Consider the following 115343-nt stretch of genomic DNA (forward strand, 5'->3'; position numbering starts at 1 on the left):
TGACCCCGAAACTTGCCCCGGACTACGTGTCGCCGAACACCGCCGGGTACCTTGGCCTGCTGGTGCTGGAGCTGGCGGCCGGGGCCTGCATGGGATTCATGATCCTGCTGGTTTTCGCCGCGGTGCAGTCCGCGGGCAACCTGATCGACCTGTTCGGCGGCTTCTCCATGGCCCAGGGCTTCGACCCGCAGTCCATGGTCAACGGCGCCCAATTCGCCCGCTTTTTCCATTTCGCCGCGCTCGCGCTGCTGGTTGCCTCCGACGGCTACCAGTTGGTGTTGGCCGGGGTGTTCACCTCGTTCTCCGCGGTGCCGCTGGGCGCCGGGCTGGCCTTGTCCGGCGCAGCGCAGTCCCTGGCCGCCGCGGTGCCGCAGATGTTCGTGGCGGCCGTCCAGATCGCCGGTCCGCTGCTGGTGGTCCTGGTGCTCGCGGATTTCGGGCTGGGGCTGCTGACCCGCGCCGCACCGGCGCTTAACGCGTTCGCCATGGGCTTTCCGCTGAAGATCTTTATCACCCTGGCCCTGGCCGGAACGGTGTTCGTGGTGCTGCCCTCCATCGTCTCCGCGCTGGTGCGCGATGGGCTGGAACTGCTGCCGGCGATGGTGCCGCGATGACGCAGGACTCGGGGGAGCGCAGCGAAAAGGCGACCAGCCAGCGGATGAAGGAAGTCCACTCCAAGGGCAAGATGAGCCGCTCGCAGGACCTGGCCGCCTGGCTCGGACTGGGCGCCGCGGCCCTGATGGTGCCAGGAGTGCTTGAACGGGCCAGGGAAGCCGGGGCAGTCCACTTCGCCGCGCTGCGCCCGCTGGCCGCGCACCCGGACCCCGAGGCAGCGGTGGCGCTGCTTGCCCAGTCGCTGGGATCCATGGCTGCGACAGTGGGCCCGCTGTTCCTCGTGGGCCTGGTGGTTGTGATCGCGGTATCCGCGCTGCAGGGAGGCATTCGTTTCCGCCAGTTCCGGTTGGATCCGTCGAATCTCAATCCGGTTGCCGGGCTGTCCCGGGTGTTCGGCTTCGCGGCACTGTGGCAGGGGATCAAGGCGCTGCTGAAGGTCGTGGTGATCGGGCTGGTGCTGTGGCTGGTGGTCCAATCCCTGATGCCGATGCTGCTGCAGTCCGGGGCGCTGCCGTTGTCCTCCCTGCTGAGCACCGGAGGACAGGGGGCCGGCTGGTTGATCCAGGCTTCGGTGGCCGCCGGGCTGGTGCTGGCCGCCGCGGACGTGCTGGTGGTCATGCGGCGCAACCGCAAGCACACGCGGATGACCCGCAAGGAACTGACCGACGAGCACAAGCGCAGCGAAGGGGACCCGCTGGTGAAGTCCCAGCGCCGGGCCCGGCAGCTGGCGCTCAGCCGCAATGCGATGATCGCCGCCGTGGCAGACGCCGACGTGGTGATCGTGAACCCGACCCACGTGGCGGTCGCCTTGCGTTATCAGCCAGGCATTTCGGCGCCCACCGTGGTGGCCAAGGGGGCAGGGGACATCGCCGCCCGACTGCGCGAAGTGGCCGCCGAGCACCGGGTTCCGATGATCCGGGACATTCCACTGGCGCGCGGCCTGCATGCGCAGTGCGACGTCGGCGAGGAGATCCCCGCTGACAGCTACACCGACGTGGCCAGGGTGCTGGCCTTCGTCATGAAACTCAAATCCCGTGGCGCCTCCTCCGGCATTCATACAGCACCCGCCGCCGGATCCGGCAGCTAGCACAGGAAGACCTCGATGAACTACTCGCAATTGTCCAAGATCGCCGTGCCGGTGGGCGTGGTGGGCATCGTGCTGCTGCTCGTGGTGCCCATCCCCGCGGCGCTGCTCGATATCCTCTTTGCCACCAGCATTCTGCTGTCCCTGGTGGTCCTGCTGCTGACCATGTTCGCCAAGCGCCCGCTGGACTTCTCCGTGTTTCCCTCGTTGCTGCTCGTGGCCACGCTGCTGCGCCTGGGGCTGAACGTGGCCTCCACCCGGCTGGTGCTCAGCCAGGGCTATGCCGGTGAGGTGATCGAGGCCTTCGGGCACATCACCATCGGCGGATCGCTGGTCATCGGGTTCGTCATCTTCCTGATTCTGGTGGTGATCCAGTTCGTGGTGGTCACCAAGGGCGCCGAACGCGTGGCCGAGGTGGGCGCGCGGTTCACGCTGGACGCCATGCCGGGCAAGCAGATGGCCATCGACGCGGACCTGAACGCCGGGCTGATCACCGACAGCCAAGCGCGGGAGCGCCGCGCGGAAGTCGCCGCGGAAGCCGACTTCTACGGGGCGATGGACGGCGCGAGCAAGTTCGTCAAGGGCGATGCGATCGCCGGCCTGGTGATCATCATCATCAACCTGCTTGGCGGCATCGGCATCGGCATGCTTTCGCGCGGCATGGAGATCGCCGACGCGTTGAACACCTATGCGCTGCTGACCATCGGCGACAGCCTGGCCACCCAGATTCCGGCCCTGCTCATGGCGGTGTCCACCGGCATGATCGTCACCCGCTCCAACTCGGCCGACGACATGGGTGCCACCGCGTCGGCGCAGCTGGGGCAGTCGCGGGCGGCGCTGCTCATTGCCGGGGGCTGCGCCGTGGCGCTGGCGCTGGTGCCGGGCATGCCCAAGCTGCCTTTCGTATTCATCGGAGGGCTGCTGCTCTGGTTCGCCGGCCGGATCAAGGCCCGGGACGAGAAAGAGGCGCAGGCCGCCGCGCAGGCGGCGGCAGAACCGCAGGGCGCCACCCCGGAGACCCCGGCCGAACTGCTTGAACGCATGAAGGTCCATGCCATCGAGGTGCAGCTGGCAGCAGACCTGGTGGACGTGGTCAACGGCGGCGGAGACGACCTGTTGGCCCGGGTGCGCGCCCTGCGCCGGCGCATCGCCATGGACCTGGGCATCGTGCTGCCCCCGGTGCGCACCCGCGACAACGTGGAGTTGCCCCCGGCCACCTACGCGATCCTGATCGCCGGGGTGGAAGCCGGACGCGGCACCGCTCCGCGCGGCAAGGTGCTGGCCCTGGGCGACCAGCTGGATTCGCTGCCCGGACAGCTGGTCCACGAGCCGGTGTTCGGGCTGGCCGGCAAATGGGTGCCCGCCGAATTAAGGCATACCGCGGACATGGCCGGAGCTACGACGATCGACCGGATCTCGGTGATCATCACGCACCTGTCGTCCATCGTGCAGGAACAGGCCCCGCGCCTGCTCACCCGCGAGGACGTGCGTGTCATGACCGACGCGCTGCGCGAGCAAAGCCCTTCCGCAGTCGAAGAGCTGGTGCCCTCGTTGCTCTCTCTTGCTGAAGTGCAGCGCGTGCTGCAGGGGTTGCTGGGCGAAGCCGTGGCCATCAACGACCTGGCGCGCATCTTCGAAGCCCTGTCGCTGCAGGCGAAAACCGGCACCGCGCCGGAAAACCTGATCGAGGCTGCCCGCGAGTCGCTGGGTCCGGCGATTGCCGCAAGATACCTGCAGGGATCCACGTTGCGGGTCGTCATGATCGACCCGGTGGTGGAGCAGGGAATGCTGGAAGCCCTGCGCCCGGGGGACGCCGGAAGCCAGATCATGTTCGATGCGCGGAGGCTGGAAGCGGTGCTGGACTCGGTCAAGAAGATCGCAGCCGACCTGCAGAACCGCGGTGTGTCAGCCGTGCTGGTGTGCGCGCCGGCGCTGCGGCCCGCGGTGCGTCGGCTGATCGGCCCGGCCTCCGGGCTGGACGCGGTGCTCTCCTACCAGGAGGCCACCGCCGGCGGGGCCCAGATCGAGACGGTAGGGGTGGTGCGCGGTGCCGATGCAATATCTGCTTAAGGGCCGCAGCCTGCAGGAGCTCCAGGACAAGGCCATTGCGGACTTCGGTCCGCAGGCCTATCTGGTCTCGGCGGAAAAAATCACAACCCCGCGCGCAGGTGGCCTGCTGCGCGAATTCCACTACGAAGCGGTGATCCAGGTCCGCGAGGAATCCATCCCGGCACCGGTGCGCCGCCATAGGCTGGTCCCGGTGCGCCGAGGTCCGTGGAAGCCCGCGGAGCCGGCTCCTGCCCGTCAGGCGCCGGCCGCTGGCCAGAGCGTGGTGGGCCAGCTGCTTGAACGCGCCGAGGCTGCCGAATTGCAGCTTGCCGGTCAAGGATCCGAACCCGCAAAGGCCGTGGATTTCGACGCGGTGCTCGATGCCCAGAGTTTTTCCCTATACCCGGCGGCGGGCCGGCGGGCGGCGAACCCGGAACCTGCTGCACCTGCCCGGCAGCCGCAACGCAAGGCTGCGACGACCACGACGAATCAGCAGGTCTTCCGGGGACAGCCGGGGGATCTGGTGCTGCTGATCGGCAAGGACGCCGACGCTCTCACCGCGTCCATGCTTCTGGACGACGGGAGCAACCTGATCGCCCAAACCGAGCCGATGGCTTCCGGCGGCCCTGCGGCGCCCGGAATCGGCCAGGGCCGTCAGGTGCGGATAGTTGCCGGCCGACGAGCGGCGCTGGAGGCCCGGGCCGCGGCGGTGGCCGAGGAAACGTGTGTGCTGCTTGCCATGCAGCTCGCGGCGGCAGGTAGCCAAGCCGAGCAGGAGAAGATTCGCAGTGTGGGCGCGGATCAGCTGGTGCTGGTGGTCGATGCACGCCTTAAGGCCGAGGACACCGCCATCTGGGTGGGGCAGGTGGCCGAACATCACGCGGTAGCGTGCATTATCGCGTTGCATTCGGACCAAACTTCCACTCCTGAAACCGTCGAATCGCTGGGGTACCCGGTGCTCAGGCTGCCCGACTGAGGGCTTCGTGGTGACACCCGAACTCTTTCGGACGGATATGATAGTCAGGTGCTGGTACTCACTCGAAAAGTCGGAGAACAGGTCCTGATCGGCGAGGGCATCGTAGTGACGATCCTTGAGTCGAAAGGCGATTCGATCAAGGTAGGAATTGACGCGCCCAAGGGTGTGAAAATCCATCGTGCCGAAGTCCTGGCCGCAGTGATCGAGGAGAACCAGGAGGCCTCGGCCAGCGATCATGCCGCCGCCGCCCGGCTTGCCAACCTGCTCGCCGCCCCGGCTTCCCGGCCGCCCGCCGGCGAGACTGACTAGTGCCGGCAAAGGCCGCGCATGCGACACCTTCGCAGTGGCGATGACATAGCCCGTCGCCGTGGCCTCCATGATAACCCTGGGTGCCGCGATTTCGACGTTCGAATTGCCCGAACCGTGCCGGACCAGTACCTCAAGTTCGCGTCCGGTCAAGGTTGCGACAAATGCAGCGGGCAAGGCTCGGTCGATGTAGTCTTCCTCGCCGAAGGCCGTCAGGATCAGGACCGTGGCTGCGTTCCCTTGGGTGCGCTGTCTTGGGTTTGCCGCTTCTCAAGCACCGAGGGCCCGTCAAACTGGGGCATGCGGAGGTCCAGCTGCATGACATCCGGTTCCAGACGCTGGGCATGCCCGATACAGCGGTAGCCGTTTTCCAACCCGTGACGATCTGCACTGTATTGTCCGTGCACAGGACCGTGCGCAACCCGGCACGGATCGAGTTGTTATCCTCGGCAACGAGGACGCGGACGGGATCGGTTTCGTTCAGGGGCATCGGCAGTTCTCCTTCAAGGGATGAAGATGCTCTGCGGAAACCAGCACGTAGCTCAGCAGCCTGGTGCGTGCCGCGTAGTAGCAACAGGTGGATTCCGACGGTGCCATGGTCGAGGAGATGGTGAAGAACGGCTTTTCCAGTCCCGGCGCGTCAACCGACCGCGCAACCTCGGAACAGTCCATGCCCACCGAGATGTTACAGAAATCTTCCACGGACAGGGCCACGACCTTGTTGTCCACATTTTGCAGGGCGTGAAAACCGCTGAGCTAGAATCTTCCGAAGAACGCCGCCACCTTCATGGCCACTGGTGCGGCCGGGTCCTACGGTTCAGGACCGCGCTTTAGATAATTGTCGCCTGGGGCGCTTCTGGCTGCCGGGACGGCCCGATTCGCCCGCCGCGATGCCTGAAACAAACGGCCGAGAACAAACGGCAAAATATGGCACCGAACCGGTGGCGATGGCAGAAGATTTACAAGTTCACAGTCGTTGCCAAGGCATCGTCCATGCGGCTGCAAGACAGCGGACCCGGCCAGAACGCAGGGTGCAATAGTCGTACCTGCCGGTGCTTCCTGCTGAAGGGAAAACGGTGGCCCAAGGGCATCAACGCTGCCTTGGGTACGAAATATCCACGCTCCGGCTGCCGCGCAATCCGCGGCGCCGGATGGATCGATGGTACGACGTCACGCCCGGCATGGGCGCAGGATCATCCGTGAAGCCAACGCTTTCCGGAATATCGAACTACCGAATACCGCAACGGGAGGAACGAAATCATGATTGACAAGCACCAGATTGACGAATTGCTACACCACGACGGAACAGTCGTAGGAGCCGACGGGGAGAAGATCGGCAAGTTCGGCCAGGTCTTTTTGGATGACCAGACCGGAGAACCGCAGTGGGTCACCGTGCGCACGGGGTTGTTCGGACTCTCCGAGAGCTTCGTCCCGCTGGATGAGGCCAGCGTGGACGGCGACACCGTGACCGTGCCATTCGACAAGCAGACGGTCAAGGGCGCACCGCGCATAGACGACAAGGACGGGCATTTGAGCCCGGCAGACGAACAGGAACTCTACCGCTATTACAACCGCGCCTACGATGCCACGGGGCCTGAGGGAATCGAAGCAGACCGCGGCACGGGAATGGATCGCGAGTCCGGCATGGACCGCACCGCCGACGATCCATTGGGCGGCGGTGTCGGCACCCTGGCACCAGGCGAGAGCGCGGGCGTCCAAGACGAGATGGACCCGGTTCGCGGACAGGACGAGCCAGTGGCGGGCCGAGGCGTGGACCAGTCCATGACCCGCTCCGAGGAACAGCTGCGTGTCGGGACCGAGTCGGTGGAGACCGGGCGTGTCAGGTTGCGCAAGTACGTGGTCACCGAGGATGTCACGACCACGGTTCCGGTCAGCCACGAGGAAGTCCGGGTGGAACGTGAGCCGCTGGCCGGAGACGGCGCCGCAGGCGTGGCCGGCGAGACCGAGCTTGGCGAGCAGGAAGAAGAAGTCACTCTGCATGCCGAACGCCCGGCCGTGGAGAAGGAAGCCGTTCCAGTGGAGAAGGTCAGTTTGGGCACCGAGACGGTCACCGAGGATGAGCAGGTGACCGAGCGGTTGCGCAAGGAAGAAGTGGAAACCGAGGGGGATTCCGGACGCGTGGATCCGGCGAACCGCGACCGGTCCCGGGATGGCGGGATCTAGCCCGGGCCGCCTGTCGCAGGGCGACGGCACAGGCCAAGTCAGCTAGGAGGAATCATGAGCACCAGTGCAGGAAACGATCCGCGCGGCGAAGGCGCGTCGGAACCAGCGCACCGCATGCCGATGGATCACGATGGGACCCGGGCCAGGGCCCGGGACCGGGACCGGGACGCGGCCGAAGGTCGGAATCTCGTGGGCAGCGAACGGTACGAGCCGGACGCGACGCCTCGCTCTGACCGGCCCGGGGCGCAGGATTCGCCGCGAGGCCGGAATGCGGCGGTGGAAAGGGAAAAGCACCTGTACGGCGGGATGAAGATCGGATCGGCCTTCTTCGGTTGGCTGAGCGCCACCGGCATGGGCGTGGTGCTCACCGCCTTGGTGGCCGCGGCCGGGACTGCCGTCGGGGTCAGCACCGGAACCAACCCAGATGAGGTGGCCCAGAGCCTGAACCAGGATCCGCAGACCGTGGGGATGCTCGGGATCATCGTGCTGGCCGCCATCGTCCTGGTCTCCTACTATTGCGGAGGCTACGTGGCGGGGCGGATGGCCCGTTTCCACGGAGCCCGGCAGGGTGTGGCGGTCTGGCTGTGGGCGCTGGTGATTTCCGCTGTTGTCGCCCTGCTGGGCTGGATCGGCGGCAGCCAGTACAACGTGCTGGCGCAGGTCAACAGCTTCCCGAGGATTCCGGTGAACGAGGGCACGCTCAGTGCGGCGGGCATCATCGCCCTGGTGGTTGTCGCCGCGGTGGCGCTGCTGGGAGCCGTGCTCGGAGGGCTGGCAGGCATGCGCTTCCACCGCCGCGTCGACAAGGCGGGGATTGAGGTCAGCTAGGCCCAGGATCGGTGCACGGCAAAGCCGGGGCGGGAGCATCAGTCGATGCACCCGCCCCGGCTTCTGCGCGCCGCGGCCTAGCGGCTCGTGCGCGGTTCCCCGGAAGCGCCGGGATCCCCGGAATCCGGCTGGTCCTGCGCGGATCCGCGCAGCATCTGCTCGAATTCCTTGCGTTCCTTGCGGGAGAGCGGCAACTGGCCGGTCGCCGGGTTCACGATCTGGCCGCTGTCGTTGGCCGCCTCGGAAGCGGACTTCGGCGCGGGAACCGCATCCGCGCCGGACTGCTTCCTCGGCTGCTTCGGGGCTTTGGCCAGCTTGGCCGGCTTGTCTGACTTGCCGGGCTTGGCCGCGACGCCGAGCTGGCCGGACTCGCTGTCCCGACCCGGCGCGATGATGCGCGCGGTCGCGCCGTCCATGGCAGCTGCCAGGTCCTCAGCCGAGGTCGCCTGGCGCTGCGCGTCGCGGCGGGCGGAACGGCGCTGGGCGGAGCGCTCCTTGCGGGATTCGACCAGGTGGTAGAGCACCGGCACCAGTACCAGGGTCAGCAGGGTGGAGGAGACCAGGCCTCCGATGACCACCACGGCCAGCGGCTGCGAGATGAAGCCTGACTGCCCGGTGAGGCCCAGCGCCATCGGCATCAGCGCGAAGATGGTGGCCAGCGCGGTCATCAGGATCGGGCGCAGGCGCTGGCGGGCGCCGTGCGTGATCGCGTCCTGCAGGCTCATCGCCGCGCGTTCGGGCGTCGCATGGCGGTACTGGTTGATCAGGTCGATCAGCACGATCGCGTTGGTGACCACGATGCCCACCAGCATCAGCATGCCGATCAGCGACGGCAGGCCCAGCGGGATGCCGGTGGCCAGCAGCAGGCCGATCGCGCCGGTGGCGGCGAACGGGATGGAGACCAGCAGGATCAGCGGCTGGATAAGCGACTTGAAGGTCGCCACCATGATCACGTAGACGATCGCCACGGCCGCCAGCAGCGCCAGGTAGAGCTGGTTGAAGGACTCGGCCTGCTCGGTGGCGGCGCCGCCGATTTGCGCGGTCGCGCCCTCGGGCAGCTCCACGTCGGCCAGGCGCTCGGTGACCTGCTGGGAGACCGAGCCGAGCATGTTCTCCTGCGGCGTCAGCGACACCGTGGCGATGCGCTGGCCGTTGGAGGTGGTGACCTGGCGGACCACGTCGGTGCGTTCCACCGTGGCCAGGTCCTGCAGCTGCTTCACGCCGGAGGCGGTCGGGATCTGCAGCTCCTGCAGCTCCTTCAGCGAGGTCAAGTCCATGCCCTCGCCGATCAGCACGCTCATGTCGGTGAATTCCAGGCGCAGCGTGCCGGCCGGCACCGGGGAGACCTGGGAGGCGACGATCCCGGACAGCTCGGTCTCGGTCAGCCCGGCCGCGGCGGCCTTCTTCGCATCGATGTCGATGCTGACCTGCTCGCGCATCGCGGAGAGGTTGTCGCTGAGCTGGGTGACGTGCTCGGTGCCCTCCATGGCCTGGCTGACCTTGGCGGTGGCATCGCGCAGGATGTCCTCGTTCGGGGCCTTCACCTCCACGGTCACGTCGGAGGACATCATGCCCCCGGAGCTGCCGGAGAACTTCAGGGACGAGTCCTCGGGCAGGGTGAGCGTATCCAGCTCGGCGTGCACCGTGTCGGCCAGGGCCAGCTGGTCCGCGTCGGGGTCGGTGATCGCGGTGAAGTTCGCGGTGTCCGAACCGGAGGAGAACATCGCCGCGAAGCCGCTGGCCGAGCCCACGGTCATCTGCACGTCGGTGATGCCCTCGGTCTGGCGCAGCACGCTTTCGACCTTCTCGGCTTCCTTGCGGGTGATTTCCAGCGAGGTGCCCGGGGCCATCTTCTGGGTGATGGAGATCGAGTTCTCCCCGGTGTTGCCCAGCAGGTTGGTCTGCAGCAGCGGGGTCATTGCCACGGTGCCGGCCAGGATCAGCACGGAGGCCAGCAGCGTGATGACCGGGTGCGTCTGGGTGCCGCGCAGCACCGGGGCGTAGGCGCGCTGCATCCAGGACTTGTCCTCGGCCAGGTGCACGGTGTGGGTGGCGGCGCTGCCCGGGCGGTGCGGCAGGAACCAGTAGGCAAGCACCGGCACGATGGTCAGCGAGACGACCAGCGAGGCAAGCAGCGCGATGGTCATGGTCATCGCGAACGGGCGGAACAGCTCGCCGGCCATGCCGCCGACCAGCGCGATCGGCAGGAACACCGCAACGGTGGTCAGCGTTGCGGCGGTGATGGCCCCGGCGACCTCCTTCGCGGCCAGCAGGATCGACTGCGACTTGGATTCGCCGTGCGCCAGGTGGCGCTTGATGTTCTCGATGACCACGATCGAGTCGTCCACCACGCGGCCGATCGAGATGGTCAGCGCGCCCAGAGTCAGCATGTTCAGCGTGTAGCCGCCGGCGTTCATGCCGATGAAGGTGACCATCAGGGACAGCGGGATGGAGATCGCGGTGACCAGGGTGGAGCGGATGGAGAAGAGGAAGACCAGGATGACCAGCACCGCGAAGCCCAGGCCCAGCGCTCCCTCGGTGGTCAGCGACTCGATGGAGGATTCGATGAACGGGGCCTGGTCGAAGATGGTGGTGATCTTGGCGTTGGAGCCGAGCTCCGCCTGCAGCTCGTCGAGCATGCCGGTGATCTCGTGGGACAGGCCCACGGTGTCCCCGTCCGGGGTTTTGGTGATTGCCACCGAGAGGGTTTCGGCGCCGTTGGTGCGGGTGATGCTGGTGGCCGTATCGGCCTGCACCGAGACCTTGGCGACATCCTGCAGCAGCACCGGGCCCTTGTCGGCCGGCAGCGGGATTTCCTTGATCGCCGCCAGCGTGTCCGGGGCGGAGCCGGCGATCACCGGCAGGGTCAGGTTGTCCACGTCCAGGGTGCCGATGGGCATCGGGGAACCGGCGTTCTCGATGCCGTCCTTCAGATCCGCCACCGTCAGCCCGGCGGCGCGCAGCTTCGCGTCGTCCGGGATCACCGCGATGTGCTGGGAGGCGCCGCCGGAGACGGAGGCCTCGCGCACCCCGTCGATCTTCTGCAGCTTGGGCAGCATAATGCGTTCGACGTCGTCATTCAGCGCCTGAAGCGACTTGTCGGAGGAGATCGCCATCTGCATGATCGGGAAGTCGGCGATCGAGCCGGCGAAGGCCGTGGGCTCCACGTCTTCCGGCAGGCTGGACTTGGCGTTCGCGATCGCGCGGTCCACCTGGGAGCGGGCGCGGTCCATGTCCGTGCCGTACTCCAGCATCAGCGAGATGCGGGTGAAGCCGGTCTGCGAGGTCGCGGTCGAGGATTCAAGGCCCTCCACCGCCTGCAGGGCGGTCTCCAGCGGGCCGGCGACCTGCTCGTCGATGACCTCGGGGCTCGCGCCCGTCTGGGTGGCCATGACGGAGATCTGCGGGAACTCCAGGGAGGGTATGAGCTCCTGCTTGAGCGAACTCATGGAGATGACGCCGAAGACGGCGGCAAATACCGTGACCAGCGCGATGAGCGCCCGGTTTTTCAGAGACAAGATGGCCAAGCGCTGCATGCGGGTATGGTCCTAGCGGTGTCGCGAAATGGGGTGGGATTAGTTTAACTCTAGTTCGTCGGCCGAAAACTGCCGAAAATCCGGGGGCGTTTAAGCCGAAGATCATCCGAATGGAGGATACTTGCGGCGACGGGTTGCCTAGCCAGCCGGGCGTTCGGCACCGGCTGCTGTGGATAAACAATTTCCGGGTGCCAATTATCCGAATACCATGCAGGGATGGAGATCGATTCTCTCTGGGAATGCATGGGGCCCGGCATTGAGGGCCTGGGCGAGTTTGCGCCGGCGGTTGCCCCGATAGTTGCGGCAGCCGCGGCGTGGGCCGCCGTTCGTACCTTGCGACTGCGGACTCGCGTGGATCATGCTGACCAATGGTGGAAACGTGTTGAATATGCGATCCTGCTTCTCGATAGCGAGAACCAGGCCTTGCATGCCACGGGAATAGGCTTGTTGAAGGTCCAGGCCGGAACTGCTGCGCCTGAGCTTGCGTGGAAAAACGGCAAGGACATCGTGAAATACGGATGGAGGGCAAGAACCCGGTGGCATGTGAACCGGGCGGAGCTGGCGATAGTCAGGTCGCTGGCTTCCGAACTGATTGCGGCTGAGTTCGTTGTTGAAGACCTTGAGCAACCCGTCAGCGGAAGGCCACAGCCGAACTGACCACCAGCGCGAAACTGAAAAGGAATAACATGGAAGCACATGAAGAAGGTGAGTGGGCCATGACCTCACGATCAGTGGGCAATACCGATACGCCGGAGCTGGCGCTGACATTGGACGAAGTCGAGCCCGGCATCTTCGTGGTGCTGGATAGCCGTGGTGTTCAGTTGAGCAAGCCGCTTCCGATTTCGAGATTGCGCAGCCTGGCGAAAGATGCGGAATTTGTGGCCGACCTCAACAAGAGGCTGAAAATGCCGAATGAGAACTATATCGATGTACTGCTCCAGCTGCGGCCGCAGCTGGAATACCGGCGTGCTTCCTGAATTTGTTGTCTTCCGAGCAATGCGGTGCTGGCGGAAACGACTGATGGCCCACACACCAGCTGGTGTGTGGGCCATCAGTTTAGGCGGCGACTAGTTCAGTCCCAGCGCCTTGTCGGTGGCTGCCTTGACCTCGGCGTACAGCGCCGGGTTGTCGTTCAGCTTCTGGCCGTAGGAAGGAACGATGTCCTTCAGCTTCGACTCCCAGCCAGCGAACTGCTTCGGGAAGCAGCGCGAGAGCAGGCCGATCATGATCGGGGTGGCGGTCGATGCGCCTGGGGAAGCACCCAGCAGGCCCGAGATCGTGCCGTCCGAGGAGGTGATGACCTCGGTGCCGAACTGCAGGACGCCGCCCTTCTTGGCATCCTTCTTGATGACCTGCACGCGCTGGCCGGCGGTGATCAGCTCCCACTTGGAGCCGTCGGCCTGAGGGAAGTACTCTGCCAGCGACAGGTCCTTCTTGGCGCGGGACTTGAGCACTTCCTTGATCAGGTAGGTGGTCAGGTCCATGTTGTCCTTGGCCACTGCAAGCATCGGGATGATGTTGTGCGGGCGCAGCGACAGCGGCAGGTCCATCTGCCCGGTGGACTTCAGGAAGTTCATGGAGAAGCCGGCGTACGGGCCGAACATCAGCGAACGCTTGCCGTCGACGAAGCGGGTATCCAGGTGAGGAACCGACATCGGAGGGGCGCCGACCGAAGCCTGGCCGTAGACCTTGGCGTGGTGCTGGTTGATGATGGTCTCATCGGTGCAGCGCAGGAACTGGCCGGAGACCGGGAAGCCGCCGAAGCCCTTGATCTCGTCGATGCCCGACTTCTGCAGCAGCGGCAGCGCACCGCCGCCGGCGCCGACGAACACGAACTTGGCCTTCACGGTCTTGACCGCGCCCGAGGCCTTGTCCTTGACGGTCAGTTCCCAGCCGGCGCCGTCGCGCTTGAGGTTCTTGACCTTGTGGCCGAAGTTGATCGAGGCGCCAGCTGCGCCCAGCGAGTTGGTCAGGTCGGCGGTGAGTCGACCGAAGTCAACGTCGGTGCCGGAGACTACGCGGGAAGCTGCAACCTTCTGCGACTGGTCGCGGCCCTTGGCGACCAGCGGGGTCCACTCGTTGATGGTGTCCAGATCGTTGGTGATTTCCAGTTCGTCGAACAGGACGTTCGGCTTCAGGGCGTCGTAGCGGGTCTGCAGGTACTTGGAGTGGTCTTCGCCGATGACGAAGGACATGTGCGGCAGGGCGTTGATGAAGCCGTTGCCTGCCACGCGCTTGTTTTCAACTGCCCACGAGTAGAACTGGCGGGAGATCTGGAACTGCTCGTTGATGCCGATGGCCTTGGCGGGATCCACGGAACCGTCGGCCTTCGCCGCGGTGTAGTTCAGCTCGCACAGTGCCGAGTGGCCGGTGCCTGCGTTGTTCCACGGGGAGGAGGATTCCAGCCCGGCCTGGTCAAGGTTTTCGAAAAGTCCGATAGACCAGGTTGGTTCCAGCTGGTTGATCAGGGTGCCCAACGTGGCACTCATGACGCCGGCTCCAATTAGTACTACGTCAAAAGATTCGGTTGACGTTACAGAAGGCACGAGGATCTCCATCGACAGTGATACTTTGCTCTAACCCAGAGTAGACCTATATCCCCGCCGGTTAGAAATCCTTAACTGACTAAGATGGGTCAGTGGTGGCTAACTTGAGATAGCCGGTGAATTGCTCATCTGGACATCGGCGTAGCACTCGTTGAGCATCGGCGAGGACGGGTAGAAGGCCACGTTGGGGTTGAAAGCCAGCGCCGAAATGGGGAATACCAGTGGAAGCAGCGGCAGGTCGTAGTTCAGCGTCTGCAGGATTGCGGCATAGGCGGCAGTGCGCTCCTCGCCCCGATCCAGCGAGCGGGCGGCGAGGATTTGTGAGTCAAGTAACGCCGAGCTGTAGCCGAATTCATTGGCCTTGCTGGACAGGATGCCCGATAGGAAATCATCCTCGCTGCGATAGCCGCCGGAATAGCCCAGCAGGTGCAGGCCGGTGAACCGGTTCGAGCGCACGGTGTCCACGTAGCCTTCGGTCCACGGAATCGGGCGCGGACGGATCCGGATGCCGACCTTGGCCAGGTCCTCGGCCAGCTGGGCGAAAACGCGCTCGGGCAGCGGCAGGTAGTTCCGCGAGACGCGCAGCGGGTAGGCGAACTCGATCTCCTCGCCCCGGTAGCCGACCTGTTCCAGCAGCTTGAGGGCGGTGTTCTCGTCGTGGTTGTAGCGCGCCTCGGGTTCCGGCACCGACAGCGCCGGCGGGATGATGCTCGCCGCGGCCTTGGTGCCCTGGATGAATAGCTTGCCCGCCAGCTGGCCGCTGTCCACGGCGTGCGCGATGGCTTGGCGGAACTCGCGCTTGGCCAGCCACTTGTTGCGCAGGTCCATGCCCAGGTAGAGCACCGAGAACGGGTCGCGCTGCACCACCAGCTTGGCGCTGCGCACCAGGTCGCGCATGACGTCCACGGACACCAGGTCGAAGCCGTCGATCTCGTCCGCGCTCATGGCGTTCTCGCGGTTGTAGGGGGAAGGCACGGAGGAAATGAGCGCCACCTGCGGGTGCTGGCTGTTAGCCTCAAGGCGTCCGCGGTTCCAGTAGTCCTTGAAGAGCTCCAGCCGCACCGTCTGGTCCTTGTGCGAGATGAAGCGGTAGGGGCCGGTGCCCATCGGTGCGGTCAGCAGGGACTTGGCAGGGTTCGCCTTGGGGCCGCCGGTCAGCGTGGACGGGGCGGCGATGGCCATGCCGGGCAGCGACAGCGCGTCGATCAGCATGGGCAGGCGGCGGCGCAGCGTCAGCGTCACCAGGTACTTGCTGGTGGCCTTGACCGAGCCGAAGTAGCTGGCGCTGCCGGCGGAGGACTTGCCGGTGAACAGCTCCTGCTCGAAGATCGGCTTCAGTGCCGCGAGCTGCTCCAAACGCTGCTGTTGCGCGGCCAGGTCGCGTTCGGTGGGTGGGTTCTCATCGTCGACCTTGAGCTGCAGGTCCTTTTCGGAAGGGAGCTTGGGGATGTCGTCCACGTGGTGGAAGACGTCGGTGAAGCCCTGGCTGGAGTAGTCCGAGAGCTCCCGGGGCAGCGAGGCCCAGCGGGTGAAGTTCGCAACCACCGCTTCGGCGTCCATCTCGGTGCCGTCGTGGAAGAGGACTCCCCGGCGCAGGGTGAAGGTATAGGTGAGCCCGTCCTGGGACTGGGTCCAGGATTCGGCCAGGCCGGCGATCGGGCTGCCGGTGTTGGCGTCGATGGAGATCAGCGTTTCGTAGATCTGCCGCGAGATGCGGAAGGACTCGTTGTCACCGGTGATCGCCGGATCGAGTCCCGACGGGGGAGCGGGGGCCGCCAGGCGCAGGGTGCGCGGAACCTCGGCGGCCGCCTCGGTGGCCGTCGGCGAAGCCGTCGCGGAGCTGTTCGGCGACGGGGTGCAAGCGGTGAGGGCCAGGGCTGTGCTCGCCAGGGTGCCGGTCAACAATGCGCGTCGTGAGACGAGGTTTTGCGGCTTTTCGGGCACGATGCGGCTCAACTTCCTAATCTGGCAGGCAGGGCTCCCCGAGGCGCACCGCGACGGCATTGTGCGAGTGCGCAAGGACCGCGGGATGCTCAGGGATATCTATCAAAGATAGCGCAACGAACTGGCGGCACCCCGTGAACCTGCCGGGGATGCCGCCAATGAGATCAAAATGTTAGCAATAGCTCGTGGCTAGGGGCGGTGCACCAGATTCTCGCCGTCCTGCCCCTGGGACCAGGCCTGCAGCTGGCGCTTGAGCAGCTTCACCATCCGCGGGAAGAACGCCTGGGTGTTGCCGCCGTTGTGCGGGGTGATCAACGCGTTGGGGCACTTCCACAGCGGGTGGTCCGACGGCAGCGGCTCCGGGTCGAAGACATCGGAGGCGACGTTCAGTCGTCCGCTGGAGACTTCGGCGACCAGCGCGTCGGTGTCGACCACCGGTCCGCGGGCGACGTTGACGATGGTCGCCCCGTCCGGCAGCTTCGCCATGAGCTCGGCGTCGACCAGGTGATGGGTTGAGTCGTTCAGCGGAACGATGAGGATCAATACCTCGATCTGGCCTGCGAAGTCGGCCAGCTGCTCCGTGCTGTAAACCTCTCCGTGCTCGTCGGTGCGCGCGGTCGAGCCGAAACGCAGCAGGTTCACCTCGAAGGGGTCCAGCCGCTTGCGGATTTCCTCGCCGATGCCGCCGACACCTACAAGGCCGACGGTGCGGTCGGCCAAGCCCGGCCAGCGCATCGGATTCCACTGTCCCTGGTCCTGGTCGCGGACGGAGGTCGGGAATCCGCGCAGCGATGCGAGGGCCAGCCCGAGGGCGATCTCCGCGGTCGCTGCGGCGTGCACGCCCGATGCGGTATTGATTTTCGCGCGGTCGCCGATCATGTCGACCATTCCGTCATAACCGGTCGTCTGGGTCTGCACTACCGAGACATTCTCGGCTCTGCGGACATTCTTCAGGAATTCCGGATCTGCCATATAAGGGAAGATCGCGATGTCGATGTCTTCCAGCGGTGAATCCGGGTCTGATTCGAGGTCCCAAATAACCGGTTTCAGGTTCGCGGGCAGTTCTCCCACGGCGTCGAGCAGCTCTTGGGTGGGGAAGGAAACCGTGCGTTGGGTAGTCATGAATTCACTCTACAAAGTCCGTGGTCGCGGTGGTAGTAACCCCTAGTCATCTCATGTAATGAAGCTCACCGCAGAAAAGAGGGCTCTCGATTTGCGCGAAGCTCAAAAGCTGGTAGAGTTTTATCTCGTTGCGAAAGCGCGAAGCCCAAAAGCTTCTAGAACATCGCAGCGGGCGCCTCTAGCTCAATTGGCAGAGCAAATGACTCTTAATCATTAGGTTCCGGGTTCAAGTCCCGGGGGGCGCACGAACAATTTCTTTGTTCTAGAAGTCATTGTTTACACAAATGAATATGCGCCTTTAGCTCAATTGGTAGAGCAAATGACTCTTAATCATTAGGTTCCGGGTTCGAGTCCCGGAGGGCGCACAAGCGAGGTCAGACTTAGGTCTGGCCTTTTGTGTTATCTACCCGAGGTTCTCCTTGGGGCGACGACTTGCAGGTTGCGTTGTTTCCCGCCATCAGCCACGCAGCGGTGATGCCCGTGAAATTAACAATATTCTGATCAAAAATAACAGTTTTCATTGACTCTTCCGCAGAACTTCAGGAAATTTTCGGAATGAATCTCCAATTCACTTCGCACTTTAAGTGCACAGGTAGTGCTCGTTAGTGAAGATTAATCGTTAAGTCACTCGATATTCGTGAATTAACATCTTGAGTTCGATTGGCCTCCGTAGCTTTGCCAAGGTACCCGGCTCGTACCTCGTAAAGAAAAGAGACCATGAAAACTCAATCTACGACTCTCGCTTCGTTGCTCGTAGGCGCTTCGGTGCTGACTACTGGTGTGGGGCTGGCTCCCGCTGCATGGGCGGCACCGAGCACGGTGACAGCTGACCTATTGAATGTCGACTTCTCTACGAAGTCCGCTGAGGATCAGGCCCAGGGAAGAATTCTGCGTACTTTTGGTGCACCGTCGCTACAGGTCGACGAGCAGAACGGCAGAATAAGCGCCGATTTCGACGGTGCTGATGATGCCTACTCCTACGAGTTGGCCGAGGCGGATTACGACAAGCTTGCTGATTCGTTCTCCGTTGAGTGCTCCGTGAAATTCGATGGAGAACTGCCTTCCAAGGAAGTGACCTTTTGCGGCAACAAGCAGGGTGGCGGTTTCGCCCTGACTGCCAAGAACAGCAAACTCGACTTCATGCTGCATGTGGATGGCTCCTATAAGCGTGTTTCCACCTCGCTGCGCACTGACCAGTGGTATCACGTGGTGGGCTCCTTCGACGGCAAGTCCATCAAGCTCTATGTGGATGGCCAGATGGTGGCTGAAACCCCCGCAGTCGGCACCATGACTCCTGTCGATCCGCGGGCGCAGAATATGGTGATTGGTGCGGATAGCGCCGTCGGAAAGAGCGAGGCTTTCGCCGATGTCGTGCTGGGGCAGGCGCGACTTTACAGCGAGGCGTTGCCAGCCGCCCAAGCTCTGTCACTAAGCGATGAATTCCACACCATGCCCGAAGCGCCTGAGGCAGACGTATTGAATATCGATTTCGCGGACGGTTCAAGCATCGATAGTTCCCGCGGTGTGAAGGCGGACATCTATGACGAGCCGGTCATTGCGAAGGACGGCGCGATGGGCAAGCACGTGGCCAGCTTCGATGGGCAAAATGACGCACTGGCCTACCCCCTGGGGGACCAATATGAATCGCTCTCCCAGGGGATGACCCTGGAATGCGTCTTCCGCTACGACGGCGACACCACGGCTACCGGTGAAAAGAATCTCTGCTCCAACAAGGAAGCAGGGGGATTCTCGCTGAGTCTGGTCGGCGACAAGCTTTCCTTCATGCTGCATACCGGCGCCTATCGCTCGGCGACCGCAGCGATTGAGAGCGGTCGCTGGTACCACGCAGTCGGAGTCTTCGACGGCAAGCAGATCAAGCTTTACCTCAACGGAAAGCTCGTCGCGGCCCAGGAAGCCAGCGGTTCCACCGTCACCTGGCCGCCGAAACCCGAAGCGCACAACTTCGTGCTGGGCGCCGATTCATCCAATGGCAACGTGCAGTTCCACGGCAAGTCGAAGATTGCTGCAGCCCGCATCTATAGCCAGCCGTTGGCGCCGCCGCATATCGCTTCGCTGAATGCGCAAGCGCTCGGCCACTCAAAGGGTCTGGCTGCAGGGATCGAGTCCAGCACTCCGGCTGCCGGCTCCAACATCACCAAGGCCTCGGAATTCCAGGTTGAATGGAACATCCAGGATCTGGTTGGCGCGAACGTGGAATACACGCTGGATGGAGAGCCGATTGAACCCGGCGATCCGATTGCCGGAATGACTGAAGGCAAACACCTCATTGAGGCTTCAGGAACCGATGTGTTCGGCCGTGGCATCTCGCAGCAGATCGAATTCACCTCCGGAAGCATCCCCGAAGGCAACGGCACTCAGACCGGTCAAGGCAAGGGCACTGTGACTTTGTCGGCCAACGCCACCAATCCCGACGGCGGCGATGTGCATTCCACTTTCTACGCCGGCGAAACGAGCATCGCCAAGGGCGGCACCTTCGGGGTCATCTCGCAGCTGCCGGAGACGCTGGACTTCGCTGCCGAGGACAAGTCTCGGACGCAAAGCATCGAGGAAGCGCTTCTTCCCGGAGATGAATCACTCTTCTCCAGCGAAGCGACCAGCGAAGGCTCGATTCCATACCAGCGTTTCGCTGTGGCAGCCGATGCGAAGGCGGCGGAGCAGAGCGTGCGCTGGAGCGGGCAGCTTGACCCGCAGCGCGAAGCGCAATTGCGCGTCTGGAACCAGCAGAACTCGGCCTGGGACCTGGTGGCCAGCGGCCGCGGTGTCAGCGATGGCCTGTTGACCTTGGACGGAGGGATCTCCGCCGAGCACGTAGCGGACGGCGAGGCGCAACTGCTGGTCACGGCCCATGATCCGTTTGCCGACGACCTCGATGAGCCGGTGCGCGGAGAATTCGAAGACCCCGACGGCTACGACTTCTCCATGGTTCATTTCACCGACACCCAGTACCTGGCCGAAGGCGCAATAGAGCAGGAGTACTCGGCGGAACAGCAGAAGGTCTGGGCCGAAGCCTACAACGCGATTCCGCGCTGGATCGCCGAAAATGCCGAACAGCGGAAGATCGAATACGTCACCCATACCGGCGACATCGTGGAGAACTGGCATAAGGACGTCTACGCCGACGAAGAAACGCAGCGCCGGATCGCCGAACGCGAATTCGAGTTCACCTCCGAAACGCAGCGCATTCTGGACGAGACCGGCATACCCAACGGCGTACTGCCGGGCAACCATGACAATCGATCGGGCAAGGATGTCGGCCCGGACAACTTGTACAACCAGTACTTTGGTCCGGAACGCTACGAGTCCTTGGAAAACAGCCAAGGGTGGAAGCAGGCGCAGGCCAGCTACCAGTCCTGGGCGCCTGGTGATAACGACAACCACTACGATCTGTTCAGTGCCGGAGGGTTGGACTTCATCGCCCTGTACCTGGGCTTTGATGTGACCGAGGCGGAAATCGCCTGGGCCAACGACGTGCTTGCGCAGTACCCGGACCGCAATGCGATGCTCATGACCCACGCCTACAACAAACCGAGCATCAACGCCGACGGGCGAGGCGCCGCTTACTCGCACGACGGCAAGCGCATCTCCGAAGGAATCCTGGAGAAGAACAAGAACATCTTCCTGGTGCTTTCCGGCCACGAGCATGGGGTGAGCATCCAGGTTCGCAAGGACGTGGGGCAGGCTCAGAACAACGTCGTCGAGTTGCTCGCCGATTACCAGTTCTACGAAGTCGGCGCCGAACAGCTCGGCCTCGCGGGCATCGACGGGCGCAACCCGCAGGACATGCTGCGTTTCGGCTCCAGCTACCTGCGTATGCTCCAGTTCGACGTCGAGCGCTCCGAGCTGGCAATCGACACCTACTCGCCGATGCTCGGCGATTTCGGTGCCACCGAATACGACGATGAAAACCGCTACGACGGCACCGAGGACGAGCTTCGCCTGCCGATCCAGTTGCAAACGCGCCAGACCAGCTTCAGCACCGATGCCGTCATGTCCTTGGCGCCCACGGGCGAGGTGATCGGTGAAGCGACGGCGCGTTCCGGCTGGCCGGCGTCGGTCGTCTGGGCGGGGCTCACCGAGGGAGAGGTCTACTCCTGGTACATCACCAGCGTCGATGCGCAGACTCAACAGGATCTGGCTCCGGGGCAGGTGCGCCAGACGGGTGTGTTCACGGCCAGTGCGGCAGGTACCGACACCGTCGCTCCGGAGCTGACCATCCCGGAAGGAACCACGCTCGCAGTGGGAGATGCGTTCGACCCAATGGACTCCGTGAGCGCCGTGGACAACACGGATGGCGATGTCACGGGGAATATCGAAATAGTCGGATCTGTGGATACGGGCGCGCCGGGCAGCTATGCGCTGACCTACACGGTCCAAGATGCCAACGGCAACCAGGCCATTGCTTCGCGTGTGGTGGTCGTGGAAGGCTCGCCGGCTCCGGAGCAACCGGAGAATCCTGAAGACGGCCAGGGCAGCGGCATGGACGAGGATGGCGCCGACGTACCGGACCTGGAGCAGCCGTCGCCGACCCATCCCGCCGTTCCGGAGGCCGGAGACCCGGCGCCGGATGAAGAGCAACGGCCGTCCCAAGAACCGTCGGCGGATCCATCCGCCGATCCTTCGGGAAACGCCGTGGAAGGAACTCAGAGCGGAGAGCAGGACTCCGGACAGGAACCCGAGGGCGGGGAAGATGAGCGCGACTCTCTGGCCGCGACAGGAGCCTCCGTGGTGTGGACTTTGCTAGGTGCTCTGGTTCTGACCGCCGCTGGAGCTGCCGCGCTGCGACTACGCCGCCCGACCGGCCGCCGGTAGTGTTCCGGGCATTCGGCCGCTGGGAGGTCGGGCCCCCAGCGGCCGAATGTGCTCCAAGACACGGGATGACATTTGGGCGTTTACCGTTGCCGAGCGCTGGTGGCGGAAGCGGGAACAATGATCTGACTAGTGGTTTCATGTCGACCAATGGGCGTTGCTGTACGATTTTTGATTTTCTGCGACTTCTGCGTATGATTATCTACGTCGCAAAGACCGGTTCGAAAATAACTAGTCAGAGTGAAGTTAGCGCCTTTAGCTCAATTGGTAGAGCAAATGACTCTTAATCATTAGGTTCCGGGTTCGAGTCCCGGAGGGCGCACAGCAGATCCGGCCTGATTCATCAGGCCGGATTTTTTGTATAGCTACGAAACGAGGTTTAACCGATGAGCACCGCCGCAGCACCAACCGAACGACTCTCCGTCGGAGATCTGGCCCCGAACTTCACCCTGAATGACTCGAACGGCAACGCTGTCTCGCTGTCCGACTACCGAGGCAAAAAGACCATCGTGTACTTCTACCCGGCCGCCTCCACCCCGGGCTGCACCAAGCAGGCGTGCGACTTCCGTGATTCCATCGAGTCACTCACCGGCATCGGTTACCAGGTGCTGGGAATCTCCCCGGACGGCGTCGCCAAGCTTGAAAAGTTCGTGGCCAAGGAAGAACTGAACTTCCCACTGCTGTCTGACGAGGACCACGCTGTCGCCGAGGCCTATGGAGCCTGGGGCGAGAAAAAGAACTACGGCCGCGTCTACGAAGGTTTGATCCGCTCGACCATCGTGGTGGACGAAGACGGCAAGGTCCAGCTCGCGCAGTACAACGTGCGAGCCACCGGGCATGTCGCAAAGCTCCGCCGTGACTTGGGAATTGACCCCAAGTAATAGCCGGTGCAGCCGATTTCTTATCGACTGGCACTTCCGCTACACTAAATGAGGTCGTCATTCGGAAATCCTTTTTCCGGTGTAGCGCGAGCGAGTATGGCGGAATTGGTAGACGCGCTGGATTTAGGTTCCAGTGTCTTCGGACGTGAGAGTTCAAGTCTCTCTACTCGCACCAATGAAAACCCTGCGAACCGATTTCGGTCGCAGGGTTTCCGCATTTCACCGCAGTCTTCAGCATGCCCGGAAGCCTCAGGGCTTACCATCGAAGAAACGCCGGTAGGCCGCGGCCGAATAGGAGACTGCGCGGGAAATGAATTGGATAGGGGGAACGGTGAACGAGCGAAAGCTGCCCACGATGTACGGTCTGGCGGAATCCGACCCGGACCAGAACCTGATCAAGCGCGAGGGAGTGAGCCCGGAAGCCTTGGAGCAGATCGACCGCATCATGGCCGAGATGGGACGCATGCGCCAGCTTGAACGCCAAATCATGCGCAATTCCCAGAGCTTCATGAAGCTCAATGAGACCGACATGCGCGCCCTGCGCATGCTGATTTCCGCCAAGCACGCCGGCACCGCAGTCACCCCCGGCCAGCTCGCCCGCTATCTGGGTATTTCCAGCGCATCGGTCACCAAGATGATCGACCGGCTGATCGAGGGCGAGCATGTCGCACGCCGCCCGCATCCCACCGACCGCCGCTCTTGGTGCATCGAAGTCACCGGGCCGACGCACCTGATGGCCCGCCAGCAGGTGGGGCGCCACCATGCGCAGCGGTTCGAGGTGGCTCGGGAGTTCACCGACGCCGAGCGCGAGGTGATTATCAGGTTCCTCGCCCGGACCTCGGATGCCATGGAGGACAGCATGAACGGCGCGCAAACCGCTCTCGATGATCAGGGCAAGGAACCTGAAGCCGGTCAATCCTAGGGGCTCGTTCCCTCGGCCTGCTGCACGATGCTCTTGAGCATGCCGGAGAAGATGAATGCGTGGAACGGGCTCACCGACCACCAGTAGGCCCGCCCGGCCAGCCCGCGGGGCACGAAGATCGCCCGCTGGGTGACCTGGACCCGCTCGCCGGGCCGCTGCTCCAGGCGGAATTCAAGCCAGGCCTGGCCTGGAACCCGCATTTCCGCGCGCAGCCGCAGCAGTTGGTTGCGTTCCAGCGCTTCGACGCGCCACCAGTCGACGACATCTCCCAAGGCCAGCGTGCTGCGCGAGCGGCGCCCGCGCAATAGGCCCACCCCGCCACTGAGCTTGTCCATCAGCCCGCGGATCCGCCACAGGCTCGGGAACACGAAATAGCCTGATTCCCCGCCGATGCGTCCGATGACCTGGTAGAGGTCTGCGGGATCAGCCTGTGTTTCCATGGTCCGCTGGTCGATGTAGATCTTGCGTCCGGCCCACTGCGGATCCGAGGGCAGCGGCTCGGCCGGCGCCGAGACCGGATGCGCGGTGGCCCAGCTGGTCTCCACCGAATCGGAGGCGATCTTCTCCAGGGCCAGGCGCACCGCGTCCGGGTAGTCGGTCAGTCCGCCCTCGGGTGGGGGGATCAGCTGATCGATGCGGTGCGAACCCATGACGCAGTCGTGCTGCAGCGAGCCGACCAGTGCGGTGGCCAGGGTGTGCGGCAGGGGAGTGACCAGGTTGACCCAGTGCGACGCCAGCTGCGGGGTGAGCACCGGCAAGGCCCAGATCCTCGGCTCGCGCAGCCCCGCCACCTTGGCGTAGATGCGCATGAGGTCCGCGTAGCTGTAGGCGCGCGGCCCGCCGATGTCGAAGGTGTCGTTCACCGGAGTGTCCAGCTCGGCGCAGGCAGCCAGATAGTGCAGGGTGTCGCGCACCGCGATCGGCTGCACCCGGTTTTTCACCCAGCGCGGGGCCGGCATCACCGGGAGCACGTCGCTCAGGTGGCGGATCATCTCGAAGCTTGCCGAGCCTGACCCGATCACCAGCCCCGCCTGCAGGATCAAGGTATGAAGCCCGTCTGGATCCGGGTTCCTGTCCTGGAGCACCTCGCCCACCCGCACCCGGGATGCGAGATGCTCGCTCAGTTCGCCCTCCGGGTGCAGTCCGGAGAGGTAGATCAGCTGGGCCACGGATTCTTTCCTGGCGCAATCAGCCATGGTTTGCGCGCAGCGTTCCTCGTCGGACATGAAGTTTTTGGTGCCGGACATTGAATGCACCAGGTAGTAGACGGTGTGGGCCCCGCGGCAGAATTCGGCCACCGCGTTGGCATCCTGCAAGCTGCCCTCGACCACCTCGACCTGGTCCCGCCACGGCACATCGCGCAGCCGCTGGGCGTCGCGGGCCAGCACCCGGACGCGGTGTCCTCGGCGCAGCAGCAGCGGAACCAGCCGTCCGCCGATGTAGCCGGTGGCTCCGGTGACGGCTATCAGCTTCACGGCAGGCTCCGTTCCTTGCGGGCGCGCACCGCGACGGCGAGCGCCGCCAGCAGCACCAGGCCGGCGATGGCCAGCGCCGAGATGCCGACGAGCGTGGATTCATTGGTTCCCGACAGCCGGCTGGCCCCGATCCATGCCAAGCCCCAGGCGATAGCCGCCGCGGGAGCCAGCTGGCCCCGGGTGTAGCCGGTCAGCGCCACTGCGATGGCGGCGGCCACGATCAGCAGGACGATTGCGGCCGCAACGGGCCAGGAGGCGTTGGCGCCGACTCCCAGCGAAGAAAGCCACGCGGCGGTGTTCGCCAGGCTGGCCACGCAGACCCAGCCCAGGTACACGCCGAAGGTGATCCACATGATCCAGTGCTCGGTCCGCGTCGCGCTGCCGTAGGTGCGCAGGAGCATGGCGACCCAGACCAGCGACGCCAGCAGGATGAAGATGACTGCGACGCTCACGGCGAGCCATCCGGCCTGGGCGGTCAGGATCCAAGCCGCGTTCAGCAGGGCCGACAGCGAAGCCGGGCCGCGCAGCCGGTGCAGGGTTTCGGATCGGGTGCCGGCGGACGTGAATTGGTATACCGCGAAGACGGCAAGGCCTGCATAGACCAGGGACCAGATGGAGAAGGCGGGGCCGGCCGGCGCCAGCAGGGTGGCATCCGCGCTGAGGTATCCGCCGGCGGCATTCTGGATGGGGGTGCCGCCGGCGGCGCCGCTGCCCAGGAATGATCCGTAGATGGCCAGCGCAATGGCGAGCGCGGTGCCTATTTGGGCCGCCAGGACTGGCCGGCGGGGGACTGCTATCGACTGCTGCATGATCCATCTCCTTGGGTGTCAGCTGGGAAACTTTCCGGGAAGAGTCGACAAATCCGAATACTTAAACCATGATGTATCTAGACAGGCTAAATATCAACCAAGTGAGATAACATGCCAGAGAATTCACAAGTTCCGCCCGACCCGCGAGTCTCCACCGGGGACCTCTTCCGGCTGGTCCAGCAACTGTGCCTGTCCTACGACCTGGCTCAAAATCGTTACCGTTCCCAGCTTGAGCTCAACGATTCTGACCTGCGGGCACTGAACCTGCTGCGGACGGTGGATCCGGTGAGTCCCGGGACCCTGGGGCGCTATCTGGGCCTTTCCTCGGCCGGCTCAACCACCGTGCTCGACCGGCTTGAATCGCGCGGGTTCGTCTCCCGGCATGCGCATGGCGCAGACCGCCGCCGAACCGTGATCGGGCCCGGGGCCAACTATCCGCACTGTACAGGTCCGGGGTTGGCGTTGCTGCGCAATCTGCATAGACTCTGTGAACAACTGGACGAGCCCGGCCGCTCCCGGGTTGCCGACTTGCTGAGGCAGGCCAGCGAAGAGCTTGCCGCATCCTCCCTGCCGGCCGCCGGGCCGGCACCGACGCAGACCGATGAACCAGCGAAGTAGGGACACCATGACCACACATGCAGACCGCACGGACACCCAGCCGGCGCAGCGCAGCGTCGCCTTCGCCGATGACGCCACGCTGTCGGAAATCTCCGGCCATCTAGGACACCTCACCGCATCGGCTCGCCAGCGGACCGCCAACTACTCGCGGCACGGCGCGCAGCTCTGGGATCAGCTGGGCGAGCGGCTGGCTACCGGCAAGCTGGCCAGACCCGGCCTGGTAATGCTCGGCTACGAGGCTTTCGGCGGGCGCAACCGCCGCCGGGCGCTGGACCTGGCCTGCGCGTTCGAGCTGCTGCACAACGCGCTGATCATCCACGATGACATCATCGACCGCGACTTCCTGCGCCGCGGGGCGCCGACCATCTCCGCGGTCTACCGCGACGAGGCCTCCGGCTACGGGCGCAGCCGCACCGATGCCGAGCACGTGGGCAACAGCGCCGCGCTGATCGCCGGAGACCTGCTGCTGACCGAAGCCATCAAGGTCGCGGCCCGGGCCGCTGCGGGGCTGGACAACGAGGAGCAGGTCGAAGCCTGCTTCTTCCAGGCCATCGAGCAGGCCGGCGCGGGGGAGCTGGAAGATCTGCTCTACTCGCTGCACCCGCACCCGGCCACCACAGCCGATGTGCTGCACATGGAGGAGCTGAAAACCGCCGCCTACTCGTTCCAGCTGCCGCTGCAGGCCGGAGCGCTGCTGGCCGGGGCCGATGCGCTGCAGGCGCAGCTGCTCGGAGCCATCGGTTCCAAGCTGGGGGTCGCCTACCAGGTGATCGACGACGTGCTGGGCACCTTCGGCGATCCGCAGGATACCGGCAAGCCCGTCGATTCGGACCTGCGCGAATTCAAGAGCACCATCCTGCTTTCGCTGGCCGCGGAGAATCCCGGTTTCGCGGTGCTGCTGCAGGAATTCCGCGCCGGCAACGTCGCAGCGCAAGAGGTGCGCCAGGCGATGGCCGAGCAGGACGCGGAGGCCTTCGCCCGCCAGCTGGCCCGCCAGCTGTGCACTTCAGCCACCCGTTCGGCGGCCTTTTTGCGCCTGCCCGAAGACGCCCAATACCGGCTGCACCACTGCACCCGGCTGATCCTGGAAAGGAGCTGGTGAGCATGGCCGCGGCCCGCCCCACCGCCCTGCAGACCTACTCCCGCACCGCGGCCCGCAGCGCCCGGCTGGTGCTCGGGGAGTACTCCACCTCCTTCTCGCTGGCCTGCCGGATGCTGGATGCCGCCAGCGCCGCGCATATCGCGAACATCTACGCCTTGGTCCGCCTCGCCGACGAGGTGGTGGACGGCGTCGCCAGCCAGGCCGGCCTGAACCCGCAGGCGGTTGGCGACTGCCTGGACGAGCTGCAGGCGCAGACGGCTCTGGCCCTGCAGCGCGGCTACAGCACGAATCTGGTGGTGCACGCCTTCGCGCTCACCGCCCGCGAGACCGGCATCACCGAAAAGCTCACCGACCCGTTTTTCGCCTCGATGCGCGCGGATCTGAGTGTGCACCGGCACAGCGAGCAGAGCCTGCGCGAATACATCTACGGCTCCGCCGAAGTGGTCGGGCTGATGTGCCTGCAGGTGTTCCGCGCCATGCCCTCAGCCCCGGCCGAAACCCCCGCGCAGGCGCAGCTGGCCGAGCGCGCCGCGCGCAGCCTGGGCGCCGCCTTCCAGAAGGTGAACTTCCTGCGCGACCTGGCCACCGACAGCCGGCAGCTGGAGCGCGTGTACTTCCCGGGCATCGATCCCGAGCACTTCACCGAAGCGCGCAAGCGGGAGCTGGTGGCGGACATCGAGACGGACCTGGCCCATGCCCGCGCCGGGCTGCCCTACCTGGCGCCGACCGCGGCCCGCGCGGTGCGCATGGCCCACGACCTGTTCGCCCGGCTGAACCGCCAGCTGGACAAGGCCCCGGCAGAGCAGCTGCTCACCGCGCGCATCTCGGTCTCCGCACCGCGCAAGGCGCTGATCGCCGCCCGCGTGCTTGCCACGGGGCACCGCTGGCGCGCCCCCGACCCCGAACCCAATCCCGGGCCCGCCGGGCAAGCCCCGCACGTGGCGCAGCTTCCGCTGAGCGGGGGACCGCATGCAGCCTGAACCCAAGCACGTCGTGGTCATCGGCGCCGGATTCTCCGGACTGGCCAGCGCCGGCCTGCTCGCCGCGCGCGGCCACCAGGTCACCGTGCTCGAACAGCACGAGCACGTGGGAGGGCGCTCCGGACGCCTGGAACGCGAGGGCTTCCGCTTCGACACCGGACCGTCCTGGTACCTGATGCCCGAGGTTTTCGAGCACTGGTTCGCCCTGATGGGAAGCAGCGTGCAGGAGCAATTGCAGCTGCGCCGGCTGCCGGTGGGCTACCGCACCTTCTTCGAGCACGCCGCCGAACCGGTGGACGTGGGCACCGGCCAGGCGGCGCGCGAGCTGTTCGAGCAGCTGGAACCCGGCAGCGGCGCGAAACTGGACACCTACCTGGCCCGCGCCGCGACCGGCTACCAGCTGGCCTTGGAGCACTTCCTCTACGACGACTTCCACCACCCGCGGAGCCTGCTGCGCCCGGGCATCCTCAAGCACCTGCCGCAGCTGCTTCCGCTGCTGGCCGGCAGCCTGCACGGGCACATCGCCCGGCGCTTTTGCAGCACACCCGCCCGCCAGATCCTGGGCTACCCGGCGGTGTTCCTGGGCTCCAGCCCGCGGCGCACCCCGGCGCTCTACCAGCTGATGAGCCACCTGGACCTGAGCCAGGGGGTGCAGTACCCGCTGGGCGGGTTCGCCGCCGTGGCCGACGCGATGGCCGGCCTGGCCCGCAGCCACGGGGCACGCATCGAGCTCGGCGCCACGGCCACCGGGATCGCCACCGGCCAGAATCGTGATGGACACAAGCCTGCGGTGCGCGCGGTGCGCTGGATCGATGCCGAAGGCCGGGAACAGCACACGACGGCCGACGCGGTGATCGGGGCCGCTGACGCCCGCCACCTGGATTCCACGCTGCTGCCGCAGCAGCTGCACACCCACACGGCCAAGCGCTTCGAATCCCTGGACCCGGGCCCCAGCGCGGTGCTTCTCTGCTTGGGAATCACCGGCACGCTGCCGCAGCTGGAACACCACAACCTGCTGTTCACCAAGGACTGGGACGTCAACTTCGCCCGCATCCGCGAAGGCCGGCCGCTGCGCGGGGAAACCAGCATTTACGTGTGCAAACCCAGCGCCACCGACCCCGGCGTCGCGCCGGCCGGGTGCGAAAACGTGTTCATCCTGGTTCCCGCCCCGGCCGCGGCCGCCTGGGGAACCGGCGGACCCGACGGGCAGGGGGACCCGGCCGTGGAGCAGGTCGCGGACGCAGCCATCGACCAGCTGTCGCGCTGGGCGAAGATCCCGGACCTGCGTGAGCGGATCATCGTGCGCCAGAGCATCGGCCCCGAGGATTTCGCACAGCAGTACGGCGCCTACCGGGGCGGGGCCCTGGGCCTGGCGCACACCCTGCGCCAAAGCGCCATGTTCCGCCCGTCCAACCGCAGCTCCACCGTCGACGGGCTCTACTATGCGGGCAGCACCGTCCGCCCCGGCGTCGGGGTGCCCATGTGCCTGATCAGCGGCGAGCTGGCGGCCAAGGCCGTCGAGGGGATCAGCGCCCCGGGCGCGCTGGACCCGGCAGGCTTCGCGACCCGGGACAGGACGGCCCCATGATCTACCTGCTCATTCTGATCGCCCTGCTGGGTTGCATGCTGCTGTGCGACGCGAAGGGCAAACTGTTCATCTTCCGCCACCCCGTGCGCGCGGTGATCGCCCTGGCCGCGGGCACCGGCTTCTTCGTCCTGTGGGACGTGCTGGCCATCGAGAGGGGCATCTTCCTGCACCGCGAGTCCGAGCTGATGACCGGTCTGATGGTGGGGGACCAGTTCCCGCTGGAAGAAGTCTTTTTCCTGCTGTTCCTGTGCTATTCATCGATGATCGTGGTCACCGGCTGGCCGGTGGCCACCACCTGGCTGCGCCGCACACTGCAGCGGAAGGGAGCGGAGAATGTTTCTTGAACTCAGCCTCTGGTTCACCGCCGCCGCGGCGCTGACACTGGCCGCCGCCCTGCTGGTCCGCCGGATCCCGTTGCGCCGGGTCGCGGGCCAGCTGGGAGCGGCGCTGGCCGTCATGGTGGTGCTGACCGCCATCTTCGACAACCTCATGATCTACGCCGGGCTCTTCGACTACGGCCAGCACACGCTGACCGGCGTGCGCATCGGCCTGGCGCCGATCGAGGATTTCTTCTACCCGGTGTGCGCGGTCCTGTTCATCTCCGGGCTCTGGTGGCTTCTCTCAGCCGCCCCGCGCGACCAGGACACGAGACCGGAACCCACCGCGAGGAGCGCACGATGATCAAGGAACTGCTGCTCACCTCTCGCCCGATCTCCTGGGTGAACACCGCCTACCCCTTCGCCGCCGCCTACCTGCTGGCCGGCGGCGGAATCGACTGGAAATTCGTGATCGGCACGTTGTTCTTCCTGATTCCCTACAACCTGCTGATGTACGGGGTCAACGACGTGTTCGACTACGAATCGGACCTGCGCAACCCGCGCAAGGGCGGTGTCGAGGGCGCGCTGCTCGCGAAGGAATCGCATACGGCGGTGCTGCGCTGGTGCCTGCTGGCCACCGCGCCCTTCGTGCTGGTGCTGGCGCTCGCCGGGACGGCTGCTTCGAACCTGGTGCTGCTGATGTCGCTGGCCGCGGTGCTCGCCTACAGCGCGCCGAAGCTGCGTTTCAAGGAACGCCCGGGCCTGGACTCGGTGACCAGCGCGGTGCACTTCGTCTCCCCGGCGGTGTACGGCTGGGTGCTGGCCGGCACCGCCCTGGGCGCCGCGCAATGGCTCGTCTTCACCGCCTTCCTGTTGTGGGGCATTGCCAGCCACGCGCTGGGGGCCATCCAGGACATCATCCCGGACCGCGAGGCTGGGCTGGGATCCATCGCCACCGTCAGCTCGGCAAGGACCACGCTCTATCTGGTGCTCATCGCTTACCTGACGGCGGGCATCCTGCTGTTCGCCTCGCTGGACGGGCTGCCCGCGCTGGCCGGCTTGCTGGCCATTCCCTACGTGCTTAATGTCCTGCCCCACCTGGGTGTCACGGATGAGACCTCGGGGAGCGCCAACAAGGCCTGGAAGCGGTTCTTGTGGATCAACTACGTCTGCGGGTTCCTGCTGACCATGCTGATCATCGCGGTGCTGAGTTTTGGGTGAGCTACGCGGCACCGCCGCGTCCGGCAGCCCTGGCGAGCCCGGGCCCCGTGGCCGCGAAAGCTCGGGTACGGTTGAGATCATGGACGTAATCCTGCTTTCAGAGACCGGCGAACCCATCGGCACATGTCCCAAGGAACTTGTACACACTACCGACACGGCCTTGCACCAGGCGTTCTCCTGCCATGTTCTCAATACCGAGGGACAGGTGCTGGTCACCCGCAGGTCGCTGGACAAGAAAACCTGGCCCGGGGTCTGGACCAATTCCTTCTGCGGCCACCCGCAGCCCGGCGAGTCCTTCGAGGACGCCATCAGCCGCCACGCCCAACGCGAACTGGGCATGAAGATCAGCGGCCTGTCCGTGGTGCTGCCCGACTACCGCTACCGGGCGGTTGATGCCTCGGGCATCGTGGAAAACGAGATTTGCCCGGTGTTCACCGCGGTGATCGACTCGGAGCTGGCTCCGGCGCCCGATGAAGTCATGGACTACCACTGGGTGGATCCGCTGCAACTGGGCAGGGCCATGACCGCCACCCCCTGGGCGTTCAGCCCGTGGCTGGTCACGCAGGCCCCGGACATGGACCTCTACGGCCTTCGCGGCTGAACCGCCATTACTCCGCCGTGCTTGCAGCTGGGCCCCGGACACGACGTCCAGTCGTGTCCGGGGCCCAGCGGCGTTGCGGCGGCTCAGCGCTGGCCGAGGTACGCCAGCGCGGCGGCCCGTGCGGTGAAGTAGCGCGAGGTGATCGCTCCGTCCAGCTCGGGCAGGATGAAGCCGGCAAGCACCTCGTCCATCAGGCTCTCGCCCAGGAAGGCCAACCGTGTGGGTCGTGAATTGGAGGACAGGACCCCTGCGACCTCAGGGCAGACATTGCTCAGGCCCGAAACGTTGATCAGCACCCGCGCTGGATGGCTGCCCGAATGATGCTGCAGGCTCTGCACCAGACGCGCGGTGTCGTCTGCGCCGAGGCTCATGCCCGGGCTGAAGGTGACTTCGAGAAGTTTTCCCGGTAAGCGCGTGATGCTCCACGCCCGCGCGGATGTGCCGGTCGCTCCGGCCATTGATGATTGATTCATAGATCCCCATATGCTCAGTGTGAACGGGGCCCCGCCGGGTGCCGCGAGTGCGAGTCAGGCCACCGGGGGATTGCTCCCGCATATGCCCAGTCTACCCACGCTCAGGAGGGAGCGAAGCACGCTTCGCCGAGGCGCCGACGTGGTAGCCCTGCGCTGTGCCCACTCCCAGTGCCCGCAGCACCTGCGCCTGCTGGTCGGTGCGCACCGCCACGGCAATGCAATCCAGTGACAGGGCATCGGCCATGGCCACGATCGCGCGCAGCACCTCGTGCTTGACCCGATCCGTCTCGATGCCATTGGTCAGGGACTTATCGAGCTTGATGCCGCCCAACGGCAGTCTCGCGAGATAGCCGAAGGACGAGTATCCGGCACCGAACTTGTCGAGATACACCTGGATGCCCAGCTCCCTGAGCTTGCGCATGGTGCGCAATTCCGCGCCGTCTTCCGAGATGAAATGCCCCTCGGTGACCTCCAGGACCAGGTTCGCGGCGGGCATTTGCAGTGTGGCCAGCTCCTCGGCCAGCTGCGCGGCGAACGCATCCTCCCGCAGGGCGATGTGGTTGATATTCAGATGCAGGCGACAGTCCGCGGAAATTTCCCCGCTGCGGCGCCACGAGGAGAAATCGTCCAGTGAATTGCGCACCATGCGGTGGCGCACCGCCGGCAGCAACCCGGACTGCTTCGCCAGAGGTACAAAGATCTCAGGCGGGATCAGGCCCTTCTCCGGATGATCCCACCGGGCACGGGCTTTATACGCCAGGACGCGTGAGGTTTCAAGATCGACGATCGGCAGGTAGTCCGCGTAAATCTCCTCGGTGCGCACCGCACTGCGCAAGTCCGCGATCAGCTGGGACTTGGTGACGCGCTCAACGAGCATGTGCTGCGCGAAACGCTGGACCTTGTCGGTTTTGGAACGCTTGGCCTCGTACATGGCGGTGTCGGCCTGCTGCATCCATTGCTCGGCATCCAATGACGCATCCGCCTGGGCGTAGCCGATGCTCACCCCGGGATTGATGACGATTGACTCCAGAACCATCGGCTGGTTCAGCTCGGCCAGCAGCCGTGCGGCAAAGCCCGGGGCATCGGAGGAGTCCAGATGCACCAGCAGCGCGAATTCGTCCCCGCCCAGGCGCGCCGCGACATCGGTGTCGCGCACGATGCGCCGCAGACGGGTGGTGATCTCCTGCAGGACCAGGTCGCCCAGATGGTGGCCGTGGGTGTCGTTGATGAGCTTGAAGGAATCGAGGTCCAGCACGAACAAAGCGCTGGCAGGCTCACCGCGGGACACCTCGGCAAGCTGGGAATCAAGATGCCGGCCCAGCTCCGCCCGGTTGGCCAGCCCGGTCAGCGGATCGCTGTAGGCCAGGATCCGCAGCTGCTCTCCGGCCGATTCGAGCTGGGCGGTGCGCCGGACCACCTGTTCGTCGAGCCGGCCATAGAGTTCGGACAGCCGCGCGGACATGGCGTTGAACCCCACGATAATCGCATCGATGCCGTCGCGCCGGCTGCTGGGTTCCAGAAACGTCCTGAAATCCCCGGTAGCGGTGCGAAGGATTGCGTCGATGAGCTCTTTGATCCTCGGGTCATCGGCCGACTCATGCACAGGTGCGTCCCTTCATTGTCCGGCTTGTGTCCAAGCCAACTAGAGTTCTAGCACATTATTTTTTGTTTTTGCCCATAACGGTCAGTAGTTTTAGAGTGCGGAGTTTGACAGGCCGGTCCGGAAACGGTCCCGGCGGCAGCCACGACGTGCACACTGCTCTGGGGATTGCAGCACGCTGGATCGGGATTGCCGGGTCTTTCTAGGTGGGGTACCGCAGCTGTCTGTGTCCTAGCCACCGGTCTCGAAAGTTTCGGGCCCGGCCCTTTGGAGAAATGTGAACCGAAAAATCCTGGTCCCTGTCCTCGGCTCCGCGCTCATGCTGAGCCTGCTGCCTTCGGCACCTGCGCTGGCCGATGAATCCGTGAAGGTCAGCCAGCCGGCCTCCACCAGCGACACCGGAGCTTGGGCAACCGTTACGGTGCCCGTGGCACAGGGGCTGAAGCCTGCGTCGATCAAGGGCCGGGTCTCGACCACGGCCACGGACGGGCAGCTGCAGCTACGCGTCGGCAAGGACATCATCAAGACCCTGCCGGTCGCCCAGTCCGGCGCATTCGACCTGTCGCTGAACGCGAAGCACGCGGCGGAGAACGGCACCTTGGATGTCGCGGTCCGCTGGCTTCCCGAGTCCCGGGAAGGCCGCTGCCTGAGCGTCGAACCGCAGCAGGTTGAGCTCTCCCAGGTACAGCTTCAGGCTGCGGGCGAGGCCAAGGCCCCTGAATCGGTGGCGCAGTTTTTTGCAAGCTCGCCCGGCTCGGTGTCCATCCAGGGTGAAGGCGAAGCCTCGCAGGCTGCGCTGAGCGCGGTCCCCGCTCTGGCCGCTGCCTTCCCGTCCGCCGATATCGCCTGGAATGCCGCGGATGCGGATTACACCGTCGCCTTCGAGCTCGCAGAGCAGGGCATGAAGCTTGCCCTGGATCGCGCCGGAACCACCTTGCGGATCAGCGGGACCGCGGAGCAGCTGGCAGAGCTCGACACCGTGATCCGCAGCCGGGCACTCACCCTGGCGGTCGGCCGCCACGTAGACGCCGAGGCAGCGCCGGTCCAGGGCGAGCGCTGGACCCCGGCGGAGGTGATGAGCTTCGCGGATCTCGGCGCCACCGCACCGAAGCTGGAGGGCTACGGCCAATCCTCGCTGTACATCGGAGTGGACGAGGCCCAGCTCGGTTCAAGCCTGGACGGAGCCCAGGTGCATCTGTCCGGGACGCACAGCGCCATCCCGGAGAATACCGAAGCGGCCCTGAACGTGTATTGGAACGACCAGCTGGTCGATTCCTTCGTGCTGGATCAGAGCACCGCGCTCAACGCGGACATCCAGATCCCGCAGTCGCTGGTCACCTCGCGCAACGGCTTGCGCCTCCAGCTGGATGCCGCGGCGCAGGGCGCAAACTGCGCCATCGCCGGCACTTTGCCCGTCCAGGTGCATCTGGATGGTAGCGCCAGCACCGTGACCCCGCAGTACGGCGCGGGCCGCGCCGCGGGATTCGAGATGCTGCCGCAGCAAACCGCAGGCGAAGTGGGCCTCGCCCTGGGCGCCGGGACTTCCGCGGAGACGGCAAATGCGCTCGCCACCAGCCTGCTGGCCTCGTTGCAACAGGCCAGCGCCGTGCCGTTGCACGTGCAGAACCTTGCCATCGAGGATGTGGCCGGCTCGCCGCTGAGCACCGTGGTGGTGGGAGGCGATGCGCAGCTTGCCGATGAGCTCGGCGCGCCGTTGCGCCTGGAACGTTTCCGCACCATCGAATCCTCCGTGCTCTCCGCGGGGGTGGGCACCGAGGAGCCGTACGCCGCGCTGCAGGCCTTCGAGGATTCGGGTCGCGCCGTGCTGCTGGCCGGCGGCTGGTCGCCAGACGGAACAGCCACCGATGCGCTGTATCACGATCTAGCCGACCGGGTGGCGCCAGCCGCCGGCGGCTGGTCTTCGCTCTCGCGCAACCTGCTGGTCGCGCAGGAGGGCGCCGCGCCGGTCCTGGTGGAAAGCAATGCGTTGATCCCGCAGGATTCGCTCACCGACGACTACCGCCCCTACGCCTGGTGGGCGGCCGGCGGCGTCGCGGCCCTGGTCCTGGCCGGTCTGGCTGGCGCGTTCGCCTTGCGCAGGTCCAACCGCCGAGCCAAGGCGCAGGCGGCCGCGGAGGCGGCAGCCGGCGGCCCGCAGTCCGTACCCTCATCCAATGAGCGCTAGCACCGGCACGGCCCCGAAACAATCAATAGTTTCGCGGCTGCAGCGTGCCTGGCGGCTGCTGGGCGCCCCGCCGGAGGTGCGCAAGGTGCCCGGCTCCGTGCTGGTGGCGCTTGCCGCCGGGCTGCTCGGACTGGCGGCCAGCGCCGTCACCGTGCCCAGCGGCTGGGCCATGGCCTACTCCGACGCCCAGAGCCACCTGACCATCGCGCGACGCGTGATCGACTCGATGGCTCCCGGCTTCGAACAGCTGGGCACCGTATGGCTGCCGGTGCCGCACCTGCTGCTGATCCCGCTGGTGGCGATCGACCCGCTCTTCCATACCGGGTGGGCCGCGGCCCTGCTGGGAAGCGCCGCCTTGTCCGGTACCGCCGCGGGACTCTACCGCATCGCGGCCCGTCTGGGCATCGGCCGTGCCGGCCGCCTGGCGATGCTGGTTCTGCTGCTGGCCAACCCCAGCGTGCTGTATCTCTACACCACGGCGCTGACCGAACCGGTGCTGCTGCTGTTCCTCGTCGCCGCACTGTCCGGATTGAGCCGCTGGGCGCTGGCGCCGCGCAGGATGAGCGCCGGGGAGCTGGCGGTCTTCGCCGGAATTCCCACCGCGGCGGCCATGCTCTCGCGCTACGAAGGATGGATGCTGGCGCTGACCGGCACCATTTTCGTGTGCGTGGTGACCCTGCGACGTACCCGTTCGCTCCAGCAGATGATCATCATGGCCGCCGGATACGCATGGATTCCCGCGCTGGCGGTGTGCTGGTGGCTGGCCTACAACTGGGGGATCTACGGGGACCCGCTGGAATTCATGTTCGGCCCCTACTCGGCCAGCGCCCAGCAGTCCTCCATCAGCAGCAGCGGCCTGCTGCCCACCAAGGGCAATTTGGGGCTGACCCTGCTCACGTTCCATTCCTCGGTGCTGGGCACCGCCGGAGTGCTGCTGCTCGTGCTCGCCGGTGCGGGCCTGCTGGTCGCCGCCTACCGGTGGCGCCTGCAAACGCCGGGGCTGGTGCTCTGGCTGACCTCCAGCGCCTATGTCTTCGCGGTGGTGAGCATGTACTTGGGCCAGACCGCGATCAACAACGCGCATTCGCTGCCCAGCACCTGGTGGAACAACCGCTTCGCCATGACCGCCATGCCGTTTTTCCTGCTGGCGGCGGCGCTGGCAGTGGACGCCGCCGGGCAGTGGCTCACGCGGAAGGACAACTGGCGACTTCAGACGCGGCAGGTGCTGCGCGCGGGCGCGGCGGCCGGGCTCGGCGCGGCAGTGCTGCTGCAGCTTGGCTGGTGGATTGCCGGTCCCGTCGATCGCGCGCCGGTGCTGGCCGAGGCCGCCATGAGCGCCGGCTCCACCCGGTATTCCACCGAGGCGGCGCAGTGGCTGGCGCAGAACTACGACGGCGGCGGGCTGCTGCTTGATGAAAGCGCCCGAGGCAACGCGATCGTGCCGCTGCTGGGCATCGATATCTCGCAGATCTTCCTGCGCGCCTCCGGGGACAACTTCACCCAGGCCCTGGACAACCCGGCGGCGCATGCCCGCTGGGTGCTGCTGAATGTCGAAAAGGACGGGGCGCCGGTCAATTCGGGGCCAGTGGACCTGGTCGACCAGGCGTTCATCGCGCGGCCCTCTGCGCGGGCCAGCTACCGAACCGTCTACACCTCGCCCACGCACGCCGTGCTGCAAAGGATCGATCGATGAACACCGCCTACAAGCCCTTGGGGCAGCTGCTGGTGGACCAGCACCTGGCAACCCAGTCCGACATCGACCGGGCCTTGGAAGACCAGCGCCGCGAAGGCGGACTGCTCGGCCGCCACCTGTTGCTGGCCGGGGCCGTGCAACGCCGCGACATGTACGCCGCGCTCGCCGGACAGTGGGGCACCACGCTGGTTGACCTGGTCGAAGATCCGCCGCAACCGGATCTGCTGGCGGAACTCGACCATGAATGGGCATTGTCTTCGGCCTGGCTGCCCTACCAGCGTCAGGATGACGGGCGGATCACGATCGCTACCTGCACTGCGCCGACCCCTGCCGTCCTGGCGGAAGCCCGGGAACTTCTCGGCGCGCCGGTGGATGTCGTGGCGACGACCGACTGGGACATCCAGCAGGCGCTCCAGGCGAGCTTCCGCCGGGAAATGCTCTATGACGCGGCGGACCGGCTGTCCGTGGACGATCCCGCCCAGTCAGCGAAAGTCGCATTGACAATTTGGCAAATGGTCCTTCCCGCGATCCTGCTGGCGGTGTTCATCGCCGGACTCGTGGTGGACTTCCGCCGGACGATGATCGTGGTCCTCTTCGCGGCGAACATCAGCTTTGCCACAAGCATCCTGTTTAAGACGGTTGCCAGCATCAATGCCCCGATCCAGCGCGCCCGCCGCCGGCTGGCCGCGCGCAGGCTCGGGCTGTGGCGGAAGCGCTACGGGGTCAAGGCACCGAGCACGGATCGCATCCCCGACGACGAACTGCCGATCTACACCATCCTGATCCCCGCGTTCCACGAGGCGAACATCATCGCCAAGCTGCTGGAGAACATCGGCGCGCTGGACTACCCGAAATCCAAGCTGGAAGTGCTGCTGCTGCTGGAAGAAGACGACCAGGAAACCATCGCCGCGGCCAAGGCGGCGGCCCCGCCGAGCAATGTGCGCATCCTGGTGGTCCCGCGCGGGGTGCCGCAGACCAAGCCCCGTGCCTGCAACTACGGATTGGCGATGGCCAATGGAGAGTTCGTGGTGATCTATGATGCGGAGGACCGGCCGGAACCGGACCAGCTTCGCAAGGCGATCGATGCGTTCCGCGAAGACGAGCGGATCAGGTCGCAGGTTGACGGCACCGTGCGCCCGCTCGTGTGCGTGCAGGCGGCGCTGAACTATTTCAACGCGGAGCACAACGTGCTCACCAAGATGTTCGCGGTCGAGTATTCGCATTGGTTTGATTCCATGCTTCCCGGCCTTGAAGGCACGGGGATTCCGCTGCCTCTGGGCGGCACGTCCAACCACTTCCGTGCGCGCCAGCTGCGTGAATTGGGCGGCTGGGATCCGTGGAACGTGACCGAGGACGCCGATTTGGGGCTTCGCGCCAGCGTGCGCGGCTTCCGGGTGGGCATCATCAATTCGACCACTTGGGAGGAGGCCTGTTCGAAGGTCCCGGCGTGGATCAGGCAGCGCACCCGGTGGATCAAGGGCTACATGGTGACCGCGGCGGTCAACATGCGCCGCCCGCTGCGTTTCGCCAAACGCACCGGGCTGGGCGGCGCCGTCGGCATGATCGGGTTGATTGCCGGAACCCCGCTGGCGTTCTTGGCGTATCCGCTGGTGCTTGGTTTCACCATCGTGACCTACATCGGCGTGCAGTTCATCGGCCTGGATCTTCCCCAAGGCCTGCTTGCCCTGGGCTGGGGCACCATGATCTTCGGCAACGCCATGATGATTGTGGTCTCCGGTATCGTCGCGTGGCGACGCTACGGTGCGCGGGTGGCGGCCTTCGCGCTGCTGAACCCCGCTTATTGGGTCTTGCATTCCATCGCGGCATGGCGCGCGGCCTACCAAATGGTCCGTACCCCGCACGTGTGGGAGAAGACCCCGCATGGACTGGATGAAGAGGACGAGTTCCTGGCCAGCTGAGCAGCCGCGGTGCGCAACAGCCCCGGCATCCTGCCCCCTTTGGGGTGCGGGATGCCGGGGCAGTGGCGTCGGGGTTGTTCTTTCCAGGCCTAGGTGCGGGCTGTTAAACGAAGTTCTCGGTGCCCTCGATGGTGTTCATGAAGTGGTCCATGAAATCCGCGAAGTCCTTGGCATCGTCTTCCTGGTCGATGACCGCCGACAGCGAGACGGCGTCATCGAGCTGCAGATCGATGCCCGGGTGCAGCGGGATGGAGAATCGGAATACCCGTCCGGTGGAGGTCGCTACCTCGTACTCGCCGTCATTGAGCAGGGCGAGCTGGTTGACGTTGGTGTTGTTGATCGTGATGGCGTCTTCGGAAGCGGTGAGATCGCTGGAGTTGACCGGCGCGAGGACCAGTTCGGCCGGCTGCCGGCGATAGCCGATGACTTTGAGCCCTCCGGAGCCGGCGATGCCGGTTCCGGCCACCAGGTTGTAGCTGGCGAAATTCGGGATCTGCGAGTCGAAGACATGGTGCAGGCGGGTCTTGACTTGCTCGGTCGGGTTCTCGGCTGGGCTGGTGTCCATGTATCTCACTCTACTAAGTAATACCTACAGGCCGGTGAGTCAGCGGGCTGGCCACATGGAATTCTCAGGTGAACGACACCAGATCAGCGGTTAGTGGCCCGAGCGCACCGAGAATATTTCGTGCCGTTGCGCTCCGCTTGCCGTAGCACCGAGGGGCCCTGCCTACGTGTCTACAGGTGGTGTACCGGGCGCACGCAAGGCAGCGGTGGCGATGGGGCGGCACGACGTTGAGCTTGTCCCATCGGACCGGAATAGAGTGCCACGGCCCATGAATCCTTCACCGGGAACAGGGAGGCAGGAGGGGTTGGAGGGCGGGGAGGGGGAAGTGCGTCAGCATTTTCCGCTTGCCGGCCGGGCATGCGTGCCACCGCAACAAGACCAGGAGAAGCGGCGTACCTTCCCGGAGTGCAGCGTTTTGGACAATCTGATCAGTGCTTTCGGCAACCTATTTGTGTCATGTGCGCGTCATGGGTTGCCCAAGTGGTCATATTGACTCCTAGAATGATGTTTTATGAGCCATGACTCCAGCCCGGACATCAAGCCGCGGTCGCGTGCAGTGACCGACGGCATCCACGCTGCTCCGTCGCGCGGCATGCTGCGCGCGGTCGGCATGGGGGATGAGGACTTCGCCAAACCGCAGATCGGCATCGCCAGTTCGTGGAACGAAATCACCCCGTGCAACCTTTCGCTGAACCGCCTGGCGCAGGGCGCCAAGGAAGGCGTCCACGCCAGCGGCGGGTTCCCAATGCAGTTCGGCACCATCTCCGTTTCCGACGGCATCTCTATGGGCCACGAGGGAATGCACTTCTCCCTGGTTTCCCGCGAGGTCATCGCCGACTCGGTGGAAACCGTGATGATGGCCGAACGCCTCGACGGTTCGGTCCTGCTGGCCGGCTGCGACAAGTCGCTGCCCGGCATGCTGATGGCCGCCGCCCGGCTAAACCTTTCGGCGGTCTTCCTCTACGCCGGCTCCATCATGCCCGGCTGGGTGAAGCTGGAGGACGGCACGGAAAAGGACGTCACCCTGATCGACGCCTTCGAGGCGGTGGGCGCCTGCGCCGCCGGCAAGATGAGCGAGGCCGACCTCGAGCGCATCGAGAAGGCCATCTGCCCCGGTGAAGGCGCCTGCGGCGGCATGTACACGGCCAACACCATGGCCTCCATCGGCGAGGCGCTGGGCATGAGCCTTCCGGGTTCCGCCGCCCCGCCCTCGGCCGACCGCCGCCGTGACATGTTCGCCCGGCGCTCCGGCGAGGCCGTGGTCCAGATGCTGCGCCAGGGCATCCGCGCCCGCGACATCATGACCAAGCAGGCCTTCGAGAACGCCATCGCGGTGCTCATGGCCTTCGGCGGCTCGACCAACGCGGTGCTGCACCTATTGGCCATCGCCCGCGAGGCGGGGGTGGATCTGCAGCTGTCGGACTTCAACCGCATCGGCGACAAGGTGCCGCACCTGGCGGACCTGAAGCCTTTCGGCCGCTACGTCATGAACGACCTGGACCGCATCGGCGGCGTCCCGGTGGTCATGAAGGCGCTGCTGGATGCGGGGCTGCTGCACGGTGACTGCCTGACAGTCACCGGCAGGACCGTGGCGGAAAACCTCGCGGACATCGCCCCGCCGGATCCGGACGGGAAGATCCTGCGCGCCATGCAGGACCCGATCCACCAAACCGGCGGCATCGCGATCCTGCACGGGACGCTGGCCCCGGAGGGGGCCGTGGTGAAGTCCGCTGGCTTCGACGCGGATGTCTTCGAGGGCACCGCCCGCGTCTTCGAGCGCGAGCAGGGCGCCCTGGATGCGCTGGACCGCGGCGAGCTGCAGGCCGGGGACGTGGTGGTGATCCGCTACGAGGGGCCCAAGGGCGGGCCGGGCATGCGCGAAATGCTCGCCATCACCGGCGCCATCAAGGGCGCGGGCCTGGGCAAGGACGTCTTGCTGCTGACCGACGGCCGGTTCTCCGGAGGCACTACGGGCCTGTGCATCGGGCACGTGGCTCCGGAGGCCGTGGACGGGGGACCGATTGCGTTCGTGAAGGACGGGGACCGGATCCGCGTGGACATGCAGGCGCGCAGCTTCGACCTGCTGGTCGACGAGGCGGAACTCGAGGCCCGCAAGGTCGGCTGGGAGCCGCTGCCGGCCAAGTTCACCTCCGGCGTGCTGGCCAAGTACGCCAAGCTGGTGAAGTCGGCTTCCACAGGCGCCTATTGCGGCTAGCGGCCGCGGGGAAAATCAGGAGTTTGTCCGCGGGTGGGCGTGTCATGCGTCCACCCAATGGACATTCGTCTCATATAATGAGATGGCACGGGGTGCGAGTTGATCTTTACCACTAGGTAAAGAAAGATTAGACACATGCAAACAACCACCGATGTACTACTAGTTATCAGGCGCGGAGCCTGAGACCAGTTCTGCCGCCAAGCAGGACGTCGGTGACGCGCAGCCCCCTTTCGTCAGCAGTGACGGCCGTGGGGCGTTTTTTATGCGCAGATGAAGAGATAGAAATGGAAAGGATCCAGATGAGCAACTCCACACCCGCCAATCCGGCGTCGGTTGCGAAGTCAATTAGTCGACCCAAGGATGCCGCCGCCGCTGTCTCTTCCGTCGTGGAAGCTTCGAACCCGGTCCAGGGTCCGAATAACATCGTTGCTCCCACGCAGATGACGGGCTCACAAGCCATCGTCCGCTCGCTGGAAGAATTGGGCGTCAAGGACGTCTTCGGGTTACCAGGCGGGGCCATCCTTCCCACCTATGACCCGCTCATGGACTCGACCAAGGTCAATCACATCCTGGTCCGCCATGAACAGGGTGCCGGCCATGCCGCACAGGGTTACGCCATGGTCAGCGGGGAAGTCGGCGTCTGCATCGCCACCTCCGGACCCGGCGCAACCAACCTGGTGACCGCACTGGCGGACGCCAACATGGACTCCGTGCCCATGGTGGCGATCACCGGTCAGGTCAACAGCGCCTTCATCGGCTCCGACGCGTTCCAGGAAGCCGATATCGTCGGCATCACCATGCCGATCACCAAGCACGCGTTCCTGGTGACCGACCCGGAGGACATCCCGCGGGTCATGGCCAGCGCGTTCTACCTGGCGCAGACCGGCCGTCCCGGCCCGGTGCTGGTGGACATCACCAAGGATGCCCAGACCTCGCAGATGACCTTCTCGTGGCCACCGAAGGTCGAGCTGCCCGGCTACCGCGTGGTCACCCGCGGCCACAACAAGCAACTGCGCGAAGCCGCCAAGCTGATCGCCGGCGCCACCCGCCCGGTGCTCTACGTGGGCGGCGGCGTCATCAAGGCCAACGCGCACGAGGAACTCAAGGCCTTCGCCGAGTTCATCAACGCCCCGGTGGTCACCACCCTGACCGCCCGCGGGGCGTTCCCGGATTCGCATCCGCAGCACGTGGGCATGCCGGGCATGCACGGCGCCGTCTCCGCGGTGACCGCGCTGCAGCAGTCCGACCTGCTGATCACCCTCGGCGCCCGCTTCGACGACCGCGTCACCGGCGTGCTGTCCTCGTTCGCGCCGAACGCCAAGGTGATCCACGCGGACATCGACCCGGCGGAGATCTCCAAGAACCGCGTGGCCGACGTGCCGATCGTGGGATCGCTTGACGAGATCATCCCGCAGCTTATCGAGGCCTGCCAGACCCGGTTCGAGACCGAGCCGCAGCAGGACCTGTCCAACTGGTGGTCGCTGCTGGACCGCCTGCGCGAAACCTACCCGATCGGCTACACCGAGACCCACGACGGCCTGTCTGCCCCGCAGAACGTCATCGGGCGCATCGGCGAGCTGACCGGCCCGGAGGGCGTCTACGTCGCCGGCGTGGGCCAGCACCAGATGTGGGCCGCGCAGTTCGTGAAGTACGAGCGTCCGCGCTCGTGGCTGAACTCCGCGGGCCTGGGCACCATGGGTTACTCGGTGCCAGCGGCCATGGGTGCCAAGGTGGCCCAGCCGGACCGCGTGGTCTGGGCGATCGACGGCGACGGCTGCTTCCAGATGACCAACCAGGAGCTTGCCACCTGCGTCATCAACAACATCCCGATCAAGGTCGCGGTGATCAACAACTCCTCGCTGGGCATGGTCCGCCAGTGGCAGACCCTGTTCTACGACGCACGCTACTCGAATACGGATCTGAACACGGGCCACGGCACCGCGCGCGTTCCGGACTTCGTGAAGCTGGCCGACGCCTACGGCTGCGTGGGTCTGCGCTGCGAACGCGACGAGGACATCGACGCCACCATCCAGAAGGCGCTGGAGATCAACGACCGCCCGGTGGTCATCGACTTCGTGGTCTCCGCGGACTCCATGGTGTGGCCGATGGTCCCCGCCGGAGTGAGCAACGACCAGATCCAGATCGCCAAGGGCATGACCCCAGAATGGGAAGAGGAAGACTAGAGAATGGCAAAGCACACGCTGTCCGTGCTGGTCGAAGACGTTCCCGGCGTACTCACCCGAGTTGCCAGCCTCTTCGCCCGCCGTGCGTTCAACATCCACTCGCTGGCCGTGGGACCCACGGAAATCGAGGGCATCAGCCGCATGACTGTGGTGGTCGACGCCGAGGGGGACTCCCTGGAGCAGGTCACCAAGCAGCTGAACAAGCTGATCAACGTCATCAAGATCGTGGAGTTGCTGCCGGAATCCTCCGTGCAGCGCGACCACATCATGGTCAAGGTCCGCGCCGACGCCGCCACCCGGCTGCAGGTCACCCAGGCCGCTGAGCTGTTCCGCGCGTCGGTGATCGACGTGGCCACCGACTCGCTGGTCATCGAGGCCACCGGCAACGCGGCCAAGATCGAGGCGCTGCTTTCGGTGCTGGAGCCCTTCGGCATCCGCGAGATCGTCCAGGCAGGAACCCTGGCCGTGGGCCGCGGTTCCAAGTCGATGAGCGACAGGGCCCTGAAGAGCCTTTCGGCCTAGCGCCGAAGCGTGTCCGAAGAAGGCGAATATGACTTCTTCGGACACGAACACCAAATTTCACAATCCAAGGCACCAGACTTGAACATAGATGCTGGTGCCAGCAACAGAAACTTTCGTTCCGAAACAACCAAGGAGCAATTCACATGGCTGATTTGTATTACGACGACGACGCAGACCTCTCGATCATCCAGGGCAAGAAGGTAGCCATCATTGGCTACGGCTCCCAGGGCCACGCGCACGCACTGAGCCTGCGCGACTCGGGTGTGGACGTCACTGTCGGCCTGGCCGAGGGCTCCAAGTCCCGCGCCAAGGCCGAGGCCGAAGGCCTGAAGGTCGCCACCGTTGCCGAGGCCGCCAAGTGGGCCGACGTCATCATGATCCTGACCCCGGACCAGGTCCAGGCCAAGGTCTACGCCGACTCGATCGCCGAGAACCTGGAAGAGGGCAACGCCCTGTTCTTCGGCCACGGCTTCAACATCCGCTTCGGCTTCATCCAGCCGCCGGCAAACGTCGACGTTGCACTGGTTGCCCCGAAGGCTCCGGGCCACACCGTGCGCCGCGAGTTCGAGGCAGGCCGCGGCATCCCTGACCTGATCGCCGTGGAACAGAACTACACCGGCGGCGCCAAGGACCTGGCACTGTCCTACGCAGCTGGCATCGGCGGCACCCGCGCCGGCGTCATCGAGACCACCTTCACCGAAGAGACCGAGACCGACCTGTTCGGCGAGCAGGCTGTGCTCTGCGGCGGTACCTCGCAGCTGGTGCAGTACGGCTTCGAGGTGCTGACCGAGGCCGGCTACAAGCCGGAGATCGCCTACTTCGAGGTGCTCCACGAGCTGAAGTTGATCGTCGACCTGATGTGGGAAGGCGGCATCGCCAAGCAGCGCTGGTCGATCTCCGACACCGCGGAGTACGGCGACTACGTCTCCGGCCCGCGCGTCATCACGCCGGAGGTGAAGGAGAACATGAAGGCTGTCCTGGCCGACATCCAGTCCGGAGCCTTCGCCAAGCGCTTCATGGATGACCAGGCCAACGGCGCCAAGGAGTTCCTGGAACTGCGCGCCAAGGGCGAAGCCCACCCGATCGAGACCACCGGCCGCGAGCTGCGCTCGCTGTTCTCCTGGATCTCGGACGCATCGAGCGATGACTACGTTGACGGTTCCGTAGCCCGCTAAGCGGAACCTGACCGGGCAGTCTTCACGACCAAGGCGCCTGTTGCCGGCATGATTAATGCCGGCAACAGGCGCCTTGTCATTCTCCGGGAAATTTCAGGTCTGGTCACTAGGCTCGGTGAAAACCAAAGGAGCTGACCGGTGACCACGCAGACCAACTACGACGATTTCGCACAGGCCTATTCGGACGAGAACGCTTCCAGCCTGCTCAACGCCTACTATGAGCGGCCCGCGATGCTGGAGCTTGCCGGAGACGTTTCAGGGCGCAGGATCCTGGACATCGGCTGCGGGTCGGGACCGCTGGCGGCGGCCCTGGTGGATCGTGGTGCCCGCGTCGAGGGCTTCGACTCGAGTGTCGCGATGATCAATCTGGCACAGCGCAGAGTGGGGGAGGACGTCGAGCTGAGCGTCGCCCGACTTGGTGACGCTCTGCCTTACGAATCGGACACCTTTGACGATGCGGTGGCCTCGCTCGTTTTCCACTACCTGCCGACGTGGCACGAGGCGTTGTTGGAAGTGCGTCGAATCCTGAAACCGGGCGGTCGATTGATCCTTTCGGTGAACCATCCACTCCTCTATCCGTGGAACCATCCGGGCAAGGACTACTTCGAGGCGACGCAGTACACCGACGAATTCACCTTCAACGGACAGCCCGCAGAGCTCACCTACTGGCACCACCCCCTGCACGAAATGGCCAACGCCTTTCTGCAGGCTGGGTTCAGCATCGAGAGAATTTGGGAACCGCCGTATTCCAAGGATGCGCCAGAGCAGATCGTGCCGGAGAAGCTGCGCGAGCGCGATTCGTTCCTGAGTTTTCTTTTCTTCTCTCTTCGAACCTGAACAGCTGCATCGGGATAGGAAGCAATCGATTGATCGACAAAGGCCGGGCACGAACGCGAAGATCGCGTTCGTGCCCGGCCGTTGGTGGGGCTAGCCGAAATTAGCGCTTAGAAGCTCGGTAGCCGGCCTTGCGGGCATCGCTGGTGTTCTTGAAGCATTCCTCGGGCTTCGTGCGGTCATAGAATGCGCCGCCCTTGACGTGGTACTTCCACTCTTTATTGCTGCCAGTGCGGTTGCCCTTGACCGGATAGCCGGCGGGGCATTTGTAACCGTAGCCCTTCTTGGAAACCGGCGTCTTCTTCGTGACCTTCTTGGTCACCTTCACGGTTTCGGTCTTCTTCACCGTCGAGGTCTTGCCCTTGAGCTGGTACTTGACCGACGTCGTAACCTTGTACGTCCCGGTAGACAGCTTCACTGAGGCCTTGTTCTTGGCGACAGTCTTGGAGCCCTTCTTCACGGTAAGCGTCGCGGATTTGACCTTGACGTTCTTCGCCTTCGAATAGCTCGGCTTGATGGTGGCCTTGGCCGATCCGGAAACGGACTTGTTGCCGATCTTCTGGATTGAAACTGCCGGCGCTTTCTTAGCGGCAACCACGCTGATAGCGGTTGGCGCAGCCACCTGTGGTTGCGCCGTGGCGGCTGATGCACCCGAGAAGACGAGCGCACCGGAAGCGAGGACGACAAGTGCCCGCTGCATGATCTTATTCATTTTTCCCCCAGGAAGTGATGATGACCGAGATGAAAATACTCATGTCAAAGGTGAGTCTAGTCGATCGATGAACCTTGGAGAAACTCGGTTTCCTGTCGTGGCAAACAAGCAGCGTGGCGGCTGGTCCGAGGTCTTGGCGAACCATCTTGTGCGGTATGCACTGGGCTCGACAGTGCTCCCTCCGGATGCCGTTTATCATTCTCGTGACCAGATCAGATCGAAGAAAATCACCTGTTCGCTGGAAACCAAAGGTCTGGCTGTATTTCAGCTGCGTGCATTCCTGCATACTTCCAAGGTCATCTATATTGGAGAAGTCGGCTGCCATCCAGGTACGCTCTGATGCAACAAACTGACGATCATGCACGATGTCGAGGCAGGCAGGTAGGTTTGGCCGCCATTAGGACCGTGCTGACGAAGACGTCGAACTGGCCACTACAAGGGGTAGGTCTGCCGCGACTTGGCAAAATGATGGCGGGAGTCTTGGAACAATCGTGTGGTTGTTCCAAGACTCCCGCATCTGTATGTATCGTATGTGAACGTGCCTAGACGCCGAGCGGATCCGTGGCCGCATGATATGGGTCTGCGAAGCTGTGATCGAGCAGCTCATTGAGATAATCGCCGTAGCCGCTCTTGCCCAGCGCGACGGCCAGATCGCGCAGATGGGCGTCATCGATGAACCCCTGGCGCCAGGCGACTTCTTCCGGTGCGCCGATTTTCAAGCCTTGCCGTGCCTCGACGGTACGAATGAAATTGGACGCGTCGTTCAGCGACTCGAAAGTCCCGGTGTCCAGCCACGCGGTGCCCCGCGCGAGGACATTCACATTCAGGTTTCCCTCGTCAAGATACAGGCGGTTGATGTCCGTGATTTCCAATTCGCCACGCGGTGAAGGCGCAAGCGTTTGCGCCTTGCCGACCACGGAATTGTCGTAGAAGTACAACCCCGGCACTGCGTAGTGGCTCTTCGGTTCTGCCGGCTTTTCCTCCAGCGAGATTGCTCGGTGGAATTCGTCGAATTCCACCACACCATAGGCCCGCGGATCCTTGACCCAGTATCCGAACACCGTGGCCCCCGGCTGGTCTACATATTTCCGCAGCTGCGTACCGAAGCCCGGTCCGTGGAAGATGTTGTCTCCCAGCACCAGGGCAACAGACTCGTCCCCGATGTGTTCGTCACCGATAATGAACGCCTGTGCCAGCCCCTCCGGTTTTGGCTGCACCTTGTAGCTAAGCTCGATCCCGAACTGCGAACCATCGCCGAGCAAGTCTCGAAATTGGGCCTCGTCCTGAGGCGTCGTAATGATCAGAATGTCCCGAATACCAGCCAGCATCAATGTAGATAGCGGGTAGTAGATCATGGGCTTATCAAAGACCGGCACCAGTTGTTTTGAAATGCCCTTCGTAATTGGGTGCAAGCGCGACCCAGTTCCCCCAGCAAGTATGATTCCCCTCATGAGTCGAGCCTAGCAACGGCGCAATACTGGTTGTCAGAGTATCCGTACTCGAAATTCTCTAGGTCTGCACATCACGCGCGTATTGCTGGTTAGCGTAGGGCTATGAATAGAATCCTTGTGACTGGGGGAGCGGGATTCATTGGGGTCAACTATGTCCACCACATGATCGAGCACTCCGACAGCGCCATCACCATCCTCGACAAGATGACCTATGCGGCCAATCGGCTGTCTCTTGAAGGCCTTCCAGGCAACAGGGTCAAACTAGTCGTCGGCGACATCGCCGACGCGGCTCTCGTGGACGAACTGGTCGCGAAGCACGACGTCGTTGTGCATTTCGCGGCGGAATCGCACAACGATAACTCGCTGCATGATCCAGGGGTCTTCGTGCGGACCAACGTCGTGGGTACCTTTGAACTGCTTGAAGCCGTACGCCGGCACAACGTGCGTTTCCACCATATTTCCACCGACGAAGTCTATGGCGACCTGGCGCTGGATGACCCGCAGCGGTTTACCGAAACCACTCCTTACAATCCGTCGAGCCCGTACTCGTCAACCAAGGCATCCAGTGACCTTTTGGTGCGCGCGTGGGTGCGGTCATTCGGCATCAATGCGACGCTTTCAAATTGCTCCAACAACTACGGCCCGTTCCAACACGTCGAAAAGTTCATTCCACGACAGATCACCAATGTCCTGATCGGGGAAACGCCGAAGCTCTACGGCGACGGAACCAACGTCCGCGACTGGATCCATGTTCGGGACCATTCCTCGGCGGTCCAGCGTATCGTCGAGAAGGGACAGGCCGGACGCACCTATTTGATCGGCGCCGATGGTGAATGCAACAACGTCGAGGTACTGAAGATGATCTTGCGGCTCATGGGCGAGCCGGAGAATGCGTTCGAGCATGTGCTGGATCGCCCGGGCCATGATCTGCGTTACGCCATCGATTCCACGGCCCTGCGTACCGAGCTGGGCTGGGTGCCTGAGTACACGGACATTGAGCGCGGCCTCGCGCAGACCATTGACTGGTATCGGAGTAATCAGGCCTGGTGGGAGCCGAGCAAGGCGAACACGGAGCGTCGATATGCGCAGCAACTCCGCAACGCTTCTCAGGCGGCTACCGCATGAACGAGGCCAAAGAGCTGATCGTCCAACCAACCGAGATCGCGGGTCTGCTGGAACTGACGCTGCCCGTGCACGGAGACGCGCGTGGGTGGTTCAAGGAAAACTGGCAACGCGAAAAAATGGTTGCCGCGGGGCTTCCCAACTTTCGCCCGGTGCAGAACAACGTCTCTTTTAACGCCGAGCGCGGAACGACCCGGGGGCTTCATGCAGAGCCCTGGGACAAGTACATCTCGGTGCTCTCCGGCAAGATTTTCGGAGCCTGGGTGGATTTGCGCCCCGGTCCGGGATTCGGCGCAGTCCACACCGCAGTTGTCGGGCCGGACTCTGCATTGTTCATTCCGCGAGGGGTCGCTAACGGATTCCAGACTCTTGAAGAAGGAACGGTCTATTCGTACTTGGTGACCGAGCACTGGACCGAACAGGCCCGCTCGGAGTACAGCTACGTCAACCTGGCGGATCCCGCTTTGGGAATCGCTTGGCCGATTGCTATCGAAGAAGCGGTGATCTCCGACGCGGATCGGAACCATCCGATGTTGGACAAAGCCAAGCCGGTGTTGCCAAAGAAAATTGCGGTCTTCGGCGGCAACGGGCAATTGGGACGTGCGCTTGCACAAATGGGCCAGCAGGATCCGCGGATCGAGGTGTTCACTCGCGCCGAGGTCGATTTGGAAAGGCCTGATTTCCTCGACGGTTTCCCTTGGTCTACGTACAGCCATGTCATTAATGCCGCGGCCATGACAGCCGTGGATGAGGCCGAAAATCCTCAAGGCCGACGAAATGCTTGGCGGGTCAACGCCACAGCTGTCGCGGATCTGGCGGCCCGCTGCACCCAGAATGATGTGAAGCTTGTTCACGTATCCACGGACTACGTATTCGACGGAAAAGACGAGTACGTGGGCGAAGACCATCCCCTTGCACCACTGGGCGTATATGGCCAAAGCAAAGCCGCCGGCGAGGCCGCAGTTTCCTCACACCCCGAACACACGGTGGTGCGAACGAGCTGGGTTGTCGGGGATGGCAAGAACTTCGTCGACACGATGTTCAAGCTAGCAATGCGCGGCATCTCGCCGCAGGTGATTGACGACCAATTCGGAAGGCTGACCTTTGCAGAGGATTTGGCTGGAGCCATTCTGCACCTGATCGATACGGGGCAGCTTGGCGGTGTCTACCATCTTCAATGCGACGGTCCGGCTACCAGCTGGTTCGAAGTGGCGAGAACGATCTATGAACTCACTGGACACGATCCAGAGCAGGTGAAGCCAACGTCCGCAAGCGAGTACTCACGCTCAGTTGACCTGGCAGCGCCACGTCCTAGGAATAGTACTTTTAGTCTCGAAAAGATCCGAGGAACCGGGTACAGCCCGTCTTCGTACTTAGTTCGTCTGGCGGAATATCTTAAGGCAAAGTCGGATGCCAATCAAATGGTCGACTAACTATCGGACACACCACGTAACTCAGTAAATAACGAGTAAGTCGTCCTGTGTTCGAGGGATTCGTGACAGCGCGCAAGTAAAAGAAGGGTTCGCAAACTTGATGGAAGTTACAAATCTTCTAGTCAGGACCTTATCGCGAGGGCGTCCGCCAAATTCAGAGGTTTCGGGGCTTCGGTGCACTAGTACTTGATTTATCGCGTAGTTGTACTTGGAATTGCCGCAGCGGCCTGAAATATGGTGATTTTTATCTACTGCGAGCCTAGGATGAAAACACGCGGATTGGTCGGGGGATCCATCCGCAGTCATATTTGGGGAATGAACCGATTGGGGCGGTTTTTAAATGGAGTACTCGAGAGTACTTATCGGGGACGATACTCGGAATTCACGCAGGCTCTGGGGCGAGACCAACGCATTGGTCGCAACTCCAACCGATGCAATTACCGAGATCGGCAGGATCCTAGAGAATCCTGCAAAGTCCGGAGCGGTAGTCTCCGGACCATCGGGCAGCGGGCGCCGTGCAAGCGTGGAAGCTGCGCACAGCCAACTTATTGATCCGCAAAAACTTATTCGGCTCAACGGGAGCAGCTTCGGGCAAAAGATGCCCATGGGCGTTCTGGCCTTCCTGCTGGCGCAGCTTGAAACAGCTGAACAGCCGAGCCGGCACGAACTCGTGCATGGGCTTGCGCGGGCACTGTGCCCGGATGGCAAGCCATCCGTGGTCTTGCTCGGCAAGCCAGAGCTCATCGATGAGGAATCCGGCTCGTTGCTTGCCCAGCTTGCTGCGATGCACAAGATCAAGCTCATCGTCATCTGCGACGAAATCCAGGACCTTCCACAGGATCTGCTTTCGTTGTTCCGTACCGGGCAGATGGAGCATGTAAGCATCAGCCGGATGAGCACCTTGGAGACGCGGGCATTTCTGGAGTCCGAGCTTCAAGGGCCAATCTCCGCCTTCGCTGCTTCGACGTTGCAGTATCTCGCCGACAGCAACCGCGGATTGATTCTCAAGCTGGCGCGGATCTGGATTGCCAACGGACAGCTGAGCCAGGAGTCCGGAACCTGGGTTCTTCGGGATCTGGACCTTGGCAATGGTCCTGCAGTGCAGACCATGTTCAATTCCATGACCTCGGGGCTTGAAGATTCCGAACGAGTACTCTTGTATGCACTGGCCATGGGTGGTGCAGTCTCCCGAGACATGGTGCACCGTGCAGAACAGACCAAGGCCATGGATCAGTTGATCGCCAAGGACCACGTGAAGGTCGTGCCGCAGGCGGACCACCGCGTCATGATTGCGGTTCCATTGCTGCGCCTAATGCTTCGGCAGAACATCGATCCGGAGATGGAGCGTCGCAGCAACGAAGTCGTGGCACACCTGCACAAGGATCCAGAGACCGCCGTGGCACTTTCGGCGATGTCGTTATTGTCGGATCTGGGGCAAAACTCCACGTTGCTCGACATCGCTGAAGAGTATTCGCGCAGCGGATACGCCAGCGGGAAATGGGTTGTGGCGCCGTTCGCCCGGATCCGAATTCTGAAGTTGCACATTGGCGCATTGCTTCAGCAGGGGGACGTCCCGGTTGCCGTGAGCCTCATCCGGCTTGCACACGAGAACCTTCTGGCTGCCATTGATGATGCATGGTCCCAGGACCGGCTGTTGCGCGCCCAGCAAGAGCTCGACTTGCTTACCCAGCTGGTTGATTCTGCCCAGGCAGAAGTTAATGCAGGGTCGGAAGACTGCCATATCGACGACACTCCGGCGCAGCTGAAGGGGTGGATGACCCGGGGACTGCACTTGCGTGCCATGGCCCTGCAGTCGACGAATTGCGCGGCGCGCGCACGCCAGACGGACGCCCAGACAGTTGTCGACCATATCGGCAACGAGCTGCGAAACCGCCGCCTGGGAATGGCTTCCTACGGGGGAATGTGCGCCGAAGACCTGGCAGAGATCGAAGAGCAGCTGCTCATGACTGAAATGCTGTGCGGAAAATATTCCGAGGCGCTCGTCAGGGCGACAGAACTCGCGGCGGGGAAATTTGCATATCCGCAGCTGATCGCCCGGGCCGAGAGTGCACGGGGCATCCTGTTCGCACTGCAAAGTGATCACGAACGTGCTCTGAAAATTCTTGAACCGTGCCTGTCTCAGGCGCGCCAGCAGGAAGAAACCGCAGGGAAGATTGCGATGGAAGCCGTGGTTTCCCATTCGCTGATGGTCCTGGGGCGACGGAGCGAGGCGACGGAACTGCTCAGCCAGGAACAGGACGACATCTCGACCTCGTCGCAGGTGAACTTCCACAGTTGGGTGGCCGAAGTCTTTTCGGCCATGAGCCTGGCCCTCATCGGATCGCCTGAACAGGCGATTGCGAAGTTGATGTCATTTGCCGATAAGTCCCGAGCTGGCGGCTACCTCACCCTGGAGATGGGCGCGTTGGCCTGCGCGCTTCGGCTGGGCTATGCGGATCCCGATTCCCGTTTGGGCGCGGTGGCCGCAAACTGCCAAGGGGCTACGGCTGAAATGTACGCGGAGCTTTCGGAGAAGCACCATGGAGAATCGGCGGACCTTTTTGCGGTGCTTCGCAATCTGGTGGCTTCCGGACATATTCTGATGGGTGCGGTATCCGGCAATGCACTGGTTTCGTCATTGACAACCAAGGACCAGCGGAAGTTGGCAAAGCTCGTGGGCACTGTCAAGCGTCCTGCGTACCTCGCTGACAACAGCAGGTCCGATGCGCTGGCATCTGGGAAGACCGGTGCCCCAACGTGGGCCGGAGACCTGACGAAGCGCGAGTCGCAGATCGCGTTGCTGGCGATCTCGGGGAAAACGAACCTTGAAATTGCCCGCATCAACGGCGTTTCAATTCGGACCGTTGAAGGGCACCTGTACCAGGTGTATTCGAAGCTTCAGGTTCGCAATAGGCAAGAACTGACTGCACTTGATCGTGCCAGCCGACGTGCGGCGGGACAGCTGTGAACGCAATAGACTACAAGAGCCGACGTAAATCCAGCGAGTACCAGGACCTGCTGCACGTGGTCAGCACGCCGGAACCAAGCGGTGCCTTGGTTCTCGGCGGCGTGGGCATGGGAAAGACCAGCCTGGTTGACGCGGTCATGACCAGCACCGGACTCAGCGAGCCCGCAATGACGCTTTACTGCAGCCCGACGCTTGCTGCGGTTCCCTACGGGGTATTGTCGCCGTATCTTGACGCGTTGGCTTCAGTGGACGAACCTGTGCAGGTGCTGCGCGAGATCAACCACGTACTGGCCAGCGTGCCTGATAGCGACCAGCCGCGGATTGTTGTTGTCGAAGACGCACAGTACCTGGATGCCCAGAGCTGTTTCGTGCTTTCAACCCTGATGGAGAACGCGGCAATCAAGCTCATCGCGCTCGGCGCAGGCGTCTTGGAATCGGAATCGATCGTGGGGCAGCTGGCCCAGTCGCCGTTGATGTCGACGATCGTTGTGCAGCCGCTGGATGTTTCAGGAATCCGGACCGTTGCTGAATCCATGCTCGGGGGCACCCTCAGCGAAAGCTCTGTCGGGACGATCCACCGGCTGTCGGGAGGCAACCCGAGCTTCGTCGAGGCCCTGATCGCTTCAAGCTTGGAACAGGGATTGCTGATCCAGGACAAGGAAATGGACTACGGTCCCAGCGCACCACAGGGCATCTGGCTCCTGAGCCAGGACACCATCGGTGTTGACTCGCGGCTGACGAATCTTGTCAGCGAGATCCAACGGTTGAGCACCGAAGACGAACGGCGCACGCTGGAACTATTGGCCTTGGGCGGACCGGCGCCTAAGCTCGTTCTCGACGGCGGACGGCTTGAGTACCGTCGGATGATTGACGCCGGCCAGCTGCATGAGCTGCCGGACGACACCGTGGCGTTGGCCTCCGAGCTTCACCGCCGGGTGCTGCGCCTGATGGTTCCTGCGCAGCGAAGTGCGGAGCTGTACGATTCATGGCAGCAGTGCACGAGTGAACTGGGTATGGAACAGTCAGCGTCGCACGTGCTCTGGGGCCTCGAAGTGGGACAATCCTTCCCAACTGAGCGGATTCTGGATGCTGCATCATCTGCCTTGGATGAGGGCAACTATCCGTTGGCATGGGAACTTTGCCGTGCCGGAAACGTTGCCCATTCGAGCGGCCACGGTGCACTGTTCGAAGCGGATGTACTGCTCGGCTTGGGACGGTTCGAGTCAGCGCGAAACATCCTGCTGAGGTTCGTCGGAACGGCCAAAGCGCCTCACCTGCTGACCTCGGCCTTCAGCCAGCTGCTGGTCGTCGTCACTAATCTGGGCAACAACCTGCCCTTGATGCGCGACTACATCCAGCAGTGGAAGGAATGGGTGTCGAGCCTTCCCTCCGATGCCGAATCGGCGAAGGCCGTGATGGACCAGCAATTCGCACAGCAACTTCTGGACCTGTGGGTGCGGGTGAACTCGATCGACGGACAGTTCCCCGAGGCCAAGGAATTCGAGCGGATCATCAATGATCCAAATTTCCCGGACGAAGGCCAAATCATTGCCCGCTTGATGTACTGCGACGCCGAAAGCGTTGTGGGGCACTCCGAGCGAGCGCTGTCCATCGCCCAGGAAGCCATCGAGTTGATCGCCGATGCCCCGAAGACCCGGGCGCTGTATGAAACTCGTCTGATGTTCTTGCAGTGCTGGAACCTGTTGCAGCTGGGGGAGAACCAGAAAGCGCAGCAACTGCTGGACACCTATCGCTACGGCGGAGAACGCTTCGGTGTACAACACCAAGGTGCCGTAGTTCTGATGCTGGGTCTTTCCGACCTGTTGCAGGGACGCAACCAGTCTGCCCTTCGCAGGTTTGCGGAGGCGGTCACGGAGTTGCGATTCGGAGATCCCGCCCAGGTGCTGACGTTCGCGAGAAACCTGCACGCGATGGCTCATGAGCTTGGGGGAAGTCTCGGGACAGGCACGGCTTCCGGAGCTCTGGAAAGCAAACCAGAGCCGCCTGAGCTCATGGGGGAGACCCCGTCGCGCCAGCGAGTCTTCGCCAGGGCTTCTGCCGCGACAATCGGCAGGCCCCAAGGCAGTGAGAAGCTCAAGGACTTCCCTGTTTTCGAACGGATGGCTCTGGCCCACAAGATTTCGCATCTGCCAGATGAAGAACTTGCCGGCAGCAAGGACCTCAGACGCCTGATTGAGCTCTGCGATGAACACGAAGGCACGAAGTCGCAGCTCCTGCTGCAGCTGAGCAAGTATCGCGCCCAGAGCGAGCCTCAGCCGTTGGAAGAGCTCGCCCAGAAGGCGTTCAGAAGCCAGGAAGTGCTCATTGGCGTCGAAGCGCTGGCACGTGCTGCGGTGCGCTATTCGGAGGCGGGGGAGTCGCGTACGTGCGGAACCCTGCTTCGCCAGGCATCGCGAGTAGTTAACGAGCAACGGATCAATCCGAACAAATATGTTGCGCGTGCTCTCGCGCTGACCGAGCTGACCGCTCGGGAGGCAGAGATCGTCCAGTTGGCGCTGTCAGGAAAAAACAATGCGCAAATCGCGCGCGTGTTAACTGTTTCCCAGCGTACGGTTGAGGGCCATCTTTACAGGGTCTTCTCGAAGCTGGGTATTTCCGAACGCTCCGAGCTGGTCGTCGCCGAACTTGATTTTGGGACAGCCCAGTAAGCTGACTACGTGTTTCAAGCAATCTTGAAGTAAGAAACACGCGTGCGGAGGATTATCGGGTTTCAGTAGTCTCTATTGTTAGGGAGCAGCGCCGGATCCATGGATCCTGGACTGTCCACGAGAGAACTGGGGACCATGCACGTGGTTAATATCCCTGAGGACTCCTTCCCTTAGACGGGGCGGCGGTTAGCGAATCCGCAAGGATTACCCCCCAGCGCAACCGTTCGCCCCTTATGCGAAACAGGTCTCATACCGGATCTCCCCCGATCACTGGTATGGGACCTGTTTTGTATTTAACGGTATTTAGCGGCGCAAGTGTTCTCTAGGTATCTCCTAGGTATCAGACGAGTACCTTCTCAAGGTTTCTTCACAGGATTCGAGTGTTCCTCCACTCGTGCGACTAAGTACCTTGCGTCATAAGCTCGGATCAACGAGAGCTGCGGGACTACGCAAGGGGAAGCGGCTCTCAACTGGGGAATTTGCATCTTTTTGGGGGATTGCACGATATGTGTATTTTTTGGGGGGCTTTCACGCGCCTGCGCCCGCGCAACGGAATCTTCGCAGGTAGCGGGGTACGGTAATGTCGCAGATTAGCGGACGCCTTGAAAGCAATAACTTTGGATCATCGAAGCTCTTCGGTGCAACCCGCCCGGCAGAGCCGGCAGCAGCATCAACCGCAGCAGTCGACGGGCGTCGCTACGTTCGACGCCTTGCCGTCACCGATTTTGTCATCATCGCCGTAGCCAGCATCCTGCCGGAGGTTTTCGTCCTGGCCGGTGGCCAGCTGAATCCTGAAGCCCAGCAGCTGTCGCAGCACTTCGCGCTGACCGGGGCCGTCGTAGCACTGGCCTGGATTCTCAGCCTGGTCTTCTTCCAGACCCGCGCTGCCGGACGGATTGCCGTAGGCATGCAGGAATACAAATTCCTGGTCTACGCAACCGCAGCAGTGGCCGGCGGCATTGGGCTGATCGCCCTCATCACTGGAAACCTGGACTACAGGTTGTTCATCCTGCTGAGCCTGCCGGTTGGCCTCGGAGCGCTGCTCCTGGGGCGTTGGGGCTGGCGGCAATGGCTGGCGCGGCAGCGCCAGCGCGGCTTCGCGCTGAGCAACGTGCTGGTGTACGGACAGATCAAGGACGCGCCGTACGTGGTTCGACAGATCTCCAAGCAGTCCGGCCCTGCCTACCGCGTGGTGGGAGTGCTGCTCGACGGCGCACAGGACGAAGACTCCGAGCAGGTTCTTCGAATGGCAGATCCGACGCTTCCGCTGTCTTACGACACCGGAGCCATCGAGGATGAGGTCCTTCGCTACGGAGCGGACTCCGTGGTGGTGGCCGGCCCGCTGACCGGAGGAAACTCCGCGTTGCAGGAACTCGGATGGCGCTTGGAGAAGACCGGCACCAAGCTGATCGTCGTCTCCTCGCTCACCAACGTCGCCAGCCGCCGGGTGCGGACCAGCCCGGTCGACGGAATGCCGTTGCTGCACGTCGAGCTGGCCCGGTTCACCGGGTGGCGGTTCTTGCTCAAGCGCGGATTCGACATCGTTTTCGCCTCGCTGGCTCTGCTGGGCCTGAGCCCGGTATTCCTCGTCATCGCCTTGCTGATCCGCCTGGACGGCCCGGGAAAGATCTTCTACAAGCAGGAACGCGCAGGCCTGGACGGGCTTCCGTTCCACATGCTCAAGTTCCGGTCAATGGTGGAAAACGCCGAGGAGCGCTTGGCGGAGCTCGAAGCCCAGAATGAGGGCGCAGGGCCGCTGTTCAAGCTCAAGGACGACCCCCGGGTGACCCGCATCGGTCGCCTGCTGCGCAAGCACTCGCTCGACGAATTACCCCAGTTCATCAACGTCCTGCGCGGCGAGATGTCGGTCGTCGGGCCGCGGCCGCCGCTGTTCAAGGAAGTCGAAGCCTACACGGGACACGACCACCGTCGCCTGTACCTGAAGCCGGGCGTCACCGGGCTGTGGCAGGTCAGCGGACGATCCAATCTGGATTGGGCCGAAAGCATCCGCCTGGACCTGTACTACGCAGAAAACTGGACGGTTCTGAGCGACCTGCGCATCGTGTGGCGCACCTTTAAAGTCATGATCAAGCCAGATGGAGCCTACTAAATGAGCATCGCACCGGATACAAGCATCAACCCCGCACTGCGAGTCGCGGTGGTCGGTGCAGGATACTGGGGACCTAACCTGGCGCGAAACTTTGCAATGAGCAGTGAGTGGGAACTTGTCGCCATCTGCGACATGGACCTGGGACGCGCCCGGGCACTGGCCCGCAAGACCGGAGAGCCCGCGGTCGCCGGATCGCTGGATGAACTTTTGGCCAACCACGACATCGATGCCATCGCCATCGCCACGCCGGCGCGGACCCACTACGCCATCGCCATGCAGGCCATCGCCGCGGGGAAACACGTAGTGGTGGAAAAGCCGCTGGCGGACAACAGCGTGCACGGACGGGAAATGGTGCAGGCGGCGGCCGGCGCCGGAACCATCCTGATGGCCGACCACACGTACTGCTACACGCCGGCGGTGCTGAAGATCCGCGACCTGCTGGCCGACGGCGAGCTGGGGGAGATCCTCTACATCGATTCGACCCGCATCAACCTCGGACTGGTCCAGCCGGATGTCGACGTGTTCTGGGACCTTGCCCCGCACGACCTGTCCATCCTGGACTTCGTGCTTCCCGGAGGCCTGCGCCCGCTGTCGGTCACCGCACAGGGGGCAGACCCGCTGCAGGCGGGCAAGTCCTGCATCGGCTACCTGAGCATGCCGCTGGACAACGGGGCGCTGGCCCACGTGAACGTCAACTGGCTCTCGCCGACCAAGATCCGCCAGATGGTGATCGGCGGCAGCAAGAAGACCCTGATCTGGGACGACTTGAACCCGCAGCAGCGCTTGAGCATCTTCGACCGCGGCGTGGACCTGGACCGCCAAGAAATGATCCGCACCGACACCGAGGACCGCAAGGGAGCCACGATCTCCTACCGGCTCGGAGACACCTGGTCGCCGGCCCTATCCGAATTCGAACCGCTGGGGCTCATGGTCTCGCAGTTCGCAGCCAGCATCCGCGGCAACAAGCCCGCACCCACCGACGGCGCATCCGCACTGCGCGTCCTGCGCGTCCTGGAAGACGCCAGCGCAAGCCTGGCCAACGGATCCGCACCGCAGTTCAGCACCGAGACTTCCGCAATGGAGAACGCATCATGACCCAGCCACTGGCACGCCTTGAAGGCAAGAAATTCCTGGTTACCGGCGGCGCCGGCACCATCGGTTCGGAAATCGTCGACCAGCTGCTGGCTGCCGGCGCCGAACAGGTGGACATCCTGGACAACCTGGTCCGCGGACGCCGCGGCAACATTACCGAAGCCCTGTCCAGCGGCCGCGTGAACCTCATCGAGGGCGACATTGCCGACCGCGAACTGGTCCGCGAGGTCACCGAAGGCAAGGACGTGGTCTTCCACCAGGCGGCCATCCGCATCACCCAGTGCGCCGAGGAGCCGCGCCTGGCCGTGGACGTCATGGTCAACGGAACCTACAACGTCATCGAGGCGGCGGTGGAGGCCAAGATCCCGAAGGTCATCGCCGCATCCAGCGCGTCGGTCTACGGCATGGCCGAGGAGTTCCCGACCACCGAACGCCACCACCCGTACAACAACGACACGCTGTACGGCGTGGCCAAGACCTTCAACGAGGGCCTGCTCAAGAGCTTCCACGCCATGTACGGGCTGGACTACACGCTGCTGCGCTACTTCAACGTCTACGGACCGCGCATGGACGTGCACGGCGCCTACACCGAGGTGCTGGTGCGCTGGATGGAGCGCATCGCCGACGGGCTGCCGCCGCTGATCTTCGGCGACGGCTCGCAGACCATGGACTTCGTGTTCTCCGAGGACATTGCCCGCGCCAACCTGCTGGCCGCGGCCAGCCCGATCCGCGAAGGCATCTACAACGTGGCCAGCGGCGCCGAAACCAGCTTGAAGGAGCTGGCTGAAACGCTGCTGAAGGTCATGGGTTCGGACCTGCATATCGAGTACGGGCCGGAGCGCTCGGTGAACTCGGTGGTCCGCCGCCTGGCCGACACCAGCGCGGCCCGCCGCGACCTCGGCTTCGAGTCCACCGTGGGCCTGGAAGAGGGACTGCGCCGGCTGGTCACCTGGTGGGAGCCGCTGCGTGAGGAAGTCGCCGCCGGCCGGCTGCTGAAGAAGCCGGTTGCCGCAAGCCACTAGGCAAAACACCGCGTACGCACTACATTTGTGAATAATCTCGCGAACACCGATTTTTTGGGGGAAGAATCATGGATCGCATCAGCGTCATGAAGCCATGGCTGGGGACGGCCGAATCCGACGCGGTAGCAGAGGTCATCGCCTCGGGATGGGTCGCACAAGGCCCGCGCACCGCAGCATTTGAACAGGCATTTGCCGAACATCAGCAGGTGGGGCACGCGGTAGCGGCCTCGAACTGCACCACCGCGCTGCACCTGGCCTTGAAAGTCGCCGGGGTGCAGGCAGGGGATGATGTGGTTCTCCCGTCATTCTCGTTTATCGCCACCGCGAACGCCCCGACCTACCTGGGCGCGCGCCCGGTGTTCGCGGACGTCGAGGAAACCACGGGAAATGTCAGCGCGCAGACCATCGAAGCCGCACTGACACCGAAGACCACCGCCATCATCGCCGTGGACCAGGGCGGCATGCCGCTGGACCTGGAGCCGTTGCGGCGGCTGTGCGACGAGCGCGGGCTGGCGCTGGTCGAGGACGCCGCCTGCGGTGCGGGCTCGACCTACCGCGGCGCGCCCGTGGGCGTGGGCGCCGACGTGTCGGCGTGGTCGTTCCACCCGCGCAAGCTGCTCACCACCGGCGAGGGCGGCATGCTCACCACGAACAATGAGCAGTGGGCGCAGCGCGCCCGGCGCCTGCGCGAACACGCCATGGACGTCTCCGCGGCGGACCGCCACGGCTCCACGCTGGCCCCGCAGGAAAGCTACGGGGAGATCGGCTACAACTTCCGGATGACCGACATGCAGGCGGCCGTGGGACTGGTCCAGCTCTCCAAGCTCGAGCAGATGGTGGTGCGCCGGCGCGAACTGGCCGCACGCTACCAGCAGGAGCTGGCAGGGGTGCCGGGGCTGCGCTTCGTGCAGGACCCGGAGTACGGAACCTCCAACTACCAGTCATTCTGGATCGAGGTGAGCCGCCCGTTCCCGCTGGACCGCGAGGGGCTGCTGGCCAAGCTCGCCGAGGACGGGATCTCCGCACGCCGCGGCATCATGGCCTCGCACCTGCAGCCTGCCTACGCCGGGCACAGCGGGTACACGGTTGCGCTGCCGGTCACTGAGCGGCTGACCGCCAACACGCTGATCCTGCCGCTGTACCACGACCTTCGGGAAGAGGAACAGGACCGCGTGATCTCCAGCGTGCTCTCCGCCAGCGCGCTGACCACCGCCGGAGCCTAGCATGGCCAAAATCCTGCTCCTGGCCGCCAGCGGGCTGGCCCGGGAGACACTCGAATCCATCCGGCAGACAGGCGACCACCAGGTGCTCGGCATCCTGGATGACAATACAGCGCTGCACGGCACCTCGGTGAACGGGGTGCCGGTGCTCGGCGGACTGGACCTGGCCGTGCGGCGCAGCGAAAAGCTGCTGATCTGCGCAGGGAAGGGCGCCTCGCGGGCGGCCATCGCCCGGCGCCTGGACCTGCCCGAGGAACGCTACGCGACCCATGCCAGCGTCCACGCGGTGCTGGGCTACACGGTCGCCGTGGGCGCCGGCAGCATCATCCTGGCCGGCACCGTGGCCACCAGCGACGTGCGCATCGGACGCCATGTGGTGTTGATGCCGCGGGTGGTGCTCACCCATGACGACGTGCTGGGGGACTACGCCACGCTGGCCGCCGGCGCCACCCTGGCCGGCACCGTGCACGTTGGCAGCGAAGCCTACCTGGGCACCAACAGCACGGTCCGCGAAAACCTCAGCATCGGCCGCGGCGCAGTGCTAGGCATGGCCGCGGCGCTGATCGCCAACCTGCCGGCGGGGCAGACCTGGGCCGGAAATCCGGCCCGCCCGCTGGACTCCCGGATTCCGGGCCGCAACCCGGAACCGACCAACAACACACTTTTGAATGCAAGCCTGAAAGAGGCCACTCGATGAGCAACAACGCGATGACGACCCACGCACCCATTCCGCTGGTGGACCTGAAGGCCCAGCAGCGCGAAGTCCAGGACCAGGTTAATGAAGGACTGGCCCGGATCTTCGAGAATACCGCCTTCATCGGCGGCGCGGCCGTGGCAGACTTCGAACAGGCGTACGCCGGCTTCGTCGGGGCGGGGCACTGCATCGGCGTGGGCAACGGCACCGACGCGCTGGAACTCGCGCTGCGCGCCGCCGGGGTGGGCCCCGGGGACGAGGCCATCATCCCCGCCAACACCTTCGTGGCCACCGCCGAGGCCGTCAGCCTGGTCGGAGCCACCGTGGTGCCAGTGGACGTTGATCCGCAGCATCTGCTCATCGACCCGCTGGCCGCGGCCGAAGCCGTCACCGAGCGGACCAAGGCGATCATCCCGGTGCACCTGTACGGACAGACCGCCTTCGTGGAGGAACTGGAACCCATCGCTGCCGCCTGCGGCGCGGTGATCATCGAGGATGCGGCGCAGTCGCAGGGCGCCACCCGCTTCGGGCGCAATGCTGGAACCCTGGGCCGCGTTGCGGGCACCAGCTTCTACCCGGGCAAGAACCTGGGCGCGGCCGGCGACGCCGGCGCGGTCCTCACCAACGACCCCGAGCTCGCCGAGCGGGTCCGCCTGCTCTCGGCCCACGGCAGCCGCGTGAAGTACGTGCACGAGGCAGTGGGATGCAATTCCCGGCTGGATGCGGTGCAGGCGGTGGTGCTCAGCGCCAAGCTGGAGCGCCTGGCTGGCTGGAACCAGCTGCGCCGCGAGGCTGCAGCTCGCTACTCTGAACTGCTGGCGGACCATCGCGGTGTCGTCCTGCCGCAGCAGGCCGAGGGCAACGAGGACGTGTGGCACCTGTACGTCATCCAGGTCGAGGAACGCGACCGGGTGCTGGCCGAACTGAACGAGGCGGGTATCGGCGCCGGCATCCACTACCCGGATCCGGTGCACCTGACCCCTGCATTCGAGCACCTGGGCTACGGCGCAGGCTCCTTCCCCGTCGCCGAGCAGGCGGCCGGGCGGATCCTGTCGCTGCCGCTGTACCCGCACATCACCGCGGAACAGCAGCAGCGGGTGGTGGAGGCACTGAATCGAGCGCTGCGCCGATGACACCGCGCCGCGCAGCCGGCCGCAGGGCCGTGCCCGCCGGCTCGCCAACAGCCGGCGGAGCCTTCGGGTGGAGCTTGGCGAACACCATGATCTCCAAGCTGGGCACGCTGGGCATTGGCATCGTCCTCGCGCGCGTACTCGGCCCCGAGCAGTTCGGGACCTTCGCGATCGCACTGGTTGCCCTGATGGCGGTGCTCAGCTTCAACGAGCTTGGCGTGAGCCTGGCAATCGTGCGCTGGCGGGAGCACCCGAGCTCGATCGTGCCGACGGTGAACACCATCTCCGTCATCGCCAGTACGCTGTTCTGCGCCGCTGCGTGGTATGCCGCCCCCACCTTCACCCGGCTCATGGGCGACGAAGGCGCGACCCTCGTGGTTCGCCTGCTGATCTTGTCGGTCCTGGTCAACGGCGTCGTCGCCGCGCCCGCCGCCCTGCTGCAGCGCAACTTCCAGGAACGCCAGCGGCTGGTCATCGACCAGGTCAACGTCTGGGCGGGCGCCGGAATCTCGGTCGCGCTGGCGCTGCTCGGGATGGGCGCCATGGCCCTGGCCATTGGCCGGCTGGCCGGAAGCGCGATTTCCGCAGTGATGTTCCTGCGTGCGTCGCCGGAGCCCTACCGCTGGGGGTGGCGCCAGGACAAGGCGGTCGCGCTGCTGAAGTTCGGCCTGCCGCTGGCCGGGACGAGCATCATCGTCTTTTGCATCGGGTACTCTGACCAGCTGATTGCCGGGGCCCTGCTGGGCGCGACAGCCCTAGGCTACTACGTCCTCGCCTTCAACCTGTCCAGCTGGCCGGTGTCGATTGTCTCCCAGCCGCTGCGCCGCGTCGCGCCCGCCGCCTTTGCCGCGATCCAGGACAACCCGGCGCACCTGCGCTCAAGCATCCTGGCCCTGTTCAGCGTGCTCGCCTGCGTGACCGTTCCGGTGTTCGTGGTGATGGCTGCCGCGGCGGCGCCCCTGGTCCGGATCGTCTACGGCGAGGTCTGGCTTCCGTCCGCTCCGGTGATGAGTTGGCTGGTCGTCTCGGCGCTGTCCAAGGTGCTGTGCGAGTTGGCCTATGACTACATCGTAGTGATCGGCAAGACCTCCGAGGTCTTCAAGATCCAGGTCATCGGGCTCATCGTGCTCATCCCGGCGCTGGCCGCCGGGGCACTGCTCGGCGGCCTGGTCGGTCTCGCGCTGGCCCAGGCCATGGTGGCATTCCTGGTCATGCTGCCGCTGTACCTGCTCAGCCTGCGCGCGGCGGGACTGAAGCTTGGCACGATGATCCGCCGCCTGGCCATGCCCCTGGCCTCCGGCGCAGTGGTCGGCGCGGTGTCGCTGTTCGTGGTTCAGCGCATCACGAATCCCTGGCTGGCATTGTTGGCCGCCGGATGCATCGGGCTGGTTGCCATGGCGGGACTGGTATACCTGCGGAAGAAGGACGTGGTCCACGTGCGCGGCCTTGCCGGCGCGGGAGCGAAGGAGACGGTCAAGTGAAGATCCTCGTCTATCCCCATGACATGAACATGGGAGGCAGCCAGCTCAACGCCATCGAGCTGGCCGGTGCCGTGCGGGACCTGGGGCATGAAGTCGGCATCGTCGGGCATCCCGGCAGCTTGGAAGCCCGGGTGGCGGAACTTGGCCTGGAATTCATCGCCCTGCCCGCGCCGGGCCGCAGGCCGAGCCCTACGATGGTTCGTGCGCTGCGGTCGCTGATGAGCGAGCGGGGAATCGATGTCATCCACGGTTATGAATGGCCGCCGGCATTGGAGGGCATGGCGGCCTGCCGCGGCATCCGCGCTCGCTGCGCGGCCACGGTGCTCTCGATGTCGGTCGCCCCGTTCATTCCCCGGACGATGCCGCTGATGGTGGGCACGGAGCAGATTGCGGATGCGGAGCGGCGCTTCGGGCGTGGCCGCGTCTCGCTCATGGAGCCGCCGGTCGACACCGTCTTGAACCAACCGGAGGTCGTGGACCAGCCGCAGCTCGAAGCCTTGCGCTTCGAGGTGGATGTGCAGGCCCTGAAGATCGTCATGGTCAACCGGCTGGCTCACGAGATGAAGCTGGAGGGAATCCTCTGCGCCATCGAGGTGGTCGGCTCCCTGGACAACGAGATCCGGGCCCAGCTGATCATCGTGGGAGACGGACCTGCCCGGGAGGAGGTCGCCCGCGCCGCGGACGAAGCCAATCTGCGCGCAGGCAGCCAGCGGGTCATCCTCACCGGCGAGCTCGAGGATCCCCGATGGGCCTACCAGATCGCCGATATCACCCTGGGCATGGGAGGGTCCGCGCTGCGCGCTATGGCGTTCGCCAAGCCGCTGATCGTGCAGGGCGAGCAGGGTTTTTGGCAGACTCTGACGCCACGGTCGCAGGACCAGTTCCTATGGCACGGCTGGTATGGCCACGGTGGCGGGGCGCAGCACGGGGCGGAGAACCTCCGCGACCAGCTGTTGCCGTTGCTTGGCAGCGCCGAACGCCGCGCGGAGCTCGGCCGGTTCGCCCATGAGCTGCTCAACCGCCGGTTTTCGCTGCGGGGCGCAGCACAACGCCAGGTCGAATTCTATGAACAGGTCCTTGCCACACGGCTCACCAGCGGCCAGTGGGCCGCCGAGCTGCCGCTGGCCGCGCTTCGCTTTGCCCGCTACAAGGCCGGGCGGCTGATCGCCCGTCTTCGCGGCACCTGGAGCGTCGACGACTTCAACGCGACCGCGACGGTGGCTCGGGGCCGACGCCGGGCGGAGGTGTCCCAGCCATGAGCGAGCATGCCCAAGAGGTCATCGTCATCATGCCGGGGACCCGCTGGCAAGACACCCAGGGAACCGATCACCGCCTGGCTGAAGCGCTGGCCGCGCATGCCCGGATCCTGTGGATCGACCCTCCCATTCCCGTCGCAGGACCCGCCGCCTCGGTGCGTCCGCAGAGGCTGCGCCGCCACTATCTTGACGAGCCCGTCCCGGGGCTGACCAGGCTGAGATTCCTGGCCCCGCCCAAGTTCACGCATCGGCTCATGCAGCCGGCGGTTCGCGCCCTGCGCCGCCGGGCACTGCGCAGTGCGCTGCGTGACCTGCAGGCCAGGGTCGGCGGCACGGTGCTGCTCTCGCCGCGGGACGGCTTCATGCCCGGGGTGTCCGGATTCAAGTCCCTGCACGTGACGGACGACTGGATCGCGGGTGCCGGGCTGATGGGCCTGGACAGCGGACAAATCCGCACCACCTTGGAGGACAGCCTCCGGCATGCGGACATCGTCACCGCGGTGTCTCCGCATTTGGCCGAGTCCATGTCGCGCCTGGCTGGCGGCCGCGACGTGCAGACGCTTCCCAATGGCTGCAGCCCGGCTCCGGCGCTGGTTCCGTCCGTTTCCGACGAGCGCACCGTGTTGCTGGGGCAGCTCAATGAACGCCTCGATTTCGACCTGCTGGACGAGCTCCTGGACCACGGCATCAGCCTGGAGGTCATCGGCCCGCGCCGGGAGCGGGAACCGGCGGTTTCGCGCCGGATTGATCGGCTGCTGGCCCACCCGCAGGTTTCATGGCGCGGCGAGGTCCCGCCGGGGGCCGTGCCGGGTCTGCTTTCCGGGGCGAGCCTGGGCATCACCCCCTATGCGGACAGCGAGTTCAATCGCGCCAGCTTCCCGTTGAAGACCCTGGACTACCTGGCGGCAGGCGTGCCAGTGGTCGCCACCGATTCCCCGGCGGTACGCTGGCTGAACAGCCCCGACGTCCACATCGCCGAGGACCGCAGGCAGTTCGTGGACTTGGTGCGCCGGGTCGGGTCAGCCAGACTGAGCGACTCTCAGCGGGAATCGGTGCGCCTCCAGGCGGTCGAACATTCCTGGGATGCCAGGGCCTGCAGGCTGCTGGAGCTGGCCGGAGGTGCGCCATGAGAATTCTTGCTGCGTGTTCTGTGCTGATGGCTTCGCTGCTGCTGGGCGGCTGCACGGTTGCCGATGCGAACAAGTCAGCGCAGGACGCGCAGCCTCAGTCGCTTGGCGCGTTGGGGCTGCCGCTGGTTCCGTGGGAGGGCGGGCCCGCCTATTGGAACCAGTTCCCCAAGGCTGCCAAGGGAGGGTGGACCGACCCCTCGTTCTTCCCCATTGTGGTGTGGTTCAACGGCGTGTCATCGCAAGAGGAGATCGACTACGACAAGAAACTGGGCATCAACACCTATATCGGCATGCCCGAGGACTTCGACGCGGCGTGGCTTAATGACAACGGCCAGTTCTACATCGGGGCATCGCTGAACGACACCTTCTCGGTCGATACCCCCAGCTGGGTCGGCTATCTGATGGATGACGAGGTGGATGGCCGCTACGAAGCGGCAGCCGGCCGGGAGCATCTGGCTGCACTGCGGGCGGACAAGCCGAAAGGCCTATTCGGCTACTCCAACTACACGTACATGGTGCTGGAAAACGACATGAAGGAATCGGATGTTTCAGCTTATGTCAACGATTTCACCGATGTCGTGTCGGTGGACAAGTACTGGTACACGATCCCTCACTGCTCGAACGACCCCTATCGCGACGTGTCGTTGTTGCCCGTCGCCCAGGAATCCTGCCGCAGCTCATCGAGCTACGGACGGACCATGCAGTCCCTGAGGGTCCGTGACGCGATGGACGGAAAGCTGCAGCCCCTGTGGCAGTTCGTCGAAAACATGACCGGAGCCGACCTGGAACAGAACTTCACCGGAAATATCAGTCCGGACCAGCTGCGTGGAGCGGTGATGAATTCGCTGATCAACGAAGCCCGGGGCATCGTGTACTTCAACCAGGCATTCGCCGGTGACTGCAAAGGCGGCAACGTCTTCCGGCTGGCACAAGTCCAGGAAGGATACTGCGGAGCCGAACAGGTCAAGGCCGCCAGGAAGATCAACTCGCAGATCCACGAACTGGCACCGGTCCTCAACACCCAGACCCTCGACTTCACCACCAGCGAATCGGTGGACAGCATGCTGAAGGTCGTGGACGGATCCGCGTACTTCTTTGCCATGCCTGCCCCCGGGGCGGCCCCGGGCCAAGTCGTCATGTCCCTGCCGGAGGGCGTGACGGGAACCAGCGTCGAGGTGCTCTTCGAGGACCGCAAGCTGCCCGTCAGCGATGGGATATGGACCGATTCCTTTGCCCACGAATACAGCTACCACATCTACAAGGTGAAACTGTGAAACCAACCATTGACCATGTCATTCTCACCCGATTCAACCTCCCGTCGCGGGGCGCCGAAAGCTTGATCCGTGCGCGCGAGGGATGGCTGCGAGACCGCCAAGAGCTGTTCGAAGCGTACTGCTTGCCCAGCATCCTAGAGCAGACCAACCAGAATTTCAGCTGGATCATCTACTTTGATCCTCGGAGCCCGCAATGGCTCAAGGACAAGATCGAGGATTTTCAGCTCAAGGGCTATTTTGTGCCGGTCTTCCGCGAAGAAGTCAGCTCCGAGCAGCTCCTGGCCGATCTTCGAATGGTCACCGGAGGAACCGCTGATGTTTTGCTGACGACCAATTTGGACAATGACGACGGTTTGGCGCTCGACTTTGTTGAGCGGGTGCAGGCCGCGGTCCAGTCCAGGGACTCCCAAGCAATCTACGTGAGCCACGGTCTGATCCAGTGCGGCGAGCGGGTCTACCTACGGCATGATCCGTTAAATGCGTTCTGCTCGGTGGCATCGTCGTGGGATCTGCCGGTAACCTGTTGGAAAGACTGGCACAATCTTTTGGGACAGCACATGTCGACTCGGCAGGTTGGGGGTGCTCCCGGATGGCTTCAGGTGATCCACGATTCGAATGTGAGCAACAGGGTGCGCGGGATCAGGGTTTCTCCCTCTGCGTATCGTGGCCAATTCGCCGGCGGACTGGCGGGCGTGTCGAACCCGAACTCGTGGGATCTTCGTCGTGAACGGCTGCTGCTCCAGCCGTTGCGCCGGATGAAAGAAGGTGCGCGGCTGCTTGCCAAGACCGTTCTGATGCGCATGGGCGGTAGGCCGCTACTGGACAAGGTCAAGGGTTGGCGCCAAGTTACGCAGTAAGTAGATGCTGACTATTGAACTATATGTTCAACAGCTGCAAAATAAAGTACGGGGACGGAATTGGGGAATTCCGGCAAGTCGTGGCAACACGCAAATATGGGGGAATAATGTTTCTGCGCGACCTTTTGTACAGCTGCCTGAGGCGTTGGTATTTTTTGGTTTTCGGCCTGGTTGCCACCTTGGCCGCGACGTTCATGGCGTATACGACCATTCAACCAACCTATGAAGCGAACGCCAGCGCTGTGCTGATCCCTCCCAAAGTTGCAGTTATGGTCGGTGACAACCCCTACCTATATCTTGGCGGGTTGGATCAAGCCCTGGGTGTGCTGCAGGTCAAGATGGCATCCCCCGATGTTCTGGAGACATTGACCGAAAAGTACCAGGATTCAGAGGTGCTGGTGAGCAAGGACGTCTCGACCTCCGGGCCCATCGCCGCCATCAAGGTCAGCGGACCGACGGCCGAGCAGACCATGGCGCTGCTCGATGAAACCGTTGCGCTGGTACCCCAGACATTGACGTCGTTGCAGCAGGAGCAGAAAGTTCCCGTGCCCTCGCTTATCACCTCGATGGAGCTTTCCAAGGATCTTGAACCCACGGCGGTGAGAAAGCGCCAGATCCAGATGACGGCCGTCGTGTTCGTCGGAGGAGCCAGCGCCTCGTTGCTGCTGACTGGCCTGCTGGATCGCCTGCTGACCGGACGCAAGGAGCGCGGCTCGGCGCGCAAACTAGCGCGGCAGTCGAGGAAGAACCGCACGGCAACGCCGCCCTCAGATCCGACGGACGAGCCGGCCGATGACGAGTCCGTGCAGGCTCCGATCCAGCGCGCTCCCGAGGCAGAGCTTCGGCCCAACGGACCCCCGTCCTCCGGACTGATCGACGAACTCAACGAAGCCGACGTTCGTGTCCGTTCGTGAAGCCGAGCCCTCGACGTTCAGGCAGCGGCTGAGGGAATTCACTCCGAAGCCCCTGCACGCGCCCGACGCGGCGACGGTTCTGAGCGTCTACCTTTTCCTGCTGGTGGCGATTCCCTCCGACCGGGGTATTGCCCAGCTGGGAGCCGCCGGTTCTCCGGCCGGCCTGTTTGCCATGGGCATGCTGCTCTGGTGGGTATGGCACCATCTGCGGGGGCTGCGCCTGCGCGGCCACGTCATCCAACCGGTGCGCATTGCGCTGGTGCTCTTCGCCGGCTGCGTCTTGGCGAGCTACATCGCCTCGGCCCAGCTGGCACTGCCATTCGTCGATAGCAACGCGGCAACAATGAACCTGCTGAAAATGGCGGGGTTCGCCGGGGTCGTGCTGGTCATGAACGACGGACTTCGCGACCGCGAGCGGTTTCTGGTATTGCTGAACCGCGTAGCTTGGGCTGGCGGTCTCTACGCCCTGCTCGGGTTAATCCAGTTCGTGACAGGGGAGAACTTCGTTTCGGATATCGACATTCCGGGGCTCGGATCCTCAGGCAGCGGCGGGGTGGACTCACGCGGAGATTTTGTCAGGCCTGAAGCCACCGCCAGACACACTTTGGAATACGCGTCGGTGATCACCGTCACGTTGCCTATCGCGCTGACGCTGGCGATGTATGGCACGAGCCGCCATTGGATTCGCCGGTGGCTTCCGACAGCCTTCATCGCCTTGGCGGCAGTGCTTTCGGTGACGCGCTCCGCCTTGCTGGGGGTCGTGGTCGTCATGGCGATCCTGGTTCCCACCTGGGCGCCGCGCATCAGGAAAACTGCCCTGCTGGTGATGCTGGTGGGCGCCGTGGTGCTCTACGTTGCCGTTCCGGGTCTCGCAGGAACCATCATGGGCATGTTTTCCGGATCAGACCCGAGCATCGATTCGCGAACCGCCAGCTATTCCTCCATCGGCGCGTACCTGCAAGTCTCGCCGTGGATCGGCCGCGGGCTGGGAACCATGACTGCCGACTACCGGATCTTCGATAACCAGTACATTGGCCTGATGATTGAGATCGGTTTGATCGGTCTGGCCGCATTCTTGGCGCTGATTCTGGTGTCGGCAGGTTGCGCCCTGTGGCCGAAAAAGCTCGACGATCCGCTGATCAAGGCCCTTGGCCCGGCCTTGGGGGCCGCGACACTGGCCGGAGCGATGCTCAGCGCGTTCTTCGACTCTTTCCATTTTCCGCAGGCACTCGGAGTGCTCAGCCTCACCGTTGGCCTGTGCGGTGCGTACTGGAACGTTGCCTGGAGCGTGCGCCAGGAGAAAAACCCGAAGCCCCATGAAGAATCCATGGAAGCTGGCGGCATCCAGCGGGTGGCCCGCACCTATTTCAAGCGCTGGTACGCGGCTGTGCTGGTCGTGGCCTGTCTTGTGCCGGTGGGAATCGGGATTCGGCAAAGCAGCGGTGTGTACTACACGAGTTTCGACGTGATCTTCCAGGCGCCCGACGGGGCAACCAAGGACAACGCGCTGCGCACCGAAGCCTCGTCAACCGTGCACTATGCGGCCATGGTCCAGCGGATGTACGCAGATACCCACAACGTGCCCGACGTGCGCCCGGTACGTGCAGCGTTGTACGGAGTCGGCATCCGCGACCTGGAGGCCGTTTACCTGCCGAGTTCAGGCGGGCAGTGGCAGTCCAATTTCAACAAGGCGCAAATCACCGTGGAAATCGTCAAGGAGAACCCCGACGAGGCCCTGCGGAGGGCGGATGAAATTTCCAAGGAAATTAGTCGGCTGTCCAAAAATCCGCAAGATAGCATCGGCGTGTGGAAGAGCTCCCAGATCACCACCGACAGGGTGGCAACCACCGTACCGGTGGGCTACATCAATGTGCGAACCAAATACGCGTTGGCGACCTTGGGAATTTTGGGGATTGCTGCATCAGTCGTCGCAACACAGGTGGCGGATGCACTCATTCGTGCCGTGTCCCGACACCGCGCGAAGTCACGCCCGGCACCGGAAGCTGCGCGCAGCTAGCCCGAGCGGGATTGAATGCCACCACGCGACCGCAGCAGAAGCTCGTCTGCAGAACCTGTCGTGGCCAGCGGGAAAATGCTATGGTCCAAGGTGGCCGGCCGAACCTGAAGCATGAGAGAGCGGACAACAGGTCGGTGTGGGAGACGACGGGGTCACACGTGAAGTTTCCCGCCGTATTTCTGCCTTCGTGGCCAGCTCCGTGGGAGCCAGTGGAGTTCGACAGCGAAAGAAGCCTGAGTTCGCCCGGGAAAGGCTCAGCGACGCTCCCGGCACCATGCAGGGATGGTTTCGCTTCAGCAAGGCGAAGCCCTTCCCGGTTCCGCCAAACCCGGGGGATCCCCGCGCGTTCTACGGACGTTTTCGCCTGGAACGCGTCTAACCCGGGAGCTGTTTCGAGAATTCACCGTGAATTCTCGAAACGGCTCCCTGGTCAGGGACCGGCTACGGATCAGAGCCTTTCCTCCTCGTCCTGCCGGCTATGGTGGTCGGCCTCAGCTGCGGCTTGTCTCATCGCGTTCCCACGTCGTCTTTTCGGATTTGGCCCGTCGATTCTTGAGCCGGGCCGAGAGCACCAGCCCCGCGTACACCGCAGCATCCAACGCTGAACCCGGACCTGCAATGGAACGGGCCAGTTCAATGGCGGTCTGCTTCGTGGACGTTCCCGAGGGGGCGGCTGCCTGCCCTGTGATTTCAGTCTGCCCTCGATAGTTGCGTTGGAGGATGCCCATCAGGGCGTGGAGCGTACGCGGCGTGACGACCTTGACCGGAATGCTCGGTACGATGTCTTTTTCCCCGGTTCCGAATTGGAGATCGACGAAGAGGTCATCGCCCGTGAACTCCGGAAACTGCTTGAACCGCGCGCGTCCCGAAGCGCTCATGGCATATGCCCCCGCACCCCACAACGCCTTGTTGGTCGACGGCAGCCGGCGGCGCGCCCGGTAGAAAGAACGAACCGGCCATGTGGCGCCGCTGGTGTCGTATTCGAACGCAGGACGGGCCGTCAGCGCCCCCGGCTGGTTCAGGCGCTCGAAGGTCATGCGCAACGCCGACACCGTCAACGTGATGTCTGCGTCCAGGTACAGCCGTGGGAAAACATCGGTGGACTCGTCGGCCAGATTCAGCGCCGCGACCTTGGACGGGATGGACGATTCAAGCACTCGCACACCGGCGAAGCTGCGCGCGACATCCGCCGTGTTATCGGTGCAGCCATTGCAGGCCACGATGACGTCGATCGTGCCTGCCGCTGCCAGCGGTGCCAGCGGGGTCAAGGTGCGGGCTATGACCCTGGCTTCGTTGTGGGCCGGGATGATCACCGCCCCGTGGGGGAAGTTGGCCCCGCCGTCGACCGGCTGCGTTCCGCTGGGCAGGCCATGCCAGGACTTCTCATCCGCGATCCGTGCGAACAGACCCCGATGCGCCGGCTTATTAAGCCGCGCGGCATGATGCAGGGCCACTAGCGCATGAAAGGCCGCCGCATAGCGCGCAGTGCCGTGCTTGCGCGCATAACGCACCCGATTCACCGCCATGAGCGCGTTAAGCTCCAGGGAGGAACCCGAACCGCCCATCTGGTGGGTCATCACCGCCGCCGGCTCATACCAGATTCTCGCCCCTGCCGAGCGTGCGCGGTGGAAGTAATCCGTCTCCTCCGAGTACAGGAAGAACTGCTCGTCCCATGAACCGAGCTGTTGTTCGAGCTTCGCATCGATCAGCAGTGCCGCGCCCGTGGCCCAATCGACCTGGTGGGGATGGGCGTAGCTTTCCGAATCGAACTCGATCTCCGTAGTCCATCCCGGCCTGGACGAAAGCCTGGCCCCGAACAGCGCGTCGCCCAGCGACCGCGTCAAATTCGGTTCGCGGCGCAGGGACACATAGGTCGTCCCGTCCGATTCCAAGAGCTTGGGCACCACGATCCCAGCGCCCGAGCGGCGCATCCGCGCGGTCAATGCGGCGATGGCACCGGGGGATACGGTCAGGTCTGGATTGAGCACCAGCACGGCATCGCAGTCGCCCACCAGTGTGCGGGCCATGTTGATGCCACCGGCATAACCGAGGTTGGCGCGGTTCTCCAGCACCAGCACATCCGGATGCCGCCTGAGAATCTCGACGGTATCGTCCGTGGAGCCGTTGTCGGAGACTACCACCCGCAGATGCATGTTCTGGGCCTCGCTGCGCAGGCTTTCGAGCAGATCCTGGATCGAATCGGCGTTGTTGTAAGTCACCACCAGGATGCTGACCTCAGCATGCTCCGGAGCGGAACAGAACTCGCCCGGCGTGGTCTGCAGCCGCTCAAGGACTTGCGGAAGATTCTCGATTTCGCGGGGCTCGATTCGTCCCGTGAGGTAGGCGCGTTCACGGCGAATTCGGAGCAGCCCGGGAGGGTCATTGACCAGGTATCGCTGTGCCAGCCGGCGTGGTTCCAGGCTCAGGCGCCATGCCCACTCCAGTCCGTTGTCGCTGACCCAGGCTGGAGATCGCTTGACGACGCCGGCCAGGAAATCCACCACGGCACCGAATGCCAGCAGAACCTTGGCTCCGGTCAGCGCCCCGTAGCTGGCCATCCATAGCTCCTGGCGCGGCTTGCCCAAGCCCACCACCAGGATGTCGGTCTGCGACTGGCGGATTTGCTCGGCCAGCTCGAATGACGCCTGCGGGTTTTCGACATCGGCCCGTGATGGAGCCCAGAATCCCGAAACTCTCAGCCGCGGCCTGTCCGCCGGCAGCGTCGCGGCCAGTTGCTGCTGCACGTGTGGCTGGCCTCCTAAGAACCCCACGGAGAGGTCCTCCTGCTCGGCGGCGTCGAGGAGCGGGCCGATCAGGTCGCTGCCGGCCAGACGGGGCCATGACTGCTGGGTGATCTGATTGGCTTGGGCCACCAATGGGGCGCCGTCGAGCAATGTCAGCCAGTGCATGCCGCGCTTCGCGTCGTCGTGCACCGGGTCGTTGCCTGGACGCAGCGGCCGGGTGATATTTGTCGAATCGCCCAGCACCCCGCGCCACCGGCTGTCATTGCCGAACTGCACGATGTGGTCCAGGTTCGCCGACACCACGGAGAGCGGACCGACTGATTCCTGCGACGCCAGTGCGTGGTCGATGATCTGTTTGACCGCGTCCTGCTGGTCCATCAGATCGACGACGATGCCGCCGAGGCTGATTTTTTGGTGAGTTGAGTACACTTTTGACTCCTTGCAATTCCAGCCAGGGCGCGGTCGCAGTACTTCGCTGCAGTCGTCAGGGGCTGGTACGACGTAGATGTGAAAGGCGCGGCTTATTCAGCCGATGAGGGCGAGCTGCTCGTTGTCGACACGGTAGCGCTCGCCGGTAGCGGGACAGAGCCACTCGTCGCTATCGCGGACGAGACGATGGCCTGATTTTCCTACCCAGCCGATCTGCTTGGCGGGAACGCCGACCATCAGCGCATGGGCTGGAACATCCTTGTTGACGACGGCGCCGGCGGCGACCATGGCCCAGGCACCGATTTCGACAGGTGCGACACACACCGCGCGGGCGCCGACGGACGCCCCCTCGCGCAAGGTGACGCCGACTGCATGCCAATCCGAACCGTCTTTCAGTGAACCGTCGGTGTTGATGGCGCGCGGATACAGGTCGTTGGTGAGCACTGCCGCGGGCCCGATGAACACACCATCTTCAAGACGCGCCGGTTCATAGACCAATGCGTAGTTCTGGATTTTGCAGTTCTTCCCTAGGACGACATCCGGGCCAATGTAGGCGCCTCGACCGATGTTGCAGCCGGCACCGATTTCTGCCCCCTCGCGGACCTGCGCCAAATGCCAAATGCGTGCGTCGGCACCGATACGTGCCCCCGCCGAAACATCAGCGGTGTTTTCAATATGTACCATGTAATTTCCCCCAAGAATGGCTCCGTATTAGCCATGGGCGCCCAGCAAGTGCGGTGTCGGACGCCTCTAGTTTCCGAGGATAGGTTCAGCGCTCAACTTTCTCAATGTAAATCGTTGAAGAATCTGGCAACTAGGTGGGATTAGCGTACTTGCAAGTAGTAATCGAGTGTCATGCTGCGCTGCCACGCGCGACACCGGGGCAGGATGCGTTCTAGTCTTGTTGTGGTGATATTCCGCATTCGTGGGGGATCGGGGTATCCATGGGGGAGAAAATGAAATTCAAGTCTTTGATTGCTGTAATTCTGTCTTTGGCGGCAATCCTTTTTGCGGTCGCCCTGACACTTGACTGGATGGGACGCCCTGAGGCGCCATCGGCGGCCGGACAACAATCTAACAACGCCGCCGAGGGCGCGGCTTTACCGTCCGAGGACGTCGAATCGACGACGGAGTCCTCGGCGAAACAATCGGCGTCAGGCGACACGAAACCTTCACGGCCCGAAGATACGTCGGCAGAGGTTAAGGCGACGCGTCCGAGCTGGAATCCTCAGCCGACTCAAACCGACGAGCGTCTTGAACTGCCTGAAGATCCCGAGAAAACTGCCAGCGCGATGCCGAGTGCTGAACCGCGCAAGCCGGCACTGACGAAGGTCCCGAAGTCGGCAACGGCGGAGGGCAAGCTGACCAAGGGATTTCCCAAAGGTGCCATGCCTTTGCCTTCATCCACGACAATAGAACGATCTTCGGTTGAGGCCCAGTCCTCGATGGTCATGGTTGGAGTGCAGGGGCGAAGCAAGCAGAGCGTAGAGGACGTCCTCGCGTTCTACGAGGCGCACTTCAAGGATCTCCAGTGGCCGGCGAGCACCAGTGCCGACGCTGACGGGAGCACCCGGTTGCAGGCAGGATTCGGACAAGATACCGCCACGGTGACGCTGCATCAGCTGCCCACAGGACTGACCGAAATCAATGCCGCCGGCGTCTTCAAGGTCGAGGACTAGGGAATGTACCTGAGCCTCTCGGATTGGAGAAGCAATAAGGCGTCCAACACCTCGCGGGCCGCCCAAGTGGCGTTCAAGGCCTCTCCTACGGTCATTGCCCTGGGCATCGTGAGCATGCTGACGGACATCTCCTCGGAATCCGTCGCCGCCATCCTTCCCATGTACATCACCGGTGCACTGGGACTGTCCATGATTGCCTATGGATTTTTCGAAGGCCTGAACCAGTCGGCCAGCGCGCTGGTCCGCATCGCCGCCGGTTACGCCGCGGACCAGACCAGCCGGCCCAAACCGGTAGCTGTCGCAGGTTACGGGCTGTCAATGGTGGCGCGTATCGGTCTGCTGTTTGCCACGGGTTTCGCCGGCATTGCGGCGGTGATCGGCGTGGACCGCGTGGGCAAGGGGATCCGCACGGCACCGCGCGATGCAATGATCCAGCAGGCCTCCCAGCCCGAGCATTTGGCGCGTTCCTTCGGCTTGCACCGGTTGCTGGACACCATTGGAGCCACAGTGGGTCCGATGCTGGCGTTTGTCGTCCTGCTTCTGGTGCCGGACGGATACCGGGCGATCTTCGTGCTTTCCTTGGCCGTGGCGATTCTCGGTGTTGCGGTACTCGTGCTGGTAGTGCCCAATCGCAAGTTGGGAGCGAAGCCGCTGTTTGCGGCGCAGGCCCGGACCGCGCAGGCCGAGCCGGCCGAGGAGCCGGGACGGAGCATCCGGGCGCTGAAGTTCAAGCCGATGCTGCGGATGCTGTCACGCGGGCGGATGGGCAGGATGTTGTGCGCCGCGGGCTTGCTCGGCTTGCTGACGGTCGGCGACGGCTTCGTGTACCTGGCGCTGATGGCGCACGGAACGATGGACTACTTCTGGTTCCCGCTGCTGTTCGTCGGTTCGAATCTGGTCTTCTTGCTGCTCGCGATCCCGCTGGGCAAGCTCGCTGACCGGACCTCCCGGGCCGCAGTTTTCGTCCTGGGCCATCTCGCCCTGGCTCTCGCGTACCTGTGCGCCAGCGGGGGCGGATCACTGATCTTCATCGTTTCGGCGTTGGCAGCCCTCGGGCTATTCTACGCGGCGACCGACGGCGTGCTGGCGGCCTTGGCTGGCCAGCTCTCGCCTGAAGGGTCGGTATCCACCGGCATCGGCGCTGCGCAGACTGTGGTGGCCGTTGCCCGCTTGCTGTCCGCCACGGGCTTCGGCGTGCTGTGGGTGCTGATCGGGGCGAACCTCGCACTGTTCGGCGTCGCGGCCCTGCTTTTGCTCGCGGTCCCGCTGGCTTGGTATCTTTTGCTCGGAAAATCCTCCCAGCCAGCTGAAGAGAACTGATGAGCGATACGGAGCCCAAGGGCCTAGGAAAAAAGAGGACATTGGTCCTGATAGTCATTGCGGTGCTGGTGCTCGGTGCTGCCGGCGTCTACAGCGTGCAGGCCTTCCAGCGCTACCAGGAACGCACAAGCGGCGCCTCGGCGGCTGCACTGCGCGATTCCATGCCGGAAGGTGACCGCATCGTTTTCCGCAATACCGCCCCGGGCGAGGGCTACGGTTCAATGGCCGCCGTTGCCCTGAATGCGCCGTCAGGCCAGCGTGCCTTGACGGCGATCTCCTGCGACCGGGTGGCCGAGCGCGCGGGGCTGGTGTCATGCATGAAGACGCGCCGCGGGATTCCCACGACCTTCGAGAACGACGTGCTCGACGCTGAGGGAAATCTTGTTGAAACCCTGCCGCTTCCGGGCATCCCGAGCCGCACCCGTATTTCTGACGGCGGGCTGGTGGCGACCACGTCATTCGTGACAGGTCATTCCTACGCGGCCGGGAGCTTTTCCACCGAAACCACGGTGACCCGGGCCGACGGTACCGGTTATGGAAACCTTGAAGACTTCACCATGACGGTCGACGACGAAGAGCTCACTGCCGTGGATCGCAACGTTTGGGGCGTCAGCTTCGTCTCCGAAGACGAGTTCTACGTGACCGTCGCCTCCGGAGGCAAAACCTGGCTGATGAAGGGGAGTTTCTCCGCCAAGGCTTTGACCTCGGTGATCGAGAACGCCGAGTGCCCCTCGGTATCCCCGGACCGGAGCCGCGTCGCCTACAAGAAACGCACCGGCTCGGGTGCGAAGGTGCACTGGGATATCGCGGTGCTTGATGTGAAAAACGGCAAGGAAACGATCATCGGTTTGCGTGACGGTTTCGACGACCAGCTTGAATGGCTGGACAACGACAGGCTGCTCTTCGGTGTTCCGCGCGCCGGCGAAGTCGGCGACAGCGATATCTACGTCATTGATGCCCGCGCGGAGGCAGAACCCGAGGTCCTCATCGAGCACGCGTGGTCGCCATCGGTCGTGCGAGCAGCCGGCTAGCCCGGCGGCGGCCCGGGTACCCGGAACAAAAGAATGCGTGGCCGGGGAGAGCTGATTCTCCCCGGCCACGCATGTTTTTCGGTGTCTGGGCGCTGGCGCCCGTGTACTTGCGTCTGCGGTTCCTGCTACTGCTCTGAAGCTTCAGGCGGCCTGGAGGGCTGCTGCGCAGCGTTGCCCGTGTCGCTTGGCGTCGGGGCAGGTGTTTCACTGGCGTCAGCAGTGGGAGCGGCCGTTTCCGATGGCTGCCCTGTCTCGGATGGAGGGGAGGCCTCGGATGGCTTCATTCTATCCGGTGCGGGGGATTCGGCTGGCGTACCGGGGGCCTGCACCGCAGGGGCCGTGTCGCCCGCGGTTTTCCTGGCTGCTGGTGCTTGAACGACTGAATACAACAGGTCCGCGAAGTAGTTGCTGTTGTTCCAGGAGCTGGTCGGCCTGCTACCGGAGCCATAGGCGTACAACCCATTGCTGCCCGACAAGCTCAGTGCCGCGTTGCTCTTGCCGCTGGCGAAGTCCGCACCGGTGACGACGTATCCGCCGTTGGGTGCGTGGTAGGAGACCGTGAACTGTTCACCTGAACGGATCGTTACCGGTGTGCTCAGGTACGCGGTATACCAGCCCGGGGTCGCAGCCGGCCCGAAGGCAGTGGTGGCCAACAGGTTGCCCTGGGAGTCCCACAGGCTTCCGCTGGACGCCCCGGATCCGGTGCTGCCGCGGTAGTAGCGGATGGCATGGACCGACAGGTCCTCGGAGGCCTCCAAGCGCATTCCGAGTTCAACCTCGCCGGTATCCTGCGGATCCAGCGTCTGCGGGACCTGATCGCCCAGGAAGGAATCCAGCTGGATATCCGCCCCGGCTGTGTGGACGGTCCATGGCGCAATGGCCGCCGCGCCGGAATCGACTCCGCGGATATCCTGCGGGGTCACGGTCAGCACGCTGCTTTCCGGCAGGGCGGCGGCCGGGGTGAACGTCACCCGGGTGCCTTGCTGGCCCAACAGTGAGCTCCCCTGGATTTCGCCGTCCGGGCCGCTGACCTTCAGCGTGGCTCCGCTTTCCAAGGGCTGGCTGAAGGTTGCGCTCAGCGTGCTGTCCAGGGCGATGTTCGCGGCTCCGGCTTCCGGGGTGCGTTCGGTGACGGTGACCGGCGCGGCCTTCGGGACGAACCTGACATCCACCAGGTAGCTGGTGGTCACCGTGGTGGCCGGATAACCGGTGCCATAGGTGTAGTGGCCGGCGCCGATGCCGGTCTTCAGATGCCCGGTCTGCGTGGCCGCGGCGAACTTGCCCGGGGTGGCCGGATAGATGCCGTTGCTGCGGTAGGCGGCCACGTAGTCGTTGTTCGGCTGGATCTGCACCGGCGTTTCGAAGGCGGCGTACTGCCAGCCGGAGACGTTGCTGTCCGGGAACTGGACGGTTGCCAGCACCTCGCCCGAGGTCGTGTACAGCGTGCCGGTGTGAGTGCCGGTTTCCCCGATGCTCCGGTAGAACTCAAGCCCGGTCAGCTTGCCTTCGACATCGGAGGAGAACCGGGTGCCCAGGGTTACCGGCGTGCCGTCGGCAATTGCCGGGACGGTCGGCGTCTCGGTGTTGCCGAACAGCCCGCACGGGCAGTCCGCTGGATCTTCCGGTGCCGCGGCGGTCCGGAAAGAGTAGGAGGACGGGTTGGCGAAGCCTTCCGGCTCCCCGCTGATGGAGAATTCCACCGTATAGATGGTGTCCGCCTGCAACGGAGCCTGCGGGGTGAAGGTCAGCGTGGTGCGCTGCGCATTCAGCGTCGAGGCTCCGTCCACGGGCGTGCCGTCCTGCTTCAGCGAAAGTGCCGATCCCTCGGACACCGCACGGTTGAACGTGGCGGTCACCGGCGAGGTGGTCTCGACCGACGAAGCCTGAGCTTCGGGACTGCGGGAGATGACCTTCAGGTCGCTCGGCGCCGAGCTGCTCGGCGCCGGCGACTCGGTGGGCTCCCCGGAGCCGGAGAGGCTTCGGTAGACCAGGTCTGCGAAGTAGTTGCTGTTGTTCCAGGAACTGCTTGGCATGCTTCCGGCCCCGTAGTTGAAAATGCCGTTGGAGCCCTTCAGCGACAAGATGCCGTCGGTCTTGCCATTGGCGAAGTCCGCTCCGGTGAAGACGTACCCGCCCTTGGGCGCCTGGTAGGAGACCGTGAACTCGGCGCCGGCGGCCAGGACGACCGGGGTGCTCAGGAACGCGGTCTGCCATCCCTGGGCGGTGGTGGCGGGGAAGCGGGCGGTGCCCAGCAGGTTGCCCTGTGCGTCCCACACGCTGCCGGTGTGCTCGCCGTATCCCAGCGGGCCCTGGTAGTAGCGCAGTGCCTGGATCTCGATGTCCTGGCTGCTGGTGAGCCTGATGCCGAGCTCGGCCGCCGCGGAATCCGACGGATCGAGGTTTGCCGGTTCCTGGGTGCCCAGGAAGGTGCGCAGCTGCTCATTGCCTCCCGCGGTGCGGAAGGTCCAGGCGGGGATTTGCGCCGCAACGGTATCCACACCGGAGATGTTTTTCGGCGTGACGGTGATGACGCTCGCCGCGGGCAGCGGCGTGGCCGGGGTGAAGGTCAGTTTCTTCGCATCCTCCGACACCGCCGTGGTTCCGGTGATGGCATTGCTTCCGGCGGTGATTTCCAACTGCGCCCCGGACTGAAGCGGCTGGCTGAAGGTCGCGGAGATCTGCGAGTCCACCGGGGCGTCGAAGACGCCGCTGGCCGGGGACCGCTCGCCGAGGCTGACGGGCTTGCCCTGCGGTTGGAAACGGACGTCCACCAGGTAGCTGCTGGAGACCATCGAGTTGGGGAACTGGTCGCTGTAGGTGTAATGCCCGGCCGAAGCGCTGGTGCGCAGCGGACCGACCTGCGTGGCGCTGCCCAAAGCGCCGGGGGAGACCGGATAGATGCCGTTGCTGCGGTAGGCCGCCACATACTCGGTATTCGCGGAGATGGCCACCGGGGCGTCGAAAGCGGCGTACTGCCAGCCGACGGCCGAATCATCCGGGAAGGTGGCCGCGGCGAGCTGCTGCCCTGTGGCGGAGTACAGCCATCCGGTGTGCGCGCCGGTTTCACCAGGGCTGCGGTAGAATTCCAGCCCGAGCAGCTGTCCGTCTTCGGTGGCGGAGAAGCGGGTGCCCAGGGTGACCGGCCGGCCGTCATTGACTGCCGGCACGGCGGGAACTTCCGCATCCGGGTACAGCCCGCACGGGCAGTCGTTGGGATCCGCCGGCGTGCCAAGCACCGTGGTGAAGCTCCAGGTGCCGCCGCCGCTCACCGGGTTGCCGGTGGTATCGGTGGCACTGATCTGGGCCGTGTAGGTGGTGCCCTTGGCCAGTTCCGCCTGCGGGGTGAAGACCGCTTTGCGCGTGGCCGCGTCATAGGAAGTGCCGCCCTGGACTGCCGTATTGGAGCCGTCCTTCAGCGTGATCTGGACCGACCCGGGATCCACCTTCTTGGACAGGGTCACCCCGATGGGCGTGGTGGTCGGGACGCTGCGCGCGGTGTTGGTCGGGGAGTGGCCGTAGGCGCTGAGGCTGATGGACTCCCCGGTCTCGAAGACCGCGTCGACGAAGTAGTTCGCCCGGTCCCAGTCCCGCGTGGGGAACCCTGCACCGCTGGCGAACAGGCCTGCGGAAGGGACCCCGAAGCCCCCGGCGGCGCCGATCGGGTTCGCTTCGGATCCGCGGTAGGCGAAGTCCTGGCTGACGGCAGAGTAGTGCCCGTTCGGCGCGTAGTAGGAGACCACGAACTCGTCTCCGGCACGGGCTTCCACGGGCTTGGCGAAGCTCGCGGTCTGCCAGCCTTCGGCAGATTCGTTGGAGAAAGTCACGGTGGCCAGTTCGGTGCCGTTCAGCGACCACAGCGTTCCGGTGTGCGTGCCGGTGTTGGCCTTGGACTTGTAGAAGCGCACCCCGGTCACGTATCCGTCGGTCTGCGCGGTGAAGCGCAGGCCCAGTTCCACTGCCGCCGAGTCGCCGGCATCCGCGGTGGCCGGAACCCGTTGGCCGAAGACGCTGTAGGGGCCGGTGATCTGCAGCGGCACCGCGGTGCCCTGCTGCGGATAGTTCGCTGAGTCGTCCACCGCACGCACCAGCAGCTGCTCGTCGCCGCTGCCTTCCTGGACTGCGGTGAAGCTCCAGCTGCTCGTTCCCTGGGCGGCCTTCCAGGTGGTTCCGCCATCGAATGAATACTCGACCGCGGCGACACGGCCTCCGGTGTCGCTGGCGGTGCCCTTGACGGTGATCTTCTCGCCGTTGCGCACCGAGCCGGTGGGTGCGGTGGTCACGTTGACCGTGGGCGCGGTGGTGTCCTTGGCAGCGGTGGGCATAACCAGCCCGCTCATCAGCGTGGTCGGCATCGAATCCATGTCCGCCAGCAGATTCACCTGGGCCTGCTGCATGCGGGCATCCGCCGGTGCGCCATTGCCGTCATGCCACTGGTCCAAGCCCCAGGACCACTGCACGGAGCCGGTGGAGAAGACCAGCGCACCGCTGGCGGCGCGGTACATGGTCGTGTGGTGGGTGGTATTGCCTGCGGCCACGGTATTGCCGAAGTCCTGCAGGTATTCGGGCACCGGTCCGGTGGTGGTGGACAGGTGGATCAATCCCGGCGGACGGAAGCCGTTGGGCAGATCTTCATTTGATTCGTAGCCCACGGTGTGCGGGGCAAGTTCTGTTTTGCTGCCCGGGCTTTGGGCATTCAGCGGCGTATCGCGCCACAAGCGCATCTTGCCTTCTTCGGCATTCACCGTCACGGGCAAATCCCCGCTGTTGACCACGTAGGCGGTGCCGGTCAATCCGTTTTCCGGAAGTCCGCCGCCGTTGGCGGTCGAGGCGAAGCGCGGGTCGCGCCAGGTTCCGGTCCATTCGGTGGCCGGATCGATCTTGTTGTTTCCCCAGGTTTCCTTGTAGGTGACCAGGGTGCGGTAGTCCTTCTGATCAGTTGGCGACTTCTCGTAGCGGGTGCGCCAGTAGACTTCGTTGCCGGTCAGGAACTGCAGGTTGACGCCCGCGTCCCGGGCGTCCTCGACGTTCTTGCGCTGCTGGCCTGACCAATATTCGTCGTGTCCCACGGAGACGAAGACCTTGTGGTTCTTCAGCAGCTCCCCGTGCCGGTCAGTGTCGACTCCGGAGAAGTAGCTGACGTTGTAGCCGTTGCGCTCCAGGAAGCGCACCAACGGGTATTCCGCGCCGAAGTAGAAGTCGCGGGCCTCCACTCCCGACCGGGTGGCGAATGGCCGGTTGTAGCTGAGCTTGAAGGCTCGGCCGTTGTCCGCCCCGGAGTAGAAATCCGAGCCGCCGTACAGGTTATACGCGTGCCAGGTGGGGTCGGAGGTCTGCACCAGCACATCGGAGGTGCTCGCCTCGTTGCGCACGATGAAGGTGATGTGGCTGGATCCGCCGGTGTCCGTGCGGGTCAGCTTGGCCAGATAGACGCCGGAGACGGCGTCCGCGGGAACGTTCCACGACGCGGAAACCGCCCAGGTGCCGCAGTCGATCAGCTCCGTGGTGACGTCGCTGAGGCATTCGGGTTGGTGCTGCGGCAGCTGCGCGCTGGGCTGGATGGAGGTGATCTTGCGGGCGCCCAGTCCCTGGTACCAGCCGGTGCGGTAGATGTCGATGGTGTAGGCGTACGCATCCGTGTCGATCTTGAAATCGACTCGCTGGCCTACGTTGACGCTGATGTCTGTGGCGAATCCCTGGATGGAGTCGTCCCCGGCGCCGTCGATGTCCCATTCTTCGAAGGACGTCCCCGGTTTGGAGTTCTCGCAGACGATGGCGTTGGCGTCCGGGCCACAACCGGGTGTCACCGCAACCGCGGGAACCGCCGTCAAGCCGACGGCGACCAGTGCCACAGCAGAAAAAGCCGTCGCGGCGATCCTCGCTGTCCGGCTGAGTGTCTTTATAAAGCGGCGTGTCATCCCCATGACGAAGCCCATTTCATCCCCCCAATGATGCGTCTGTCGACGCGCGAGCGTGGATGCCGCCGAAACAACAAATTCTCCGGGGCAAGCCCAGCATACGGCTAAATACAACACTTAAAGTACGCGATTTCGAGAATCGAGAAATTACTGAGTATGAATTTTGCGTCGTAAAGGAAATGTCCATTGGCACGCGGAATCGGAATTGCACAGGTCGAAGCCCGAATCGGGTTTTCTTGCCCGACTCCTGCAGCTCGGCAGCCCGCCGAGGCGGGCATGGGTCTCGTCTCTATTGTGCCCATATGGAACACCAATGAAATATTGTTGGTTCTTAGACGGCGAATCTTCCAGACGCCGGTACATGGGCTCGCACCAGAGGGGAATAATGATCGCTGAATCGACCACTTATTCCAAAATCCCCTTCATCATTAGTTGTGCTTCGCAACAGTATGCGGCACTACGCGGACAAAGACCGCGAGGTGCCGAAAATGCCTGAGCCGATGTTCGCCCTGGGCCAGCCGTCGGACCAGCTTGCGACGTTTTTGGCGACACCAGGCTGCCCGACCGTGCTGATCCTCGGTTCGCCGGGCATGGGGAAATTCGAGCTCCTGACCCAGACCATGCGGATCACTCATCCCGGTGAGCAGCCGGCAATGCTGAAATGCGACCCGGCGGGGATGAATGAACCGCTAGGCGCGCTGGCGGAGCTGCTGCAGCTGTCCAAGGGTGCCTCCATCACCATTCCCCATGCGGCGAGGCTGCTGAGCCTTCACCTGGCGAATGAGACAAGCCGACAGCTGCTGGTGGTGCAGGATGGGCAGTACCTGGATCCCGCCAGCGCTTATGTCCTGATGACCGTGGCTTCGATGCACAAGCTCCAACTGGTGGTGCTCTCAACCCGTCTGGACTGGAATGCTGAAGTCAACGAGGTGCTCTTGTCCGAAGCCCCGGACAACGTCATAGTCCTGGGGCCCCTGGAATTGAACCAGGTGCGGCAACGCGTGTCCCGGCTCGCGCAGCGCGAGGTCACGGTTTCAACTGCACGCCTTGTCCTGCGCCTGTCGGGGGGAATCCCCGCCTTGGTCGAGGCCATCACCCCCGAACTGCTCCGCTGCAGTCCACCTGCGGAAACCGGCCCGTGGGCCGCGCACCTGCTGCGCTGCGAACCGACGGAAAACCTGAGACTGGTGCTGGGCGACCTGATTGGAAGGATGGATCCGGAACTTTCCTCGCTGCTGCAACGCATCGCGACCAGCCCTACGCAGTCCATCGACGTGGACTCCTTGCCGGAGCCGGTGCAGCTCGCGCGGCTGCTGAACAGCGGATATCTGCGCGCGGACCAGGGGAGCATCTCGGCAACTGCCGACGTGCTCATCCAGTTGCTGGCCGAGCGCGAATCCAGCGCCAAGGAGCTCCAGGCACCTGCTGTCGACAATAACCTTCCTGCGGATTCGGGCTCCATCGCCCGGGCCCTGGACCGGGGCAATTACGAGCAGGTGCTCAAGCAGCAAGCCGGCCCGAACCGCGAATCAGGCGCTATGCTCCTGATCCAGGCAGCCCGGGAAATGGTTGGCGACTACCGCCCCGCACCGCTGGGCGACGAGAAACCCGCAAGGCTCCTTGCCTCAATTAATGAATCCTTCTCCGCCATGAACCTTGACGCCGCGGCTGAGTCTGCCCTGCAGCTGAGCCGCTGGTCCACCGGGCATCCCGGGCGCTGGTACCCGCGCTTGCGTTCAACGATTTACGGCCTTTTGGCGCTCATGACCATCGACGGGCCGCCACAAGCCGAAGAATTCCTGGAACGGGTAGTTCGCAACGCCCCGCCGCTATGGAGCGAACTTAATGGCGCCACGCTGTCGCTTTGTGCCGCCGTCGTGCATAATTCGGCTGGAAATTTCAGGGCCGCCCACAGCGCCGCATGCGAGGCGGCCAGCGAGTTCGCAGGCAACGACTCGCTGGGACTGTATCCGGTTGCAGTTTTCCTCGCCGATTCCCTGAGCAGCCATCACGCAGACGAGGCCCATGACCACGCCGTTAATGCCGACTTGAAGGCGCTCGCCGGCCAGAGCCTCAACGGCGACGTTGCTGGGGTTGCCCACCCGTTGTGGTTCCAGGCACTGTCGGCCGCAATAGCCAACCGCAGGATCCGCCCCAGGGACGAGACGCTCGCGCAACTGCAACTCCTTGAACAGCAAGTGGACTGCCCGTGGAAATGGACTTTGGGTGCAGTGCTTGGCTTCATGAATCCGGAACTTCCCGTCGAATTCGAGGAAGTCAAGGATCTCTATGAACGGGGACATCGATTCGCCGCGTACCTCTTGGTCAACAATCCGTTCGCGGGTCCCGGCCCGCGGGGCGACATTGCCATGGATCCGCGTGTCGCAGGCGGCCTGCAGCAGATTGAGCGGGACCTGTCGGAAATATCGGGCCTCCGAACTCCCGAACCCCCGGTCGCCCCTGCGGTCTTGACCGTTCGCGAGCGGCAAATCGCCCGACTAGCGCAGCAGGGTGCGAACAACCGGGAAATTGCGGATGAGTTGTATCTTTCCCGCCGGACGGTTGAAGGCCATCTGTACCGTGCATTTCGAAAGCTGGACATCGACACTCGTGACGAGCTCACTCGCATAGTGCTCGATTCCTAATTTTCTTCCCACCTGTCCCGGGTACCCAATAATTACTTGGTTTCGAGTATTCCCAAATTTGGGTATCAGACCTGGCTCTCTCGGGGGCCTGCGCTGACTAGACTGATACAAATTTCATCTGATGATTTATCTACAGATGAATACGTTCTTTGGGGGATTGTTGTTGGGAGTTCGCTGCCGGCAACATGAAGATCTAAGTAGTAGACGGCGTAGGGGAATCGTTGGCTCGGATAGCAACCGGCTGACCTCGCTTCTTACTACTTGGCACTCGGTTTATACCGGGTGTGAACCCTTCATTAGGACTTTGACTGGTCAAAAGAGCTTCTTGGGGGCTGGCGGAATCGCAAGATGCCGCGGGCAGCGAAGCAGGGGAAGAAGGGGACGAAACCGATGGGTCGAGCCGGACATGAACCACGGGGGAACAACAAAGGCAGCATTGGCTACGCAGTTGGAGCATTCGATTTGTTCCACATTGGCCACCTGAACCTGATCAAGCAGGCGCGGGAACACTGCGATGAACTCATTATCGGCGTGGTCAGCGACGACGTGCTGGAGCGCACCAAGGGTGCGCGCCCGATCATTCCGGAATATGAACGACTGGAAATCGTCAAGAACCTGAGCATTGTCGACCGTGCTGTGCTCGAAACCAACGAAGACCGTCTTGAGACATGGAAAGAGCTCGGCTTCACCGTGTTCTTCAAGGGCGACGATTGGAAGGGCACCGCCAAGGGCCGTGACCTGGAGCGCCGATTCGCCGAAGTCGGTGTGCAGATCCAGTACTTTCCGTACACGGTCCACACCTCCTCAAGTCTGCTGCGCCGCGCGTTGCAGTCCCTGGACAGCGCATCCGCCAAGGAATCGGAGGCAGCTTCGCAATAGGAAGGAAAACGGCTCCCGCCTCTGTACGGTGGGCGCCGGTAAGCGAAAGCAACAGCCGAAAGGGGAGATGAGGGGGAACTCATGCGGATAGCAATGATGGGTACGCGCGGGGTACCGGCGACCTATGGAGGATTTGAAACGGCCATCGAAGAGGTCGGAAAGCGGCTGGTTGAGCGCGGCCATGAAGTTGTGGTCTACTGCCGCGACACCAGTGCGAAAGTCGAGCGGCAGGAGAGCTACCTCGGCATGGAACTGGTGCACCTTCCCGCCTTGCATACCAAGTCGCTAGAAACGCTGACCCATTCAGGGCTGTCGGCCGTTCACCTGGCGGCGCATCGGACCGACGCGGCGCTGGTATTCAACGCGGCGAATGCCGTCTGGCTTCCGATTTTGAAGGCGGCTCGCATCCCGGCGGCCACGCACGTGGACGGCCTTGAATGGAAACGCGCCAAATGGGGCGGCGTCGGAAAGCGCTACTACCGGATCTGCGAGAGCCTGGCGGTGAAGTGGTCCAAGGCGTTGATCTCCGATGCCCAGGGCATCGCCGACTACTACACCGAGAAGTTCTCCGCGGAGTCGTACCTGATTGCCTACGGCGCCCCGGACTGCCGTGCAGTGGGTCACCGCAGGCTTGCAGCCGTGGATCTCAAGCCACGGGGCTACCACCTGGTGGTGGCACGGTTCGAGCCTGAAAACCACGTGGAGATGATCGTGGAGGGCCACCGGCGCTCCGGCAGCACCATGCCGCTGGTGGTTGTGGGGTCCAGCCCTTATGCGGATGAATACACCGCGCGGGTGAAAGCCCAGGCCTCGGAATCGGTGCGTTTCCTCGGTGGCGTCTGGGACCAGGAGCTGCTCAACGAGCTGTATGCCAATGCCTACGTGTACTGGCACGGCCATTCGGTCGGCGGCACCAACCCCTCGCTGCTGCGCGCGCTCGGCTCGGGCACGGCGGTGGCAGGGTTCGATGTGTCCTTCAACCGGGAAGTTGCCGGGGCCGCGGGCAGGTTCTTCACCGATGCTGGCCACGCCGCAGAACTTTTCACCGAGCTGGAGCAGGATCCGGTGCAGCTGCACCGCCTGCGCAAGGCCACCGAAGCCGAAGCTGCACGCTATGACTGGGAGCTTGTCACCGACGGATACGAACAGCTGTGCCGGGACCTGGTGGAAGATCCGCGCCAGACGCGCCGGCAGCAGGAAAATGCCGAGGTCAAGCACATTCGCGCGGCCTAGCGGTGCGTACCGTGCATACGGTCTAACTACTTGAATTTTCGAGTATGCCTACTGCGGGTTTACTCGTGCCAAAAGATTCTGGAATACCTAAGGTAGGGGATACTCCATACAGAAATCCGTGCCACCGCCCAGTGCAGGCACGGATTCTGCGACGGAGCAAAGTCACATTGGGGGAGTGTGCAACATATGGGGAATATTGAGCGCGGTGCGCCGGCAAATGCCCGGCCCGACGCCCAGAACTACGCGGACGCGGATCGCTCGCCGAGCGCATCCGGTTCCAGCTATGCGGCCCAGGTGGCTGCGGGATGGCGCGAACTGTCCCAGGCTCAAAAGGGCGCTTCAAAGAGCGCACCAGCCTACTCACGTTATGTCAACCGCAAAATAGGCCGGCTCTTCGCCGCCCTTGCGGTGCCGTTGGGCGTCAGCCCGAACCAGATCACCATGCTCAGCGCGCTGTTCACCACCGCCGGCATCCTGCTGATCGCGCTGGTGCCAGTAGGCCTCGGCGCGGGCATTGCCGCAGCGGTGCTGCTGGCGGTGGGCTACGCACTGGATTCATCGGACGGCCAGGTCGCGCGGCTGCAGCGCAGCGGCTCGCTGGCCGGCGAATGGCTCGACCACTGCGTGGACGCCGTCAAGACCAGTGCCTTGCCGCTGGCTGTCGCGGTCGGCTTGTACCGCGCGCAGATCGAGCCGCAGTGGTACCTGCTGGTCCCGCTCGCTGCCTGCGTGATCGGCGCCTCCACCTTCTTCCTGATGATCCTGACCGAGCAGCTCAGGCTGCGGCTGGGCGTCAAGGGGGTGAGCGCGGAAAACGGCGCGAAGCCGAGCATTCTCCGCGCACTGCTGGTGCTGCCCATGGATTACGGCGTGATGTGCTGGGTGTTTGTGCTGTGGGGGATTCCGCAGCTCTTCCTGCCGGTCTACGCGCTGATCACCCTTGGCGCCGCGGGCTTCCTGGTGCTGGCGATGCGCAAGTGGTTCAAGGAAATCACCGCGCTGGTCCGCGAGCCCAAGGACGCGTCATGAGCGCCCGGCCGGTTCGCCGCAGGATTTCGCGGCTTGCCGCCGCCGTGCTGGTGGCAGGCGCCTTGAGCTTCTGCGCCTCGTGCACCACCGGCACTGGCACCGACGCCGGAGCGGCGACAAGCCAGGAATCCGCAGGGACGGATACGCACTCCGCGGCGCCCACCGGATCCCCGGCCACGAGCTCCGGCGCGCCGGTGGAACCCTCCGAGCAGGCTACCTCCCCGGAGGTCAAGGCGGTTCAGGGCTCCCAAGGCGTGGAGAATTCCTACGGAGTCAGCGAAGCACCGCGCTCCTCGGAACCGGATGCCACCTCGCAGGCCAAGTTGGCGCAGCAGCCGCAGAAGCAGCACAAGACCGCCAAGCTGGGCGCCGAGGTGCAAGTGGTTCCCGATGTGGTGGTGGAGCTGGGCAAGATCCGCGCGGTCACGGCCGAAGCGAGCCTGCCCGGGGAAATCGGCGGCCCTGCAATCCAGGTTCCCGTCAGCATCACCAACAACACGGATGCCGACATCCTGACCCGGGACGTGGTGACCGACATCTTCTTCGGCAAGGACCAGCTGCCCGGCATTCCGCTGATCAGCGCGGAGAATGACCAATTTCCGGTGAACCTGGCCCCCGGGGCCACGGCAACCGCAACCTATGTCGTGGTGCTTCCGGACAACGCCGGCACCACCGTTCGCGTCACGGTGAACTACCGTGCCGCCGATCCACTCGCAGTTTTCGAGGGCACCTGGCCCGGCGCAGCAGGAGTAAAGAAATGAGCATAAACATCCCGGAACCGCTGGGGGCGGTCCGGAACGGGCGCAGCATGGGGCGCGCCCTGCTGGTATTCATGGCCAGCCTGGTTATGGTGATTGCCTTGGGACTGGTGTACGCGCCGCGCGCGGCCGCAGACACCAGCCCGGCCAATCCGGCCGACCCGGCGACTCCTGCCACGGTCAGCGCCGACGCGCTGCCCACGGTGCAGATCGACGGGGTGGTCTGGCAGCAGGCGATCTACGGCAACACCGTCTACGCGGTCGGCAGCTTCACCACGGCGCGCCCTGCCGGTGCCGCACCGGGCACGCAGACCGTGGCGCGGAACAACATCCTCGCCTACGACCTGACCACCGGTGCCTTGAAAACCGCGTTCAATGCGAACCTCAATGGGCAGGCGAAATCCATCGCCATCGCCCCGGACGGCTCGCGCATCTACGTGGGCGGCGCCTTCACCACCGTCAACGGGCAGGCCCGCCGCTACGTGGCGGCGCTGAATCCCACCACCGGCGCGCTGATCACCTCCTGGGCCCCGAACGTGGGCTCGCGCGTGTACGCGCTGGCCGCCACGGCGGACAAGGTCTACATGGGCGGCTGGTTCAACAACGTCGGGTCGGCCCAGCGCACCAAGCTGGCGGCCGTTTCCGCCTCCAACGCGGCGCTGCTGCCGTGGAACCCGGTGCTCACCGATGGCGGCGACGTGATGGCCATGGAGCTGAACGCCGACGGCAGCAGGATCGTGGTCGGCGGCAACTTCAAGTCGGTGAACGGCTCCACCAACCCCGGCTGGGGCATGGCGATGCTGAGCACCGACGGAGTGGGGCAGCTGCTGCCCTTCGCCACCAACTCCCTGGTCCGCAACGCCGGCACCAAGGCGGCCATGCTGGACTTCGACACCCAGGGCGGCACGCTCTACGGCACGGGCTACCACTTCGGCGGCCCGGAGGGCAACTTCGAGGGCACCTTCGCCACCGACTGGAACACCGGCAACACCACCTGGCTGGAAGACTGCCACGGCGACACCTACGGCGTCTACGGCGGCGCCACAGCGGTCTACACCGTGAGCCACGCGCACTACTGCGGCAATATCGGCGGCTTCCCGCAGACCGAGCCGTGGACCTTCCACCACGCGCTGGCCTTCGGCACCAAGCCCACCGGCACCATCACCGCTGACCCGTACGGCTACTTCAACTACGCGGGCACCAAGCGCCCATCGCTGCTGGCCTGGTACCCGGACTTCTCCGTGGGCACCTTCACCGGCCAGTCGCAGGCCGCCTGGTCGGTGACCGGCACCAACGACTATGTCGTCATGGGCGGCGAGTTCCCGAGCGTCAACGGAACCAGGCAGCAGGGGCTGGTGCGCTTCGCCGTCAGCTCCAAGGCGCCGAACAAGCGCGGTCCGGTAGCGGACGGCGCGGCGCTGAACCCCACGGCGACCTCCTATGCCAAGGGCATGGCCAGCATCTCCTGGCCGGTGACCTGGGACATGGACAACCAGAACCTCACCTATGAGGTGTACCGGGACGGCAACCTGGCCACCCCGATCCATACCGCGACCCGCGCCTCCTCGTTCTGGCAGCTGGGCACCATGACCTATCGGGACTTGGGACTGGATCCCGGCTCCACGCACACCTACCGGGTGTTCGTCAAGGACCCGATGGGCAACATCTCCCGCTCGGAATCGGTGAGCGTGAAGATCTCGAGCACCGGCACCATCAGCGGCTACGTCTCGAAGGTCTGGCAGGACGGGGCCCAGAACTACTGGCGCCTCGGGCAGCCCGGCGGGAACACCTCGGAGAACTGGGCCGGCGGCGCGCCGCTGAGCCTGGCTTCCGGCACCACCAGCGGCCAGAGCGGGGCCCTGCCCACTGACACCGACACCGCCACCGGCTTCAACGGATCCAGCAGCGGCACCTCCGCCTCCGGCGAAGCCGTGCAGGGCCCCGACGAGTTCACCGTGGAAGCCTGGGTCAAGACCTCCAGCACCCGCGGCGGCAAGATCATCGGCTTCGGCAACGCGGCCACCGGAAGCTCCAGCTCCTACGACCGGCATGTCTACATGGCAGGCAACGGGCAGATCTACTTCGGCGTGTACCCCGGCCAAGTGCGGACGGTGAACACCACCACCGCCTACAACGACAACAAGTGGCACCACGTCGCGGCCTCCATGGGCCCGGCGGGCATGAAGCTGTACGTCGACGGGCAGCTGCAGGGCGAACGCTCCGACACCACCACCGGCCAAGGCTATGCAGGCTACTGGCGGGTCGGGGGCGACAACCTCAGCGGCTGGCCTGGACGCGGGTCCAGCGACTACCTCAACGGCACCATCGACGAGGTCGCCACCTATGACAAGGCGCTGAGCGCCGCGCAGGTCTCCGCCCACGCGGCCCTGGGCACCGGGACCGCGCCCAACCAGGCGCCGACCGCCGCCTTCAGCAGCACCATCGACCAGCTGGATGTGAGCGTAGACGCGGCGGGATCCTCGGATCCCGACGGGGGCATCACCGAATACCGGTGGGACTTCGGCGACGGCACCCCCGTGGTTTCCGGCGCCTCGGCCACCGCGAGCCACAGCTACGCGAAGGCCGGAACCTACACGGTGTCCCTGCGGGTCAGTGATGCGGACGGCGCCACCGACACGGCGACCAAGTCGGTCACCGTCACCGCCAACCAGGCTCCGAAGGCCGCGTTCACCGCGAGCACCCAGAACCTGCGCCTGGCGGTGAACGCCTCCGGCTCCTCTGATCCGGACGGCAGCATCACCTCCTACCTCTGGGACTTCGGCGACGGCACGGCCCCGGTGGAGCGCACCACCGCTTCCACCACGCATGACTACGCCGCCGGCGGGGACTACACCGTGTCGCTGACAGTGACTGACAACAACGGTGCGGTGAACGTGCTCACCAAGCAGGTCACCGTGGCCGCCGCCCCGCAGAACGCCAAACCAGTGCCGGTGTTCACCACCGCCACCGACGCCTTGAAGCTCAGCGTGGACGGCGCCGGCTCCAGCGACCCGGATGGAACCATCACCGGGTACTCCTGGAACTTCGGCGACGGCACGGCTCCGGTCAGCGGCACCGCGAAGACTGCCACCCACACCTACGCCAAGGCGGGAACCTACTCGGTCACCCTAACGGTGACCGACAACGAGCAGGCCACCGCCAGCAGCACCCAGGAGGTTGTGGTCCAGGCGCCGGCCGGCGCCGGGGTACTGGCCCGGGACGCGTTCAACCGCACCCTGGCCACCGGCTGGGGCGGCGCGGACCAGGGCGGCGACTGGCTGCTGAACAGCTACTCCACCTCGCGGGCCTCGGTCGGCGGCGGCGCGGGCAAGTTCAGCGTCCCGGCCGGACGCACCGTCCGCGCGGACCTGCCGGCGGTGTCCACCACTGACACCGTGACCACGGTGAAGCTGTCCATCGACAAGAACCAGAATGCCGGCGGCATCTACGGTTCGGTGGTTGGACGCGCGGTTCCCACGGTCGGCGACTACCAGGTGAAGTACTACCGGTCGCTGTCCGGAGGCATGCAGCTGTTCCTGCAGCGGGTCCAGGGCGGTGAAAACCAGCTGGCGGTGGTGACGCTGTCGTCCATCGGATTCACCGCCGGGGACGAGCTGAACATCAAGCTCAAGGTCTCCGGAACGGCGCCGACCACCTTGTCGGCCAAGGCCTGGAAGCAGGGGACCGCGGAGCCTGCCGCCTGGCAGGTCACGGCCACCGACTCCACCGCGGCCATGCAGGCCCCGGGCGGCGTGGCGGTGACGAACTACCTGTCCGGATCCACCACGAACGGCCCGATCCAGGTCTCGTACCTGGATGTGGCGGTGGATTCCGAATAATCCGCTCCGGTGGATTGCCGGGGACATGGCACGCAGCCGCGGGCTTCAGCGACAATGCTGAAGCCCGCGGCTGCGTGCTTAGCCAGGTTTTCGCGGCGCCTATCGGGTCCGGCGCGTTTCGGATGCTGTAAGGAAACCGCCGCCCGCCGTGTCACGGCACGCTGCGCCGCCAGGTGAACGAAGCATGGCGGAGTCAGAGATCGGGGCACAGGCAGGGTCACAGGTTGAATCAGGAGCCAGGAGGCAGGGCAACGGACGTCGCGTGGCACCGGAGATTTGACTGCTGCTCTGTACGCCGTAGCGACGGGGAAGAAAGGCACGGCTCCATCGCTGGATGGGAACCGGTTCGGAGGCTGCGCGGCTCAGATGTCCGAGCCGACGCCCGCGGGCAGCCGATCAGGCAAAGCGTAGGTACTGATACATTTCAGGAAGACAGCACCGCCGGAAAGGGCTCAGCTCGCCGGGGGAGCGGCGACCGGTGCGGTCGCCTGCTGCGCCCTGCGGCGCAGGTCCCTTCGCACGTAGAAGAAGTTCGGGACCACCTGGCAGGCGAAGACCGCAATGCATGAACCGATGACCGTTCCGGCCGGACCCCAGATGCCGATCAGGTAGATGGACAGGCCCAGGCTGAGCGGCACCATGCAGAAGATCGGAAGCACCTGGAAACGCAGGCCGTTGAAATCGGTCATGTACATGCCCATGGGGTATTTCGCCGCCTGCAGGGTGGTGAGCAGCACGAAGGCCAGCAGCAGGCCGAGGGACAGCGTGATTTTTCCGCTGGACATGAATTCCGCGAGCCACGGCGCCAGCACGGCCAGGGCGGCGGAAATGAGCAGTCCGAATCCGAGGAACACCACGGTGATCTTGAACGGCGAATGGATGACTCCGTCGCTGCGCGCCTTGGAGAAGTGGGGCCACAGCACCATGCCGCCGGCATTGATGACCTGGATGGCCATGCCGAACAGCTGGGCGGCGAGGTTGTATTCCGCCACGTCATCGGTGCCGCGCAGGTGGCTGAGCAGGATGCGGTCGGTCTGCATGGCCAGCGGCAGGGCAATCATCTGCAGCAGCATGGGCCAGGCGAGGCCCATGGTGGGCACGCCGGGGTAGCGGCGGACCATGAAGATCCGGCGGAAGTACACCGGCACCATGCCCGGCAGGCTGCGGGCCACCATGGCCAGGCAGATCAGCGAGACCAGCACCGAAGCCAGGTAGGAGAAGAGCGCGAGATATGGCCCGGCGGGAAGCGCCAGGATCACGCACAACGCCACCATGCCGAGCATGAAGGGCGCGACCACCGCCTGGCTCGTGGTCTGGCTGGTGGTGCGCTTCAGTCCGATGAGCAGTCGCTGGGCAATGCCCAGCGGCAGGGCCAGCCCGAACACCACGGCGCACAGGGTGGCGGCGATTTCCCCCTCGATCCCGAGGACCGATCCGCCGAGGATCAGCGGCCAGGTCCCGGTGAGGAAAAACAGCACGCCGGCCGCGGCGATGCATAGCCCGGAGACCACCAGGATGCGCAGCGCCGAGACTACCGAGGCGGTGACATTCTCATCCTCGACAGGATCCTTGGCCGCCGAAATCGCGTTGATGACCACCGCCCCGACACCGAGATCCGCAAAGGGAATCAACGCCGGCAACGTGGCCAGCAGCCCGTACTGGGCGTAGGCGTCCACGCCGAAGTTGGAGATGATCAACCGGCCAGTGATGATCGCCAGCAGGCCGCCCATGCCCATGATCAGGAGCTTGGCCAGCGCGGTGCTGCCCATGATGCGCCACATGCTCAGCCCTCCCGATGCATCCAGAGGTCTGCCGCATGCCGCCCGTCAACCTCGGGCAATTCCGTGGGGTTTTCGAGCTGCGCTGCCGCTTGGGCCAGCGCGGTGCTGAGCTTTGATGCCAATTCAGTATCCAAATCTCGATGATCGATGACCGTGTGGCCGTTCTCGTCCAGCCAGCTGGCCAGGCCCGTTTCGTCGGTGGTGACCACATGGCAGCCGTGCGCCAGCGCCTCCACAATGGGAAGGCCCACCTGTTCGCGCCAGCGCGGGGTCCTGCGCGAGGGAAGGACCAGCACATGGCTTCGGCGCAGGTTCTCATGGATGAGTTGGCGCGGCGGGTCGAGGTGGATCTCCACGCGTTCATCCGCGGCCGCGAGCTCCTGGACCTGGGCGGTCAACTGCCCCTTGCCGATCAGCACCATGCGCGCCTCGGGAAGTTCATCCCTGACCGTTGGCCAGGCCGCCAGCACGGCGTCCAATCCCTTGCGCGGGCTGAAATCCCCGATGAACACCAGAGTTGGCACCCCGGCGCGCGGCAGTTCTTCGCAATGGCAGGTTGCCGGCAGGGCCGGGATCAGCTCTTGCTTGATGTCGCTGCCGGGTGACAGCAGGGTCCGGTAGAGCTGTTCGGCCCCGGGCGTTCCGTAGCACAACCGGTCCAAGCGGCTCGCGAGCGACCGGGACAGGCGGCGGTCAAATTGGATGCGGAGTTTCGATTTCCAGGTGGCTGCCGGCCGAGAGAAGGGGTCGAGGTTTTCCAGCGCGTAGCTGACCACCTGCGCCTTGCGTCCCGGGTTCAACCGCACCGCCAGGGCGGCCAGCAGGCCGCCGGCCAGGCCTTCGCGCATCAGCGGCTCGTTGACCTCCAGGAAGCTGACCCGGGCACGCAGCAGCAGCCATGCGGTCTGCCAGATGGATGATTGGTAGGCCTTGACCCGGCTGGCCAGCTGGGCATCGAAATCGTAGCGCCGCTGCCGGTAGAGGTAGACGGCCGGCGCGAACTCGGTGGCGCGTTCAAGATGGGCGGTGCGGATGGTCTGGTAGATCTTGACCCGTCCGCCGCAGGCGTTGATGGCGTCCAGTACCTCGTGGCTCCTGCGGCGGCTCACCGCGCATGCTCCAAGACGGCAGGACGATGGACCTTCCGGATCGACTTCTTGCCGCGCCCGTACTCCTGGTAGGCGTAGCCGCAGGCGCCGACCAGCTGTCCCGCGCCGCGGTAGACGGTCCGGGCGCCACGGGCTTGCCTGGGCAAATCGGAGGCCAGCTTGCCGGCAAGGCTGCGCATGGTGCCGAATGCCATGCGCGCCAGGCCCCCGGCCAGGAATACCGCGCGGCTGCGCAGGTGGCCGGGGCTGCAGTCCAGGAACTGCGCGACTAGTGCTTCGCTGCTGCCAACCCTGAAACTGCGCTGGCGAACCCAGCGCTTGGTGGCGCGATCTGCCGGCACCGGATCCACGGCCTTAGCCTCGTTGCACCACAGGATCCGGCCGCCGCAGGCGACCAGCTGCCGGGTCAGCAGGGAATCCTCACCGCCGATGTGTCCCAATTCAAGGCTGAAGCGCAGGTTATGTCGGCGCAGGAAATCCATGTCCAGCAGGAGATTGTTGCTGGCCGCCGCCGGGACCGCGCTGCCGGTGGCGCGTTCGGGACGGTTGAAATACCGTCCCGCCGCCACCCACGGCTCGGCCGTTGCCGGAAGCTCGGGCAAAACATGCCCGCTGACCGCCTGGCAGCGTTCCTTGAGCCAGAGTGACAGCAGCAGTTCGAGCCAGCGCGGCTGGGGAATGATGTCGTCATCCACGAACAACAGGAGCCTGTCGGCGGCGGACTCGTCCAAGGCCCGGTTGCGCGCCGAGGAGATTCCCGGCCTGGGCTCATGGTGGTAGGTGATGCGCGCCGGATCCAGGCCGACAATGTCCTGGGCTTCGGGCTGCTCTGCGTTGTCGATGACACGGATGTGAACCCGGAGCATGGACGACAGGTCTTCGGGCAATCCCTTGATCTGTTCAAGCAGTGCATGGATGGTCAAGGGAAGCCGGTCGGGACGGTGGTAGGTCAGCACCGCAATGGCGGCATCGAGCCGGACCCCGCTCATGCCGGGACTCCCGGAATGGACGCGCCGATACGGTGCAGCGCCTGCTCGTAGGCCCGCACGTGCGCCCGGCCGGTGTGCTCCCAGCCGCGGCTCGACAAGTCCGGCGCCTGGGCCGGGGGATAATGCTCAACGGCATCCACCGCGCGTTGCAGATCCTCGGTGGTCAGTTCGCCGGAGAACAGGTGCACCCATCCCGGTCCGACTTCGCGGGCCAGCTCCCTGTTGATCTCGTTGTCGGGGATCAGCACGGGCCGCTGCAGCGACAGCGCCGCCAGGGTTCCGCCGGAATTGTGCATCAGCTTGTACGGAAGCACCACAAGCTGCGCCTCGCGGATTTCGCGGGCGAAATCTTCCTCGGACTGGAATGCCAAGCTCAAATGGATGCGCTGGTCGTCCCCGCAGAGCCTGCGGATCTCGCCGCTGATCGATTCGGAGCTCGGATTGCCGGCGACATGCAGGGACAGCCCGGGGCCGCGCAGTGCGCGGAAGGCGGTGATCAAGGATTCAACACCCTTGTAGCGGCGTACCAGCCCGGTAAAGGCGATACGCCCGGGAACCGTTTGCGGTGCCGGGAACCGGCTGAACCAGTCGATGTAGTGGCCGTGCGGGATCAGCCGCACCGCGCTGCCCGGCGGGCAGGGCGTATGCCGATTCAGACGGATCCGCACCGCGGTCTGGTTGTCAAAGATGTCCAGGATCCGGTGCTGCAGGCGTCCCAGCCCGCTGGGCCGCTCCAGGTTGTGCACCGTGCGGACAATCGGGATGCGCTTGGCCTTCAGCCGGGCCAGGAAAGCCAAGGTGAGCAGCTGGCGCGCCAATGATTTCAACGGCGAACTGCCGGAGCCCAGGTTCTCTGGCCAATGCACATGGTAGACGTCGAAAGTACCGGTCAGCGCCGTCTTCCAAGTGAAGTTCTGGACTTCAACGTCAGGCTGGGCGCGCAGCGTCTCGGCGAGCATGACTAGATAAGGATTTGTCGTGGTGCGATTGGGCGGAAAGCCCTGCAAGACGATCATGATTCCCCCCACAGAATCGATCTCAAGTAATGTAACTCACGATAGCGTAAATATCGTAAGGCTTCAGGATATGTCCAAGAAAAAGTCCATCTGGTGTGTCGTGCTCGTGGTGAATTACGGTTCCCATGAACTGATTGCACGGAATTTCAGCACCCTCCCGCGGCGGGAAGACGGCGTGGCCATGGTGGTGGTGGACAACTTCAGCACCGAGGCCGAGCGGCGCGAGATCCGCGCACTGTGCGAGGAACGCGGCTGGGATCTAGTCGCCAGCGGGATCAATCTGGGATTCGGCACCGGGGTCAACCTCGGGGTCGATTATGCACTGGACCTTGATCCGGAAACCATCGTCTTGCTGAACCCGGATGCGGTGATCGAGGCCGCCGGGCTGCGGCAATTGGCCGATGCGGTGCGCGAGGATGAACAGCGGCTGGTCTGCCCGCGCATCGAGGACACCGCCGGCAAGGTCTTTTTCGCCGGCGCCCTGCTGGACATGCAGACCGGCAGAACCTTGGGCGCCTCCTCGCCGAAGCGCCGGGCCGACGGAGTCTACCGGGAGTGGCTGACCGGAGCGTGCCTGGCCTTCGCCCCGTCGCTATGGCGCAAGCTCGGGGGATTCTCCGACGACTATTTCCTGTACTGGGAAGATGTCGACTTCTCGTTCCGCGCGGTGCACGCCGGGGCGGAACTCCACTACGCGCCGCACATCCTGGTGGTCCATGACGAAGGCGGAACCCAGCAAGCCGGCGGGCAACGGGCCAAATCCGAGGTGTACTACTACTACAACATCCGCAACCGGATGCTGTTCGCTCGCACCTGGTTGACCGGCGCGGAACAAAGCCGCTGGATCCGCGGATCCCTGCGGGCTTCATGGGACGTCATATTGCGTGGCGGACGCCGACAGCTGCTTGGATCCCTTGCCCCGTGGCGGGCGCTGGTTCGCGGGTTGTATGACGGACTGCGGGATGTCCGGGGCCCGAAACGCTAGGATTGCCCGGCCAGGTCCTTGGCATGCTGCTCCACCTGGCGCAGGACCCGCTCGTGGGCCGTATAGCCAAGCCCGTGTCCGTCGGCGATGCGCCCCGGTCCAAGGCGGCCGCGCCAGCGTCCGCGTGGATTCTGCAGTTCGGGAACCGGGACCAGTCCGCGCAGGTCATTGAGGACTTCTGGCAGCTGCCGGACCCACTGGGGGTCGGAGAGCATGCCCCGCGCCCTGGCTTCGACGGCCAAGGCGGAAGCTTCCACGAGCGTGTAGGTGCGGTGCCTGGCGCTGGGGCACAGTGCCGAGACCATGGCGCTGTGCTCGGGCTCCATGGTCAGTATGAGATCGGAACCCATGACCAGCTCTTCGCTGACGGGGCGGGAAAGATGCTCTGCCGGAGCGGCTGTCCCGAGCAGCCGCCCGGCGACTTGGCACAATTCGTATCCTGGCCTGGTCTGCACGCCAGCGCTGGCGATGTGGACCCCGGGATCTCCGCTCAGCGCATTGGCCAGCAGGGTCTGCGCAAAGGGCGAGCGGCAGACGTTCGCCTGGCACAGCACCAGCATTTGAAACATGTGAACATCCCTCGAAATATTTGATCGACACGTGGAGATATTCTTCCCCTCGGTGCCACACTAGCGGATGTTCGCGGTAGCATCGGGGCAAGACATCTGAAATTGGGGGACGATGCAATGGAATTGCCGCAGTACCTTTTGGCGCTTAGACGCCATTGGATTCTGATCTTGGTCTTGGCAGTGCTGGGGGGCGCGCTGGGCTACGGATACGGAAAAATATCACCGCCTACATACACGGCAGGCTCCAGCGTGTTCGTGTCGGCGAGCTCGGGGGAGAACACCAGCGAACTGGTTCAGGGAAGCAACTTCACCCAGAACCTGATGCAGTCCTATGCCCAGCTGGCAACGATGCCGGTGGTGCTGGACCCGGTAATCCAAAAGCTCGGATTGGACGACACCGCCACGTCGCTGGCCAAACGCATTGACGTGGACACGCCGTTGAACACGGTGCTCATCAACATCAAGGCGTCCGCGGGGGATGCCACCGCCTCGGCGGACCTGGCCAACGCGGTGGCCGACGAACTGACGGTGCAGGTCCAGGGCCTTGCCCCGAAGCAGGCTTCGGGACAGCCGGCCATCGACATGAAGCCGGTGGCCAAGGCCGCGCCGCCGCAATTCCCGAGCGCTCCGAACACCAAGCTGCTGGCCGCCAGCGGACTGGGCGCCGGACTGCTGCTCGGTATTCTCTACGCACTGCTGCGCTCACTGATCGATACCCGGGTGCGCACCGACCAGGATCTCCAGCGGCTCACCCCTTACCCGACGCTGGGCCAGGTGCCGCGTCGGGACAAGAAGGGCACCGGAGTGGTCATGCGTACCGCTCCGCACGACACGGTGTCAGAGGCCTACCGCCGGCTTGCCGCGAACCTCGAATTCCTGAGCCCTGATAATCCGGTCCGGTCGGTCGCCGTGACCTCTGCGCTGCCTGCCGAAGGCAAGAGTACGCTGACGTTGAACCTGGCCGTGGCACTGGCCGAAACACGCAAGCGCGTGCTGGTGATCGACGCGGATCTGCGCCGCCCCACCGTGGCCACGGTCTGCGGCATCGACGGGCAGTTCGGGCTGACCACGGTGCTCAGCGGCAATGCCCGCCTGGACGAGGCAATCGTCCAGTGGGGCCCTATCCACGTCATGCCCGCGGGGCGCACCGCGCCGAACCCGGCCGAACTGCTCAGCAGCATGGCCATGGCGGAGATTCTCGCGGCCAGTGCCGGAAACTTCGATTTTGTCCTGGTGGATTCGGCCCCGCTGCTGCCGGTGTCCGACACGTTGGCGTTGGTGCGCCACGTGGACGGCACGCTGCTGGTCACGCGGGCGGGTTCCACCAAGGTACGCCACCTGCGTACCGCGCTGAACGCCTTGGAAGGCGTCAAGGCCACCATCTGCGGCATCGTGCTGAACCGCGTGCGCGTTGGGGTCCGGGCCGAGCACTACAGCTACAACGACACGTCCGCAGCCAAGGGCCGCCGGGTCAAGCCGGTGGGCAACCCGCGCCGCATGCAGCTGCCCGAGGCTCCAGAGCGCGACGTCCATGACTCAGCGGCACATCACTAAGGACGGCCTGCGGGTCGCCCGGTGGGATGAAGGATATCCGGGACGCCAGATCACCGGCGCGCTGATGCTGTTCAGCGTCCTGCTGCTGGGCAACCGGGAGATCCTGGACTACAACGCGACCATCGGGTACCTGTTCGCCACGGCGCTGCTGCCGTTGTGGATCATGGAATTCAGGCGCTACCGCGCAGGGAACTGGTTCGCCGCCGGCGCGGTGGTCTGCGTGATCAGCGGATTATGGCTGGCCGCCTTCAGCTCGCAAAGCCATGAAGTGGTGGCCTCCACGCTGCTTGGCGCGCTGGCGCTGTTCCTGGGATTCGTTGTCACCGTGATGGTGCTGCTGTGGGCGCGTCGGATCTTCCCGGTGTGGGTGCTCGGCCTCGTCTACGGCCTGGGCATGCTCAGCAGCATCTCCACCGGGGGACTGGCTGCCGGGAATTTCTGGAAATACGCGCTGGCGACGCCGTTGACAGTGATCGGATTGTCCTTGGCCGCCGGCATCCTGGCACGCAGCCGCGCCGCCGGGCGCCTGGCTGACCTGCTCATGCTGGCGGTATTCGCCGCCATGTCACTGCTGAATGACTCGCGCTCGATGTTCGGAACCCTGCTCATCGTTGCCGCGCTGGTGGGATGGCAGGTGCTGCCGCGCGGGCGCAGCGTGCGCAACAGCATGGTGCGTTCCTTCGCGGCGCTGGGGCTGGTGGTTGTCGCCCTGTACAACGTGGGAACGTCCATGGCTCTGGAGGGCATGCTGGGCGAGGCGGCCGCCGAGCGTTCGGCCATGCAGCTTCAGATGTCAGGTTCCCTGCTGCTGGGCGGACGTCCCGAGCTGATGGCCACCTTGAGCCTGATGGCGAACCAGCCCATGGGCTACGGGCTGGGGGTTGATCCGCAGCTGAGCGACATCATGGTCGCCAAGCAGGGCATGGCAAGCATCGGCTACAACCCGGACAACGGCTACGTTGAACGATTCATGTTCGGGCACCAGTTCGAGCTGCATTCCACCGCGGCTGACCTGTGGGTGACCATGGGGATCCCCGGTTTGGTGTTCGCCCTGGCCTTGGGCGCGGGGTGCGTGCTGTGGATCCTGCACGCGGTCGCCGCGCGGGAAGCCAGTGCGCTGGTGCTGTTCCTGGCCGTGTACTCCCTGTGGAACCTGATGTTCAGCCCGTTCTATTCGGCGGTGCCCACGCTCGGTCTGGCGGTGGGCCTGATGTTCAGCTTGCGCTCGGAACGGGAGCCGAGCCAGGAATGATTCCCTGCACCTGGTCCGCGAAGGAGCTGCCATAGGTTTGCGGGTCGTAGCGCCGGGCAGCTTCCTGGCGGTCCGCGGCGGAACGGCGGCGGAATTCCTCCCAGTTGCCGATGATGGAGCTGATCCCGTCGGCCAGGGCCGCGGCGTCATCCGGGTCCACCAGCACTGCGCTGTCAAGCCCGCGCACCGCCTCCGGCAATCCTCCGATGCGGGAAACCACGACCGGACGGTGCGCCAGCACCGCTTCCACCGCGGTATTCCCGAAGGGCTCGTCCACGGTGGACGGGACGAGGGCGATGTCGCAGGCCGCGTAGTGCGGCCAGACCGGGTTGTCGAAGCCCAGGAAATTGACCCGTGACGGGTCGGGGAGCGCTGCGGCCTGCTCCCGAAGTTTTTGCTCAAACCATTCGTAGCCTTCGAACACCGCACCGAGCAGGTCCAACTGGATGTCCAGCCCTTGGTCCTGCAGCAGCTTCAGCGCATCCAGCGCCACATGGGCCCCCTTGCGTTCGGACAGGCGGCCGACGAAAAGCACCCTTACAGGTCCGTCCAAGGCTGGGCGCGGCGCTGCAGCGGTCCCCGGGCCTGGGACTCCGTTGTAGATGACGGTGGATTTGCCCTTGAGCCACGGGGCGACTTCGGTGAGCGATTCGGTGCTGTAGTCGCTGTTGAGCACCACTTTGCGGCACAGGGTGCCGGGCAGGGCCAAGGCCAACCGGAGGACGCGGGGCGCATTGCGCTCGGACTCATGGACATGCAGCAGCACCGGAATGCGCCGAAGTTTTGCCGTGAGGATCCACAGCGGGATCGTTGCGGTATTGACCACCACGGCGGCGGGCCGGTGCCGGCCCAGCAGCTTGTAGCCTTGGGCCAGCGCTTGCGCGCTGTCTTTCAGGAAATGGGCGAAGGCCCGCGGGCGCAGCAGCGACTTGCGCAGCACCGGCACGTCCATGAGATCAACCTGCGCACCGGACGCTTCCAGTACCGGAGCCAGCGGCCCGGATTTCGGAAGGGTTGCGACAACACGAAAGCCCCGGGCTGCCAGTCCGGCCACGCTCTCAATGAGAACGCGGTCCGATCCGTACAGCTCGGGGCTGGGGTGTGCAACGAGGATGGTGCCAGGCTCTTGATGGTTCATAGACCTATCATGGCACGTCTCACACGCTGATTAGTGTTGGCCGACCACCTTGGCGCCGGTGGCGCTGCCGACAGCCTTGGCAACGTCCGCAGGCAGTGGCACGGCTACGCTGGCAGCGTTGGCGCGGTCGGCGGTCATGCCGGACAGGGTCTGGGCGGTGCTGGTCTGGTTGTTCTTCCAGGTCGAGTCCTTGGCCTTGGCCAGGGCCGAAGGGGTTTCGTAGCGGCTGAGCTGCTTGTTGTCGCTGCCGCCCCACGCGACCATGGTGGCCGTGGAGGTGCCCTGGCGGGCGGTGAACAGGTTGCCCTTGATGTCGACGTTCATCTTGTCCACCGGAATGTTGGTGGCCTTGTCCAGCGCGTAGAACTGGAAGGAACCCGACTTGTCGAAGACGTTGTTGGAGACCTCGATGTTGCGGGTCAGCCATGGGGTGGTGTTGTCAGGGAACGGCTGGCGTGGATCTTGGCCGGCGAACTTCTTGTTGTTCTGTCGGCGCTCATCCTGGGAGAGCTGCAGGCCCATCAGCGAGTTGCCGCCCAGGTCGTTGTTGTAGATCTTCACGTTGCCGGTGTCGAAGATCAGGATGCCGGTCTTGTTGTTCAGCGCTTCGTTGTTGGCGATGATGCCCTTTTCGGACAGCTCGGCCTCGATGCCTGCATCGGTGTTGTTGTTCGCCTGGACGTTGGTCACGGTGAAGTCATAGACCGACTCGTCCAGCCAGAGGCCCATGCCGATGTTCTTGTTCACCTCGACGTTGTCCACGGTGATGCCGCGCGAACGGGTGATCTTCATGCCGCCGGAGACCGGCTGGGACTTGAAGTGCTCGATGTTGTTGCCAGAGGCCACGATGTCGGTGAACTTCGAGTTGTAGGCGGCGTTGACCGCGATGCCCAGCATGCCGTTGCCGGTGGAGGTCACGTTGTCCACGACGGAGTTGTTGTTCTGGACGGCCAGACCGGTCATGGCGTTGTTCTGGATGTGCATGTTGCGCACGGTGGCGCCGACGTTCTGCATCTGCAGGGCTGCGCGTTCGCCGTCGTAGGCGGTGGCGTAGCCGCGGATGCCGAAGCCCTGGACGGTGACGTTCTCGCCGATCACGGTCAACGCCTGTCCCAGTGCGCTGGCGGTCACGGTCTTGCCGGTCGGGTCGGTGCCCATGATCAGGCGGTCGGTGGCGTAGTCCACGGCGAAGGTGCCCGGAACGACCTGGGCTGCGGAAGCTACCTGCTTCTGCGGAGCGCCGTTGATGAACAGCATGTCCGGGTGGGCGGCCATCGAGTACTTGGAGTCGACGAATCGCGAGTTGTTGGCGACGCCGAGCAGCTTGTTGGAGAAGGACGGGGTCCATCCGGCCGATGCCCAGGTGCTACCGGACTTCTTCCAATTGGTGACCTTCTTGGTGCCATCCATCCAGACCTTTTCGCCAGGGTAGTTCTGGATGGTCAGCTTGTCCTTGCCGTAGGGGACCTTGGCGCTCTGGTGGTAGGTGCCTGCGCGCAGCACGATGGTCTGGCCATCGGCGGCGGCGTCAATGGCCTTCTGCAGCGAGGTGTAGGGGTTCGACTTGCTGCCCGACTGCGCACCCGAGGACGATGGGGCGACGTAGATGGCGTTGGACGGGACGGCGTAGGAAGCCGAGCCGACGGTCGCGGTGCCGCGCTTCGGGTTGGTGACCGGAGCCACCGGATCGGCCGGCTTGGTTGGGGGAGTCGGGGGAGTGGTGGCGGTCGCGGTGGCCTTGGCCAGCTTCAGGTTGTCGACCGAGATGTTGGTCTTGGTGGTGTGCTTGGATGATGCGTAGGTCCAGAAGCCGAAGTTGCCGGCCTTGGCCAGTCGCGAGGTGCTGCTGTCGGACTTCTTCAGCTGCCATCCCGGGGCGCTCTGCCCGACAACCCAGGCGCGCATCGACAGATCAACCTTGCTGGTGCCGGTGGCCTTGAATTCCACGCGTACGGCTTGGTTGGCCTTGACCTTGAATGGAAGGGTGTACGAGCCCAGACCGGCTTCCTTGCCGGCGTTGACACGGGAGATGTCGAGCTTGGCGGTGCCGCCGGAGCCTACGATCAGGCGGCCGCGGTAGACCGAGCCGTCGGCCTGGCGGCGGGTTTCCAGTCCGGTGTAGGTGTTGGCTCCGGTGCCCGGCAGGCTGGAGAAGGAGAAATCGCCCGAAGCAGTCACATCGGCGGCGCTGACGTTCTTCAGGGTGGCAACGGCGGACTTCTTGGCGGTCATGCCGGAAATCTTAGCCTTGCCGCTGGCAACGGACATGGCCACGCCGCTGGAGCTCCAGGAGCTGTAGGCCCCGCCGGAAGTGGCGGAACCCCAGCCCTTGGCGACGGTGCGGGTGAAACTATCCGAGGCAGTGGCCTGGGCTGCAGATGCATCAGGTGCGGAGTAGGTCAGTCCGGCACCCACGAGGGCGGCGGCAGCGGCAATGGCGGTGAGCTTGTTCAGTGCGCGTGGCTTTGAAGCGATGGCTTTCGAGGCAGACAAAAAGTCTTCTCCTTGTACAGGGGATGGGGACTCGTGGCCTCATAAACGGGTCCGACAACAATTTGGGGGATTTGTCGGTATTCAGCAAAAGCCACTATTCGAAGCTAACAAGAATAAATAGCTCAAGTTGCCCTCAATTTACGCTCAGATATTCTTTAATAGATAACGTTTGAGTAACGAATACCTAGCCGGGCGTGGTTGAAGAAGTTTGGATGTCCTATGAAATCCACGCTCGTTTGCCTTGAAATTCACTTGCTTTGTGTCGATCGTCACTCGTGTTCGTGCGCAACATTGCAAGTAAATAGTGCCCCAAGTCGCAATTTCCCTGATGAGCACGCGACAAGCCACGGGTACACCAAACGTTGGCAACGAGGGCGCCTTCGAAATTTTTGGGGGCCGACGGGTGGTTGGAGAGTTGACGATGAGCCCCGACATGGTGGGCCTATTGCCGAGTGACAGGATTGCATGTTTCGTGAACTTGGCTTGAATGCCAACCTCAGGTGTGCCGGCAACAGACATGCTGCCTCGGCCGAGAGGCTATCGGTGCTTGATATTCCGAGCATCCCGGGCTAAATATTCAGGCGGTGCCTGCGTGTCCTGATTGGTTCGCGAAGGCAATGGCGGCGCAGAGACTCATAGCCGGGCATTGTGACCTCGTATCACTCGCGAGCCACACTGGAGTCGATCTCAACGCAACGCGGAATCAGGAGCCCGGTTGAGTCCTTGTAGCGTAATTGAACAGCACTGCGGCACGTTGGATGGAAGGAATTATTGGCTGTCCAACTTCACCCTAGCCGCTCGTGAAAATTTTCACAAAGTGCGTCTTTCGGTGCGTAACATGCGGGAATTCAAGGCTAAACGCACCATCTGAGGGGTTAGTCTGATTAACGGAGTTCTCTCGCGGAGGCCTCCATGCAAGCCACCAGCCTAATGAAATCGCAAAGGTGCCACACCCGTGTCTGACAACAAACCAATCGTACTTCTGGCCGAACAGCTCTCGCCTGCAACCGTCGCGGCACTCGGTCCCGACTTTGAAATTCGTCAGACCGACGGAGCAGACCGCTCCCAGCTGCTCGAAGCTATCGCCGACGTTGATGCCATTCTCGTTCGCTCCGCCACTCAGGTCGATGCCGAGGCCATCGCAGCAGCCAAGAACCTGAAGGTCATTGCCCGTGCAGGTGTCGGCCTGGACAACGTGGATATCAAGTCTGCAACCCAAGCTGGCGTCATGGTCGTCAACGCACCGACTTCGAACATCATCTCGGCAGCCGAACTCACCGTTGGCCACATCGTGTCGCTGGCTCGCCGCATCCCTGCCGCCAACGCCTCGCTGAAGAGCGGTGCATGGAAGCGCAGCTCGTTCACCGGCGTGGAACTGTTCGAAAAGAAGGCCGGAATCATCGGCCTTGGCCGCATCGGCGCGCTGGTTGCAGCCCGACTGCAGGGCTTTGGCATGGATATCATCGCCTACGACCCGTACGTGACCCCGGCACGCGCATCGCAGCTTGGCGTAACCTTGGTGACCCTTGACGAGCTGCTGGAACAGGCAGATTTCATCACCATCCACATGCCGAAGACCCCAGAGACCCTGGGTATGCTCGGCAAGGACGCCTTCGCCAAGATGAAGAACACCGCCTACGTGGTCAACGTAGCCCGCGGCGGACTCGTTGACGAGGCAGCCTTATATGAAGCGTTGAAGAACGAAGAAATTGCCGGCGCCGGCATTGACGTATTCGTCAGCGAACCAAGCACCGATCTGCCGTTCTTCGAATTCGACAACGTCACCGTCACTCCGCACCTGGGTGCATCGACCGATGAAGCCCAGGAAAAGGCCGGCGTATCGGTCGCCAAGTCTGTACGGCTGGCTCTGGCCGGTGAACTCGTACCGGACGCTGTGAACGTCGCAGGCGGGGTCATCGACGAGAACGTCCGCCCGGGCATCCCGCTGATCGAAAAGTTGGGCCGCATCTTCAACGCGCTCACTACCGGCTCATTGACTAGCATCGACGTGGTTGTCGCCGGTGAAATTGCCGAGTTGGATGTCAAGGCACTGGAACTGTCGGCACTCAAGGGCGTCTTCATGGATGTTGTGTCCGACCAGGTCTCCTATGTCAATGCCCCAGTTCTAGCAGAGCAGCGCGGTGTAGCAACCCGTCTCATCAAGACCACCGATTCGCCTGAATACCGCAACCAGCTGACCATCAAGGGTTCAAGCAATGAAGGCGCCCAGCTGGCGGTAGCGGGAACCTTAACTGGACCGAAGCAGATTGAAAAGCTCGTAGGCATCAATGGGCACGAAATCGAAATCCCGATCTCAGATCACATGATTGTTGTCCGTTACTCAGACCGTCCTGGCATCGTCGGTGCCTTGGGCAACGTGTTGGGCGAGCAAGGCATCAACATTGCAGGCATGCAGGTGTCGCGTGACGACAATCGGGCAGAGGCGCTTGCCGTGATCAATATCGATTCGGCCTTGCCCAACGGCGTTCTAGACGTGGTTGGTGCAGCAATCGGCGCAAGCGTAGCCCGAGAAATCAATCTCGCAGACTGAACCAATTACCGCAAGCTAGTTGGAAGGCCGTCGGTCCCCACCTCTCTGGTGGGTGGCGACGGTCTTTCCTATGCGTGGGCTCACCAAATATTGGTCAGAGTATTAGATTCCAGGAATAGGGTTCGAAATTTCCGACAATTCGACACGAATTGAAATTTGCCAACCGAATAGGTGACCCAGATATTGGGAAGCAAAATGTGCTGGCCGACACCGGACATGTGAAGCGGATGATGTCTCGTTTCTAAGGCACCATATGACAGCTCCCCAGGCCGGGTGATCGCTGAAACTGTAACCGCTACACTGGCTGGACGACAATGTCGCTTCATTGATCCACAGTGGTGCCTCGGAACACTTTGGCACTGTCAAATTCAAATCTATCCAGCGGAACTGACGGCGCACCGTTTTTGGCAACCGAATAGCGCGTCTCAAATCCTCCGAACTGGTAAAGGCTTCAGACTAGGTCTAGTGATCAATGCCGACTTCAAAGCTCATTGATTTATGTATCAAATTATTGATGAATTCAAAAAGAGCCGAAATTCTCGGAATTGACACCAGGTCGGAACGAAAAACCAATTTTTTAAATCACTATCTCAAGAGCGGGATATCAAATATTTAAGCGGCAACAAAAGACGACAATAAAAACACTATTCTGAATCAATATTGCGATTATCAAAGTTCGAAACACTATATCCAGATCGTCGCGAATGAATTTTACGAGATTATCAATATAGAAATTTGTAAAAATTTATGTATGACAGATTTAGGTACGGCCGGCAAAAGATGAACGACGGCTTACAATGGAGTATACTGACAGAGCCTAGTTGTATGCCGAAAGCAAATTTCTGTGCTCATCTAGAGCACGTTAGACCATGCATCTAAGCAAATTTCCGAGCAGCGACTTGGGTAAGATGCCTGACGCACATTGATACGAGAGCATAAGAAATGAACTTGCCAGCAAATAGGATTCACGAATTACACGATAAGAAGAACCTCAACAAATTGAGGAACCCGATTCTTTCAATTGTAATTCCTATTTATAATGTCGAAGATTATTTGGCTGCAACAATCGAATCTTTGGTAAATCAAAAGCAGTTCAATTCGTATGAAGTAATACTTGTCAACGACGGTAGCACCGACGGAAGCACTAAGATTGCAAGAGATTTTGCTTCACAGTATCCGAATATTTGGTTCTACGAACAACTGAACTCAGGTGCCGGCAAAGCCAGAAACTACGGTTTGCAGCAGGTAACGACAGAGCTAGTCACCTTCTTAGACTCAGACGACATTCTTCCTCAAGATGCATATACGGGCATGCTGCGACAATTTTCTCATCCAGAAGTGGACGTAGTGATTGGTCGAATGGAAAGAATTCCCAATCCACAGAAATTTATTTGGAATACGGCTTTTGAACCAGGCACTCGTATTGAACCTGGAATCGTCACAGTTCCTGAACTTATTCATGGAGCTGGACCATGTAATAAAGTCTTTCGAGTAAGTTCGATGCGTAAAAATGGATTTCAATTCGGTGAAGGAGTTCACTTTGAAGATGCGCACTTCGTGGTTCCATTTCTACTAAAATCGAACGCCATCGGGATCCAAAATCGCGTCACTTATAATTATCGTAAACGTGACAATGACACATCCGTAATGGACTCGCTTTTCACCCGCGAAAAAAATTTTTGGGATTATTTGGATCTTTGCGACAGTCTAATTGAACAATGCCGAGATATCGACGACGCAAAAAAATCCATCCTCGATGATTTCATTATTAGAGGTATGCAGGGATTCGTTTATCGAGCATTTCAAATGTTTGATGATGCGAAGTTGTTTAGGTTCCAAATTCGTCTACAGAAAATTTTTAAGAGCATTAGCATTTCTTCGATCAAAAAGTCTACAGCTCACCCTGGAATAAGGCTTGCCTATGCTCGTCTGCTCAGCTATGACCCGCATGATTTCGA

At 63.8% G+C, this 115343-nt stretch carries 82 protein-coding genes and 4 tRNA genes (2 of these 86 cut by a window edge); 64 read left to right on the forward strand and 22 right to left on the reverse strand.

Annotated features, from left to right (window positions below; translation table 11 throughout):
* The 5 genes in view from fliR to csrA are tightly spaced (at most 48 nt apart) and all read left to right on the forward strand, a layout consistent with a single transcriptional unit that may run on beyond the window.
* Positions 1–614, forward strand: partial view of a flagellar biosynthetic protein FliR gene (gene fliR / locus DFO58_RS09590; RefSeq protein ID WP_053797854.1) — the 3' portion only. It extends 151 nt beyond the left edge of the window; the window shows 614 of its 765 coding nt (coding positions 152–765); its start codon lies off the left edge, out of view; its stop codon occupies positions 612–614.
* Positions 611–1702 (forward strand): EscU/YscU/HrcU family type III secretion system export apparatus switch protein, encoded by a 1092-nt coding sequence (locus tag DFO58_RS09595; protein WP_120990398.1) that lies wholly within the window; start codon positions 611–613, stop codon positions 1700–1702. Before fliR ends, DFO58_RS09595 begins: the two co-directional genes overlap by 4 nt.
* A gap of 15 nt (positions 1703–1717) precedes the next feature.
* Positions 1718–3769 carry a flagellar biosynthesis protein FlhA gene (locus DFO58_RS09600; RefSeq protein ID WP_120990400.1) on the forward strand — a complete coding sequence of 684 codons (2052 nt, stop codon included), beginning with the start codon at positions 1718–1720 and terminating at the stop codon, positions 3767–3769.
* Positions 3753–4724, forward strand: a complete 972-nt coding sequence (locus tag DFO58_RS09605; protein WP_120990401.1) for a hypothetical protein — start codon at positions 3753–3755, stop codon at positions 4722–4724. The genes DFO58_RS09600 and DFO58_RS09605 overlap by 17 nt, the downstream gene beginning before the upstream one ends.
* A gap of 48 nt (positions 4725–4772) precedes the next feature.
* The gene (gene csrA / locus DFO58_RS09610; protein ID WP_120990403.1) at positions 4773–5033 is read left to right on the forward strand and encodes a carbon storage regulator CsrA; all 261 of its coding nucleotides are present in this window, start codon (positions 4773–4775) and stop codon (positions 5031–5033) included.
* A 477-nt stretch (positions 5034–5510) separates the two neighbouring features.
* Here the strand turns inward: csrA and DFO58_RS09615 are convergent, their stop codons facing one another.
* A complete protein-coding gene (locus DFO58_RS09615) occupies positions 5511–5759 on the reverse strand; it encodes a hypothetical protein (RefSeq protein WP_053797858.1) in 249 nt (82 codons plus the stop codon).
* A 531-nt stretch (positions 5760–6290) separates the two neighbouring features.
* Between DFO58_RS09615 and DFO58_RS09620 the strand changes: the two genes are divergently transcribed.
* Entirely contained in the window at positions 6291–7214 is a 924-nt protein-coding gene (locus tag DFO58_RS09620) for a PRC and DUF2382 domain-containing protein (protein WP_120990405.1), read from the forward strand.
* Between the two features lie 54 nt (positions 7215–7268).
* Positions 7269–8042: a hypothetical protein gene (locus DFO58_RS09625; protein WP_147407238.1), complete on the forward strand. Its 774-nt coding sequence runs from the start codon at positions 7269–7271 to the stop codon at positions 8040–8042.
* Positions 8043–8119: 77 nt separating this feature from the next.
* Here the strand turns inward: DFO58_RS09625 and DFO58_RS09630 are convergent, their stop codons facing one another.
* Positions 8120–11578 carry an efflux RND transporter permease subunit gene (locus DFO58_RS09630; RefSeq protein WP_120990409.1) on the reverse strand — a complete coding sequence of 1153 codons (3459 nt, stop codon included), beginning with the start codon at positions 11576–11578 and terminating at the stop codon, positions 8120–8122.
* 216 nt (positions 11579–11794) lie between these two features.
* Between DFO58_RS09630 and DFO58_RS09635 the strand changes: the two genes are divergently transcribed.
* Positions 11795–12235, forward strand: coding sequence for a hypothetical protein (locus DFO58_RS09635; RefSeq protein WP_147407239.1), 441 nt, complete (start codon positions 11795–11797; stop codon positions 12233–12235).
* A 29-nt stretch (positions 12236–12264) separates the two neighbouring features.
* The gene (locus DFO58_RS09640; RefSeq protein WP_047118849.1) at positions 12265–12555 is read left to right on the forward strand and encodes a hypothetical protein; all 291 of its coding nucleotides are present in this window, start codon (positions 12265–12267) and stop codon (positions 12553–12555) included.
* 90 nt (positions 12556–12645) lie between these two features.
* On the opposite strand, the gene DFO58_RS09645 is transcribed toward DFO58_RS09640, so the two are convergent.
* The 3 genes from DFO58_RS09645 to DFO58_RS09655 all read right to left on the reverse strand — a co-directional run bounded on the left by DFO58_RS09645 (position 12646) and on the right by DFO58_RS09655 (position 17190).
* Positions 12646–14136: a malate:quinone oxidoreductase gene (locus tag DFO58_RS09645; protein ID WP_183043148.1), complete on the reverse strand. Its 1491-nt coding sequence runs from the start codon at positions 14134–14136 to the stop codon at positions 12646–12648.
* Positions 14137–14223: 87 nt separating this feature from the next.
* Positions 14224–16080: an ABC transporter substrate-binding protein gene (locus DFO58_RS09650; RefSeq protein WP_120990413.1), complete on the reverse strand. Its 1857-nt coding sequence runs from the start codon at positions 16078–16080 to the stop codon at positions 14224–14226.
* A gap of 177 nt (positions 16081–16257) precedes the next feature.
* The gene (locus tag DFO58_RS09655; RefSeq protein WP_053797864.1) at positions 16258–17190 is read right to left on the reverse strand and encodes a 2-hydroxyacid dehydrogenase; all 933 of its coding nucleotides are present in this window, start codon (positions 17188–17190) and stop codon (positions 16258–16260) included.
* Between the two features lie 172 nt (positions 17191–17362).
* Here DFO58_RS09655 and DFO58_RS09660 point away from each other — a divergent pair.
* The 7 genes from DFO58_RS09660 (at position 17363) to DFO58_RS09690 (ending at position 23820) form a co-directional block, all read left to right on the forward strand.
* Positions 17363–17435 (forward strand) — tRNA-Lys (locus tag DFO58_RS09660).
* 47 nt (positions 17436–17482) lie between these two features.
* Positions 17483–17555: transfer RNA gene (locus tag DFO58_RS09665), tRNA-Lys, on the forward strand.
* A 352-nt stretch (positions 17556–17907) separates the two neighbouring features.
* Positions 17908–22020 carry a LamG-like jellyroll fold domain-containing protein gene (locus tag DFO58_RS09670; RefSeq protein ID WP_120990415.1) on the forward strand — a complete coding sequence of 1371 codons (4113 nt, stop codon included), beginning with the start codon at positions 17908–17910 and terminating at the stop codon, positions 22018–22020.
* A gap of 246 nt (positions 22021–22266) precedes the next feature.
* A tRNA-Lys gene (locus tag DFO58_RS09675) sits at positions 22267–22339 on the forward strand.
* 64 nt (positions 22340–22403) lie between these two features.
* Positions 22404–22898, forward strand: a complete 495-nt coding sequence (gene bcp / locus DFO58_RS09680; RefSeq protein WP_120990417.1) for a thioredoxin-dependent thiol peroxidase — start codon at positions 22404–22406, stop codon at positions 22896–22898.
* 90 nt (positions 22899–22988) lie between these two features.
* Positions 22989–23073 (forward strand) — tRNA-Leu (locus tag DFO58_RS09685).
* Positions 23074–23229: 156 nt separating this feature from the next.
* Positions 23230–23820 (forward strand): MarR family transcriptional regulator, encoded by a 591-nt coding sequence (locus tag DFO58_RS09690; protein ID WP_113607832.1) that lies wholly within the window; start codon positions 23230–23232, stop codon positions 23818–23820.
* Here DFO58_RS09690 and DFO58_RS09695 read toward each other — a convergent pair.
* Complete coding sequence (locus DFO58_RS09695; RefSeq protein ID WP_047118855.1) at positions 23817–25295, reverse strand: SDR family oxidoreductase; 1479 nt, start codon at positions 25293–25295, stop codon at positions 23817–23819. The two genes, DFO58_RS09690 and DFO58_RS09695, sit on opposite strands and share 4 nt — an antisense overlap.
* Positions 25292–26104 (reverse strand): tryptophan-rich sensory protein, encoded by an 813-nt coding sequence (locus tag DFO58_RS09700; RefSeq protein WP_120990419.1) that lies wholly within the window; start codon positions 26102–26104, stop codon positions 25292–25294. The genes DFO58_RS09695 and DFO58_RS09700 overlap by 4 nt, the downstream gene beginning before the upstream one ends.
* Before the next feature lie 111 nt (positions 26105–26215).
* On the opposite strand from DFO58_RS09700, the gene DFO58_RS09705 reads away from it, so the two are divergent.
* The 8 genes from DFO58_RS09705 (at position 26216) to idi (ending at position 32531) form a co-directional block, all read left to right on the forward strand.
* Complete coding sequence (locus tag DFO58_RS09705; protein WP_120990421.1) at positions 26216–26722, forward strand: MarR family transcriptional regulator; 507 nt, start codon at positions 26216–26218, stop codon at positions 26720–26722.
* Positions 26723–26729: 7 nt separating this feature from the next.
* Positions 26730–27824 carry a polyprenyl synthetase family protein gene (locus DFO58_RS09710; protein WP_053797871.1) on the forward strand — a complete coding sequence of 365 codons (1095 nt, stop codon included), beginning with the start codon at positions 26730–26732 and terminating at the stop codon, positions 27822–27824.
* Between the two features lie 2 nt (positions 27825–27826).
* Positions 27827–28804 (forward strand): squalene/phytoene synthase family protein, encoded by a 978-nt coding sequence (locus DFO58_RS09715; RefSeq protein WP_120990423.1) that lies wholly within the window; start codon positions 27827–27829, stop codon positions 28802–28804.
* Complete coding sequence (gene crtI / locus DFO58_RS09720) at positions 28794–30392, forward strand: phytoene desaturase family protein (protein WP_120990425.1); 1599 nt, start codon at positions 28794–28796, stop codon at positions 30390–30392. Before DFO58_RS09715 ends, crtI begins: the two co-directional genes overlap by 11 nt.
* Complete coding sequence (locus DFO58_RS09725) at positions 30389–30736, forward strand: lycopene cyclase domain-containing protein (RefSeq protein WP_120990427.1); 348 nt, start codon at positions 30389–30391, stop codon at positions 30734–30736. The genes crtI and DFO58_RS09725 overlap by 4 nt, the downstream gene beginning before the upstream one ends.
* Positions 30726–31073, forward strand: a complete 348-nt coding sequence (locus tag DFO58_RS09730) for a lycopene cyclase domain-containing protein (RefSeq protein ID WP_053797874.1) — start codon at positions 30726–30728, stop codon at positions 31071–31073. Before DFO58_RS09725 ends, DFO58_RS09730 begins: the two co-directional genes overlap by 11 nt.
* Complete coding sequence (locus DFO58_RS09735; RefSeq protein WP_120990429.1) at positions 31070–31930, forward strand: prenyltransferase; 861 nt, start codon at positions 31070–31072, stop codon at positions 31928–31930. Before DFO58_RS09730 ends, DFO58_RS09735 begins: the two co-directional genes overlap by 4 nt.
* Before the next feature lie 79 nt (positions 31931–32009).
* Positions 32010–32531, forward strand: coding sequence for an isopentenyl-diphosphate Delta-isomerase (gene idi / locus DFO58_RS09740; RefSeq protein ID WP_047118861.1), 522 nt, complete (start codon positions 32010–32012; stop codon positions 32529–32531).
* Positions 32532–32614: 83 nt separating this feature from the next.
* Here idi and DFO58_RS09745 read toward each other — a convergent pair whose 3' ends face one another.
* Together DFO58_RS09745 and DFO58_RS09750 are read right to left on the reverse strand one after the other, a co-directional pair.
* Positions 32615–33004: a hypothetical protein gene (locus DFO58_RS09745; RefSeq protein ID WP_147407240.1), complete on the reverse strand. Its 390-nt coding sequence runs from the start codon at positions 33002–33004 to the stop codon at positions 32615–32617.
* Between the two features lie 91 nt (positions 33005–33095).
* Complete coding sequence (locus DFO58_RS09750; protein ID WP_120990431.1) at positions 33096–34607, reverse strand: EAL domain-containing protein; 1512 nt, start codon at positions 34605–34607, stop codon at positions 33096–33098.
* Positions 34608–34881: 274 nt separating this feature from the next.
* Between DFO58_RS09750 and DFO58_RS09755 the strand changes: the two genes are divergently transcribed.
* Genes DFO58_RS09755 through DFO58_RS09765 form a run of 3 tightly spaced genes read left to right on the forward strand, consistent with a single transcriptional unit; the run spans position 34882 to position 40401 of the window.
* Positions 34882–36789, forward strand: coding sequence for a cellulose biosynthesis cyclic di-GMP-binding regulatory protein BcsB (locus DFO58_RS09755; protein WP_053797878.1), 1908 nt, complete (start codon positions 34882–34884; stop codon positions 36787–36789).
* Entirely contained in the window at positions 36779–38482 is a 1704-nt protein-coding gene (locus DFO58_RS09760) for a hypothetical protein (protein WP_053797879.1), read from the forward strand. Before DFO58_RS09755 ends, DFO58_RS09760 begins: the two co-directional genes overlap by 11 nt.
* The gene (locus DFO58_RS09765) at positions 38479–40401 is read left to right on the forward strand and encodes a glycosyltransferase (protein ID WP_120990433.1); all 1923 of its coding nucleotides are present in this window, start codon (positions 38479–38481) and stop codon (positions 40399–40401) included. The genes DFO58_RS09760 and DFO58_RS09765 overlap by 4 nt, the downstream gene beginning before the upstream one ends.
* Positions 40402–40504: 103 nt before the next feature.
* On the opposite strand, the gene DFO58_RS09770 is transcribed toward DFO58_RS09765, so the two are convergent.
* Entirely contained in the window at positions 40505–40966 is a 462-nt protein-coding gene (locus DFO58_RS09770; RefSeq protein ID WP_053797881.1) for a hypothetical protein, read from the reverse strand.
* Positions 40967–41477: 511 nt separating this feature from the next.
* Here DFO58_RS09770 and ilvD point away from each other — a divergent pair.
* The 5 genes from ilvD (at position 41478) to DFO58_RS09795 (ending at position 47898) form a co-directional block, all read left to right on the forward strand.
* Positions 41478–43181 carry a dihydroxy-acid dehydratase gene (gene ilvD / locus DFO58_RS09775; RefSeq protein WP_120990435.1) on the forward strand — a complete coding sequence of 568 codons (1704 nt, stop codon included), beginning with the start codon at positions 41478–41480 and terminating at the stop codon, positions 43179–43181.
* A 299-nt stretch (positions 43182–43480) separates the two neighbouring features.
* A complete protein-coding gene (locus DFO58_RS09780) occupies positions 43481–45364 on the forward strand; it encodes an acetolactate synthase large subunit (protein ID WP_047118869.1) in 1884 nt (627 codons plus the stop codon).
* Positions 45365–45367: 3 nt separating this feature from the next.
* Positions 45368–45886: an acetolactate synthase small subunit gene (gene ilvN / locus DFO58_RS09785; protein WP_053797884.1), complete on the forward strand. Its 519-nt coding sequence runs from the start codon at positions 45368–45370 to the stop codon at positions 45884–45886.
* Positions 45887–46029: 143 nt separating this feature from the next.
* The gene (gene ilvC / locus DFO58_RS09790) at positions 46030–47061 is read left to right on the forward strand and encodes a ketol-acid reductoisomerase (RefSeq protein WP_047118871.1); all 1032 of its coding nucleotides are present in this window, start codon (positions 46030–46032) and stop codon (positions 47059–47061) included.
* Positions 47062–47199: 138 nt separating this feature from the next.
* Complete coding sequence (locus DFO58_RS09795) at positions 47200–47898, forward strand: class I SAM-dependent methyltransferase (protein WP_113607822.1); 699 nt, start codon at positions 47200–47202, stop codon at positions 47896–47898.
* Positions 47899–47998: 100 nt separating this feature from the next.
* Here DFO58_RS09795 and DFO58_RS09800 read toward each other — a convergent pair whose 3' ends face one another.
* A complete protein-coding gene (locus tag DFO58_RS09800) occupies positions 47999–48595 on the reverse strand; it encodes a hypothetical protein (RefSeq protein ID WP_181728160.1) in 597 nt (198 codons plus the stop codon).
* Positions 48596–48674: 79 nt separating this feature from the next.
* Between DFO58_RS09800 and DFO58_RS18215 the strand changes: the two genes are divergently transcribed.
* Positions 48675–48947: a hypothetical protein gene (locus tag DFO58_RS18215; RefSeq protein WP_183043149.1), complete on the forward strand. Its 273-nt coding sequence runs from the start codon at positions 48675–48677 to the stop codon at positions 48945–48947.
* 202 nt (positions 48948–49149) lie between these two features.
* Here the strand turns inward: DFO58_RS18215 and rfbA are convergent, their stop codons facing one another.
* Positions 49150–50058 (reverse strand): glucose-1-phosphate thymidylyltransferase RfbA, encoded by a 909-nt coding sequence (gene rfbA / locus DFO58_RS09810; protein ID WP_120990439.1) that lies wholly within the window; start codon positions 50056–50058, stop codon positions 49150–49152.
* Between the two features lie 102 nt (positions 50059–50160).
* Here rfbA and rfbB point away from each other — a divergent pair, with 102 nt between their 5' ends.
* The 17 genes from rfbB to DFO58_RS09895 all read left to right on the forward strand — a co-directional run bounded on the left by rfbB (position 50161) and on the right by DFO58_RS09895 (position 74447).
* Positions 50161–51183, forward strand: a complete 1023-nt coding sequence (rfbB, locus tag DFO58_RS09815) for a dTDP-glucose 4,6-dehydratase (RefSeq protein ID WP_120990441.1) — start codon at positions 50161–50163, stop codon at positions 51181–51183.
* Entirely contained in the window at positions 51180–52613 is a 1434-nt protein-coding gene (locus DFO58_RS09820) for a bifunctional dTDP-4-dehydrorhamnose 3,5-epimerase family protein/NAD(P)-dependent oxidoreductase (RefSeq protein ID WP_113607817.1), read from the forward strand. Before rfbB ends, DFO58_RS09820 begins: the two co-directional genes overlap by 4 nt.
* Before the next feature lie 523 nt (positions 52614–53136).
* A complete protein-coding gene (locus DFO58_RS09825) occupies positions 53137–55581 on the forward strand; it encodes a helix-turn-helix transcriptional regulator (RefSeq protein WP_160309073.1) in 2445 nt (814 codons plus the stop codon).
* Complete coding sequence (locus DFO58_RS09830) at positions 55578–58250, forward strand: LuxR C-terminal-related transcriptional regulator (RefSeq protein WP_113607816.1); 2673 nt, start codon at positions 55578–55580, stop codon at positions 58248–58250. Before DFO58_RS09825 ends, DFO58_RS09830 begins: the two co-directional genes overlap by 4 nt.
* A gap of 580 nt (positions 58251–58830) precedes the next feature.
* A complete protein-coding gene (locus DFO58_RS09835) occupies positions 58831–60360 on the forward strand; it encodes a sugar transferase (protein WP_052772322.1) in 1530 nt (509 codons plus the stop codon).
* Positions 60361–61455 carry a Gfo/Idh/MocA family oxidoreductase gene (locus DFO58_RS09840; RefSeq protein WP_120990443.1) on the forward strand — a complete coding sequence of 365 codons (1095 nt, stop codon included), beginning with the start codon at positions 60361–60363 and terminating at the stop codon, positions 61453–61455.
* Between the two features lie 8 nt (positions 61456–61463).
* Entirely contained in the window at positions 61464–62474 is a 1011-nt protein-coding gene (locus DFO58_RS09845; RefSeq protein WP_120990847.1) for an NAD-dependent epimerase/dehydratase family protein, read from the forward strand.
* A 68-nt stretch (positions 62475–62542) separates the two neighbouring features.
* The gene (locus DFO58_RS09850) at positions 62543–63697 is read left to right on the forward strand and encodes a DegT/DnrJ/EryC1/StrS family aminotransferase (protein ID WP_120990445.1); all 1155 of its coding nucleotides are present in this window, start codon (positions 62543–62545) and stop codon (positions 63695–63697) included.
* Between the two features lies 1 nt (position 63698).
* Complete coding sequence (locus tag DFO58_RS09855; protein WP_120990447.1) at positions 63699–64391, forward strand: NeuD/PglB/VioB family sugar acetyltransferase; 693 nt, start codon at positions 63699–63701, stop codon at positions 64389–64391.
* On the forward strand, positions 64388–65521 hold the full coding sequence (locus tag DFO58_RS09860; RefSeq protein WP_120990449.1) for a DegT/DnrJ/EryC1/StrS family aminotransferase: 1134 nt from the start codon (positions 64388–64390) through the stop codon (positions 65519–65521). The genes DFO58_RS09855 and DFO58_RS09860 overlap by 4 nt, the downstream gene beginning before the upstream one ends.
* The gene (locus tag DFO58_RS09865; protein WP_120990451.1) at positions 65518–66999 is read left to right on the forward strand and encodes an oligosaccharide flippase family protein; all 1482 of its coding nucleotides are present in this window, start codon (positions 65518–65520) and stop codon (positions 66997–66999) included. Before DFO58_RS09860 ends, DFO58_RS09865 begins: the two co-directional genes overlap by 4 nt.
* The gene (locus DFO58_RS09870; protein WP_120990453.1) at positions 66996–68258 is read left to right on the forward strand and encodes a glycosyltransferase; all 1263 of its coding nucleotides are present in this window, start codon (positions 66996–66998) and stop codon (positions 68256–68258) included. The genes DFO58_RS09865 and DFO58_RS09870 overlap by 4 nt, the downstream gene beginning before the upstream one ends.
* Positions 68255–69385, forward strand: coding sequence for a glycosyltransferase (locus DFO58_RS09875; RefSeq protein WP_120990455.1), 1131 nt, complete (start codon positions 68255–68257; stop codon positions 69383–69385). The genes DFO58_RS09870 and DFO58_RS09875 overlap by 4 nt, the downstream gene beginning before the upstream one ends.
* Complete coding sequence (locus DFO58_RS09880) at positions 69382–70659, forward strand: hypothetical protein (RefSeq protein WP_183043150.1); 1278 nt, start codon at positions 69382–69384, stop codon at positions 70657–70659. The genes DFO58_RS09875 and DFO58_RS09880 overlap by 4 nt, the downstream gene beginning before the upstream one ends.
* Entirely contained in the window at positions 70656–71516 is an 861-nt protein-coding gene (locus DFO58_RS09885) for a glycosyltransferase (RefSeq protein WP_286163546.1), read from the forward strand. The genes DFO58_RS09880 and DFO58_RS09885 overlap by 4 nt, the downstream gene beginning before the upstream one ends.
* A 107-nt stretch (positions 71517–71623) precedes the next feature.
* Positions 71624–72430, forward strand: coding sequence for a hypothetical protein (locus DFO58_RS09890; protein ID WP_147407242.1), 807 nt, complete (start codon positions 71624–71626; stop codon positions 72428–72430).
* Positions 72417–74447 carry an O-antigen ligase family protein gene (locus tag DFO58_RS09895; RefSeq protein WP_120990463.1) on the forward strand — a complete coding sequence of 677 codons (2031 nt, stop codon included), beginning with the start codon at positions 72417–72419 and terminating at the stop codon, positions 74445–74447. The genes DFO58_RS09890 and DFO58_RS09895 overlap by 14 nt, the downstream gene beginning before the upstream one ends.
* A 491-nt stretch (positions 74448–74938) precedes the next feature.
* Here the strand turns inward: DFO58_RS09895 and DFO58_RS09900 are convergent, their stop codons facing one another.
* Together DFO58_RS09900 and DFO58_RS09905 are read right to left on the reverse strand one after the other, a co-directional pair.
* Positions 74939–77620: a WecB/TagA/CpsF family glycosyltransferase gene (locus DFO58_RS09900; protein ID WP_120990465.1), complete on the reverse strand. Its 2682-nt coding sequence runs from the start codon at positions 77618–77620 to the stop codon at positions 74939–74941.
* 96 nt (positions 77621–77716) lie between these two features.
* Positions 77717–78304: an acyltransferase gene (locus DFO58_RS09905; protein WP_053797901.1), complete on the reverse strand. Its 588-nt coding sequence runs from the start codon at positions 78302–78304 to the stop codon at positions 77717–77719.
* A gap of 272 nt (positions 78305–78576) precedes the next feature.
* Between DFO58_RS09905 and DFO58_RS09910 the strand changes: the two genes are divergently transcribed.
* From DFO58_RS09910 to DFO58_RS09920, 3 genes are read left to right on the forward strand one after another with little or no spacing between them, the layout of a single operon-like run.
* Positions 78577–79299, forward strand: coding sequence for a hypothetical protein (locus DFO58_RS09910; RefSeq protein WP_147407243.1), 723 nt, complete (start codon positions 78577–78579; stop codon positions 79297–79299).
* A gap of 3 nt (positions 79300–79302) precedes the next feature.
* Complete coding sequence (locus DFO58_RS09915; protein WP_286163547.1) at positions 79303–80619, forward strand: MFS transporter; 1317 nt, start codon at positions 79303–79305, stop codon at positions 80617–80619.
* Positions 80619–81650: a hypothetical protein gene (locus DFO58_RS09920; RefSeq protein ID WP_120990471.1), complete on the forward strand. Its 1032-nt coding sequence runs from the start codon at positions 80619–80621 to the stop codon at positions 81648–81650. The genes DFO58_RS09915 and DFO58_RS09920 overlap by 1 nt, the downstream gene beginning before the upstream one ends.
* A 125-nt stretch (positions 81651–81775) precedes the next feature.
* Here DFO58_RS09920 and DFO58_RS09925 read toward each other — a convergent pair whose 3' ends face one another.
* Positions 81776–87499 (reverse strand): DUF4082 domain-containing protein, encoded by a 5724-nt coding sequence (locus DFO58_RS09925; RefSeq protein ID WP_183043151.1) that lies wholly within the window; start codon positions 87497–87499, stop codon positions 81776–81778.
* A 554-nt stretch (positions 87500–88053) separates the two neighbouring features.
* Here DFO58_RS09925 and DFO58_RS09930 point away from each other — a divergent pair.
* From DFO58_RS09930 to DFO58_RS09955, 6 genes are all read left to right on the forward strand, one after another.
* Entirely contained in the window at positions 88054–90210 is a 2157-nt protein-coding gene (locus tag DFO58_RS09930; protein WP_286163548.1) for a helix-turn-helix transcriptional regulator, read from the forward strand.
* Between the two features lie 390 nt (positions 90211–90600).
* Entirely contained in the window at positions 90601–91089 is a 489-nt protein-coding gene (locus tag DFO58_RS09935) for an adenylyltransferase/cytidyltransferase family protein (RefSeq protein WP_120990477.1), read from the forward strand.
* A 93-nt stretch (positions 91090–91182) separates the two neighbouring features.
* A complete protein-coding gene (locus tag DFO58_RS09940) occupies positions 91183–92322 on the forward strand; it encodes a DUF1972 domain-containing protein (RefSeq protein WP_052772328.1) in 1140 nt (379 codons plus the stop codon).
* Positions 92323–92508: 186 nt separating this feature from the next.
* Entirely contained in the window at positions 92509–93351 is an 843-nt protein-coding gene (locus tag DFO58_RS09945; RefSeq protein ID WP_120990479.1) for a CDP-alcohol phosphatidyltransferase family protein, read from the forward strand.
* Positions 93348–94112 carry a hypothetical protein gene (locus DFO58_RS09950; RefSeq protein ID WP_120990481.1) on the forward strand — a complete coding sequence of 255 codons (765 nt, stop codon included), beginning with the start codon at positions 93348–93350 and terminating at the stop codon, positions 94110–94112. Before DFO58_RS09945 ends, DFO58_RS09950 begins: the two co-directional genes overlap by 4 nt.
* Positions 94109–97948: a PKD domain-containing protein gene (locus DFO58_RS09955; RefSeq protein ID WP_120990483.1), complete on the forward strand. Its 3840-nt coding sequence runs from the start codon at positions 94109–94111 to the stop codon at positions 97946–97948. Before DFO58_RS09950 ends, DFO58_RS09955 begins: the two co-directional genes overlap by 4 nt.
* A gap of 452 nt (positions 97949–98400) precedes the next feature.
* On the opposite strand, the gene DFO58_RS09960 is transcribed toward DFO58_RS09955, so the two are convergent.
* The 4 genes from DFO58_RS09960 to DFO58_RS09975 are packed head-to-tail and all read right to left on the reverse strand — an operon-like array spanning position 98401 to position 102786.
* Positions 98401–99729 (reverse strand): oligosaccharide flippase family protein, encoded by a 1329-nt coding sequence (locus DFO58_RS09960; protein ID WP_120990485.1) that lies wholly within the window; start codon positions 99727–99729, stop codon positions 98401–98403.
* Between the two features lie 2 nt (positions 99730–99731).
* Positions 99732–100838 carry a glycosyltransferase family 4 protein gene (locus DFO58_RS09965; RefSeq protein WP_120990487.1) on the reverse strand — a complete coding sequence of 369 codons (1107 nt, stop codon included), beginning with the start codon at positions 100836–100838 and terminating at the stop codon, positions 99732–99734.
* Entirely contained in the window at positions 100835–101827 is a 993-nt protein-coding gene (locus DFO58_RS09970; RefSeq protein ID WP_120990489.1) for a glycosyltransferase, read from the reverse strand. The genes DFO58_RS09965 and DFO58_RS09970 overlap by 4 nt, the downstream gene beginning before the upstream one ends.
* Positions 101824–102786 carry a glycosyl transferase gene (locus tag DFO58_RS09975; protein WP_286163549.1) on the reverse strand — a complete coding sequence of 321 codons (963 nt, stop codon included), beginning with the start codon at positions 102784–102786 and terminating at the stop codon, positions 101824–101826. Before DFO58_RS09975 ends, DFO58_RS09970 begins: the two co-directional genes overlap by 4 nt.
* A gap of 127 nt (positions 102787–102913) precedes the next feature.
* On the opposite strand from DFO58_RS09975, the gene DFO58_RS09980 reads away from it, so the two are divergent.
* Positions 102914–103828 carry a glycosyltransferase family 2 protein gene (locus tag DFO58_RS09980; protein WP_183043152.1) on the forward strand — a complete coding sequence of 305 codons (915 nt, stop codon included), beginning with the start codon at positions 102914–102916 and terminating at the stop codon, positions 103826–103828.
* Here the strand turns inward: DFO58_RS09980 and DFO58_RS09985 are convergent.
* A complete protein-coding gene (locus DFO58_RS09985; RefSeq protein ID WP_120990495.1) occupies positions 103825–104397 on the reverse strand; it encodes a hypothetical protein in 573 nt (190 codons plus the stop codon). The two genes, DFO58_RS09980 and DFO58_RS09985, sit on opposite strands and share 4 nt — an antisense overlap.
* Before the next feature lie 117 nt (positions 104398–104514).
* Here DFO58_RS09985 and DFO58_RS09990 point away from each other — a divergent pair, with 117 nt between their 5' ends.
* Positions 104515–105951 (forward strand): polysaccharide biosynthesis tyrosine autokinase, encoded by a 1437-nt coding sequence (locus DFO58_RS09990; protein ID WP_120990497.1) that lies wholly within the window; start codon positions 104515–104517, stop codon positions 105949–105951.
* On the forward strand, positions 105929–107203 hold the full coding sequence (locus tag DFO58_RS18455) for an O-antigen ligase family protein (protein WP_183043153.1): 1275 nt from the start codon (positions 105929–105931) through the stop codon (positions 107201–107203). The genes DFO58_RS09990 and DFO58_RS18455 overlap by 23 nt, the downstream gene beginning before the upstream one ends.
* On the opposite strand, the gene DFO58_RS10000 is transcribed toward DFO58_RS18455, so the two are convergent.
* A complete protein-coding gene (locus tag DFO58_RS10000; protein ID WP_120990499.1) occupies positions 107166–108341 on the reverse strand; it encodes a glycosyltransferase in 1176 nt (391 codons plus the stop codon). The two genes, DFO58_RS18455 and DFO58_RS10000, sit on opposite strands and share 38 nt — an antisense overlap.
* A 30-nt stretch (positions 108342–108371) precedes the next feature.
* Complete coding sequence (locus DFO58_RS10005; protein WP_120990501.1) at positions 108372–110834, reverse strand: right-handed parallel beta-helix repeat-containing protein; 2463 nt, start codon at positions 110832–110834, stop codon at positions 108372–108374.
* Between the two features lie 955 nt (positions 110835–111789).
* On the opposite strand from DFO58_RS10005, the gene serA reads away from it, so the two are divergent.
* Positions 111790–113385, forward strand: coding sequence for a phosphoglycerate dehydrogenase (gene serA / locus DFO58_RS10010; protein WP_120990503.1), 1596 nt, complete (start codon positions 111790–111792; stop codon positions 113383–113385).
* Between the two features lie 942 nt (positions 113386–114327).
* Positions 114328–115343, forward strand: partial view of a glycosyltransferase gene (locus DFO58_RS10015; RefSeq protein WP_120990505.1) — the start only. The gene runs 1750 nt beyond the window's last position; 1016 of the gene's 2766 nt are visible here — the first part of the coding sequence; the start codon lies at positions 114328–114330; its stop codon lies beyond the right edge, outside the window.

It is taken from the genome of Arthrobacter sp. AG1021 (assembly GCF_003633665.1).
In the GTDB taxonomy this organism is placed as follows: Bacteria; Actinomycetota; Actinomycetes; order Actinomycetales; family Micrococcaceae; genus Glutamicibacter; species Glutamicibacter soli.

What these genes read in the sequence shown, in the direction of transcription:
- DFO58_RS09820 (WP_113607817.1), top strand. Translation starts at nt 51,180, where the DNA reads ATGAACGAGGCCAAAGAGCTGATCGTCCAACCAACCGAGATCGCGGGT.
- DFO58_RS18455 (WP_183043153.1), top strand. Translation starts at nt 105,929, where the DNA reads ATGACTCAGCGGCACATCACTAAGGACGGCCTGCGGGTCGCCCGGTGG.
- DFO58_RS09600 (WP_120990400.1), top strand. Translation starts at nt 1,718, where the DNA reads ATGAACTACTCGCAATTGTCCAAGATCGCCGTGCCGGTGGGCGTGGTG.
- DFO58_RS09735 (WP_120990429.1), top strand. Translation starts at nt 31,070, where the DNA reads ATGATCAAGGAACTGCTGCTCACCTCTCGCCCGATCTCCTGGGTGAAC.
- ilvN (WP_053797884.1), top strand. Translation starts at nt 45,368, where the DNA reads ATGGCAAAGCACACGCTGTCCGTGCTGGTCGAAGACGTTCCCGGCGTA.
- DFO58_RS09930 (WP_286163548.1), top strand. Translation starts at nt 88,054, where the DNA reads ATGCCTGAGCCGATGTTCGCCCTGGGCCAGCCGTCGGACCAGCTTGCG.
- DFO58_RS09985 (WP_120990495.1), bottom strand. Translation starts at nt 104,397, where the DNA reads ATGTTTCAAATGCTGGTGCTGTGCCAGGCGAACGTCTGCCGCTCGCCC.
- DFO58_RS09730 (WP_053797874.1), top strand. Translation starts at nt 30,726, where the DNA reads ATGTTTCTTGAACTCAGCCTCTGGTTCACCGCCGCCGCGGCGCTGACA.
- DFO58_RS09905 (WP_053797901.1), bottom strand. Translation starts at nt 78,304, where the DNA reads ATGGTACATATTGAAAACACCGCTGATGTTTCGGCGGGGGCACGTATC.
- DFO58_RS09635 (WP_147407239.1), top strand. Translation starts at nt 11,795, where the DNA reads ATGGAGATCGATTCTCTCTGGGAATGCATGGGGCCCGGCATTGAGGGC.
- DFO58_RS09975 (WP_286163549.1), bottom strand. Translation starts at nt 102,786, where the DNA reads ATGCTCGCCGAGACGCTGCGCGCCCAGCCTGACGTTGAAGTCCAGAAC.
- DFO58_RS09645 (WP_183043148.1), bottom strand. Translation starts at nt 14,136, where the DNA reads ATGGAGATCCTCGTGCCTTCTGTAACGTCAACCGAATCTTTTGACGTA.
- DFO58_RS09725 (WP_120990427.1), top strand. Translation starts at nt 30,389, where the DNA reads ATGATCTACCTGCTCATTCTGATCGCCCTGCTGGGTTGCATGCTGCTG.
- DFO58_RS10000 (WP_120990499.1), bottom strand. Translation starts at nt 108,341, where the DNA reads ATGAACCATCAAGAGCCTGGCACCATCCTCGTTGCACACCCCAGCCCC.
- DFO58_RS18215 (WP_183043149.1), top strand. Translation starts at nt 48,675, where the DNA reads ATGAACCTTGGAGAAACTCGGTTTCCTGTCGTGGCAAACAAGCAGCGT.
- DFO58_RS09980 (WP_183043152.1), top strand. Translation starts at nt 102,914, where the DNA reads ATGTCCAAGAAAAAGTCCATCTGGTGTGTCGTGCTCGTGGTGAATTAC.
- DFO58_RS09935 (WP_120990477.1), top strand. Translation starts at nt 90,601, where the DNA reads ATGGGTCGAGCCGGACATGAACCACGGGGGAACAACAAAGGCAGCATT.
- DFO58_RS09765 (WP_120990433.1), top strand. Translation starts at nt 38,479, where the DNA reads ATGAACACCGCCTACAAGCCCTTGGGGCAGCTGCTGGTGGACCAGCAC.
- crtI (WP_120990425.1), top strand. Translation starts at nt 28,794, where the DNA reads ATGCAGCCTGAACCCAAGCACGTCGTGGTCATCGGCGCCGGATTCTCC.
- rfbA (WP_120990439.1), bottom strand. Translation starts at nt 50,058, where the DNA reads ATGAGGGGAATCATACTTGCTGGGGGAACTGGGTCGCGCTTGCACCCA.
- DFO58_RS09850 (WP_120990445.1), top strand. Translation starts at nt 62,543, where the DNA reads ATGGATCGCATCAGCGTCATGAAGCCATGGCTGGGGACGGCCGAATCC.
- ilvD (WP_120990435.1), top strand. Translation starts at nt 41,478, where the DNA reads ATGAGCCATGACTCCAGCCCGGACATCAAGCCGCGGTCGCGTGCAGTG.
- DFO58_RS09955 (WP_120990483.1), top strand. Translation starts at nt 94,109, where the DNA reads ATGAGCATAAACATCCCGGAACCGCTGGGGGCGGTCCGGAACGGGCGC.
- DFO58_RS09700 (WP_120990419.1), bottom strand. Translation starts at nt 26,104, where the DNA reads ATGCAGCAGTCGATAGCAGTCCCCCGCCGGCCAGTCCTGGCGGCCCAA.
- DFO58_RS09640 (WP_047118849.1), top strand. Translation starts at nt 12,265, where the DNA reads ATGGAAGCACATGAAGAAGGTGAGTGGGCCATGACCTCACGATCAGTG.
- DFO58_RS09915 (WP_286163547.1), top strand. Translation starts at nt 79,303, where the DNA reads ATGTACCTGAGCCTCTCGGATTGGAGAAGCAATAAGGCGTCCAACACC.
- DFO58_RS09855 (WP_120990447.1), top strand. Translation starts at nt 63,699, where the DNA reads ATGGCCAAAATCCTGCTCCTGGCCGCCAGCGGGCTGGCCCGGGAGACA.
- ilvC (WP_047118871.1), top strand. Translation starts at nt 46,030, where the DNA reads ATGGCTGATTTGTATTACGACGACGACGCAGACCTCTCGATCATCCAG.
- DFO58_RS09745 (WP_147407240.1), bottom strand. Translation starts at nt 33,004, where the DNA reads ATGAATCAATCATCAATGGCCGGAGCGACCGGCACATCCGCGCGGGCG.
- DFO58_RS09760 (WP_053797879.1), top strand. Translation starts at nt 36,779, where the DNA reads ATGAGCGCTAGCACCGGCACGGCCCCGAAACAATCAATAGTTTCGCGG.
- DFO58_RS09710 (WP_053797871.1), top strand. Translation starts at nt 26,730, where the DNA reads ATGACCACACATGCAGACCGCACGGACACCCAGCCGGCGCAGCGCAGC.
- DFO58_RS09630 (WP_120990409.1), bottom strand. Translation starts at nt 11,578, where the DNA reads ATGCAGCGCTTGGCCATCTTGTCTCTGAAAAACCGGGCGCTCATCGCG.
- DFO58_RS09865 (WP_120990451.1), top strand. Translation starts at nt 65,518, where the DNA reads ATGACACCGCGCCGCGCAGCCGGCCGCAGGGCCGTGCCCGCCGGCTCG.
- bcp (WP_120990417.1), top strand. Translation starts at nt 22,404, where the DNA reads ATGAGCACCGCCGCAGCACCAACCGAACGACTCTCCGTCGGAGATCTG.
- DFO58_RS09875 (WP_120990455.1), top strand. Translation starts at nt 68,255, where the DNA reads ATGAGCGAGCATGCCCAAGAGGTCATCGTCATCATGCCGGGGACCCGC.
- DFO58_RS09655 (WP_053797864.1), bottom strand. Translation starts at nt 17,190, where the DNA reads ATGACTACCCAACGCACGGTTTCCTTCCCCACCCAAGAGCTGCTCGAC.
- DFO58_RS09620 (WP_120990405.1), top strand. Translation starts at nt 6,291, where the DNA reads ATGATTGACAAGCACCAGATTGACGAATTGCTACACCACGACGGAACA.
- DFO58_RS09715 (WP_120990423.1), top strand. Translation starts at nt 27,827, where the DNA reads ATGGCCGCGGCCCGCCCCACCGCCCTGCAGACCTACTCCCGCACCGCG.
- DFO58_RS09625 (WP_147407238.1), top strand. Translation starts at nt 7,269, where the DNA reads ATGAGCACCAGTGCAGGAAACGATCCGCGCGGCGAAGGCGCGTCGGAA.
- rfbB (WP_120990441.1), top strand. Translation starts at nt 50,161, where the DNA reads ATGAATAGAATCCTTGTGACTGGGGGAGCGGGATTCATTGGGGTCAAC.
- DFO58_RS09940 (WP_052772328.1), top strand. Translation starts at nt 91,183, where the DNA reads ATGATGGGTACGCGCGGGGTACCGGCGACCTATGGAGGATTTGAAACG.
- DFO58_RS09950 (WP_120990481.1), top strand. Translation starts at nt 93,348, where the DNA reads ATGAGCGCCCGGCCGGTTCGCCGCAGGATTTCGCGGCTTGCCGCCGCC.
- DFO58_RS09860 (WP_120990449.1), top strand. Translation starts at nt 64,388, where the DNA reads ATGAGCAACAACGCGATGACGACCCACGCACCCATTCCGCTGGTGGAC.
- DFO58_RS09840 (WP_120990443.1), top strand. Translation starts at nt 60,361, where the DNA reads ATGAGCATCGCACCGGATACAAGCATCAACCCCGCACTGCGAGTCGCG.
- DFO58_RS09800 (WP_181728160.1), bottom strand. Translation starts at nt 48,595, where the DNA reads ATGCAGCGGGCACTTGTCGTCCTCGCTTCCGGTGCGCTCGTCTTCTCG.
- DFO58_RS09880 (WP_183043150.1), top strand. Translation starts at nt 69,382, where the DNA reads ATGAGAATTCTTGCTGCGTGTTCTGTGCTGATGGCTTCGCTGCTGCTG.
- DFO58_RS09770 (WP_053797881.1), bottom strand. Translation starts at nt 40,966, where the DNA reads ATGGACACCAGCCCAGCCGAGAACCCGACCGAGCAAGTCAAGACCCGC.
- DFO58_RS09960 (WP_120990485.1), bottom strand. Translation starts at nt 99,729, where the DNA reads ATGTGGCGCATCATGGGCAGCACCGCGCTGGCCAAGCTCCTGATCATG.
- DFO58_RS09910 (WP_147407243.1), top strand. Translation starts at nt 78,577, where the DNA reads ATGAAATTCAAGTCTTTGATTGCTGTAATTCTGTCTTTGGCGGCAATC.
- idi (WP_047118861.1), top strand. Translation starts at nt 32,010, where the DNA reads ATGGACGTAATCCTGCTTTCAGAGACCGGCGAACCCATCGGCACATGT.
- DFO58_RS09920 (WP_120990471.1), top strand. Translation starts at nt 80,619, where the DNA reads ATGAGCGATACGGAGCCCAAGGGCCTAGGAAAAAAGAGGACATTGGTC.
- DFO58_RS09990 (WP_120990497.1), top strand. Translation starts at nt 104,515, where the DNA reads ATGGAATTGCCGCAGTACCTTTTGGCGCTTAGACGCCATTGGATTCTG.
- DFO58_RS09835 (WP_052772322.1), top strand. Translation starts at nt 58,831, where the DNA reads ATGTCGCAGATTAGCGGACGCCTTGAAAGCAATAACTTTGGATCATCG.
- DFO58_RS09595 (WP_120990398.1), top strand. Translation starts at nt 611, where the DNA reads ATGACGCAGGACTCGGGGGAGCGCAGCGAAAAGGCGACCAGCCAGCGG.
- DFO58_RS09890 (WP_147407242.1), top strand. Translation starts at nt 71,624, where the DNA reads ATGTTTCTGCGCGACCTTTTGTACAGCTGCCTGAGGCGTTGGTATTTT.
- DFO58_RS09780 (WP_047118869.1), top strand. Translation starts at nt 43,481, where the DNA reads ATGAGCAACTCCACACCCGCCAATCCGGCGTCGGTTGCGAAGTCAATT.
- DFO58_RS09670 (WP_120990415.1), top strand. Translation starts at nt 17,908, where the DNA reads ATGAAAACTCAATCTACGACTCTCGCTTCGTTGCTCGTAGGCGCTTCG.
- DFO58_RS09705 (WP_120990421.1), top strand. Translation starts at nt 26,216, where the DNA reads ATGCCAGAGAATTCACAAGTTCCGCCCGACCCGCGAGTCTCCACCGGG.
- DFO58_RS09605 (WP_120990401.1), top strand. Translation starts at nt 3,753, where the DNA reads ATGCAATATCTGCTTAAGGGCCGCAGCCTGCAGGAGCTCCAGGACAAG.
- DFO58_RS09945 (WP_120990479.1), top strand. Translation starts at nt 92,509, where the DNA reads ATGGGGAATATTGAGCGCGGTGCGCCGGCAAATGCCCGGCCCGACGCC.
- DFO58_RS09970 (WP_120990489.1), bottom strand. Translation starts at nt 101,827, where the DNA reads ATGAGCGGGGTCCGGCTCGATGCCGCCATTGCGGTGCTGACCTACCAC.